Raw genomic sequence first — 88745 nt, 5'->3', positions numbered from 1 at the left:
GGAGAAATAATGTGAAGGACGTGGCCCTGAACTCCCCGAATGATAGCGATAGTCCCGCGTTCCTTCGCATTATCGCGTCCTCGCGATTACGCACCTTATGCGCAGCTGCGCATAACGTGCGGAAGGCCCCGGCATAGGCATCGTAGATGCCGCGCTGCTCCGGCGTCAGCGCATGCTCCAGCATCTCGTATTCAACGCCGTCATAGGAGAGCGAGCGTGCGGTGTAGAGGCCAAGGGACCGCAGGTCGCGGGCGAGGACCTCCATCGCGGCAACGCCGCCAGCTTCGATAGCTTGCACAAATTCCGCCCGCGTCGAAAACGGAAAGTCCTCGCCACCCCAGAGCCCGAGGCGCTGCGCATAGGCGAGGTTGTGCACCGTCGTGGCCCCTGTCGCCGAGACATAGACCACGCGGGCATTGGGCAGCTTATGCTGCAGACGCAGGCCGGCCCTGCCCTGCTGCGAGGCCGTGACATCGCCGCGCTCGCCTTTCGATCCAGCGGCGTTAGCCATGGCGTGGCTTTCATCGAACAGGATCACCCCGTCGAAATCCGCCCCCAGCCAGTCGACGATCTGATCGACGCGGGACTTTTTTGCGCCCCGCTCCTCGGAGCGCAGCGTGGCATAGGTGGTGAACAGAATGCCCTCCGAGAGCGGGATGTCGCGGCCTTGTGCAAAACGCGACAGCGGCGTGACCAGCAAGCGTTCCTGGCCAAGGGCAGACCAGTCGCGCTGAGCGTCCTCGAGAAGCTTGTCACTCTTCGAGATCCAGAGCGCCTTGCGCCGACCCTGAGCCCAGTTGTCGAGCACAATCCCGGCCGACTGGCGGCCCTTGCCCGCCCCGGTGCCGTCGCCAAGGAAGAAGCCGCGGCGGAAACGGACAGCGTCCGTGGCATCGTCGGGCGCGGCCGAGACCATGTCGCCGGTTTCATCGACAGTCCACGAGCCGGCGAGGTGCGCAGAATGCGCCTCGCCCGCATAGATCACAGTCTCAAGCTGCGCGTCAGAGAGCAGGCTCTCGTGCAGAACGGCGGCGGGCAGTTTCGGGCGGTAGGAAGGTTTCGGGGGCGCAACGGACGCCATCGCCGCCGACTGCACCAGCTTCGTCGGGTGCGGTGCCGCGTCGGGAATGTCGATGGCCTGAAGCCGGAAGGTCTCGTAGATCGCGTCGGAAAGGCGCGCGGTATTGGCCTCCTCAGTCGCATCGCGCAGCGCATAGGCCAGATCTTCGGCCTCGATTTGTGCGCTGGACTGGTGGGAACTGGCCGCAGGGGTCGCGCGCGATGTACCGATGGCAGCGCGCGTGGCGCGGGCAGGATTTCCCGGAAAGGGGGAAGAAGGGCCCTGCCCGGCGGGTGCGACCTGCGCCAGCGCAAGGCGCGGGGGGACGTGCGCAGTGATCAGCGAGAGCAGGCTGGCAACATCCAGCGAAATCGGGCGCGCCAGATCGGCTGTGATGCCGCCCGCCTCGCCACCGCGGCATTTGTCGAAGACCGAAATCCGGGTCTCGAAGCTGGTGCCGTGCTTGGCGAAGGCGGTACCGGACACCGCACCCGTAAAGACCAGATGCGCGGTCTCGGTCAGGCGGGCAAAGGTTTCCACCAAGGCGGGTGCGTCGGGCGCAAAACCCGCTCCCGTGATGGCGACCAGCCGTCCGCCGGGGACCAGGCGCGCGAGCGCCGAGCGCAGATGCCGGGCTGTCGCCTCGGTGGTGCGGGCGTCGACATTGGCCACCGCCGAGAATGGCGGGTTCATCAGGATGACGCTCGGGCGCAGATCCGCGTCGAGATGATCGTCGATCTGTGCCGCGTCGAAGCAAGTGACAGGTCGGCCCGGAAAGAGGAGGCGCAGAAGGTCGGCGCGGGTGTCGGCAAGCTCGTTCAGCAGGAGGCTGCCGCCTGCGATCTCGACGAGGATCGCCAGAAGGCCTGTTCCAGCCGATGGCTCGAGGACCAGATCGCGCGGTGTGATCTGCGCCGCCGCCAGTGCCGCCAGCCCCATTGGCAGGGGCGTCGAGAATTGCTGGAAGCGCTCCATCTCCTCTGAGCGCCGGGTATGCGTGGGCAAGAGGCACGATACCTTGGCGAGGATCGGCAGCAGCGCCGCAGGCGAGCCGGCCCGTGCAAGAAGCGCACGGCCAAATTTCCGCAGGAACAAGACCAGCGCTGCCTCGCCTGCTTCATAGGCCAGCTTCCAGTCCCAGGCGCCGGTCGCATCAGAGCCGCCGAAGGCGCGCTCCATCTCAACGCGCAGGTGCCGCGCGTCGATCTGGAAACCCTGCGCCAGATCAGGCTGCAGCGCCTCGGCCACGCTCAAGATCGCAGCCGACGTATCGGGGGAGGGGATGGGGACAACAGGCGCAAGCGCGCGCTCGGTCGCAAAAGGGGCGAGATGGGTCATCGGGAAACTCCGGAATGAGGGACAGGGTCAGGCCCGGACACCCTCTTTCGGGCACCCTCAGGCCTGACCTTCCCCGGCCCTCCTCTTCCTCTCAAACCCCATGATTTCTGCAGGCGGCTTGTTTTTGTTCCCGTTATGTTCTATTATGAAAGCCCAGCTAAGAAGGGAAATCCCCGATGGAAAGCACCACTTACGCCCTGCCCGCGACGCCAAAGCAAATCGCCTATGCGCGCGCGCTGGCCCTGCGCAACCAGACGCTTTTGCCGTGGGAGGTTCAGCAAGATCGGCGCTCCCTGAGCGCCTGGATCGACGCACAAGCCAAGCTCACACCCGCGACAGCGCTGGACAGCCTGCCCTCGTCCAAACAGGTCGCCTTCGCCGAACGCCTCGCCCGGATCAAGCGCCGCGCCGTGCCGGACGAATGTTTCCGCGACAAGGGGCTGATGTCGAAGTGGATCGACGGGAACAAGTGATGGGTGTCTGCTGAAACCCAGAGTATGAGGCGCAAGGCCGTTGCTCACGGAAGCTCTGGCGTAAACTTTTTATGACAGTAAGTATTTAATGTGGACAGCTTAGGGTTCTGACACTGTCGCGTTCGGAAGCAGATAATCCTCGAGCCGCTCGACCACCCTGAGGCAAATATCTGCAAACCGCTGTACATCCTCACCAAGCAGCGTGACGGTCTCACCCGGTTCGTGATCTTCTGAGAAGCTCGCATAGTGTTCGTCTGCCATGCCGAGATTGTGGCCGAGAACGTGGCGCTTTTGAATGTTCAGACGCAGATTTTCGATTTCGAGATCGTTCAGGCCGTCAAATGGGTCGATCCCAATCTTGGCAAACACACTCCTACCACGGTCAACATTCTGGAAAGCATTGCCGATCACTTTTTTGCCAATGAGTTTTTCGACCCTCTCGGGCAAATGCGTGCGAACCAAGTACGCATGAACCGTCTTCAGCGTCGCTTCAAAGGCGGTCAGAACATCTTCATGCGCGTTCCCCATGACGCGATAGGCAATCTCGCTTCTACCCTGTTCATCGAGGTCATCTGCCAGAGCAATCTGCTCCCCAACAATCTCAACCTCGCGACGAAAATGCATCGCTACGTTCGGTGCTCCGCAATCGGGACAGAACAAGGCGAGTGCGTAGACCCCGTAGGATCGACCGCATACTCCGCAATCTAGGCTGCGCAGCAAATCCTCTCGTATCGCAAGCGGTTCAACACGCCGCCGCGGCTTGTGCTCCATCTTCATGGAGATGAGGCCACCTTTTCCAAACTTGCGGTTGAAATCCTTGGCATATTCACCGAGCCAATCGCTCACATCATTTTCGACCAACCAGAGCGCGTGCTTTTTCACCGCCGCAATATCATCAGCGTGTGTGAATTCCTCATCATCAGCCATATGGCCGGAATACGGACAGACCGTTTGCCCCGGCCCCGGCTCGCGACGCATGCGAGACCTGTTAACATCTGAGATCGTACGCTCTTCTGGTGCCTCACCCACTAGGAAGAGACGCGGGGCAGCATCCTCCTTTGGGGAATAATGATACACCTTGCCCGAAGGACTCGTTGGCCTGGGCAGCGAAAGTTCCATTCGATCCTGCGTTCCGCCCGTCCGATACTTTTCAAGATTGCGAAGCCTCAAGTCCTTCATGTCCTGCCTCCATCAATCTTCTTTCACGGTCGTGCGAGGGTTACGCTTTGCAAACCCCTCAGTCACGAAACGTCCGGTTTTGGCGCTGTGCGCCGACCCGGTCGCGCCGCCGCCTGTCTTTTCATAGACCGTCGTGTTGGGGCTGCGCTTTCCGTGCGCCGTGGTGACGTAGCGGCCTGTGATTGCGCTGCGGTAATGCCCGTCGCCGCCTGATTTCTTTGCCATGCCCTCGGCCTCCATATCGTGTGCCAGAATCGATAACTGACCCAACATATACCATAGACGCCGCTCGGAACAAAGGTGGAACGAACCTCTCACTGCCCGAGAAGCTTTTCGCATAAAACCCGTTCCCATCGGAAAGGTTCCCTCAAGTTTTGAAAGCGGCATTCGCCCTGAGCGCGATCTCAGCACAGCGGTCCATCAAAACATCAAAGGGCTCTGGTGACGTGGCGAAGAGACCATCTTCGACCATCCGGCGGTAATCATCTGCGAGAACAATCAATGCCTCACCACTTGGGACCAGTTGAAGATGTCCAGCAATCGCTGCGTCGTAGTTGACTTTTTCGCCATCGGCGGCCTTTTCAGAGAAGAACATCGTCTTGTGACGAGCCACTGCGGCCGCGAGCGCCTGATCTTCGATGGCGGCAGCGGCAATGCCTGCCTCATCGAGCCTGGAAAGGTCGTGCCAGTGGCGCGAGAAGCGATCACTGCGCAGGCGGTTCTGCAAGCAGAAGACGTGGATCGCTGTCGCCTTCTCCCAGAACGTTCGCTCGGCATGCATGACACGGGGACGCGCCACCGGAAACTCCACGCCTTCAATCGCAGAAGCAGCATCGCAGACAATGTTGCGCGCAGATGCGGGCTCTCCGGTGGAGCGCGCCCCGAATTCCAGCATCACGCTCGGCGAAACATATCCCGTACCTTGAGCGAGGTTGGGATAGTTGATGAACAACTTGTCGCCGTCGAGGCGAAGCTCGGCTTCGATTCCATCCTGCTCGAGGGCTTGCTGCAAGATCGGCTGGACGGTCCCTGCCACCCATTCGGGCAACGCCTGTCGGATCCGCTTTGACCAACGCCGCTCTTCGCTGGATGAGACTGGCATGGCATCCTCACGACCATCCAGCAAATCCGGGATCAGCGCGCGGATATCAAAGGTCAGATCTACATCTTCGGAAAACCGGTCAATGACCTGATAGGCCTTCGAGAGCGAGGTGCCACCCTTGAAGACAAGGCTGGCACCGATGGGCGATCCGAATAGCTGCTGGATCGCCCAGACAACCCAGACGTCCTTTTCGAGCAGATGGCTCGGCCGCCCAAGCTGATCGGCTGCGACACCAAGCGCGTCCAGACGGTCGCCAGCGCTGAGGCGGAGGAACGCCTCAGCCATGGACCAGTTTCCCGATCATTTGTGCCAGCCAGGTCGGAAACTGCGGCGCGACAGTGATCAACTCCATCTTCGCTGTGTCCGTGAGCTTGGAACGCAGGATAGGCAGAGCGCCGGTCGCTTGCTCCGGCCCAAGCCAGGCAAGAGCACGCACGACCTGCCCGGAGGTCTTATTCCCAAGGGCCAATTGCCAGCGCGGCGCGTGGCGCAGCTCGACCACTTGGCGGCCAAGACTGAGTACACGACTTCGACCAGAGGTGAGATAGACCGACTGAACCGGCACCTGCGTCGTCAGGCCCAGGGCATTCGCAGCAGAAGCGCCGCTTGGGACGATCGTCTCGCCCCTCTGTGCAGCAAGCGCCTCGATCGCCTGTTCGGCCGAAGGGCTACGCGGGCCGAAGCGCGTCTGGACCGGGCGCATGTAGATCCCGCGTCCGGCCCGGATCAACTCTCCACGCGCGGCCAAGCGCGAGAGGGTCTGATCGACTGCCGCGCGCGACCCGAGGTGCAAAAGCCCCTTCGCTGCCAAGGGCACCCCCTCCGGCAACGTTGTTGCGACTTGCATAATGCTTTCAGTCATGCGCTCCATGATCGCTCCTTTGTCAGAAACATAAGCGGTTTTCTGACAGGTTTCAACTCTGCGTTCTCACCCAAACCGCCGCCCCCCTGCGGTGAAGGTGTATTCATTGGCGATGATGCCGTCCTCAACGGACTCGTCCGAGGTAAGGTGGTCGTATTCACTCTGTAGCTGACGGTAGAGCCAGCGGGCGAGATCGCGGATCGCCTCGGTCACAATCTCTTCGGCATCCTGGGTGGGCGGTTGCCAGGTCGGGCTGTCGCGGGTGACGTCCACGGACATGGTATATTCGTGGTAGTAGCGACCGCGGTGGCTGACCTCGGCAGCGAGCTGGTAGAAGTTGCGCCGCTGGATGGCCTGCAGCCGGTCGGCAATGCCATGCAGCGTCGCATCCTGGGGCGCATAGTCCCGGATGCGCGCGGCCGCGCCCTTGGTGTGGCTGAGGTATGCTTCAAAACAGGCCCCATCCCCTTGGCTCCAGAACCCAGAAAACCAGATGCAGGGCTTTGCCCGCGTCCCTCCGCCCATCAGCCGCACGGGGGTTGTTTTGAGCCGGACGCCGAGAATATCGCAGATGCGCTCGAAATCATCGTACACCGCGTCCCACCAATCATCATGGGGGCCAAGCTCGCGATACCAGCTGCGGGCCTTGTCCTTGGCCGCATCCGAGAGTTCAGGGAACTGGTAGACTGTTGTGCAAATGACCTCAGGCATGTGCGTCCTCCCCATTCAGCGCGGCGGCCAGCCATTCTTGCGTGCTGGTCGCGCCGATCAGTTTGCGCGCGCCCAGATCGATGACATGCGCGCCACCGCCGAACGCCTCAATGCGTGGCCGTGAGCAGGTCAGGGCGTAGCTGAACCCCCATAGGCCGGTGAGGTCGAGCTCTCCCGCAAGGCGCAGCACGAAACGGATGACCGCCTCAGGATCGCCGCTGTCACCATTGTGGATCCAGAGGGTCGATCCTAAAGAATCGGTCTGGATCAACAAATCAAAGCCGCAACACAGCGCCTCGGTCTCGGAATAGGCGTCGTTGCGCAGAGCGAGAAACGCTTCATAGGCGCGCGCCGCCTTGTCGGGCTTACCGACATCCAGCAGGCAGGAAAAACGGGTGAAATAATCCGCCATTGGGGTCTCCATAAGGAAAGGCCCGACCAATGGCCGGGCGTGTGGGTGTGATGGTGATGGTGATAGTGATGGTGATGGGTTGGGGCGATCAGGGGGGCGGCGTCAATCCGCGCCCACTGGCGTGGTCTCAGCCTGCAGGTTCGCGTGACTGGCCAGCATGGCGCGGTAGAACCGGTGGCGCGACGCCCGCAACGGGTGCATGCGCCGCAGGCTGGGATGCAGCGCCCGGATCGCCGCGCGCAGCACGGCGCAGGGTGTGGCGCTGACAGCCAGGCCAAGGCGCGCATAGGCCGGGTCCATCAGCGCGCGCCTGTTGGGTGTGGGTTGTAATCCAACAGGTTCGCGCGCGCAGCCGCATCAAGCGAGAGACTCCCATCGGCAGCCGGGGTCGTGCCCGAGGCTGCGCGCAGGTCCTGCAGCACATCGCAGGCCAGCCGCGTGATTGCGTCTGATAGCGGCAGCCTGTGAAGTGCGTCACCCGGAGTATCCGGGTCCAGATCGACATAGGGGATGTCCATATCCGGGCAGGCCACGCGCGTGGCATCGGCGAAGGCCGCGATGCCGGTGATCAGGCAGGTGTCATCATCACAGATGAAACTGGCCGCGACATGGGTGATGCCTGCACCCATCAGATGATCATAAAGCAAGGCCATATTGGCCGCGATCAGTGCGGCAATGCGCGCCTCGTTCGACGCATGGCCGGCATGGATCGCGCGAAAATCCGCGCGGGCGGGGGGCAGTGGGGCCATCAGCGTGGGCTCATTCTGGCGCATGGGTCTCTCCTTGACATAGCTGCGGGTCGACGCGCCCTTGCGAGGGGATGCACTCGGCTCTCCCCCGCAAGGCGCATCTCTCCTCATCCCTCCTCTGTCTCTCGAGCGTCACGCCGCGATCTGCAGCGCCCGGGCGGCAAAGGCGCGCCAGATCGGATCGACAAGGCGGGCATCCAGCAGATCAGCACGGTGACGCAGCCGCTGCGCCAGTTCAGGCTCGTGCCAGTCAATGGCACGGCCAGCCTGGGCGCGCAGCTGAACCGCCTCGGTCACGACGGCCCGCGCCTCAAGAGCATTGGCGACAGGGTGGCACCAAGCCACAGCGCCATGACTGGCGGCCCCGGCAAGAACCAGGCGCTGGTCGCAATCAAGGATGGCCAGAAGCTGCGGCGCTGCATCGGGGCCGTTGTCCACGGCAAGCTCAAACGCCCCCTGCATGGCATCGGCCAAGGTCGCAAAACGCTCAACGACCACGGGGGCAGCAGTGCCCGACATCAAGGCTGCAGGCGTCCGGCGCATCCGCGTCAGCGCGAAAGGCAGGCTGGGATCAGGAGCGACAGTCGGGCAATTTGGAACGGGCCCCATCGGACGCGGGCTCAGCTGGATAGGCAGGGGAAGGTCAAACATGGCAATATCTCCGACGGCGCGGGAAGCCACTCTCCCCGCCTCATCCGTCAAAGACCAAACCGCCACCCTCTTCCTCGAAGGGGCGACGGTGATGGATCTGGCCACAGCCTCAGAGTTTGCCGAGACCTCGCAGGCTCAGTTCCGTCCCGGCACCGACGATGATGTGGTCATGCAACGTCAGGCCGAGATACTTGCAGCCCTTCTGGATCTCATTGGTCATGCTAAGATCGGCCTCGGACGGCGTGGGATCGCCAGAAGGGTGATTGTGGATAAGGATCAGGGCGCTGGCGTTCAGCATCAGGGCGCGCTTGATCACCTCGCGCGGATAGACGGGGACATGATCGACTGTGCCGGTCGACAAAAGCTCATCGGCGATGATGCGGTTCTTGCGGTCGAGATAGAGGACATGGAATCGCTCGATGGGACCTCGGACGGTCAGAGCGCAATAGTCCATCAGCGCCTGCCAGCTGCCGATGACCGGGTTTTGGCTAAGGTAACGGCCGAGGATATCGCGGGCCTTGAGGATGACGGTTTCTTCCTGGGGGGTCATGGGCGTCTCGCTGAAATGCGCACGCCGACGCCCCTGTCCTTTCGGGGCAAAGCCAACGGCGTGCATGTTGAGAAAAAGGTGCAGCGGCCGCCCCGGTATCGGGCGATCGCTGCATGGGCGTTTGGTCAGCCGACCCGGTCGAGCAGCTTTTTGGCGCGCCCTTCCATGTCGAGGCGCGTATCCTGCTGGGTCTTGTCGCGCGCAAGCCGCGTGATGCCCTGCACGAAGTCGAAGATGCTCTCGGGCGGGCGGCCCTCTTCCATCAGCACCTTCTCGATGATCTTGCCGGACTCCGCCTTCGAGAAGCCCCGCTTGCGCAGGAAATCCGCGCGATCATCATCGCTGCGCGCCACGATCTGCCGCCGCGCGGCCTTGATGCCATTCACGAACCCCTGCGGCGAGGAATTGGCAAACCGCGTCAGCGCCGGGGCCGCCTCATGTGCGAAGCGCGACGCGGCGTATTTCGAGTGGCGGATCCGGATCTCCTGAAAATCCTCGACGCCCCAGAGGTTGCGGTTCTGGCAGACAGCCCGCAGGTAGAAGCTCGCCATGCCGAGCGTCTTGGCTCCGACCTCTGAGTTCCAGCAGTAGAAGCCCCGAAAGTACAGATCAGGGGAGCCGTCCGGCAGCTTGCCCGCCTCGATCGGGTTGCGATCATCGACCAGGAACAGGAAGACATCGCGGTCCGAGGCATAAAGCGTAGTCGTGTCGCGGCTGATCTCGACATCAGGGTTGTAGACCCCGGTCGACCAGTCGAGCACGCCCGGCACCTTCCAGCGCGTGTCGCCCGTGCCATTGCCCGCGATGCGCTGCACCGCCTCGACCAGTTCGTGGTCATGGATGCGGCCATAATCGGGGCCGGTCACCGCGCGCAGTTCCGTTCGGCCATCTTCAGTCTCAAAAGTCTTGACCTGCTCGGCGCGATGATTGGTCAGACCGTACTGCAGGTTGATGCCCGCCAGCGGCGCGGGCAACTGCCGCAGGTAGGAGGCCGGGGCGCCGACGATGCTGGCAAGCTGGCCGAACGCCCAATGCGTGGGCGCGACCGGTTCTTGCGCCTTCGGCAGCATCAGGTGCAGCCGCTCGGGGTTGTCGCGCGCGGCCTCGACCCGGATGTCCGCCGTCTGCACCACACGGGTGCGGCTGCGTTCCGACCGACCCTTCACATTGGCCCAGAGATCGTCGAGCGACAGATACCGCTCGTCATCGGGCCGGTTGAACCATTCGGACGACACCCGCCCGTTCCGCTCACCCCGGCTCACATCCACTTTCCAGCCACCAGCCCGCGTCGGCTGCACCGGATCCAGAACTTCTACAACGCCCATCGGCATTCCTCCGTGACAGGCGCCGGGAGCCACTCTCCCAGCCCTCAACCCGTCACCGGGAAACCGGCACTCCTCTTCCTCTCGACAATAGAAGGCTGTAGGCTCAAAAGCGTGAAAAGGAGCAGATACGTTGACAGCGACTCAAAGCAAATTCCGGCGTTACCGTCGATTTGAGGTTGCTGAATTCGATTGCCCGCAGCACGTATTCCCGAAACACAGCCATGACGAGTTCGTCATCAGTGCCAATATTCGAGGGCGCGAGAACGTCACGCTAGACAGAAAATCCCATGATGTAACCACGGGGCAACTTACTCTCTATAACCCGGCGCAGGTCCAAAGCAGCGAGGCTGCTTCCAAGGAGTGGGCTTTCGCCTCCATCTATATTGCGCCGTCGGACTTTTCGTTTCTGACTGGCGCAGACGAGAATGTCGTTTTTGAAGATCAGTTTCCGCAATCTCCGGCTCTGACGGATGACCTGATCTATTTTGTGAATTCGGCACTGAGGGCTGAACAAACTGAAGCTGATATTGAGCTTGGGCTTGCCGAATTCCTGCTGCAATTGATGGAGCTTTCTGGCTCTGCTCCTTCGCCGACGGAACCCTTGAGGCCGCATCAGATTCATTCGATCGCAACGCGGTTGCTGGATGAGATTTCGAGCCCGCCATCCCTCGATGAGATCGCACGCGAGCATGGAACAACGCCGGTGAACATCGTCCGCGCGTTCGCCGCCTCTTTCGGGGCTCCGCCTTTTGTGTGGCTCAACATGAAGCGCATCACAGAAGCGCGGCATCGACTTCGCCGGAAGCAAGCATTGGCTGATGTCGCCTATGCACTGGGTTATGCAGATCAGGCGCACTTCACCCGCCGGTTCAAGGCCGCAACAGGGATGACACCCGCCCAGTTCGCTCGCATGAAATAGCGTTCAAGACCAGCACCTCCCAGGAGGTCTAGATCCTCGCAAAAAGAGGATCACACATGCTCAGTCTGTTTCTGTCTGCCTTCCTTCTCGGACTTCTGTTCAACGCGGCTCCGGGCGCGATCTTCGCGGAAAGCCTTCGCCGTGGTATCCGGGGAGGCTTTTCACCAGCATTCGCGGTGCAAATCGGTTCGCTGGTCGGAGACTTCACTTGGGCTGTTCTCGGCCTGCTCGGAGCCGCGGCGCTGTTCACGCTGCCCAAAGTCGAGCTTCCCTTGGCTCTCGCAGGGGCCGCGTTGTTGTTCTGGCTTGCATGGCAAAGCCTGCGCGATGCCCTGTCGCCAGTGCCGGAGTTCGACCCATCGTCAGGAAGGGCGGGATCTGCCTTCGTTGTCGGGGCCGCACTTTCGTTGTCCAACCCGCTGAACATTACGTATTGGGCTGCCCTGGGAGGGACCGTGACGACGCTCGGTGTCGCCGAGCCGGGATGGACCGCCTTCTCGGTCTTCCTCGGAGGTTTCATGCTGTCGTCGATCCTGTGGTGCTTCGTGTGCGCCGGCCTCATTGCGGCGAGCCGGCGCTACGTGGGTCAGGTACTGTGGATTTCGATCAACGCTGGTTGCGCGATCGGTCTGGCGATCTTTGGTTTCATGGTCGCCATGAACGCGATTACCGGCAACTGGGAAAGGTTCGGCGTGGCACTGTGACTTCGTCAACCGCTACCCAAGGACCGAAGGGTAAGGCCCGGCGGGTTTCCCCACCGGGCCTTTTCGAGAGAGACCCCGTTCTCAGAACGGGATCTCGTCGTCGCGGTCGACCAGCTCTGGGTTTTCGGTCTCGGCCGACTTCGGGCGGCTCAGGAAGTCGACCTTCTCGGCGATGATCTCGCAGCCGTAGCGGTCGTTCCCCATGCTGTCGATCCACTTGGTGTAGTGGATGCGGCCGTGGACGAGGACCTTCATGCCCTTTTCGCAATGCTCCGCGACCGTCTTGCCGAGACCGTTGAAGCAGGTGATCCGGTGCCATTCGGTGTCCATGACCCGGTAGCCGTTCTCGTCGCGCAGGACGCGACCTTCCGAGAGGCGGGGACGAGAGGTGGCGAGGCTGAAGTTGGTGATGTTGGTACCGCCCTGGGTGGTGCGGGTTTCGGGCTTTTGGCCGATGTTGCCGGCGAGGATGACGATGTTCTGCATGGTAAGCTCCTGTGTGTCCTGTCTTCGGGACCGTCCCTTCGACAAGACCCGGAAAAAGCCCGTCGGGTGACGCGCGCACGGTGGACGGAACGGACGCCGGAAACCCCCAGAGGACCGGGGTGGAGCGGGCCGGACGCCACAGGCGGCCAACACGGCCCGGGCTGACGCGGGGTTGCGCGCAGGAGACCGAACGGGATTAGGGGATTGTCAGTCGAAGGGATGGCCCAGGAGACAGAGAGGCGCGGGGAGCCCATGCCAGACCCTGTCATCCCGGCAACCGGGACAGCTTGACCCCCAGTTCAGCACCTCCCTAGCGACGAAACGGCGACCAACAGCCTTTGCCACCCCTGCCTTCCGGGAGTTGCGGCAGCCTGCCGCGAAGGGCTATCGATACCGGGACATTCAGGACAGGGGCCGCATCAATGGCTGATTACGATCTCGAGGCACTGTCGCTCGGCGAGCTGAAGAAAATGCCTCAAGGACGTCGCCAAGGCGATTGCCACATTCGAGGATCGGCAGAAGGCGGAAGCCCGCACCAAGGTCGAATCTGTGGCCAGAGAAATGGGCTACTCCCTGGCCGAACTGGTCCGGACAGATAGCAAGGCCAAGCGCGCCCCAGTCGCACCGAAATACCAACACCCTGAAAACCCAGCGCTCACCTGGTCCGGTCGTGGGTGTAAACCGCAGTGGTTCGTAGATGCGCTGGCTGCTGGCACAACTTCTGGTCATCTGGAAATCCGCTGAAAGATCACCAACCCTGCGACTGAAGAGCCCGAGGCTGGTCGTTGGCCCACCCATTATTTGGGCCTGGCGCTGCGTATGATAGAAGCGGCCTCAACTGAGCCGTCAGCGTGGCTGACCTGCCCCCGTCGAGCGACCGTCACAGAGGGCGAGAAGCAGGCATTTACTGAGCATACAACATGGATTCGTTAGAGCTTGAAAAGCTGCCGTTGTGGTGAGTTCCTGAAACTCTCCTCCTAATTGCTAGTAGAAGACAACGGCAGGCACTATATTATGTGTAATTCGGCGCAGCGATGGCAAGGTATAGACGATGAGTGACGATGACTCCGACGATGGGAAAGCCAAAGGTATCGACATTTCCAAGGTTGGCGGAGAAATGAGCGATGAAGAACGCGCGGCGGCGGATGAACGGCTGAGGAAGCAGTTCAAAGAATTGGCGGAAGGCAGCGCCGCAATGAAGGACGCCCTGCGCGATATCGGCGGCGCAAGCGCTATTCGGGAAGCCATGGCGTCCGCAAATCGTTTACAGGACGCCATCAAAGCCAGCGGCATTGGTAGCATGCAAAATCAAGTCAGAGAAGCCATGAGCAGCTTAGCGACGAGCGGTATTCAGGATCAACTATCCACCCTGACGGGTGCAGGTGTCATGGATCAGTTCAACGCCGAACGGGAGGCGATGGAAGAAGTCCGGAAAGCGGCACTAGGGGGTTTGCCAGAAGGCTACATGGACCATCTGGTGGGCGCTCAGACAACGGCTGCTCGATTGATTGAAGAGATGCGTGAGAACCATCGCTTAATGTTCCAGCATGTCGACATCTTCGCGGATTTGCGGCGTTCGATTGAGGCGGTTACTTCTTTCGATCTGGATAGCGTTCTCAAAATCCCGCGTATGGATAATTTACTAGATACTTTGGGCATTGATCGTATCGGGTCCGCCTTGGCAGCCGCCGACGCGGCAAGTATTCTCGGTTTTCCATCAGCCTTCAATGACGATATTCTTGCAGTAACATCGCAGATTAATGGACAGATGTCGGCGCACAGGATGGCGCAAGAAGCCACTTCAGCGGCGCTAGGGCTAGGTATCACCGAACGGCTGGAAGAGATGCTGGCGCGCAGCATAGCGGCCCAAGAAACTCTTGTTGACGAATATCGTGAAGCAGCCAAAGACGCGAAAGTTGAAGCGGCTTTTCATCGCCGGAACGCCACGATTTCCACGATTATCAACCTGTTGATGTTTCTTTTGGCTCTGGCCCTGCAAATTGAAGAGCGAATAACTGATAGAGATGAAGCGGTTCGGGCCAATACAGAGGCGGTGCGCGAGTTGCAGCAATCGTTTGATGGTATGGCGTCCCAGATGGAACGCTTGCGGGTGCAGGCAGAGTCTGCATCTGCGGAGGAACAGGCTGCTGATGCGGCTATCACAGACCTACTAAGAGAAATCGCTAATACATTGGCAGAGCAATCGGATATGGAGGGGGAAGACGCTGACGCAGAGCCTCCCCCGGCTGACTAGATAGTTTGTGAATAGGGACGAGGGCGCGTCAGCGGCTCTTTTCATAGGTTCGGAAATGTCCGGTCTCACGGGTCGCAGCGCGGCGGCAGTCGTCTAAGTTGGACAGCGACTTTGGCCCGAACACGTCGAACATCCTGACTTTGTGGCAGCCGCGCTGCAACTAGCACCTCTGCGGCTCCGGGCGTTTGGCGCTGCGCCATCAAGCATCCGCAGTTCCTCACCGGCGCGACGACGCAGCAGGAGGTGCTTCTGCGCCTCCGCGTGAGGCTGCGGAGGTAACCGTGGGCCTAAGCCCACGGGTCAATCTCAACCAGCACCTGAACCTCGTCGCCGTCGATTTCATCGGCGGGGACGGCGCCGAAGGTTCCATCCCCTGCCTGGAAGACGACGATCGAGACCATGAGGGTGGCGGCGAGAGAGGCGGCGAAGGCGTGTGCATCTTTGCGGGACATTTGTTTGGCTCCTGTCTTGGAGGCGGGGAACCATCCCCCGCGCGACAGGACCTCGAAGGCCCGAAGACTGGCTGACATCACCGGGTGCGTTCGGCTCGTCCGAATCCGCCCGGCGGCACGGGCTTGCCCGTAGTCCGACCCCTCGCGGGTTGATTTTGAGCCCAGGATTCGGGCCAAGGAAGGGAATGGCGAGCGGGGGATGGTCCCTTAACGTCAGGAGCCGGTTGTCCCGCTGATGCTTGGAACGCCGCCAGCCTCCCGGCCACGCTCTTGGTTGAAGACGTCCTTCCTTGGGGATGAATCCTTTGATGCCCCGCGAACTCAAAGGACAGGGTTGTGATGGATGAGAGGCCCGCACTTTGGCAGGCCCCTCGGTTTCAGTTGGGCTCAGGCGGCCAGGTCCGCGCCCCCTGCCCTTTCGCTGTTCTCATCGCCGACGATTTCAAGTCGCGCGTTGAGGTATCCTTCCTTGGCGATCCAAAGCTCGGCCACGGTAATGGATTCCGCCAGATGCAGCAGCTCCGTGTTGCCGCCGAAGTCGAGAAGCACGCGGACCTGTCCGGGCTTCGGTTCCTCGGCCACTTCGAAGACGAGGGTGCTGTCAGCAGAATGGCTGCGCATGATGGTCACGAGGATCACCCCGTCCGAGGAGAAGTTGCCCTCATGCAGCGTGAACGACGCGGGAGCCGTCCAGGTCGGATAGGACCGGGGTGGCTCCTTTTTCACAAGGCGCCCAACGCCGTTCGAGCGCTGCCAGGCCGCCAGCTTCTTCGTGAAGCGTGCCGGGGGCTTGGGACTGCCGTCAGTGTAGCGAATGAGCGCCCCGAGGGGCGCGGTGTCGATGATGGTTGTTGCAGACATGATTCCTCATTCCGAATGCGAACAATCGCACTCATCTTATTGATATCGTTACGTTATAGGGTGATTGGGGGCGGAAAACCCGCCCCCCGCTGGATCACGTTACTCCGCGGCCAGCATCGACGCGCTTTCAGCAGGCAGGCCATCCGTCAGGAATGCAGGAAGGTCAGCTTCACTGACGCTGTCGGCCACTTCAGCATCGACATCCGCCCCCTGCCCTTCGGCATGGTCCTCACCATCCAGCGCCACGAGATCGTTCCGGCGCAGGACCTCGGGCAACCAGCCACTGCCCTTCAGCAAGCGCTCGGCCTCACTGGCCATCTCGCCTTTCTTCAGGTGATCAAGGAGCTGGGCAGTCCCCTCCCCTTTGGCCTCGCGCACGGCCTCGAGGATGCGGGCCTTGGGCACGCGGTTGAGATAGGTGTCGACCGTCGGCTCCCAGCCCGCCTCGACCATGTCGAGATCTGTCGCGCGCGCCACGAGATCGGCATGCGCCATCCGCCGGGTCAGACCGCCAGCAGAGATGCCTGCTCCGTAAGGGTTGACCTTCTCATGCAGCGCGTTGACACCGAAGCTGAGGCAATGCGCCAGCAAGGCCATACGGCTGCCCTGGTCAAGGACCGTCAGATAGTCCCAGAGCGCGGCATCGTCGCCAAGCGGCAGATCGGCTTCCCATTCCGCATGACGTTCGTCGACCAGCTTGGCCACCACACTGTCCTTCAGATCGGGCGCCTGCGCCGACATGTAGACCTGACGAACGGATGCCTCGAGACAGCTGCCCGAAGCTGAGGAGGTGCGGAAGGTGTCCGTCACCAGCTTCAGAAGCAGCAGCGTCAGCGCGACATCCGGCGAGCGCCCGATCGCTTCACGCAGCGCCAGCGTCCGGTGGGCCGTCAACTCCATGACCAACCGCTCGGGTAGTGGCTTCAGCGCTCCCTCATCCTCATCCTCCGGCAAGTCAGCTCCGATCGGCTGGCCACCCGACATGATGACGGTTCCGCCATGAGCGGCACTGACATGGCCATCGGTGAGATCACGATAATACCCCTGCCCCGTCACCGCAGGATCAGTACCATCCTGGACCGCGGTCTCCTCAACGGGCTCATCCTCTGGGCGCACATAGCCGCGATAGATTGCAAGCGCGCCGTAGCGGTCGAGCGTGACGAACGCCCCTGCCCGCCCGATCTCTGTCTGATCGAAGATCAACGGCCGGGTCTCGATCTTGTCCATCTCCGTTTCCAACACGCCAAGCTGCGTGTCGACCTCGTCGGGGATTTCATCCTGACCCGCGCATTCCTCTTCCAGCGCCCGATACTCGGCGAGCAGCTTGGCATGGGCTGCACCTTCGTCATCCGTCATCGGTGCCGAATCGCCGGACAGAGACCGCAGGCCGTGGCTGTAGCCGTAGGGCAGGTCAAGTGCGACCTCGATCCACTTCCAGCCCTCAACCGCAACCGTCTCAGCCTCGGCCTGGAGTTTTTCCGTCACCAGCCGATCGAGCAGGGCAGGGTCCTCGAGCCAGCCACCTTCATCGCCCTGAAAGAGGTCATGCAGCATCGTGCCGCCCGCCGCTTCATAGGCCTCAACACCCACAAAGACCGCACGCCGATCGGACGCCCGGACCGAGGTCTCGGTCAGCATGCGCCGGATCTGGAATGGCTCCTTGTTCCAGGATGAATGGATCACATCCCAGACCTGAACCTGACGCGCGTGATCGGGGTTCACGGTGAAGGCCATGAGCTGCTCCAGCGTCATGCCATCCTCGGCGTAGATCTCAAGCAGGGCAGGGGCGACGGAGGCAAGTTTCAGGCGCTGCTTCACGACCTGCGGCGTCACGAAGAAGGCCGCAGCAATCTCTGCGTCGCTTTGGCCCTTGTCCCGCAGCGCCACAAACGCGCGGAATTGATCGAGCGGGTGCAGGGCGACGCGCTGCATATTTTCCGCAAGGGAATCGTCCTCGGCCAGGATCGCGGACCCCGCATCCCGCACGATGCAGGGAATGGGCGTGGTCTTCGCCAACCGCTTCTGCTTCACCAGCAGGGACAATGCTTGGAACCGGCGGCCACCGGCTGGGATCTCGAACTTGCCGGTCTCGGTCCCATCGTCAGCCAACACGGGCCGCACGCTCAGGCTCTGCAACAGACCGCGGCGGGCGATGTCTTCGGCGAGCTCCTCGACGGACACGCCAGCCTTGATGCGCCGCACGTTGGACTGACTTAGCACCAGCTTGTCGAAAGGGATATCCCGCGAAGGGGACAGGGTGATTTTCTGGACAGCTTTGGTCATCAGTTCTTCTCCACGACGGGCGTCGGAAGCCACTCTCCCGATCTCACTTCCCGTCACCCTCAAACCAGTCCTCCTTTCCCTCTCGATGACCTTATGGTTGGAACTATCTGGGAAAATTCGCCGGAGGATCGAAGACTACGCTCAATTACAAGCTGGTTGAGTGAGCATGATAAGACCATCACATCCCTTGCCTCATCATCGCGTCTAGGTAGGCGTTGGTGTTCCTCACCTGTCCTGTGCTGGCTCTCAAAATTAATTCGTCGAGTGCAATAATGAGCTGCCCTGGACCTCTTTCTCTAAGGTGTCTCATGATCCTGCCTTGTTCTATTCTCAGCAATTTCCCGACATCAGCCATCATGTTCACAACGGATTGATGATCTCTTGGTTCATTTGGGAAGAAGTCTGATACGTTCTTCAGGTCCGTCCAAGCCATAGTTTTTGGATCTCGGCGTTCATTAAAACCAGAGCTGCTGCTAGCACCTGTAGTATCCTTTTTTATATTCAATCTTGTGGGCTCTATGTGCCGGACATTTTGTCCGTCGTCGCCGGACAATTGGTCGGGCATCGTTTCCTGAGCGTCACGGTTTCCGGCCGGAAACTCTCTGATGGTCTCTCCGGCCAACTCTGCCAACTTCGTGATAAGTTCTATGATTTCGTCGGCTTTGAGAGTTGCACGGCGTAGGATGTTGCGCACGTTTTGGAGAAATGTGAATGTCTCATCATCGTTTGCTTGGCGTAAAGCTTCGACGCGAAGAGCCAGCGCCTCCGCCCTGAGTGACCGTAGCTCTTCCTGATCGCCGACAAGCTGTTTTGCGTTTTCTGTGAGTTCACTTTCCCGATCAAACATTGGCTGTAGATCGAAGCCAAAGGCATCTTTGATCAATCCACCGTAGCGAAGAGGGAACCGTTTGCGGGTTGCGCTATCCCTGCGTTGGATCAAATTGGCGTCCACGAGGCGTCCGATACACCGTCGGATCGTTCTCTCGTTCAGACCGTTCGTTCTCTCAGACAACGATGCGTTTGAGGGGAAGACGGTAGTCATTGAAGCTGTTTGTCCGGCCTTCTTCGGCATGAAGCTGATTAAGGCCTGCAGTGTCACAAGATCATTTGGTGTCAAACCGAGTTCTTTGCGAAGTGTTCGGATCGGCTCGATGACCCTGTACGGGTTCGTACAGGGTACAGGAGATCGTTCCGCCAAGGCGGGTGAGTGAGAAAATACCTGTCTCATGATGATGTCGGCTGAAAAAGCTTCCCCGTTCACCGCGAACGGTGTTGAAAACGATTCGGCTTCGGGGTATCAATCAGGTGTCTAAGCTAATCGAGGCCCTTCGGAAGCACTGCTTTCGGGGGGTCTTTCCTTTTCTGGCCTGTCCTCCTTTCTGCTCAGTTTTCGTTATCGTCTATGTCAGGACCATCAAGATCCTGCTCCCTGCCGGAGACTGGGTTACCTATGGGTTCCATTTTCTCTGGGGTAGTGATCTGCCCCGGACCAGCGGCCTTCGCGTTCGCCAACGCGATAAGAGCGGCCTCTGGATTCTCAGAGATCCACTTATGAAGCCCGTCATCTCCGTTCTTGACGGTGATGATCACGTTTCTCTTTGTGACCTTCACCATCCCGAGTTTTGTCTGAATTGCCGATGGGGCAGGGGGCTTGTGCTGTTTCAGGAGCCCTTCGAAGACCGCAAAGCGTTCGTCGGAGGTCTTGCCTGAACCTCTGGATTCCATGAGAGCATCATGAAATTCTCGGTTTCCGGCCGGAAACCCTTCATCTCCAGAGAAGCCAAGGCTCTCATAAGACTTTGCGGCAGCATACCAACGATCCCGCCCAACCCCGGGCGCCGCCCCGATCTTTTGGATGAGTTCAGTCGGAATACAGGAAGTGACTTGTTTCATGCGAGCAAGTCCCGTGAGCTTGTCACCGGCTTTCCTGGCTTTCTGATCGATGTTGAGGGCGTCACAGACCAGCCCCTCATCCTTGCCGGACTCTATGAGAGAACGTGCAAACAGGGCTTTCTCGATCCAGCTGAGGTCTTTTCGGAAGCTGTTCTCTTGGCCTTGTGCAAGAATCGCTTGATCCTCATCCAAGCCTCTGATGAGAGCCTTGGCGGGCTTGCCGATAAGTCGAAGGGCCGCTAATCGCCTGCGCCCATAGATGATCCTGTATCGCCCCCCTTCGGGGCTAAGAAGTATCGGGATAAGCTGTCCCTGCTTGTCAATGCTTTCAGCCAGTTCCCTGATGTCATCTTCGTCATCCAGGGCCAGACGATCCTGGAACTCGGAATCATCAATAAGGTCGGTACTGATTTCTTGAATTGAAGATTGTGCCGCATCCTGAAGAGAACGGGCCATTCCCGAAAGGGCAGGGGCTCGTGACTGGGTTCGAGTCGGAGAAATCGACGAGTTCTCCTGCTTTTCTTCATCCTCGGGAATGTCGAATGTGACTTTGCGGGCCATTACTTGCGCCCCCATGCCGTTTTGATGAGCCCTTCGACCTCCGCCACAACCCCGTTGATGGACTCGATAGCCCGATCGTACGTCTGGCGATGAAAATCCGTTCTGGCGATCTCGAACAGTGTCTGTTGCGTGAGCCCAGCGTCAGAGACTGCGGAGGATTTCAGGAAAGGCTGTGTAAGAACGTCATCCGTGAACATGGTCCGCAGGAATGCCGCCATCTGGGTTTGGGGGCCGTCATTGGGCTCGAAACGAGTGATTAGAAACCTCATGAAATCCCAGTCGGGCGATGCGCCCACATCAGCAATTGTTGCCATGAGGCTGGATGTGAGCTGCAGGAATTGGGCCATCGAGGCGACGTCAAGCATGCTTGGAATGACAGTGACGACTAGGGATGTCGACGCTACCAAAGCTGATAGTGTGGTAAACCCGAGTTGGGGTGGGCAGTCGATGACGACAATGTCGTAGTCTGTCTCGACTTCATTAATGCAAAGGGCAAGCCGCTGATAGAACGGCGGCCTGATATTGTTTCGAAGGGCGTGTGCGGTTTCGGTCTCGAACTCAGAGAGCAGCAATCCGGCCGCAGCTAGATCGAGGTTGTGGAAATACGTTTTGCGCACAACGTCTCTAAAGGGGATAGGGTCCTCGTACCGTAGGGCATCGTACACCGTTCCGGCTTCAGGGAAGTCGATTTCCGGCCGGAAACCGAACATGGTGGTCATTGAGGCTTGCGGGTCGAGATCGATTGCCAGAACTCGATAGCCGTCAAGGGCGAGCTTTTGGGCCAAATGGATCGCTGTTGTCGTCTTTCCGGCGCCCCCTTTGAAGTTGGCGATCGAAATGATCTGTATATGCTCCCCTTCCCGACGACGAGGAACGATATGCTGGAACTTGGTACTTGACCGAGCAATTTCGTGGCGCGCTATGTCGATCTGCTCTGCAGTGTAGAACCTGCGGCCGCGGGCATCGGTCTCGATGTCACCGAGATCGAGCTTGTCCTCGAAGAACATCTTCCGCAGAAAATCCTGGCTTACCCCGAGGATCTGAGCAACCTCCGTGGATGAGAACCGTCTGAGAGCCTTTCGTTCATCAGGTAGAAACGACTTGCGCATATTTACATCAAGCGATTTGCTTAGACGTGTCGCCATCGTTTGGATCTTTTGATCCATTCTGATCCGCTGCTCGTTCATGCCCGTCCCGCCGCCCGTCTTCCGGGTCTATCTTGAGAAGGAACGCAAAACCGCCGGAAACTGACGGTTGGCGTTCTTCCGCAAAAATGTCAGGAAAGCGTTTGACAGGCAAGGATTTTTTCAAATGGTAGGCCGGTGCCCGATGAAATCATTTATTTACAATGACTTATCTTATTTCATGGCTCCAGCGCGTCAAGTGCTTGTGTCGCTACCATCTCTTAAACGCAAGATGTACCCGATTCACATAGGCGGTTTTGCTTCCAAAGAACGAATCTTCGTCTCTTAAATCATTCCCAGCTTCTCAGCCCGCTCCAGTAGCATCTTAACCGAAGAAGGCTGCCATCTCGTTCGGCCACGTGGTGTGCGTTCGCGCATAGATTCCAGCCGTTCACAGATCGCTTGAAGCGTGATGTCGGGATCTGCGCCCTTGATGCCAGCAATAATGGCGGGCAGGCGATCGTCCGTTTCGCGGCGCCCGGCGCGGGCCAGCACCTCGGTAGGCAAGAAGCCGTCGCGGACATAGGCCTTCACAGCGCGCAAGAGACGACTTTGGGTCCAGCGACGCGCCTCGGGCAAGGGGCCGTTGATGATGCGCAGCACGTCCTCCCAAGCCAAGTCGGGTCGCAACCGGCGCACATGGGGCACCCAATCTTGTGCCGTCTTGTTCAAACGCTCCATGTAGCCGTCCTGTCGCGCCAGCCGCACTTTGCGAAGAGCAGCAGGGTCTTTGGCACGCAGCCCAGGGTTCCCGCCCACGCGGCCCTTTGTGCGCGCGCTGGCGAGGCCGGCCTTGGTGCGTTCCCGGATCAAGGCGCGCTCGAACTCAGCCGCAGCGCCCAAGACCTGCAGCGTGAACTTGCCTTGCGGTGATCCGGTGTCGATCGGGTCCTGAATAGAACGGAAGAACGCACCCTTGGCCTCGAGCCGCTCGATCACCTCCAGCAGATGCGACAACGACCGCGCCAGGCGGTCGATCCGCACGACGACGAGCGTGTCGCCCTTGCCGATGCGCTCCAACACCCGCGCAAGCACCGGCCGCGCACGATTGCCGCCCGAGGCTTGCTCCTCAAATATCTCGACGCAACCTGCAGTCTTCAGAGCCTCTGACTGGGGCAGGGGGGTTTGATCCTCGGTTGATACGCGGGCATAACCTATCAGGGGCATCAAAACAGGCCGTTTGCAGTTTCATATACCGCCAATAAACGACATGGTGTGATTGCGGCGGTCGCTCTCCAGTGGCGAACGAGGTCCGGTATGTTGGCCTCATGGATATAAGCCGTGAGGAGAACGACCTATGGAACATTATGCTGGCTTGGATGTGTCACTGAAAGAAATTTCGATCTGCGTTGTCGATGATGATGGCAAGACCATCGCGCGCGGAGTTTGTCCTGCGGACCCGGAAGGCGTTGCCGGTTGGTTTCGCAACCGATCGCTCACGCCACACCGGATCGTGCATGAGAGCGGGATGCTTTCTATCTGGCTGCAGCGCGGGATGACGAAGCTTGGCCTGCCCACCACATGCATCGATGCCCGCAAAGCGCACAAGAGCCTGTCGGCGCGGCTCAATAAATCGGATGCTGCCGATGCCGAAGGCTTGGCGCAGCTCGCACGCACCAACTGGTTTACTCCGGTCCATATCCGTAGCGAAGAAGCTGATCGGCTCCGCAGCCTGATTGGCGCGCGCGAGCGTCTGATCCGTTTGCGCAAGGACTTGGAGGGACACATCCGGGGCGTCCTGAAAACCTTCGGCATTCGCATGACCGGGGTTGGTCAGGGTCGACAGAGACAGGCGTTCCGCGATCAACTCGCAGCAGCTGGAGAGACTGATCCGATCCTGCGCACGATCGCTGATGGCTTCATCGCGGCCCATTCGACTCTGTGCCAGGCGGCTGATGATCTCGACAAAGCCGTGAAGAAAAAAGCCAAGGCGCACCCCGTCGCGCGCCGTTTGATGACCATTCCGGGCGTCGGGCCGGTGAATGCGCTCAGCTTCATTGCCCTGGTCGATAATCCAGACCGGTTCAGCCGGGTGACTGATGTCGGCGCGTTCCTCGGGCTCACACCAAAGCGGCATCAGTCTGGCGAAATGGATTGGTCGGGACGGGTGTCGAAGTGCGGAGACGGGACGATGCGAGGACTGCTGTTCGAGGCAGCGTCCTGCTTGATCCGCCAGGTGAAGCGTTTCTCGCCATTGAAGAGCTGGGCTGTGCGACTGGCCGGACGACGCGGGTTCCGAAAGGCCGCAGTCGCAACAGCGCGCAAGATCGCAGTCCTGATGCTGACGATCTGGAAATCTGGCGCGGACTATCACTGGACAAAGGAGGCCACTGCCTGATCTGAATTTCCGCCGCTGAGAAGGCGGGAAGCGAAGTCCCGACGGGACGGAGGTAGATCGATCTCGTAAAAACGGTTGGGGCGCAGGCTCGCTTACCCACCCCGCAAACGACATTGGAGACGATCCACCACCGAACACCATCATGAGGCGCAATGCGCGACCTCGGAGAGAACCATGACCCCGGACGGACAGATCGCCATCCCGCTTGACAAAGCCGCAATCAGAGAACCGTTTGATGGCGGTGAGAAGATCGCCGCATCATGGGCCGTTCGTCGACGGGTATCAGATTCCATTGATCAAGGCCTTGTATTGGCATATATTGCCAATACAAGGAGATTTGCCCATGGTGACACGCAACGTTGTCCTGACCGAGACCCAAGACCATCTGGTTCAAGCACTGGTGGCGTCCGGGCGCTACCAGAATGTGAGTGAAGCCATGCGCGCTGGCCTGAGGCTGCTCGAGCAGGAAGAGGCACAGTTGGCCGGGATCCGAAAGGGTCTACTTGAAGGCCTAGCGCAGGCCAAGGCGGGCGATCTTGCGGAGGGCAGCGGAAAAGATGCAATCCGTCGGGCTTTTGCTACTGCGCGCGTGCGTTCATGAACCGATCGTTTCGGCTGACCCGTCGTGCGGAAGCCAGCCTCACGGAAATCGCCAGATGGACGATCGAAAATTTCGGGCTGTATCAAGCAGAGCTTTACGAGGCCGAATTGCTCAACCGCTGTGAAAGTATTCTGAATGGTCAGGCCCATAGCCGGAATTGCGCAGTTCTCGTGGATGAGGCTGCTGACTTGCGGTTCGTTAGGGCAGGGGAGCATTTCCTGGTCTTTCTGGATCGATCGGACGAGGTCATCATCGTGGATATCCTCCATTCCCGCAGCGATCTTCCTCGCCATGTTGCCTCCCTTTCGGCTTTAAAGTCCGAAGACTCCTGATCCACGTCACAATCCGGCTGCCTTGGTCAGATTCACCCGGAACCGATCGCGGCGGCGCTGGTAGCGGCGGGTCATCTCCGCGGTGGCGTGCCCAAGGTGCTTCTGGACGTAGCGCTCGTCGACCTCGGCGGAACTGGCGAGACCGGCGCGCAGGGAGTGGCCGGAGAAGAGGGCGATGCGGTCTTTCTCGGGCAGCTCGGATCGAATGCCAGCATCCAGAACGGTCCGCTTGATCAGGCGCGCGACATGCTTGTCGTTGAGCCGCGCTTCCAGCGCGCGTTTGCCGTCCCGCGAGGTGCCGACGAAAACCGGGCCGAAATCGATCTTCGCAAAATGCAGCCATTGCTCGAGCGCATAGACGGGGCAGGTCTGATCTGATGAGCCGCGCCCGATCTCGACTTCGCGCCAACCGGTCTTGGCATTGAGGGTGAGCAGCGCGCCTTGGTCCATGATCTCGATCCAGCCACCGCTGTCGGGCGTGTCATCCTTATGCCTGTCGAGACTGACGATTTCGGAGCGGCGCAGGCCACCGGCGTACCCCAGAAGCAAGATCGCGCGGTCCCGCAGCCCGCGCAGATCGTAGAGCAGGGTGGCGACCATCGCGAGGATGTCCTCGGCCAGGATCGCCTCTTTCTGCACGGGCGGACGCGCATGTTTGCGCTTGATCCCGGCGAGCACTGCGGCGATGTGGCGGTTCTTGCGATCGAGGGTGAACCCACGCTGTGCATAGGTCCATGCGAGGCCGGAAAGTCGGCGGTCGATGGTGCTGACCGATAGGGCAGGGGAGGGGCCCAAGCCGCTGGCCAGATCGGCAAGGTAAAGCCCGGTTATCTCTGGTGAGGGAGGCAGCGGCTTGATGCCCTTCATTCGGCACCAGCGCGCGAAGTGCGCCCAATCCTTGGCATAGGCCTTCAACGTGTTGTCCGAGGCCGCCGCGCGGGCATAGTCCCGGGCCGTGTCCACCAGCCGGTCGAGCGTGCCAGAGCGCGCCACAAAGGTGGGGAGAGTCAGAGCCTCGCTGGACGTCGGATCTCTCCCGTCGTCCTCGTTGACGCAGGACCCGTTTGGCGGCGCTGAGCTCGATTTTGTCGGTCTGCCGGAATTTCTGAGACTGCGTTCCATTTGTTTTCAATAGCTTGCCTGTGTCGCATTTCTGAAACCGATTCAGGGTATGTGAGACTGGACGCCGATTTGAGTCACTATTGGTGAGACTATCCGGCATCCATGCGCTGAGTAAGTTATGTCCGATAATTTTCCAGCTGACAAGGATTGGGAAGAGGCCGAGCGCCGCGCGCAAGTGATCGCGGAGCTGCCGGTCCAGCTCACTCAGGGCGATGTCGACTGGGCCATGCGCCAGTTGAATGTCAGCCGATCCACGCTCTTTCGTCTGGTGAAGCAGTTCCGCGAAGACGGGCGGACCAGTGCACTGCTACGGGATACCCGGGGGCCCAAACCGGGCATGCAGCCCCTGAACCCGGCGGTGGAAGCGATCGTGGCCCATCATTTCAGGGAGTTTTATGCCACCCGCCGCAAGCCCACCAGGACACGGTTCTGGCGGGAGATCGCTGCCGATTGTCAGGCGCTAGGGTTGGCACCACCCTCGATCCGGCGTTTGGGCCGCTGGCTGGAGGGGCACGATCAGGCAAAGCTGATGGCCCGACGTGAAGGCAAGGCCAAGGCTGAGCGACGCCATCTGGCCACGCCGGGAGGCCTTACTGCAGACAGCCCTCTCGATATCGTCCAGATCGACCACACCAAGGCCGATGTGACAGTGGTCGACCCGGTGACGCGTCGCCCGCTCGGTCGTCCGACGCTGACTGTGGCAATCGATGTGAACACCCGCATGGTTTTGGGGTTTCATCTGTCGCTGGAGCCGCCATCACTTCTGGCTGTTGCGCTGTGTCTGACCCATGCGGTGATGGACAAATCGCATTGGCTCACTGCGCGAGGTATCAGCACGGATTGGGCTGCGCAGGGTATCCCGAACGCGATCTACGTGGACAATGGCGCGGAATTCCATGCGCGCGGCTTCGAGCGGGCCTGTTCCGAATATCAGATCGGCCTGCGGCACCGACCACCGGGAACGCCGCGCTATGGCGGCCATATAGAGCGCCTGATCGGCACGATGATGGGCGCGATTCACCTGCTGCCAGGCTCGCATTTCTCGAACATATTCGAGCGCGGTGATCTCGACGCCGAAGCCGAGGCGGTGATGACGCTCGATGAGCTGGAAACCTGGCTCGCTCTCGAGATCACCGGCTCCTACCATGCGCGGGTCCACAGCGTGCTGGAAAAGACGCCGTCAGCAGCCTGGGCGGCGCAGGCGGATGAGACCAAGCTCCGCGTGCCGGTCGATCTCCGGCAGTTCTTGGTGGATTTTCTGCCCTCCGAGCAGCGGATTTTGCAGCGCGACGGCCTGCATCTCTTCCACATCCGCTACTGGACGGACGAGTTGCGCTGGCTGATGGGCCGGGAAAGCCGCAAGTTCACGCTCAAATACGACCCGCGCGATCTCTCGCGCATCTTCGTGCTGACAGAGAACGGGATCATCGAAGCCCGGCCGGCGGATCTGACACGGCCTGCGGTCACGCTCTGGGAGCACCGCGCGGCGCGACGCGCTTTGCGCGAGGCCGGGCGCCGGTCGGTAGATGAGGAACTGATTTTCAGGACGATCGAGGCGCAGCGCGACGTCGTCGACAGCGCCGAGCGGCAGACTAAGGCGATACGGCGCCACCAGGCGCGGCGGGCGCATCTGGCCCCTCTGCCGATGATCGATGTGACGCCGGAAATCGCCGCGCCAGAAGCCCTGCCTGCGCCGGAAGGGGAGGGGAGCCCGTTCCTCAGCCATCCCGGCTTCAAGGTCGAGGAGTGGTACGAGGATGACTGAGTTCCCGCATCTCTATCCGGGAGCCGGCAAGATCGCTGCGCTCAGCGCCGAGGAGCGCATTCATAGGATTCGCGCCGACCGCTGGATCTCCTATCCCAGGGCTGAGGCCGCCTTGGAGAAGCTGGAAACGCTGATGTCGTTTCCCGAGCGCGCCCGCATGCCGAACCTGCTCATTGTCGGCGACAGCGGCATGGGCAAGACCATGATCATCGAGAAGTTCACCCGCGACCACGCATCGAGCTTCGACGAGACCAGCGGACGGCTGCATATGCCGGTCGTCGCCGTGCAGATGGTGTCTGGGCCTGATGAATCGCGCTTCTACCGTCGGATCTTGGCGGCAATTGGGGCCCCGGAACCGCCGAGGGCGACACTGTCTGTGCTGGAAAGCCTGGCCTTGCGTCTGCTCGCCGAATTGCGTCCGGGGATGCTGGTCATCGACGAGATCCACAGCCTGCAGGCGGGGACGATCCGCGAACAGGCGCGATTCCTGAACATGCTGCGCTTCCTGGGCAACGAGCTGCGCATCCCGCTGGTCTGTGTCGGTACGGCGCAGGCCCGCAACGCGCTGCGCACCGATGATCAACTGGTGCGCCGTTTCGAGGCCTTCGCGTTGCCGCCTTGGCGCGAGGGCGAGGATCTGAACGGGCTGATGAGCACGCTCACGCGCACGCTGCCGCTTCGGCGCCAAAGCCAGATCGACGAGAAGGCACTCACGCGGATGATCAAGGTGACGGGCGGCATCACCTCGGGCATCTTTTCGATCTTGTCGCAGCAGGCGATCGCCGCCATCGAAAGTGGCGAGGAACGCATCCTCTCGCGCGATATTCTGGGCGGCGACCGGTTGCAGGCGGTCCTGGGAGAGCCGGTGTGACGGTGTGCGGGCGCCTGCCGGTCGTATACACCCCAGAGGCCGACGAGCGGCTGTCCTCCTGGGTCGCGCGCATAGCCCCGTTCTACGCCATGACGGTCTCGGAATTCGTCGCTACGCTTGGCCTGAAGGGGCACGACGTGTTCGACCTGGAATGGCGTCTCTCGGAAGGGCAGGGGGCTCTGATCGCGGCTCGGACCGGCCTTTCGCCCGAAGCAGTGCAGGCCATGACATTCCGGGAGTTCGGGCCACAGGCACGTATGATGATCGCGCGGAAGAGCCGGTATTACTGTCCGTACTGTCCCGAAGAGCCGCAACGCAAATCCACAGCCCTGCCGTGGCGATTTCGCTGCCCGGTGCATGGTGTGGAGTTTTGGGACGCCACCGGCGAGACCCTGTCCGATCGGTTCGGTACGGATTGCATCAAGAAACTTGAAGGGCATGCCGAGGTCGGTGCCGCGCATCTCGATGCCTGGGCGCGCAGCGCGGGGCAGGGCGACCTGAAAGCGCCCGAAGTGCTTCAGTTTCTGACGGCGCGGCATCGCCGCGCCTCGCCGCCGAACGTCGACGAGCAGCCACGAATGTCTCTGAAAGACCGTCGAGACTATCATGATTTTTTGACTACGCCGATCCTCCGACAGGCGCTCACGGTCGTAGTTCCCGAATACGATCAGGTGGCGCCAGTGCTTGCCAAGCCGGTGCGACCGGGTCTTCACGCCCTGGCGCAGGGCTCGCTCTTGCAGTGTTTCGCGCTGGCGGTCGGCGCCGGGCGGATCATTGAGGATCCGGTCAAATGGGCAATCTCAGTCATGCTCGTGAGCGATGCAGAGGGGCTGGGACGGGTTCGGCAGGCGATTGGCCCATGGCCGCTCTCGTTGAGGCGAAGCATCTCGGCTCGGTTCTGGCGCGCTGAGCGCGACGAGAGAGCACGCCAGTCTGCAGAAAAAGCCGCGAGACAGCGCCAGTCTCACAAATACCGACTCATCCAGTCTCATGAATACCGGTACAGAATCTCATGAACCCCGACTCGTTTTTCAGGGAAGTGCTTGAATCTCATCAATTCCGGTCATCCGACAGACTCCATCCATGAAACTGAAACGACATCGGCATGTCTCGGAGCCTATTTTATTATGTCCAATAATGCAAACTTATTGGACATAACGAGGATCTGTAATGTGGGGCGGCTTGTTCGCTATTTTCTGGAAGAAAGCGCCGTCTTGGGATAGCGTCCCGGCATGACGTTTGCTCGCGACACCCGCACCAGCGACCCAGATATGCTACCTCGGATGCCTTCCTGGGTCACGTCCGCGCGTGCTGAAACCCTTGAAGATGTTGCGTTTTTGTCGGGCGCCGCACTGAACCGCCTGCAGGTTGTGTTGGGGCGGAACGAGGTGCCCCACGCCTTGTTGCGGGACCGGCTCGCGCTGCGCGCGGCCGAGGCCTGTGTCGCGTTTTCCGGGCGGCCGGAACGGGCGGGGGACTTGCGCGACGCGGTGCACCTCCTGCGTCCCGGCGACCTGCCCGGCCCGGCCGGGGAAATCGCCTTGGCCTGGCGTCGCGCCGCTGAACGACCGGTGTCCGTCAAGGCCCTGGGTCGAGCCTTGCCGACCGTCGAACTTGGCCAGATCGCCACATGGCTTGATGCGGGGCAGGGCGCGCCGGTCACCCGTGCGGCGATGGTGCTGGAGGCCGTGCTGCGCGAGGCGCCGCGTGCGGAAGTGCCTGCGCTGATCTTCGCGGACGCGGCCCTCGCCCAAACCTTCGGTTGGGATCATGTCGTGCCGCTGCTGGCCGCAGGCCTGAAACGCGCCGATTTGCGCAAACAGGGCGATGACCTTCGCCTTGCTTGTTATCGCGCTGTTGTCTCCTCGGTGGTCGAAGCAGTGCGCCTCGCGGCAGATCTCGCGCGCCGGGCGGCGCATCTGAAGGCAGTCGCACCCAAGCTGCGGGCCAAGGGGGCAGGAGAAGCGGTCGAGATGTTCCTGACCCGTGATGCGATGGCACCTTCGGCTTTGCCTCTGCCGGATCGCGGCGCGCGGCGGCTCTGCGACCGACTGGTCGACCTCGGCGCGGTGCGCGAGCTGACCGGGCGCGACACTTTCCGGCTCTACGGGGTGTAGCGATGGTGAAGGACAGATCTGAGCCGGAGCTTGATCGCGAGTTGTCCGACCTACCAGCCGATCTGCGCTGGCGGGAATGGATGCGCCGGATCGAGGCGGTGTTGTTTGCCTCGGCCTCGCCGGTCCCGCGCGAGGATCTGGCCCGGGTCGTGGGGCAGGGGGCCTCGGTCGATTTGCTGGTCGAGGACCTTGCCGCCGATCTGGAGGGGCGGGCCTTCGAGATCGCCCAGGTTGCTGGCGGCTGGATGTTCCGCACGCGCGCCACCTACGCCCCCGCGATCCGCGCGGCGGCAGATGTCGGGGATCAACTGCTGGACCTGAGTGAATTCGACGTCGCGGTCCTGGCGGCCATCGCCTATCACCAGCCGATCACGCGCGACGGGCTCAAGGATATCTTCGGAAAGGAGATTAGTCGCGATCTGATCGGGCGGCTGCATGCACGCAACCTGATCGGGACTGGGCCAAGGTCGCCCCGGCGAGGGGCTCCCTATACATTTGTGACGACCGAGCAGTTTCTCGTGGCGTTCGGGTTAGAGAGCCTTCGCGACCTTCCGGATCGGGAGCAGTTGGCGGATGCGGGGGTTGTCGACGAAGCACCACAAGTCGATTTCGGGTAACCAGCTGCCGATGCAGAGGGTGAAGTCCGCCGTTCTGCTTATCGTTTCATTTGCGGTGCACCGATTCATCTGCGTGCCAAGAAAGTCACGCGATTACAAAGCGATAATCGTTTCACTATTTCTGACCGAAGTCTCTTCCATTTATTAGCGGCAAGGCCTCCGGCGTTCCGCCTCACGGCCGATGAGAGGCCCAAAACCCAGCATGCGATTTCCACAGCATCTCCTGTGAATCTGCGAAGCGAATAGCCAGACAGTGAATACTGGGAGAACCCTGACGGTTGAGTACGGCTACACACCCGCAGGACGAGTATATATAGAGAAACTATCGCAGCATTCTCTGCGAGGGGGACACCAATACTATGAAGCTCACACGCATTGAAGTTTTCAATTTTCGCAAATTGCGGCGCGCCCGTCTGGATATGTCGGACAAGCAGACACTGCTCGTCGGGGCCAACAACAGCGGCAAAACATCGGCCATGAAGGCGCTGCGCAAATTCCTTAAGGATCGCGGCGGTATCGACACGCGTGATGTGACAGCCTCAAACTGGGCCGCAATTGAACAGATCGCGGGAGCCTGGACACAGGAGGTCGAGGTGGATCTCAGCCCGCTCCTGGCCCAGCTTCCGTTCATTGACGTCTGGCTCCATGCTGACACGTCAGAGCTGCACCATGTCGCGCACCTGATCCCAACACTGACCTGGACTGGTGGCTTGCTGGGCGTGCGCCTACGCTTGGAGCCAAAGAAGGGGGCGGACATCAAGGCGCAGTACCTGGCCGCACGAGAGGCCGCTCAGACGCTGCAACCCGGCGGCGCAACGGCCAAAGGGTTCGCGCTTTGGCCACGTGGCTTTCGAGAATTTCTAGACAAGCGCCTGAGGGACCTATTCGAGCTTAACGCCCATCTTCTGGATCCCATGAGCTTCACCACGACAGGGCCGGTTGAGCCGCATGCCCTGCCGGCCTTGTCGGAGGGGATCGGTTCGAATCCCTTTGCTGGACTCATCCACATTCGTGAGATCAACGCGCAACGCGGTTTCGCAGACGCAGGGGACAGTAATGGTGACGACGATGAACCGACGAACGCAACTAGCCGCAAGATTGCCAGCCAGATTCAGCCCTATTTCCGTAAACATATCGACCCCGAAAAGGACCCCACGCCGAACGACGTCAAAGCGCTCGAGGCAATCCATGATGCCGAAACCACCTTTAATGCCCGGCTCAAGGATGGTTTCGCTGATGCTATCAAGGAACTGGAAAGTCTCGGCTACCCCGGCGGGCTGAACAATCCGAAACTCTTCATAGCCACGCAGATCAAACCGGTTGACGGGCTCGATCACCCGGCTGCGGTGCAATACGATATCTCGGGCGACACTTCCGGGGTGAAGTTGCCTGAAAGCTACAATGGCCTCGGCTTCCAGAACCTGATCTCCATGGTGTTTCAGCTAATGCGTTTCCGGGATGACTGGATGCAAGTAGGCAAGTTCAAATCACAGTTAGTGACCCCAGACGACAAAGGTATCGAACCTCTGCAACTGGTGCTAATCGAGGAACCGGAGGCGCATCTGCATGTTCAGGTACAGCAGGTCTTTATGGCTAGGGCCCACAAGGTGCTGCGCAACCATAAAGATCTGGAGCAGGAGGGCTCGGCCTTTACCACTCAGCTGGTCGTGAGCACCCATTCGGGCCATATTGCACACGCCGCCGCGTTTGAGGAGCTGCGTTACTTCAAGCGCGAGCTGCCAAGTCACGGAGTTGTGCCCACGGCCAGTGTGGCGAATATGACTGGGCTCTTTGGTGCGGACAATGAAACCCATCGCTTCGTGACGCGCTATCTGCTGAGCACACATTTTGATCTATTCTTTGCCGACGCCATCATCGTGATCGAGGGTGCTGCGGAGCGAATTCTGCTGCCGCATCTGATCCAACATCACTACCCTGATTTGGCTGCAGCCTATCTATCCTTTTTAGAGCTGGGGGGCAGTCACGCGCATAGGCTGCGGCCTCTGATCGAGGCGCTGGAGGTGCCGACGCTGATCATCACCGATCTCGACGCGGTGGCAGAGGTCGACAAAGGCGGGAAGGTCGTCAAAGAATCGGTCCAGCCTTCCTGCGGGGCTGCTCAAACCACAGCCAACCACGTGCTAAAGACCTGGCTCCCCAAGCTGGCAGAGATCGATGAGCTGTTAGGCTCTTCCCCCACTGCTCTGTGTCACACGGCCCCTGACCGCCCCATCGCCGTCAGCTATCAAACCCCGCAAAAAGTGACACTTGGCTCGGTGTCCACGAGCGTCACGCCCAGCACCTTCGAGGATGCTCTGGTCCTGACTAACCCGAAAGCCGTGACGGACGCCGCAGGAACAGAGTTCTCCTGCCTCATGACCCGTGCCTTTGCCAAATCCATCGCTGAGGCTCAGGCTCCTGAAGACCTCGCCAAGGCGCTCTTTGAAAGGTTGGCAAAAAGACCGGAAAAGGCCGCCTTCGCACTGGATCTTCTGTACATCAAAGACATCAAAGTGTTGCGCGCGCCGCCCTATATCAACACCGGCCTTACCTGGCTCGCGGGCCAGCTGAAGGGCGTGGAGGGCGCGGCGTGACAGACGTGACCGACGCTACCCGCGACGCGGGCGCTGACGCGACGATTCGCGCGTGCCTGTCCCTTGGTCAGCCGCGCAGCTTCTTTCTCTTTGCCGGGGCGGGATCTGGAAAGACGCGATCTCTCAAGGAGGCACTTGAGGGATTGGACACACAGACCCTGACCACCTTGCGCAAACACAGCCGCAAGATCGCCGTCATCACCTATACCAACGCCGCCGCAGATGAGATCACACGCCGCGTCAAGGCCGATCCGGTGTTTCAGGTACAGACCATCCACAGCTTCGCTTGGTCGCTCATCGAGGGGCGCACGGCGGATATTCGGGGCTGGCTAGAGAGCAACCTGCGGACAGAAATTGCCGAGATCCAGGCAGCCCATGCGAAGGGCCGTGCGGGCACCGACGCCCATGACAAACGCGAGAAGAAGATGGCCTCCAAGACGAAGCGTCTGGAGCGCCTCGCTGAAATCCGCGCCTTCACCTATGCGCCCGAGGGGGACAATTTCGGCCGCGAAGCGCTGCAACATACCGAAGTCATTGCGCTCGCCGCGCATTTCCTGACCGAAAGCGAGACGTTTCAGAACATCGTTCTGGCGCGCTACCCGTTCATCCTAATCGATGAGAGTCAGGACACGATGAAACCGTTGATGGAGGCGCTCTTGACCTTCGAAGCGCGCCATCGCGGTCGCATCGTCCTAGGGCTGCTCGGGGACACGATGCAGCGCATTTATACTGATGGTTTGCGCGATCTTGACCAGAGAGTGGGGGATTTTGCGCAACCGGCCAAACAGATGAACCACCGCAGCCGCAAGCGGATCGTGGACCTGGCGAATTCGATACGGCGTGATGACGATGGCCGCCAGCAGCGGGCGCGCGAAGATAAACCGGGTGGCACTGTGCGTGTTTTTCTTGCGCCAAGTGAGAGCACGGATCGCGGAGCCTTCGAAGCCTTCGCTTGTACGGACATGGCCCGCATCACGGGAGACCCCGCGTGGCAGAACGCGGAGGCGATCAAAACACTTACGATCGAGCGTCACATGGCCGCCGCGCGTCTTGGTTTTAGTGAACTGTTTGAGCCATTGAGCAAACCCGACAAGCTCAAGGACGGGTTTCGCGATGGCACGTTGCCCGCGATGCGGCTTTTCACCCACCGGATCTTGCCTTTGGTGACGGCACAAAGGAATGGGGATACCTTTGCTGCGATGGCAGTGCTGCGCGACGGCTCACCGCTGGTCGATAAGAGAGGTATCCGGGCGGGGCGCGGGAGCCAGGCTACTGGCCTCGACGCGGCGCGGGCGGGCGTCGCAGCGCTGATGACGCTATTCAAGGACGAACGGGACCCGAGTTGTGCCGACGTGTTGGCCGTCGTGGCCGAGCACCGGTTGTTCCCTATCCCTGACCAGCTTCGGCCCTGTTTGCCTGACGAAAATCCGGTTGCCCAGGACATGGCTGATATCCTTGCCGAGCTTGATCCCTTGTTTGACGAGCTGGACCTGACCACGCCCGAGGACACACCACCCACTGAACCCACCATCACCGAGGCCTGGACGCAAGCGCTTGATGCCCCGTTTTCCCAGGTGGCGCGCTACCTCGCCTATGTCGAAGATCGCAGCCCCTTTGGCACCCACCAGGGGGTCAAAGGGCTCGAATTTCCACGGGTCATGGTGATCGCTGATGACGCCCACACACGCTTCAAGGGCCTTGCCTCCTACGAGACGCTGTTTGACGTAAAGCGCCTGTCCCCGGCCTCTCAGAAAAAGGCGGATCAGGGCGAAGAAACCACGATCGAGCGCACCCGCCGTTTGCTATACGTTACCTGCACGCGGGCTGAAGAGAGCCTCGCGCTTGTGCTCTATTCCGAGGCCCCCGACGCGGTCCGCAGGTTTCTGATCTCCAACGGATGGATGGCCGAGGATGAGGTCGTGACGGCTGCGGCCGACGGGACCTATCAGGATGCTTAAGTGCAGCGCTGAGCTAGAAAAAGCTGTCCTGCTCCGAGTACTCTGCGACAGCATCTTCTTCGAACTCGATGCTCGACATGGCACCCAGGTCCCTGACGATCCTGACCAGGTGGTGTGCGGTGTTCAGTTCTCGCCAGCTAGTCGCGTCGCCGCAAGTATCGGTCAGCCCTTTCGCGTTTCGCCAGATACGGTCGTCTGCGGGGGAGAAGCTCCTTCCGCAGTACTCCTTGCTCTCGACGATCTGCTTGCAGACGTTGCGCATCGTTGGCGTGAAAGTTCCCGAGTCGCTGCCCCTAACCACCAAGGTATGGGTCTTGCCGGTGTAACGCAGGTGCGGCCTCGGCCTTCCGCCGCCCTTGCCCTTCGGGAATACCATCCGCCCACAATCGGCACCGAAGTCGCCGTAACCCAACCGATCCGGTTGGACGCCAGTCTCCTTGAGTGCCTCCAGGAAGGTGGTCCACTCTGCCCTGGCGATCAACGTGCGTTCGTTGGCGCCGACCGGCAATTTGTCCGGGTACGCCGACGCTTGGTAGACTATTTTGTTCCACCGCGCCGCGCCGTCCAGTTGATCAAAAATTTCGCCGATAGCAGGCGCGAAGTCGGCACCGAGGGGGGCTCCGGTGAAATCCACGAAGAGGACGCAGTGTTCCGGCCGGGGGCCGGCCTTCTTCACCGCCTCGACCAAGGTAGCCGGATCAACCTCCTCGAAGTCCATGTAGATGCCCGTCCTGACGTCGCCGTCCCGAATGAGCGCCTGGCGGGCCGGGTTGGTCAGATCGGCGATCGTCAGGACTGGAAGCAGGCGGGAGTTTACCGCCCTGGCGATGCGGAAGAGCGTAGCCACTCCTTCGTCGCCGAGGGCCGCCGCCGCCAGTTGCGGGTCGAGGAACGCACGCCGGTGGGGCCAGCTCTTTCCGAGGCGCTCCCCCATTATGTGGGCGATTTCGTCCAGCGTGGGTACGCGCCCCTTTTCGGGGTCGGACTCGGTGGGAGGCGGCACCACGAAGCGCGGGCAAACGTACCCCTGATAACGGGGGGCCAGCCTGCCGCAGGCCGCGAACTCGCCGGGCTTAGCCCTTAGGGCCGGGTAGTATGGGAGCATCACTCTTTCCTTTCTGGGCTTCGCCCACAAACAGCTTCTTCACGGTGTTCCTCCCGATCTTATTTGTGAACAGGGACCACTCCCCCCGTTCCTTCCGTATCCGCCCGAACACAATCGCCGGATGGATACCTAGCTCGTTGGCGAAACGCTCGATGACCGCAGCCGACTTCGCAATTCGGGCGGTAGAGCGCCGCCAACGTTCTTCCGGGATGAGCAAGTTGGAAGCGAAGCGGTTGGCTTCCTCCTCCTGTTCATCGACCGATGTCTCTTGATCCGTCTGATCGTAGAAGCCTACGGCCAGCCCGGTGGAGAAGTGAAGCGTAACATGGGCAAGTTCGTGCATCAGCGTGAACCAAAAGTTGTCCACAGTGTCGGTCCGCAAAGTCATTCCGATGACCGGCCTTCCGTCCACGATGAACGCAGCGCCGTCGATCTTGAGGCCGGGGACCTGCGGCTCCACGATCAAGATGATGCCGCGATTTGCGAGCACTTCCACCGCCCGGAGTGGCGCGCCGGGCTCGTTGCTCATACGGACCATTTCCGGCATCCACTTGAGTTCAAGCGGCTCGTGAACGTCCTCAACGCCCGCGAAAGCCTCCCGCGCCCTGGCGGTGACTCTAGCACGCCAAGCGTGAAGCATGACGTCTTCAGTGTGATCCACCACGTTGAGGCCAGTTCTTAAAAGCCCAGGGCTTCCAAAGTCGATCCGGTTCTCGGCGATGTAGCGACGCAGCTCCGCCTCGGTGAAGTCTTCGGCGAACCAGCCGTTCTCGCGCCCATGTTTGAGGATTTTCTTGATCTCGGCCTTCGACACCCCGTCGATGACCTTGTCCAGTCCGCGGAGCTCCGGTTGGTCGGGCATGTCAGCCCAAGGCCGCACTCCTAGCAGCGCCGCCACGCGATGATAGTTCTTGAGGCTGATCGGGGCATAACGCTCAGCCTCCCAACGCTGAACCTGTTGCTCCTTTACGCCGAGGCGCCATGCTAGGTCCTTCTGAGAGAAGCCGTTGGCGATCCGCGCTACTATGAGCATCAGGCCAAGGTCGCGGTTAACCAGTTCCTTTAGGGCGGTGGGTCGTTGGGTGTCCTTGGCCTCTTCGTATGCCTCGACCGCTTGGGTCAGGCGCGCGCGCTCGGCCTTCATCATGCGCGAGACTTGAGAAACCACCTCCGGCGGCAGGCCGGCCACAACCGGCTCCATCGCGCGCTCCGAGTGGAGTGCCTCAGAGAGACGAGAAATCCGGGCACGCGTTTCCCGCGCTTCTTTTTCGTTCAGGGTGATTCCGTTCATGGTCATGCCTCATTATACCCAACTTATTTGTTGTGGCCAAGTACCCAACAGATAAGTTGGGTGCAATGGGATTCTGGATGGCCGTGAAGCGCTGAGTGCGATCGATTTGGGCGTCACAGTATCTACCATCACATTTGTCATGGGCATATGGTGCTTTCCGTGGAGAACTGGCAGCACCCGGCCGCAAGTTTGACGCGGGCCGTTGCGTCCGACGATGCCACGCTTCTCGCGGCCTATGCTGGCGGGTCCACGAGAATCTTCGAGTTCGCTTGGGTCCGTGTCCCCAATAACTTGCTACAATGATATCCGAACTTTGCAGCAAAAGGCCATATATGGCCCCCTAATGAAGGTTTGACGCCCCAAGGGGCCACTTAAGACCCATTGACAAGAATCACCACAAAAGGCCATATATGACCGACATTAGCAAATTATCTGGAGTAATCGGCATCTTGCGGCCTTTAGAGTAAAATGGCGACATCTCAGCAAATCGAACAAGAAATCGGGCAACGTCTCGCGCGCTTGCGCCTCGCGCGCAACGTGACCCAAACTGACCTCGCCGAGAAGGCCGGCATCGGAGTACGCACCCTGCGCCGCCTTGAAGCGGGGGACCCTTCGACCCTAGACACCTTTCTTCGCGTCGCCACCGCGCTCGATCTAGAAGAGGCAATACTCTCTGCGTTACCAGAGGGAGATATCAGGCCAATCGAACGCGTCTCGCAGAAGGGGAAGGAGCGCAGGAGAGCGAGTCCTGTATCGGAACGCTCCAAAAAATCAACATGGACCTGGGGTGATGACGTAGATGACTGACGCGAGCATAGTATTGTGGGGTCGGCGCATCGGTGCCGTGAGTTGGGATGAGGCACGCGCACTCGGCATCTTTCAATATGATCCGGCCTTTGTGGGCGCGGGTATTGAGGTTGCGCCCCTGAAGATGCCAGTTCGGGAAGCACCCTACGAGTTTCCCGCCCTTCCGAAAGAAACGTTCAAAGGGTTACCCGGCATGCTGGCCGACGCGTTGCCGGACAAGTTCGGCAACCGGCTGATTGATGCGTGGCTTGCGGAAACGGGGCGAAGCGTGGACCGGTTCAGCCCCGTGGATCGGCTTTGTTACATCGGTAACCGCGGGATCGGGGCACTGGAGTTCGAGCCGACGGTCCGCAAGGCGACCCGGTCAAAAAAACTCGAAGTGGCCCAGTTGGTGGATCTGGCAAACAGGGTACTAAGCGAGCGTGAGAACCTTGCAGGTAGGCTGGGGGGTGAAGACGACGCCGAGGCGCTGGAAGATATCTTGAGCGTCGGGACCTCGGCGGGTGGCGCGCGCGCCAAGGCTGTACTCGCCTGGAACCGAGACACCGGTGAGTTCAAGTCAGGGCAAGTCAAAGTCGACGAGGGGTACGAGCATTGGCTATTGAAGTTCGACGGAGTGTCCAACAACCGCGACAAAGAGCTCGCCGACCCGCAAGGCTTTGGAAAGATCGAGTACGCATATTACCTGATGGCGACCGAAGCGGGCATCGACATGTCGGAATGCAGGCTTCACCACGAGGGCGGCCGAAGCCACTTCATGACACGTCGGTTCGACCGGGACGAACGGGGGCGAAAGCGCCACATGCAATCGCTAGGCGCGATGCAGCATTTCGATTTCAACGACCCGGCATCTTATTCCTACGAGCAGGCCGTCTTGACAATCAGGGATCTTGGGCTCGGGATGGATGTCGTAGAACAGCAGTACAAGCGTGCAGTCTTCAACGTTGTCGCCCGCAACCAGGATGACCACGTCAAGAATATCTCCTTCCTCATGGACCGGTCCGGTGCCTGGCGACTGTCTCCCGCCTATGACATGGCCTATTCCTACAATCCTTCTGGCTCATGGACCCGCGATCACCAGATGAGCTTGGCGGGAAAGCGAAACGATTTTACCCATGGCGACCTCATGGTATTTGCTTCGAACGTGGGGCTGAAATCCAACAAGGCGAACCAGGCAATCGAGGACATCGTGGACGCGGTCGCGAAGTGGCAAGAGTTCGCTGAGCTGGCGGGTGTCGAGCATTCTGATATGAGCCGCATCGAGAAAACCTTTCGCATGAATTTGCGTGGCTAGTGGTGCAAGGTTGCCCGATACCGGTTGCCTTGGGACCCGTCGTGGATCATGTTTTCCATCGCGCGCAGTTGGTGCGCGTTAGAAAAGATGTGCGGCCTCTCCGAACCCGTTGTGAGTATTACGTCGCTCGCCGCCTACCGGTCACCATAGCGGCCCAACTTATCGTGACCGGATAAGACGAAAAGGCTGGCGTCTTGCTCGTTGAGAGTTGCCGTCAATTTCCACCACGTGGGTCATAGCGACTGCGGATGCTATTTCTCCCTCGTTCGTCCTCGCTTGATGTTCTTGGCCCCTCCTGCCCTTTGGTCAGGACCGCGCCCTAGTCGGTTGGCTGCACGCAGCCGTCCTCCCCGAGCTGAAACGCCACTTCACCCTGCGACGTGCCGCGGGCCGCGCAGTCTCCTCCGGAGCCAGTCCGACCAGCCGGCGCATGGTCGTGGCAACGCTTCATCTCGGCCGTTCCGGTTGTGGTCACTGGGGTGGGCGTGTGTTCTCGATGGCCTGAACACATGCATTTGGCGATCACCCCAACTAGGCATAAAGTCTGGGAAATACTTCAACCGTAACGTTAGTCGTTGCAAAGATGGCTGTGCAAAATAGTGTGGTTTGGAGAGGGTTCCGATAATGTCTTCAATACTCAAGTTTTTCCGAATTACATTCTTTCTCGTCCTGTACTTCTTCTTGTGCATGGTTGTGGTGACCACAATGCTTCAGGGTTGGCCGGTGGGCGCTCAGATGTTGTTTGCGTTTGGTGTTCCCGTCATTCTGATCTGGTGGCAAGAAAAGCGACGGTCCAGGAAAGTCGCTACAAAAGCGCAAGCCGAGGGAAGTTCCGAAACCCGAACATCCCGACCTGAGCCGGTTGCGCGCCCAAGTGGCTACGAAAATCGTATAGAGCGCGAGCGCGAACGAACTCGCGAAGCCAATGTTTCCAAAGCACCGGCTGCCGTTCATGCCTATTCCCCACCAAAGCAGGACTACGCTAAGATCGTTCGCGCTGGAAAGTCTGAGGCGTCAGCTCTTGCGGCGGCTGCTGAACGAAAGCAGCCCTCGCGGGTGGCATCGAGCACAGCGACCCGATCAACGAAAAGCGGGTGGGTCCCGTCTAGCGAAACAGCTAACGTGGCCGGCCGTAACATCGGCGGGATGGTCTATGTCGGCACGCCTCCCTTACTGAACACCTACGGGTATCGTGACAAGTGCCGAGCCTATATCGATCCGTCGCTGTCGGTTGCGCGCTCTGGAGCTGACAAAGTTGGTGAGGGTATGCCATATTGGCCGGGATACTCGGACATCTCACCCCAGTGCCGGGCGACCTACCTAGACTGGCTGGCCAGCGGGCGAAACGATGCCTCCTACAACCCCGGCTACATGTTCCTGTATTTTTACGGGTTGGAGCGTCGCTTCTTCGTCGATCAGTCTAACGAAGATGCCAAGGATATCGTGCAGGAAGTGCGGCGGCTGCAGTCACTTTACCCTGACAACCACTCGGTAAGACGCTATCTGGGTGAGTTCCTCGACATTGCGATGCTTGCCGAAACAGACCTCGACGCTATAGAGCCGATTTTTGAGAAGCAGGGCTGGGAACTCCCGTTCTCACTGAAGTACGCAATTGGCGCCCGGATCGACAAAGGCGAGAACCTGACAGCTGACTGGTTGCTGAGTTGGTTCATCTGCCATCCGGAAACAAATCTGAGAACTCCTGCAACGCGGTGCCGTGACGAGTTCGCCGCTCTTTTCCGAATGCGGTTTGATCGGCGTTTTCCTAACGGACTCAAAGTTACCAAACCCCGGAAATCACTCACGGCATCCTATCGGGCCGCTTCCAGCGAGTTTCAGGGGTCCGCTAACCCAACTATGGATGGCAAGTCCGTCCCGGATATCTCTGGCTTGCGCAAGCCGGTCGAGATTGCCCAAGAGTTGGCTAACGAGGTGATGAACGACCTCGACAAGCTCAGTCGCTTCTTGGGTCGAAATCCTGATGGCCGCGGAAGCGTGGAGGCCCATGCCTTGCTGCCCTCTGAACTGTGGCAATCCTTCCCATCGGAGGAAATGGACCGCTTGAAATCGTGGGCAAGCGATATCGTCGATCGGGGCGGATTGGTGCCGCTTGACGAAGTGATTGAACGTCTGGAGGGAGAAACAAACGAGAAGATCGGGAAACGGCAGATGACCGGAGCTGCCGACGCGCTCGCTCGCCTTGGTTTCGGTCTGGCGCCCGACCCTCGGTTTGCGCTGCGATCGCCCAAGGCGGAAGAGCCTGTGGTGCTGTTCAGACTGGGCGAACCCATCGAAAGACTGGAGGACGTTTCCGACAGCTATCGACGCTCCTTGATGGAATTGGCACTTGGGTCGTTCGTCGCACATGCGGATGGCCGCGTCGCGGAGCCTGAACGCAGGGCGCTGGAAAATCAAGTTTCTGCCGCGGGCCTGAGCGATCAGGAACGCCGCAGACTGCGTGCAAACCTTGAATGGTTCCTCGCTGTGCCACCGGACATGACGCTTCTGCGGAGAAAACTGAAGGAGGTCGGGCAAGATAGCCAGGCTGCCATCCGCGCAGCGCTGATTGGTGCAGCACATGCCGACGGGATTATTCACTCCGACGAAGTCGCGAGCATCGAGAAAGTCTACAAAGCTTTGGGCCTTGACCCTGCGCTTGCCTACTCGGACCTGCATGCTGGCGAAGTCGTAGATGGTCCCCGCACTGTTCGTGCCTCGCAACCGGGTCGCCCAGGCGAAGCGATACCCGAACCTGAAAAAGCCAGCGGCCCCAAACTTGATGCTTCGCGGATCGCGGCGATCCGTTCGGACACCGAGCGCGTGTCGTCGGTCCTAGGACAGATTTTCGATGTCGAAGAGGAAGAAAGCGGTGTCTCCGCGACTGCCAACCAAAGCCAGTTGGCAGCACTTGATCCGAAACACGGCGCCCTTGTTCTAGACCTGATTGATCGTGAGCATTGGTCTGAAGCCGAGTTCGAAAATATCTGTGCCTCGCATGGTTTGATGGCGTCCGGGGCTTTGGAAGTCATGAATGAATGGGCCTTTGAGACTTACGATGAAGCGCTTCTCGACGAGTATGATGGATATGATGTGTCTCCGGACATTGCAGAGGCGTTAAAAGAAAAGATGAATGCGGAGGGCAGGGATGTCGAAGTTGAAACCACGTGAACGCGATGCAATCGTGCAGGCGCTTCGGGCAGGGGTCGTTCCCAAGCTCGGCTTGCGTCATATCCAGGTCGGCCGCGTCCGGGAAATTGAAGAGCTCGTCAAAGACATGGACCGGATATCCGATGGCGGCTCGGCCATCCGGTTCATCATCGGCGAATACGGTTCCGGCAAGACGTTCTTCATGAACCTGATCCGCCTCGTTGCCCTAGAGAAGGGCCTGGTCGTGATGTTCGCGGACCTGGCGCCCGACCGGCGCATTCATGCTACGGGTGGGCAAGCTCGAGGGCTTTATGCCGAGATGGCTCGAAACCTGTCGACGCGGACAAAACCCGATGGTGGGGCATTGGCCAGCGTGGTGGAGCGTTTCGTCAGCCAGGCTCACCGAGATGCTGAGGAACGCGATGTACCCACGGGGTCTGTCATTCGTGAACGCCTTGGCCACTTCGAAGAACTTACCGGGGGGTTTGAGTTCGCTGAAGTCATCCGTCGATATTGGGAAGGCCATGAGACCGGGGACGACGAGCTGAAATCCGCGGCCTTGAGGTGGCTACGTGGTGAATTCGCGACACGTACCGACGCTCGCAAGGCGCTCGGTGTCCGTACGATCGTCGACGATTCCAGTGTCTATGACCATCTGAAGCTGATGTCGGCATTCGTGTGCGAGGCCGGTTACAAAGGATTGCTCGTCGGCCTCGACGAGATGGTGAATCTCTACAAGCTCACCTCATCGCAAGCCCGCAATGCAAACTACGAACAGATCCTCCGGATCCTGAACGATGTGCTGCAAGGCAGTGCCGAGAACCTCGGCTTCCTCATGGGCGGGACACCGGAGTTCATGATGAATACCCGTCGCGGGCTCTACAGCTACGAAGCCCTCCAGTCGCGTTTGGCCGAGAACACTTTCGCGCGAGACGGATTGGTCGACCTGTCAGGGCCTGTTGTCAGGCTGTCCAGCCTGACCCCGGAGGACCTTTTCGTTCTTCTGGCCAATGTCCGGCGGATCATGCAGGACGACGCCGGTGCTTTGCCGGACGACGCGCTCGAGGCCTTCATGGCCCATTGTTCGGATCGGATCGGCGAAGCCTACTTCCGAACGCCGCGCAATACGGTGACGGCCTTCGTGAACCTGCTTTCCGTGCTAGAGCAAAACCCCGGTGTCGAATGGAGCGATCTGATCGAAAAAATCGAGGTCTCCGAAGACCTCGGCGAAGACTTGACCGAGGTAGACGAGTCGACTGGTGATCAAGACCCCGGTGGCGATGATCTGATCAGCTTCAAGCTTTGACGCCGATGAGCAGTGCGTTCGACAAACTGGCGAGGCCTGTGCAGAAATGGATACGCCAGCAAGGATGGCGCGAGCTTCGCGACATCCAGGCGCGATCCATAAAGACGATCTGCGAGGCCAATGCAGATTTGATCGTTGCGGCATCGACAGCAGGCGGAAAGACCGAGGCGGCGTTCCTGCCGTTGATTTCACAGGTGCTTGACAAGCCGTTCGACGGCACCGGCTTCGACCTGCTCTACATCGGCCCGCTGAAAGCGTTGATCACGGATCAGGCCATGCGGCTGGAGGGCATTTGTCAGGAAGCCGAGCTTCCGGTTGTTCCCTGGCATGGGGATGTCTCGCAATCGATCAAGACGCGTGCGTTGAAATCTCCAAAAGGGATCCTGCTTATAACCCCAGAATCCCTTGAGGCACTTTTCATTCGTCGCGGTTTGGAAATTGCCCGCCTGTTTGGGGCCACGCGGGCGGTTGTGATCGACGAGTTGCACACGGTTCTTGATAGCGAACGTGGTGTCCAGCTTCGTTCACTGCTCACAAGGCTTGAGCTCGCGATAAAGCGCCCGATCCGACGCATAGGTCTGTCAGCCACTCTTGGCGACATGGATCTCGCCAAGGCCTATCTTCGCCCTGACGCTGCAAGCTCTGTCCAGCTCATCGAAGCAGAAGGCGGCGAGGCCGAACTGAAGCTCCAGCTTCGCGGTTACGTATCAGGCGATGAGGATGAAAACAGCCCATCCGCAACGGACGCAATCGCAGCCCATCTGTTCAAGCACCTTCGAGGAAGCGACAACCTAGTTTTTGCCGGTGCGCGCCAACGGGTCGAGATCTACGCAGATCGTTTGCGGGAGCTTTGTGAAAAAGAACACCTGCCGCAGGAATTCTATCCCCACCACGCGAGCCTCTCCCGCGAACACCGTGACTTCGTGGAGCGCCGCCTCAAGGATCCTGCGAAACCGACAACTGCAGTATGCACGTCGACGCTTGAGCTTGGAATCGACATCGGTGACGTGACCTGTGTGGCCCAAATCGGCGCGCCATTCAGCGTCGCCGCGCTGCGACAACGGCTCGGCCGGTCAGGCCGGCGCGAAGGACAACCAGCCATACTCAGGCAGTACGCTGTCGAAGCCAAGTTGACGCCGGAGAGCAGTTTCGTTGATCGCCTTCGCCTCGGCTTGATCCGGTCTATCGCGATGATAGACCTGTTGCTGGAAGGCTGGTGCGAACCGCCAAAACCCCAGGCGCTTCATCTTTCGACGCTCGTTCATCAGATACTTTCGGTCATTGCGCAGCGTGGCGGTGCGTCTGCAAGTGTGGTCTACAGCGTCCTGTGCCGCGAGGGCCCCTTTGGAAAGGTCACGACCGAAGTTTTCGCGGATGTGCTGCGTGCGATTGGCCATCCTGAAACCGGTTTGATCGAACAGTCCGGAAGCGGGCTCTTACTGTTGGGGCCGACGGGCGAAAGGCTAGTCGAGCATTATAGTTTCTACGCGGTGTTCCAGACGCCTGAGGAATTCCGACTGGTGGCTGATGGGCGGGACCTTGGCACCCTGCCGGTCGACAATATCCTTGCCCCAGGTATGTTGCTGATATTTTCGGGGCGTCGTTGGGTTGTTCAAGAAATCCATGATCGTGAAAAGGTCATCGTCGTCAAACCCGCGAAGGCCGGTGTGCCTCCCGTCTTTGGCGGCGATGCAGGTGACATTCATGACAAGGTGATTGAGCGGATGTTCGCCGTGCTCGAGGGAGATGCCAGTCCGGCCTACATGGACTCCGTTTCCCTAGTGTTGCTGGAAGAAGCGCGGGCCAATTATGACCAACTCGGGTTTCAAACCATGAACATCCGTAGTCTCGGGGAGCACACATCGATCATCGCAACGCGGGTTGGGACGGTGAAGACATCAACCTTGGCGCTCGCACTTAGAAGTGAGGGGTTTTCAGTCGAGCAGCACGACGGCTTCTTGCTCGTCGAAGCCGGGGATGAATCTCCAAATCTTCGAGCGGTGCTTGGAGGGGTTTCAGCAGGAGCTGCGTGCGACATCTTCGCTGGCGCTGGAAACCTTGTATCGGAAAAGTTCCATCAGTATCTTGGCCACGAATTGCTGGCTCTCGACGCGTGTTCTTCGAGGCTCGATCTGAGTTGCCTGCGCAGCTTGTCAGAGCGGCTGATTTCGTGAGGACTTTAACTAGAAGCTATCTTTATGTTCACTTGTCGATTTTACTCCGGATATGCTGGGTCTCCGGGTCATACTCCAGTTCATGCAGGGTCCCGTCTTTGATCGCTTGCACGGCCCGGCTCACGTGCTCGGGCAGCACGTAAAACCACTCGCGGGGATAAACCTTACGGCCGAACCGGTCCGTGATCCACAGGTCGCGCGGCCGGGCCGCGTCAAAGAACCGGTGCAGGAGCTGTTCCACCTTGCGCCATGACAGGTTCACCAGATCATAAGTCGCGACCAACTCAACCGGGGCGAGCAGGAAGGTCGGGTCGTTGCGGGCGTCCGCCACCCGGCGCCTAACCTCCTGTGTGGTGACCCCTATCTTGAGGAGGATGTCCCGTACCTCAGCGATCTGGGGCTCCTTGGACCGACTGCGCACCACGTAAACGGTCCCGGTCAGGTCGAGCCGGTCCACCTCGTACTCCGGGTCCAGCGGGCCGAGCCCGTGCCGATGGACCGCGCGCGCGGTGGGATCATCCGCCAGCGCCTTGCGGAAGGAGGACAGGAGTGGATCGCTCTCGGTCCCGTTTGAGAAGATGATCCGTAGTCTATGGTCGCGCTTGCCGGCCCGCGCTGTCATCTCCGCCTTCTCCGCCACGTAGGTCAGGAGCCCCTTGCGGATAAAGAGGGATCCCTCATCGACCCGGACCTCCTCGTTGTGGTTGATCGGGCGCACCTCCCGCTCCCCAGCCTCGAGCGCGGCTTGGGCACGCTCGAACATCTCCCGGAACCGGTCGAAATCGTGACAGGGGTAGAACTCTGCCCGGTGATCCGGGACCAGCCGGTCCTCCGCCGGGGTCACATGATTGATCGTCGTGAAGGCGTCCGAGACCTCCAGCTCATCATCGTCGAAGATGTCGTCCAGAGAGGTCGGGACCTCATCATCGTCCGGCTCGTCCCGCCAGTCACGTTCTGGGGCGGCGGGCTCAGGCCGCAGATCGAACGCCTCCCCGGACAGGAGCCCGTTCCGGTCGAGCTCCGCGAGCTCCTCGTCGGGCCCTTTCCGGGCCAGCTTCGCCCAGATGATCCCGAGGCGCATCTCCTCATGGTCGGGCGCTTCCGGGCTCGGGACTCGGCCGTGCCGGTCAAAGAACCGGTTCGCCTCCTCGACCAGCTGCGCGTCCCGCTCCCGCTCCGGGGCCCGGGCGGCCCGGGGCCGGATCTTCACGTCCAGAAGCCCCAGCTCGTCCTCCTCCGCGAGGATCTCGTCGATCGACCGGTACCGGGCCATGCGTCATGCCCCTCCTTGCGCGACGCGCAACCGCTCCGCCTTCTTGGTCCGGATGTAGGCATGCGCCTCTGCGAGCCGCCGCTCCAGATCGTCCGGGGAGTTCGGGTTCGGAGGGCGCCCCTCCTGCGTCGTGAACCGCTTGATGCGGGGCCAGAGGACCAGCGCCTCCTCCTCCGTCATCTGGATGCGTTGGGCCACCATCGCGGACTGGATCTGCTGAAGAAGGGGCGTGTCGAGCGCCTTGGAGGCGACGTCGAACCCCTCCCGGAACGGGTTGATCGAGTCGATCAGGTCGATGTCCAGCTCCTGCACGTTGATGAACTTCTTCACCATCCGGATCAGGTTCAGCGCGTCCGGCGCGTCCTTCTCCTCCGGCCCGCCCGTGTCACCGCCGGCGTCCTCCTCCCCCGTCTCCAGCTCCTGCTCGGCCATCTTCCGGGCGATCGCGGCGAGGTTCATCCGGGCGGCCAGGTCCTGCCGGACCGCCTCCGTCTCGTCCGGGGTCAGGTTCTCGTAGCTCCGCTCGATGATGTCCGTCAGGACCATCTGGGTCGCCACCTCGGGGGCCACGTCATCCGCGACCGTGCTCCGGTCCATCCGCTGGCATGCCTTCGCGACCAGCTCGTGCATGTCATTCTCGACGATCTCGCGCGCCCGGTCCGTCGGCGGGGCCATCAGCCCCCCGATCCCGATATGGACCTTCCCCTCACCGTCCACCTCGACAGGCGGGCGGGTGTCCCCCTCCTCGCGCCGATAGAATTTGAAGTTTGGCTGCAGGACCTGCTCCATCAGGAGCGCCCCGGAGATCGCCTTCAGCATGTCGTTGACCGCGTCCGTGACCACCCCGGTCTCGACTCCGGGCTCCGCCACCAGGTTGGTGAACTGGGCGTGGCGCTTGCCGGGCGCGTCCCGAGTGGCCCGGCCGATGATCTGCACGATCTCCGTCAGGGAGGACCGATACCCGATCGTGAGCGCGTGCTCGCACCAGACCCAGTCGAACCCCTCCTTCGCCATCCCGAGCGCTATGATCAGGTCCACCTTCGCCCGGTCCGCCTCATCGTCCCGCTTCCCGTCCGGCCCGAGCATCTCCCGGTTCAGCGACGCCTTGACCCGGTCCCGTTCCGGCCCGTCATCAACGAGGTCCGCCACCTTCAGGACCCGGCCGGTGGGGAGCCGGACCAGGTCGAACCCGGTCTCCGCCTCCTTGCCGATCACCTCGCCGAGCGCGTGCAGGATCGCGCCCACCTCCGCCTGCTTGACGTCATAGGCCTCCGCGGAGCCGCGGTGCGGGATGTGGATGATCGTCTTCAGGTCCGGGTTCAGCACCTCCGGGATCGCGCTGATATAGGTGTCCCGGTAGAAGCTGTAGGAGATCCCGAGGCTCTTGAGGAACCGGTACCCGTCCAGCTGCTCGTAGTAGCTGTAGGTGATGGACCGGAACAGGGCCTCGTCCTCCGGGCGCAAGACCGGGATGCTGTCGCCCCGGAAATAGGACCCGGTCATCGCCATCACATGCGCGTAGCCCCGGTTCAGGATACGGCGCAGGATCTCTCCGAGCCGGTTATCATCTCCGGCGCTGACATGGTGGAACTCGTCGATCGCGATCAGGCAGTTATCAAACGCGGCTGTACCCTCATCTTCCGCGATCTCGTCAAAGGCGAACCTAAAGGTGGCGTGGGTGCAGACCAGGACCCGGTCCTCGGACGCCATGAACTCCTTCACGGCGCGCACCTTGCGCGCGGTTGCCCCGTCCTCGGCCCCGTTGAGGCAGAGGTTCCAGCGGGGCTGGACCTCCCAGTCCGCGAAAAACCCGTAAGAGGTGAGGTCGGTGGACCGGAACGAGGCCCCGATCGAGGTTTCTGGGACGCAGACGATGGCCTTGCCGACCCCCTGGTTCTCCAGCTTGTCCAGCGCCACGAACATCAGCGCACGGGATTTCCCCGCCGCCGGGGGCGCCTTCAGGAGGATGAACTGGGCGGCGCGGGCCTCATAGACCCGGGCCTGCATGGGGCGCATCCCCATCGCGTTCGGGGCCTGGGTCTTGCCGGTCTGGCCGTAGGTGACGCGGACGAAATCGGACATCAGGCGGCCCTCACTTTCTTGAGCTTCTTCACGCGGGCGGCGTAAAGCTTGAACAGGTGCTCCAGCCGCTCCGTGTCGTTCCGGAACGGCCGACCGATATACATGCTCTCCAGGAGGTCATCGTTCGCCTTGTGGGCGGCGCGCAGGTCATCTGGCATCTTGTCCGGGTCGTAGAGCTCCGCGATCGGGGCCGGGTAGTGCTGATAGCGGCAGCGCAGGATCGCCATCGCGGATTTCGTCAGCGCGGCGAGCTGGTCCTCGGTGAAGTTCGGGACCGGGAAGGTGTTCCAGCCGAGAGTGTTGGAGTAGCGGAAGTCGGACTTCAGCTTGCCGCAGACAGTCCCGATCCAAACCAGATGAAGGCGCGAGGCGATCAGGGCCATGCACCAGTCGGGGGCGTCGTAGAGGGCGAAGTTCAGGTTGGAGGCGATGGTGTCTGCGCTCACCCGGTCAATCGGGAGGTAGGGCCGTCGTTCCGATGAAACCCCAGGGACCAAAAAAGCGTGTCCTTCGGGTGCATAGTGCTCCCGAAACTGGTGCGGACGATCCGCGAGCGCTTGTCCGGCGACGTCTTTCATATCCAGACGCGCCATTCGGGTCGCCTCGATCTTCCGCGCAATACCGGGGATCGCTATCGCCTCTTCCAGACGGTCATCGTCAATCCAGAGGCAGAACCGGTCGATCCCCTTGATCAGTTCCTGCGAGCCCACAAATCGTCGAACTGTCAACGGCGGAGACAAAACCGGCCACGTGGCGGCGCAAAAGTAGGCCAGTGGCGGGGCACTAAGCGCCATGGCGCGTGCGCTCCCCAAATAGCTGGCACGTGCCATGGCGCATTGGCCCGGAGGGCCAATTCGGTTAGGTGTGATCAGGTGGCGCGGGCCTTTCGGGCGCGGCTTTGGCTGAGGCGATAGCTGTCGCCGTTCATCTCGAGAATGTTTACGTGGTGTGTCAGTCTGTCGAGTAGAGCGCCGGTCAGGCGTTCGGTGCCGAAGGTTTCGGTCCATTCGTCGAAGGGCAGATTGCTGGTGAGCAGCGTGGACCCGCGCTCATAGCGCTGCGAGATCAGTTCGAACAAGAGCTCGGCGCCGGTCTTGGACAGTGGCACGAAGCCCAGTTCGTCGATGATCAGCAATTTGACGCCAGCCAGCTGCTTTTGCAGCCGTAGCAGCCGACGTTCGTCGCGGGCCTCCATCAGTTCGTTGACCAGCGCGGCGGCGGTAATGAAGCTGACCGAGAGGCCCTTCTGGCAGGCCGCCAGCCCCAGCCCGAGGGCAACATGGGTCTTGCCGGTTCCACTGGGCCCCAAGGCGATGACATTCTCGCGTCGCTCGATCCAGTTGCATCGCGCGAGTTCCAGTACCTGCATCTTGTTGAGCTTTGGGATCGCCTTGAAGTCGAAGCTGTCCAGGCTCTTGGTCGCCGGGAACTTCGCTGCCTTGATACGCCGCTCGATCATCCGCCGCTCGCGGTCGATTAATTCCAGCTCGACCAGACGCGCCAGAAACTGGACATGATCCAGCCCTTCGGCGGCGCATTGGCGGGCGAGCTTCTCGTATTCCCGCAGGAAGGTGGGCAGCTTCAGCGTCTTGAGATGATCCGCGAGCAGGATCTTCGGGGTGTCGGTCATGCCGCATCCTCCGACATCAGGGCCATATAACTGGCCGCGGACGTGGTCTCGACGTTCGCCCGCGGCAGGTATGGATAGACATCGAGATCCAGCTTCGGCGGCCGTTTCTCGACGTGGCAGAGGACAAGGTGCTTGACGGCATCGAAGCCGACCGCCCCCAATTGCAGGGCCTTCTTTACGGCGGCATGCAGGTCGTCGATGTCGAAGGTCTCCAGCAGGCGCAGCACCTGCACATATTCTCGGCGTCCGGCCTTGATCATCCGCGCTTCCATTAAGCGGCGCAGGGTCGCGAACTCGGGCGGCAGGTCCCATTCCGCCAGGGGTGCCGCCTGGTCGAGAGCGTTGATCTTCTGCTCGATCAGCGGAAGGTAATGGACCGCATCGAAGACCATGTCCTCGCGGTCGTAGCAGCGGGGATGACGCGCGATGACCTCGCCGCCGCAGCCGATCACGACCACGTCGACATAGCCCCTGATCCAGACGTCGCGGTGGCCGTAGGCGACCGGGACCGAGTAATCATTGGTTTTGTAGCGCACCAACGCCTGCGAACTGACCCGTCCGGTGACCTGATCGCAGGCATCGAATGGCGCTGTCGGCAGATCAGCCATCGCGGCCAGATCCCGCTCGAGGCGTTCCGCGATCTTCTCGGACTGGCCGCGCAGGACATCCGCCTGACGTTTGAGGCACTGTGCCTCCAGGAAATCGTTGAACGCGCCCCAGGTCGCAAACCGCGGGATCGGCACCATGAAGTTGCGACGGGAATAACCGACCAGCCCCTCCGCGTTGCCCTTGTCATTGCCCTTGCCGGGCCGCCCGTAACGATCACGGAACAGGTAATGTGACATGAACCCGCTGAACAGCGTGGCCCGCTGACGCGTTCCATCAGGAAGAATCTTCGCAACCAGACAGCGGTCGTTATCGTAGAGGACTGATACCGGCACCTTGCCGAAGAACGAGAAAGCGTGGACGTGGCCATCCACCCAGGCCTCGGCAGTGGCTGCCGGATAGGCTCGCACAAAGCAGGCATCACTGTGCGGCAGATCCATGACAAAGAAATGCGCCTTCTGCTCAATGCCGCTGATGACGACCACCGCCTCGCCGAAGTCGGCCTGGGCATGACCGGGCGCATGCGCCAGCGGCACGAACATCTCCCGGCCGCGCCGTTCGCGCTGTCGCATGTAATCCTTCACGATCGTGTAGCCGCCGGTGAACCCGTGCTCGTCGCGAAGCCGCTGTCACTGTACCCTAATTAATCAGAATCCGGCCTGAAATTGTCCGGCGATATCAATGGTATTTTGTACCCTTAATTTTCGCATTGTACCGTTAATTGCAATATTGCACCCTTAATTACCAGACGGTTGAAACTGTGGATAACCTAACCGCTTCGTGTAGCGCGCCAACAGATATTGCCCTTCTGGGAAGCGTAAAACGTTTAGTGTCGGCCTGCAGCACGGGCTGTGGAAATATTGTAATTAGGGGTACAATCTCGCCCCAAATCGCCCTGAATCCACAGAATCTGATTAATTAGGGTACAGTGACAGCGCTGCTCGCCTCCGGCCAGATCACCATGCGCAAGGTCGATGGCTGGCAAACTCTCGACAAGCCGATCGAACCCATGACCCTTGACCTCGCCGCCTGATCAGGCCCAAATCAACCCGCCCGGAGAACGCTGCCGGAGAATTTCCACCAGATTCGAGACACGACCCCGCCGCCGGCGACAAGGCCGATTTGATAATCATGGGTGCTCACAGCCACAGCCGCTCCAGACAATTGCTGTTCGGCAGCGTGACCCGGGCAATCCTGAAGGATACGACGGTTCCTGTGCTGTTATCGCGCTGAGCATGCCAGCTTGCAAACCCATTGCTGGCCACGAATCAAGCGGATCGCCTGGGCAATCCTGACGAAGCCTGGCACCGTCTATATGCAGGGGAGTGGAAAGAACGTGGGGATCATGCCGCTTCAAGTCGCCCCTCTGAAAGCCTTCCATCGAGAACAGCAGCTCTCACCGTCGCCATGCGGTGAGCCCCGCGCGGCGACCACCGCATCCGCTGCTTTTTGCCCATGCGGGTGTTCGCGATGTCATTCACGAGGCCCTCGGCCGAGACGTCGATACCGCTCGCCCTTGCTGCCTCCGCCTCGCATAGTTGGCGACTGCGGGCCGGTTGAATTCGAGGTGTGTCCTCAGCTCCATGGCGCGAGCAACGACAGAAAATGCCGCTTCGCGTCGGGAGCCGACGGAGTCTTGCGAATATGCATTCCAACCCTGAACAATGCCTCAAGCGCCTCCAACGCCCGACCCGTTTGTCCGTGCCAAACACGCCATCGGAGGTTTTGTTCAGGCGGAGACGCGTGTCGCGACGCTGGATCAGGCAATCAATGAAGCCGTTCAAGACTGGCGTTTCTCTCCCGTAGTCGACGCGCTGCGCGCGTTGCGCGGCGTGAATACAATCATCGCGGCGACGGTGGTCGCGGAAATTGGCGACATCACCCGTTTTGAAAACCCGCGCCAGCTTATGGCCTGGCTCGGGTTGGTGCCAAGCGAGCATTCCAGCGGGAACACAACGCAGCGCGGGTGCCTGACAAAGACCGGGAACGCCCTAGCCCGTACGATGCTTGTCGAAGCGGGATGGTCCTATCGCCACCCACCCAAGGAGGGGCAGCCGTTCCTCAAGCGTTCAGCGCATCTGACGCAGGAGATCAAGGACATCGGCTGGAAGGCACAGACGCGGCTTTGTAAGCGGTTCCGTCATCTGTCGAACACTGGAAAACCTCAGCCGCGCGTGCTCGCAGCCATTGCGCGCGAACTCGCCGGCTTCATCTGGGACATCGCACGCAAGACGCCATTGTCCGCGTAATGCGGCAGCTCATACAGCCTGTGCAGTACGCTGGAGATGGCGGTCATTGATAGGGAAATCCTCGGACTACGTTGGGAAAAATATCCGCTCTTAGAGAGAGGTAACCCGTATCGAATTTGGTCAGGCGGTAACCGATCCGCGGATGAGAGCATGATAATCACCGGTTCGGCCACCGTCTCTAGCGCCTGCACAGGCTACATCTTTGACCAACCCGTGTCAGCGGGGTAGATTAATCGTGTCAGAATACCTGAAAACGCTCATGAGAGCGTAGGATTCTGCACTCTCCGGCATCAGACCCCAAGTAGCGTCAAATCCTGAGGCGTGGAGCCTGTGGATATATTGTAAATAAGGGTACAAAAGTGTCCCCAAATGCCCTGAATCCGCAGAATCTGATTAATTAGGGCACAGTGACAGGAGCCTCCGAGCCAAGGAGCTGGTTCTTCCAAGCATACAGCGTCGGCCTGCTAACTCCGACCTTTTCTGCCAAAGCCTGCGCACTTTCTTGACGACTATAAAGCCCAACCACGCCGGCCTGCTTCACAGCGTCAGAGTAAGTTCCACGGCCTCGGGCACGGGCATCGACCGTAACCGTTCCGGTTTCGGGAAATGCCTCGCGCACCCAGGCAGTCAGCGTGGCCCGACCAGGATAGCCAGAGGTGGTCGCAGAAATTCGGACCAGTTGTTAAGGTGGATCGCATGACGAGAGAGACGATCCGAGATGACAAAGAGAAAGTCGCATACGCCTGAGTTCAAGGCGAAGGTCGCGCTTGAAGCGATCCGAGAAGAGATGACGCTGGCCGAGCTGTCGAAGAAGTATGGCGTGCATCCGAACCAGATCAGCACCTGGAAGCGCGCGGCGATCGAGAATATGGCCACGGCCTTCACCCGGCGGGGCGCTGATCCCGGGAAGGGGAACGAGGCGGAGATCGAGAAGCTGCATTCGAAGATCGGGCAGCTGGTGGTGGAACGGGATTTTTTAGCCAATGCCTCGGTTCAACTGCTCGGGACGCGAGGCAAAAAATGGTGAGCAAGGATCATGAGCTGAGCCAGCGGCGTCAATGCACGCTGCTGCAGCTGTCGCGCTCGACGCTGTATTACCGACCGAAAAGGGAGAGTGCTGAGAACTTGGCCTTCATGGAGATCATCGACAAGCAGTTCCTGGAGACCCCGTGGTATGGGTCCCGCCAGATGGCGCGGCACATGAAGCGGCAGGGTCACAAATGTGGCCGTCATCGTGTGCGGCGACTGATGCGTCTGATGCGGTTGGTGCCAATCTACCAAGAGCCCAACACCAGCAAGAAACACCCGGCGCACAAGATCTATCCCTACCTGCTCAAGGGGCTGGCGATCAACCGGCCCAACCAGGTCTGGTGCGCCGATATCACCTATATCCGCATGGAGCGGGGGTTCCTGTATCTGGTCGCCGTCATGGATTGGTATAGCCGCAAGGTTCTGGCCTGGCGTCTGTCGAATACCTTGGAGGCAGACTTCTGTGTCGCGGCGCTGAATGAGGCGCTGGCCAAATATGGCCCGCCGGAGATCTTCAACACCGATCAGGGATCGCAGTTCACCAGCAGCGACTGGATTGATGAACTGAAAGAGGCCAAGGTGAAGATATCGATGGATGGCAAAGGCCGCTGGATCGATAATCGCATGATCGAGCGCCTCTGGCGATCTCTGAAATACGAATGCGTTTACCTGCGTGCCTTCGAGACCGGGTCACAAGCCCGGGAGGGTATCGGCCAATGGCTCGCCTATTACAATGCCGAACGGCCCCACTCGACCCATGGCATATTGACCCCCGACGAGGTCCATGCCAGCAAAACGGAACCCATGAAAATGGCAGCCTGATGTGAAACCCTGATCCACCTTAACTGGGCTGCATTCTGGTCGAAAAAGCAGGACCACCTCTGCATGTCGATCATCTCGACCAGTCGTGCGCGCAGCAGATCATCTTGTTCCGCGGGCGGTTTTCTGGGCTTCATAACGCGGCTCGAAATTGCAGGGTTCCGACCGAAATAATACCAAATGCTGCATCAAAAACCTAAGGAAAACCACAAAATACACCGCAAAAACAGAGGGGTGAGGGTTATTCAGGGCGAACGATTTAAGAGCAAGGCGACATCAGTTCAGCCACCGCTTGCGGCGGCGATAGCTGCGCACGTCGCGGAACGATTTGCGCCCCTCATCCGACATGCCTAGGTAAAATTCCTTCACGTCCGGGTTTTCACGCAGGTCTTTTGCGGGGCCGTCCATCACCACGCGGCCCGATTCTAGGATATAGCCATAATGCGCGAAACGCAGCGCCACATTGGTATTCTGCTCGGCCAGAAGAAAGGTATAGCCCTCCTTCTCGTTCAGCGATTTCACGATCCCGAAAATCTGCTCGACCAGTTGCGGCGCAAGCCCCATCGACGGCTCGTCCAGAAGGATAGTCTCGGGCCGAGCCATCAGCGCGCGGCCGATGGCGCACATCTGCTGCTCGCCGCCCGAGGCATAGCCCGCCTGGCTTTTGCGGCGCTCCTTGAGGCGCGGAAAATAATTATAAATCATGTCGAGGTTGGCATCTATCTCCGCACGCGAAGATCCGCGAGTATAGGCCCCCGTCAGCAGGTTCTCCTCAACCGTCAGGTGCTCGAAACAGTGGCGGCCTTCCATCACCTGAATGACGCCCTTTTGCACCAGATCTGAGGGCACCAGATGCTGCACTCGCTCTCCGCGATAGATGATCGACCCCTTGGTTACCTCCCCGCGTTCGGATTTCAGCAGGTTCGAGATTGCCTTGAGCGTCGTTGTCTTGCCCGCGCCATTACCGCCCAGCAAGGCGGTGATACCACCCTTGGGCACATTCAGGCTGACCCCCTTCAGCACCAGGATCACATGGTTATAGATTACCTCAATATTGTTGACCTCAAGGATGATCTCGTCGGTGCGTACTGAGTCGGTCATGTCTCTCTCCGTAATAGTTTGCGTATCCACAGGCCGTCTTGGGTTGGATGGGGATGGCGGGCGCGCCGCTACATCCCCTTGTCATCACGCCACGATTAGTTGCAGCGCGGTTCGATCCCCGCCTCTGCGGCATAGGCCTCGGAATCTGCGGCAATCAAAGGATCGACTACTTCTGAATCCGGCGCTATGAAACCTGTCAACATGCTCCAGCTTTTCGTTTTCGCATTCCACTGGCGTACAGCAGCCAGACCTTGGCCTCCGTGATTAGAACACGTCACCTTGATTTCCGGGGCAAAATTAGCAAAGCCTAGACTCGCCATTTTTTCCTCAGTTATATGAAGCGCCTCCATGCCGTCACGAACCATTGGCCCTGTAACCTGGGACGTCCCGTGTATTTCTTGGGCCTTTTTCACGGCTTCTACTGCCAGCATTGCGGAATAGAGGCCGCGGTTGTAAAGAACGGTCCCCATTTGATCGCCGTTACCCGCGGCCAGATCCTTGTCGTATACATACGTCTTGAGATCTTTATAGATGTCAAAGTCTGACCCAGGGGCATGCATAGCCAGCGCCTTGTAACCGTCAGAGCTTTCGCCAGCCGGCAGAACATCGGATTCAGAACCAGACCACCAGACGCCAATCATATTTTCCAGCGGGAAACGCACGTTGGCAGCCTCCTGAATTGCAACTTGGTTCATGACGCCCCAGCCCCACAAAAGCACATAATCAGGCTTCTCACGTCGGATTTGCAACCATTGCGATTTCTGCTCTTGACCAGGATGATCAACGGCCAGAGTGCTAAAAACAAACCCGTGTTTTCTGGCTAGGTTTTCCAAGGTTGTAATTGGCTCTTTGCCGAACGAAGAGTTATGATAAACCAGCGCGATTTTTTTGCCTTCAATGTTGCCACCATTCTCCTGAAGCAGATATTTGATAGCAATGCTCGCACCTGCCCAATAATTTGTTGGATAGTTAAATATCCATTTAAACACCTTTCCATTAGCGACTGAAGTGCGGCCATGACCTATTGAATGAATTGGGATTTCATCCACGCCAGCTTTTGGAATCAACTGATAATTCAGACCGGTTGACACGGGCTGGTAGAGAATTGCATTCTCCTTGGTTGCCTCATAGCATTCGACACCCTTTTCGGTACTATATCCAGTTTCACATTCCGGCATGTCGATCTTTATGCCACCGACACCGCCATCACGTTCGTTGATCAGCGTAAAGTAATCGGAATAGCCATCCGCGATAGGTATTCCATTTGGAGAATAGGGCCCGGTTCGAAAACTTAAGAGTGGGATGGTCAGTTCAGCCAGTGCCGGCGATCCGGCCAACAGTGCTGATAAAAGACAAGTTATTAGTTTCGTTTTCATCGGTTTATTCCTCCCTTGGTGTTGTCCGACGTCTTGTCTTGAACGGGTATGTCCACGTCCAATCTCGTTAGGCGGGTTTCGACCCACCGTTGTCCCTTCTTCAATGCGGGAAGGGCCAAAGTCTCAGTTTCTCCTTGGCGACGCGCCAGAGTTGCGCAAGCCCGTGCGGTTCGGCGATCAGAAAGATGATGATCAGCGCGCCGACGATCATGAATTCCAGATGCGCCGCCAGATCGGTGGGCCAGCCAAGCCCCCCCACCAGCGTGTTTTTCAGCAGCACCGGCAGGAGAACCAAAAACGCCGCCCCGGCAAAGCTGCCGAAGATCGAGCCAAGCCCGCCGATGATCACCATGAACAGAACGAGGAAGGATTTGTTGATCCCGAACACCTCGCCCACCTCGACCGCGCCCAGATAGACCGCAAAGAAGAGCGCGCCGGAGATGCCCACGAAAAACGAGCTGACCGCGAAGGCGCTCAGCTTGGCCTTGAGCGGATTCACCCCGATGATCTCGGCGGCGATATCCATGTCGCGGATGGCCATCCATTTGCGCCCCGCCATGCCGCGCGTCAGGTTTCGCGCGATGATCGCACAGGCCACGACGAAGACGAGGCAGAACAGATAGGCCGCCCAGGGGGACGTTTGCGCGCCGGTGATCGGCACGCCCAGGATGGTCCGCTCCGGCGCGCTGATCTGGCCCGACGCCGAATAGTTGTAGAACCACGGCACACGGTTGAAGAGCCACACCAGAAAGAACTGCGCCGCCAGCGTCGCCACCGCGAGATAGAACCCCTTGATGCGCAAGGACGGCAGGCCAAAGAGCACACCCACCCCGGCGGTTATCCCGCCCGCCAGAATGACATGGATGAGTATGCTGATCTCCGGAAACGCGGTCATCAGCTTGTAGACCGCATAGGCCCCCACCGCCATGAAACCACCAGTCCCCAGCGAGACCTGCCCGCAATAGCCCACGAGGATGTTGAGGCCGATTGCGGCGATCGAATAGATCAGGAACGGCAGCAGAACGGCATTGACCCAGTAGTCGTTGATGAAAAACGGGATGACAGCAAAGGCCACGGCGAGAACCGCATAATAGCGGTAGCGATCGAACTTGATCGGAAAGGTCTGGCTGTCGTCGGTATAGGAGGTCTTGAAATCCCCCGCCTCACGGTAAAACATCTAGAGAACCTCCCCAAGAATTTCATCATTGTCGCGCCGTTCTGCGCGATTGGCGGGCCGGGCATGACCCGAGGCCTCCGACCGGCGCACCAGCCAGAGATAGGCCAGCATCCCCACCCCGCCGCCAAGTGCTGCAAGGATTGCGGCCATCACCATCTGGCCGGTGTTCTCCACGTTGGTCGAGAGCGCGAGATAACCAAAGGACCAGAACCCGGCCCATGCGATCACGTTGACGGTGGCGATCAGCTTTTGCATGTCCGTCACACCCTCTCGATGATCTTTTCGCCGAACAGGCCCTGTGGCCGGAAGACGAGGAAAATCAGCGCCAGTACATAGGCGAACCAGTTTTCGGTGGCACCGCCCACCATCGGACCCACGCTGAACTCAAAGAGTTTCTCGCCGACTCCGATGATCAGACCACCTACGATCGCACCGGGGATCGACGTGAACCCGCCCAGCATCAGAACCGGCAGCGCCTTGAGCGCGATCAGCGACAGCGAGAACTGCACACCCGATTTGGTGCCCCACATGATGCCCGCGACAAGCGCCACGAACCCGGCCAGAGACCAGACCATGACCCAGATGAACTTGAGCGAGATACCGACGCTGAGCGCCGCCTGATGGTCGTCGGCCACCGCACGCATGGCCCGGCCCTGCTTGGAATATTGCGCGAAAAGCACGAGCGAGACCACCAGAAGGGCGGCCACCACTGTCGCCACGATATCGAGATTGTCGATAAAAAGGCCGTACCCGAAGATGCCATAGGTCAGATCGTCAATCACCGGGTTGAGCCCCTGCGGCAAACCGACGTCAAGCTTCTTGATGTCGCTGCCCCACATGACATCGCCAAACCCTTCGAGGAAATAGGCGAGGCCAATGGTCGCCATGAACAGGATGATCGGCACCTGATTGACCAGATGGCGAAAGATCAGCTGATTGACGATCCAGGCCAGCAGAATCATGACCAGAATTGTCAGGATGATCGCCAGAAGCGTCGGCACCTCCCAGCCAAAATGGTGGACCTTGGTTCCGAATACCGCATTGATCAGGTGGGCAAAGGGCACCTGTCCTTGCATGATCCCGACCAGCGTGAGCGCCGCAAAGAGCGCCATGACCCCCTGAGCATAGTTGAAGATGCCCGAGGCCTTGTAGATCAGGACGAAGCCCAGAGCCACGAGCGCATAAAGCACCCCCGCCATGAGCCCGTTCAGCACGACTTCCATTGCGAATAGCAGCTGATCAGGCATGGTATGTCTCCGTTACGATGACGTTCCGTTGTAAGATGTCAGGCTTCAAGGTGCGTCTCCACGATCCGCAGGGTCAGGTTTCCGTCATCGCGATGCTTTTGGAGCGCGAGGACCGGCTCGATCCACTGATTGCTGTGCCATGTATCCGCCTCTGCCGGTATGTAGCGCCCGGACGCGATCGCCTCGGCTATCCATGTGTCAAACCCTGCCTCTGATGCCCCCGTCGGATCAGTGACCGAACAGGCCGAGAGACCGTCGGGAGGGGATTTTTCCACCAGCAGATGCCCGCCATCGGGTAGATCATAGCGAAGTGAGCCATTCGCAGCTTCGCCTTGACCAAGCCCTGCAACCACCGGCGGCGCGAGCGCTTCCAGCGCCGTCAGGCACCGGGTGTGGAATTCGGACCAGCCATCGGCATGGGCGAACATCGGCAAAAACGCGATACCGAGTCCGAAGGCCGCCCCCAGGGCCTTGCGGGCGTAAGGCCCCGGATCGCGTCCGGGGTGATTTCGCGGTGCGAAATCAGTCATGGGCGACCCCCAGATAGGCGTCGATCACATCCTGATTGTTGCGCACCTCATCGGGCGTGCCATCGCCGATCTTTCTGCCGTAATCCATCACGACGACCCGGTCGCTCAGATCCATCACGACCCCCATGTCATGCTCGATGAGCACGATAGTGGTGCCGAATTCGTCGTTCACATCGAGGACAAAGCGGCTCATGTCCTCTTTTTCCTCGACGTTCATGCCCGCCATCGGCTCGTCCAGCAGCAGGATCGACGGCTCTGCCGCAAGCGCGCGGGCGAGTTCCACCCGCTTTTTCAGCCCATAGGGCAGGCGTGACACGGGCGTCTTGCGAATGTGTTGAATCTCGAGAAAGTCGATGACCTTTTCGACGACCGCACGATTCTCGACCTCTTCACGTTCCGCGCGGCCCTTCCAGAGCGCCTGCGCCAGAAGGCCGGTCTTCATCTGCCGGATCCGGCCCGTCATCACGTTGTCGAGCACCGTCATCCCCTCGAAGAGCGCAATGTTCTGGAAGGTGCGGGCAATGCCCTGCTGCGCCACCTCAAAGGGTTTCATGGGTGGCCGCAGTTTGCCCTGATACCAGATCTCGCCCTCCTGCGGATGATAAAAACCGCTGATGACGTTGAGCATGCTCGACTTGCCAGCGCCATTGGGCCCGATGATCGCGCGGATTTCGCTCTGACGGATGTCAAAGGAGATGTCCTTGATCGCCACCACACCGCCAAAGCGCAGGCTGATGTTCTTCATCTCCATCACGACGCCGCCAATCTTGCGACCGTCCTCGGTGGTGTAGCCCTCGGGTGTCATGTCCTTCATTCCGCCGCCACCTTTGCTGCCTTGACCGGAACCACCGCCGCGTTGCGGATCTGAAGCGTCGCGCTGATATAGCCCTTGCGCCCGTCCTCGTAGGTCACTTCGGTCTTGGTGAATATCTCCTTCGACCCGTCATAGAGGGCGGTCAGAAGATCCTCGTATTTGCCTTCGACGATCCGGCGGCGCACCTTGCGGGTGCGGGTCATCTCGCCGTCATCGGCATCGAGTTCCTTGTGCAGCACGAGAAAGCGATGCACCTGACAATGCGCCAGCATCGGGTCCGAGGCGAGGCTGCGGTTGACCTCTTCGACATGCGCCTGAATGGTGTCGAGCACGCGCGGATGCCCCGCCAGTTCCTGATAGGAGGCATAGCCGATATTGTTGCGCTCGGCCCAGTTGCCCACCGCCGTGAGGTCGATGTTGACAAAGGCCGTGCAGGCATCGCGCCCGTTGCCGAACACCACCGCCTCCAGGATGTTGGGATAGAATTTCAGCTTGTTCTCGACATATTTCGGCGCGAAGAGACGGCCATCAGCCATCTTGCCGACATCCTTGGCCCGGTCGATGATCCGCAGGTGACCGTTATCCTTGTCGAAGAACCCGGCATCGCCGGTGGCAACCCAGCCTTCGGCATCCTTGGTGTCGGCGGTGCTCTCGGAGCTCTTGTAGTAATATTCAAACGTGCCGGGGCTGCGATAGAACACCTCGCCGCTGTCGCTGATGCGGATCTCCACGCCCGGGGCGGGCACGCCCACGGTGTCGCTGCGCACCTCGCCATCGGGTTGCAGGGTGATGAACACCGATGCCTCGGTCTGTCCGTAGAGCTGTTTGAGGTTGATCCCCAGAGCGCGGTAGAAATCAAAGATCTCCGGCCCGATCGCCTCGCCCGCCGTATAGCCCACGCGGACCCGGCCAAGTCCAAGCGTGTCCTTGAGCGGGCCATAGACAAAAAGTTTCCCCACCCCGTACTTGAACCGGTCCCAGGCCCCAATGGGTTTGCCGTCCAGAATGGCGGGGCCCACCTTGCGGGCATGCGCCATGAAGGTGTCGAACAGCCATTTCTTGAACCGGCTGGCATCTTCCATCCGGATCATGACATTCGTCAGTTGCGTCTCGAACACACGCGGCGGCGCGAAATAGTAGGTCGGCCCGATCTCGCGCAGGTTAAGCTGCATGGTCTCGGCGCTCTCGGGGCAGTTGACGCAAAAGCCGCACCAATAGGCCTGCCCGATGGAAAAGATGAAATCCCCGACCCAGGCCATCGGCAGGTAGGCCAGCACCTCTTCGTCACGGGTCAGGTGATCGAACTCGGACGAGGATTTCGACGCCTCGATGATATTGCGATTGGACAGCACCACGCCCTTGGGTTTGCCCGTCGTGCCCGAGGTGTAGAGCATGACGCAGATGCTGTCGTAACTCAGCTTTTCGCGCCGCTCTTTCAGATCAGCGATGAATTCCTCACGCGCCGCGCGACCCTGCTGCTGGATATGGTCAAAGGCGTGCAGCTTGTGGTGGTCGTATTTGCGAAGTCCGCGCGGATCGACATAGATGATATGCTCAAGCTGATGCAGCCGTTCCTGCACCTCGATCAGCTTGTCCACCTGCTCCTGATCCTGCACGATGGCAAAGCGCGCGCCGCAATGCTCCATCACGTATTCCATCTCGGGGGCGGCAGCATCCTGATAGAGCGGCACGGGGACAGCCCCCACCGATTGCGCGGCAACCATCGACCAGTAGAAATAGGGCCGGTTGCGGCCAATGACAGCAACAAAATCGCCCGCGTTCACCCCAAGGTCGATAAGCCCAAGCGCAAGCGCCTCAATTTCTTTTTCCGCCTCGGCCCAGGTCCAGCATTGCCAGATGCCGTATTCCTTTTCGCGATACGCAATCTTGTTGCCAAATTCAGTGGCGTTACGGTGCAGAAGCGCTGGAATGGACGCTACTGCGGATTGTCCCGTTCGGTTATCCATCATTCCCCCCTCACAGCACCAATTTGCCTTCGGCTCAGGCGTCACTACTTAACCATTGACGATCCTCTGCAACATATTCTCCCGGCCAAGCGCACAAACATGGCCTTTCTCAATGTTGTTTAACGCATCGATCCTTCTGTTGCCTCCATCCTCGACATCGAGACCGCTATAAATATTCGAGACACCAGCACGGGTTGGTCTGGATCTCCTGACCACTATAACAGGCCAGAAATGGGGGGCGGATCCCCAGTCATCCGAGCGTTGTAAGCGACACTCAGTCATCGATCTCAGTCGATAAGAAGGCAAGCGAACGCTCTATGGCACGGTCAAACTCTTCCGGCCTCATTGAACCGAAGTCTTCATCCGGGATCCCCGCCGAGATGCGGCTGGCGAAGCGAAGAACGGCAAGCCTCAACTTACGCGCATCGCGTTTGCGCTTCCGGTCGGCACCCACGGCGACGCCTGTGGTTTCCAAGAGTTGATTGATCTCGTCTTTCAACCTCGAAACCCCCCTTCCTGTCGTCGCAGAAACCCGTAAGACAGAAATATTGCGCTTCGCGCCGGATCGCAGCGACAGCATCGCTTCGAGGTGTTTTGCCGTCTCATCGGCATCGTCGCGATCCGCCTTGTTAACCACTAGCAGATCACCGATCTCCAATATCCCTGCCTTAATAGCCTGGAGTTCATCGCCGAGCCCCGGAGCGGAAATAACCACGCTAAGGTCGGCCACCTGCGTGATTTCAGTTTCCGACTGCCCGGCCCCCACTGTTTCTATCAGGATGAGCGGCCAGCCAGCAGCGTCCATGATATCGGCCATGTCATGCGCCGCTTCGCAAAGCCCGCCGAGATGACCGCGCGCCGAGACCGAACGGATAAAGACTCCATCGTCGAGGCTGTGAGCGCCCATGCGCGTCCGGTCGCCCAGCACCGCGCCGCCCGACACCGGACTCACTGGGTCTACTGCAAGGACAGCCACCGGACGGCCCTCTCTTCGCCATTCATGAATCAAAGCATTAAGAAGCGTCGACTTGCCGGCACCAGGCGGGCCAGTGAAACCCACGATGTGTGCTTCACCAAACGCACCAGCCAGCGCTTCAGTCAGAGCCAGAGCGTCGTCACCACCGCTTTCCACCACAGTCAGCGCCCGGCCAAGTGCGCGGGGGTCACCCGCGCGGAGCCGCTTGGCAAGCGCCTCAATCCTTGTCTTTTTATAGCTAGACATCAGGCCACCATCAGCGGATGGCCAAACCCAAGCTCACGGCGCAGGCAAGCGATAATCTCGCCATGAGTAACGCCGTTATCGGCGGCCCCCACCACTTTTTGGTAAACGTTCTCGGAGCCGTTTGCGGCACGGGCCAACTCGTCCAACGCCCTGTCCACGTCGGCTTGCTTCCGGGCGGCTTTGAAAGCTTTGAATGCCGTCACTTGCGCCTCCATCGCGTCACGGCTCGGGCGATACGTATCAACCTCCCGATCCTCCACCTCGGACTGGTAGCAATTTACGCCCACGACTTTCTCTGCGCCGGTTTCGATGCGGCTTTGATACTCTAACGCCGACTTCCCGATCATGCGCTGCACGATCCCGGCATCGACAGCATTATACATCCCACCCGCATTCTCGATTGTGTCCATGACCTGGAAAATCTTCTCCTCCATCTCGTTAGTAAGAGACTCCACGTAGTAGGAACCACCCAGCGGGTCGATGACGTCGCAGAGATGCGCCTCTTCACGCAAAATGTTCTGCGTTGCCACAGCAATGCGCGCGGCGTCCTCTGTCGGGCAGGCCATTGCTTCGTCAAATCCGTCGGTGTGCATGGATTGCAAGCCCCCGAATATTCCCGCAATCGCCTGCGCAGCCACTCGGGCAATGTTGTTGAGGGGCTGTTGTTGGGTTAGATCAACGCCAGATGTCTGACCGTGAAACTTGAAACGCCATGAGCGGGGATCCTTGGCGCCGTAACGCTCACGAACGATCTTGGCCCAAATCCGCCGCCCGGCACGGAACTTTGCCACCTCCTCGAAAAAGCTGATGGAGATGTCGAAGAAAAAAGTGAAGCGCGGCAGGAAATTGTCGGGATCCATGCCCGACTCGATGCAGTCATCGGCGTACTGGATCGCGGTCGAGAGCGTCAGCCCCATGGTTTCCGCAGGGGTAGCTCCAGCCTGCTGCATGTGCTGACCAACGACCGAGACCGGGTTCCAGTTTGGCACATGCTCCCGGCAAAACTTAACATGATCAACGAAGACCCGCCGTGCACCAGGCTGGCTTAGCCGGTAGAACATGTGATTGGCCACGAAATGCGAGATGTAATCGGACTGGTTCGCAGTGCCTGTGATCTTGTCGAACGGTACGCCCCGACGTTTCGCGACGCTGAGCAGGAAAGCAAAAAGCGTGAAGGGCGTGGGGTCGTTCATCGCGGTAGAAATTTCACCGATCGGCACACCGTCGAGCGCCGCGTCCATGTGATCGACCGTATTGATGACGGTGCCGCAGGTCCCAAGCAGCGGCAAGGGACTTTCGTCGCAATCGATACCGCGGAAGCTTGAGTTGCACGGAATAAGACTGATCGCCGACGCCCCTTGCTGCAGCATCATCCGGACCCGTTCGTTGTAGTCCTGCGGTGTCCCGAGCCCGATAAGTTGTCTCTGTGTCCAGGTGCGACCACGGTGCATAGTGTTGTAGATGCCCCGGGTGTATGGCAACTCGCCCGGCATGCCCAGATCCTCGCCGTAGCGACTATCCGACCAGTCAAGCGGCGTGTAGAGCGGACGTACCTCGATACCGGAGCGGTTTATGACGGTCCGGTCCTGCCCGATCTCCTTGTCATAGCGGACCTTCCATTCGGCCTGCTTATCTTTCAGGGTGGCGGCATTAGTGTTCGAAGCTTTCTTGGACATTATGCGACCTCTGCGGTTTCGCGCGCTGCGCGTGCCTCGACGGCAAGCTGGCGGACGGTTTCAACAATTTCTTCGCTGGTAGCGCCTGGACCAAAGATGGCGCTGACGCCGGCATCCATCAATTCGGGCTGTTCGTTCTGCGGAATTATTCCACCCACGACAAGACGCACATGATCCATGTCCGCATCGCGCAACGCCGCAATCAGATCAGGCATGATGAGATGATCGGTCGCGAGCGAACTCACCCCCACCACGTCCACATCTTCTTGCATAGCTAGCTTGACCACTGTCTTGATCTCTTGCCAAGGAGGGGTGTAGATCACCTCCATGCCAGCGTCGCGCAGGTAGGCAGCGACCACGCGACTACCCCGGTCATGCCCGTCGAATCCGATTTTCGTCACCAGGACGCGCTCAGGATAGGCCATAATTCAAATCTCCTCGGCTTGGCTTGAAAGCGATCGCTTAAGAACCCGCATCAATTGGCACGCGATCTGTCTGGGGCCCTCCCCGCCCGGCCGGCGCCAGACCGGGATGTGGTTAACGGCCCCGATCAGGAAGAGCCGAAGCAAGCTTCGGTCCAACCCCTCTGGTAGCGGAAGCGCACCCACCAAGTCGCGCACGTAAACTTCGTATTTATCGCGCAGCCGGACGAGATCATCACGCGCTGCAGGCACATCATCAGGCAAGATGCGGATAATAACGCTGGCATAGGCAGTGGGCTCGACAATCATCTCGACATGCGCAGCGAGCATCAGCTCCAGCCGCTCCCACGGATCCGTCGCCTTAGCGATTTCTCCCTGAACCCGCTCGCTTAACCTCCGAACGCCTTCTTCGTAGACCCCGACGAGCAAAGCTTCCTTGTTAGGGTAATGATAGTAGATCGACCCAGGCAGCATCCCGCATTTCTTGGCGATGTCCCGCATTGTCGTACCTTGGTACCCGCGCGCCGAAAATAACTCCGCCGAACTGTCCAGCAAAACATCAAGCCGGTTGTTGGAGCGCACCGCAGTTGTCATTTGACAGACCCTAATAGAAAACATATGTTAGTTTATCTAAATTACTGGATCAAGTCAACACTTGTTTTGTGATCGAACTGTGGCTGCAGGATAGGTTGCGCGCCAACAATCACGACCGTTTCGGTGCTAGGAGTATACGCCTTGTCGCGCTTTCCGGACCCGATCTGTTCCAACCAAACCCAAATTATCACCTTAAATGCTGACGAAGGAGAGCAGAATGACAGCCCATAGCGAGAGGATCGGTGCCCTACAGCAATGCCTCCGTCGACGCGGCCTGACAGCCGCACTACTGCACATGAGCAGAGACATATTCTATTACACGGGAACCGCTCAGCCGGGATGGCTGTTCGTCGCGCCAGACGATGCTCATCTTTACGTGCGCTCCGGACTGGGCTTTGCCCGAAGACAAAGCAGCTTACCGGATAATCGCGTCTCTCTCAAAAGTAGGCTCGCCGACATCGTAGACACCTGCCTTGGAGAAGACACCGACGACCTGCAGATCGGCGCAGAGCTCGACGTGATGACCGTCCCTCAATACCAACAACTCGGTAAGGTTCTCGGGTCCGCTCGGATCGTGGATGTGTCGTCGGACATCCTCGAACAGAGAAAAATCAAAGATGCCGGAGAAATTGAAACCATAGAAATCGCCGCACAGGCGCTCGAAGAGGGCCACCGGCAGGCGATAAAGGCTTGGCGCGTCGGGATGACCGAACTGGAAGCCTCGGCCATCGTGGAAGACGGACACCGCCGGGCCGGGCACGAAGGCGTGTTTTTCGTCCGGCAACCCGACTTCACTATGGGACGCGGACCGCTCGCATCGGGGGAAAACCGGCAACAGATGAGCGGGGTCGTTTTCACCGTTTCCGGCTGTGGATTGAGCGCTGCAGTCCCCGCCGGGGCATCACGTCGGAAGCTTCAGCCCGGTGATCTGGTAATCGTAGACATTCCGACCTGCGTGCAAGGTTACCACGGGGACCAGTCGCGAACCTATTGCATAGGACAACCGACGAAAAAGGCTCTGGACTTGCATCAGTCTCTCAGGTTGGTCTCAGACAGACTGATTGCAGATATCTCGCCGGCCATGACATCAGGTGAAGTTTTTGATCGCGCTTGCCACCACGCTGAAGACGCACGAATACTCGGCTCCTTTCTTAAATTTTCCGATGGAAAGATGGCACATTTCGTGGGTCATGGCGTCGGGCTGGATCTCAATGAACCGCCATTCCTGTCGCGTGGCGGAGAAGAAAAAATAATGGCGGGCATGGTGCTGGCCATCGAACTCCACCTCTGCGACGCCGAAGTCGGAATGCTCAAACTAGAGGACATGATCGTGGTGCACGATGACGGCTGCCACATATTAACGAAGACGGACCGGGAATTGATACCTGTGCCGCTAAATGTTGATTGCCACTTCTGAGAATTGATGGGGTGGGATACCTCCTCCCGACGGCATCGCAATGTGCCAAGGTGATGTGGGTCACATCACAGAGATGAGGGAGTATCCATGACTGAAGTTACCATTGTTGGGCTGGATTTGGCAAATCGGGTTTTCCTGGTTCACGGTGCGACGGCCGATGGCGGCGTTGCTGTTCACAAGAAACTGTCGCGCGGTCAGGTGCCGGTATTTTTTGCGGACCCGCCGCCCTGCGTGGTTGCGATGGAGGCCTGTGCCACGGCCCGTTATTGGGCACGCGAGATCGGTGCTCTGGGGCATACCGTCAGGTTGATCCCGCCTGCCTACGTCAAGCCTTTCGTCAAGCGTCTAAAGAACGATGCGGCTGACGCGGAGGCCATAGCTGAAGCAGCCAGCCGCCCAACCATGAGACTCGTCGAGCCGAAGTCCCCCGACAGCAGGGGCGCGCCATGATCTTTCGAACCCGCGATCTGTTTGTGCGCCAGAGGACACAAACCATCAACGCGCTACGGGCCCATTTGGCAGAACATGGCCTCATCGCACCCCAAGGTCTGTCAAATCTCGCAGGTATCCAGCGGGTAGTTGACGAGGGAACAGCTGATTTAGAACCTTTGATAGCCGAGACTGCCCGGATCTACCTTGAGCAAATCAATGATCTGTCCAGTCGCATCGCCAAAATGGAGGCTACATTGAAGCAGGAAGCTGATCGATCCGATGCCTCGTCACGGATGATGACAATGCCGGGTCTCAGGCCGATCACCGCGATTGCAATCGAAGCCTTCGCTCCTACCCTGTCAGTGTTCAAGTGCAGCAGGGATTTCGCGGCCTGGCTGGGCTTGGTGCCACGACAACATTCTACCGGGGGCAAGCAAATCTTGGGCCGAACATCGAAGATGGGGCAACGCGATATCCGGCGGCTGCTTATCATCGGCGCAATGTCGGTGATCCGCTGGGCAACCCGGAAAGGAACGATCCAGGGAACCTGGCTCCATGCCATGCTGCTGCGCAAGCCGCGCAAGGTGGTCGCAATCGCCTTGGCCAACAAGATGGCCCGGGCGCTTTGGGCGATGGATAAGCGGAAAGAAGATTATCGGGATCCACGACTGGCAGCAGCCTGACAGTGTCAGATATCCAAGAGTGGGACGTCGGCGTGTGAGGAGGTCATTGGCAGTAAGGACAAAGATCGGTGACGATGGTTCTGGCAACGCATCCGGGTCAATGGGCCATGAGCCCGCAGAATTGATTTTGCACCAGAGCCGCGCAGATCCATATCGGCCAGCGGACATGTGTTTGCCGCACAACAGGCCTGATACATGACCGCACCCGATCACACGTCAACACTGTTCAAAAGCCTTCTTGCGCGAACGGGGGCCATACATGACCCGGTATTGTCACCGAGATCTGACCCACCCGGTGGTTATGTTCTACGTGTCATGATGGCGTTTCCTTCCGTTTCTTTTTCGCTGTTTCGGAGCTGGCCTTGAAGCAATAGCTGTCGTTTCCGGTCTCTAGGATGTGGCAGCGATGGGTGGGACGATCGAGCAGTGCTGTGGTCATTTTGGCGTCCCCGAAGATCGTGGTGAACTTCTTCGAAAGCCGTTGAGCACGAACCTGTGAACCAGACCGGGATCAGCAAGACCAGAAGGTAGACCCGACGAAACCGCATCCGGCGCGGGGCCGCGCCGGATGGGTCCTGATCGCGCGCGATCACCTGCAATGGCAGGTCGGTGGCTTGGGGGTCAGACATGGCACCCTCTGATCAGTTTGCCCATCCATACCGCTAAGACCGGGAAAAGTTCCCGCGCAAAGCGTGGAGTGACCTGCGCCTTGTCGCCGCAGGTCTTTTTTGTGCTTTGGTTAGAATGACCAAAGCACGGTGTCGTCCTTAAGCATCGCGCCCGCCATTTCTGGTGGTTTGGCGACGCCAACGCCATCAAGCAGGGCCTCGGGGCCGACACCGCGACCGGGCAGGTAGATCGCGCAAACTTCGACCGTGGCACCGGCCTCCATGATCTTTTGCATCAGGCCTTGCGGGCTCATGTCGCGGGGCGGTTGCGGCGCGGTGACACTTGCCGGGGCGTCCTTGAGGGCGATGTCACCGCCCGGTCCGCACAGCAGAATGCGGGTTTGCGCGCCTTGCTGCACGGCCTGCATGGTCAGCACCATGGCCATAAGCTGGGTCTGCGGCTCGGGCGAGGTGACGACGGTCACAAGTGCCTTTTCCGAGGCCTGTGCCCCGGTGGCAAGGCCCGCCACGGTTGCGGCGGCGAGAATGGTCTTTTTCATGAGTATCTCCAGTGATGAGGGTCAGATAAACAGTCGTATGAGGGTAGCGACGGCGGCCAATGCGCCGATGCCGAGCAGCCAGAGCAGAACGAACCAGCCGAGGCGCCTGAGGGCAGGGGGCATCAGTGATACCCCTCTCCCGGACGCACCTTGCCGCGAAACACCCAATAGGCGTAGCCGGTATAGGCAAGGATCAGCGGCACAAGAAACAGCGTGCCAACCAATGCGAAGGCAAGGCTTTCATCCGGCGCCGCCACCTGCCAGATGGTCAGCGAGGGCGGCACCATCATCGGATAGAAACTGATGCCGATCCCGATAAAGCCAAGCACGAAAAGCGACAGCGCCGCTAAAAACGGCCGCAGATCGCGGCTGTCGTTCAACCCGGTGAAGAGCGCCCAGGCCGCCCCCAGCACCAGCACCGGCATGACGATGCTGAAGGCGCTGCCCGGCAGGTTGAACCAGCGCTGGAAATAGACCGGTTCCAGAAACGGGGTGGCAAGGCTGACCAGCCCCATGAAGCCAAGCGTCGCAAAGCCCAGCCACCAGGCCCGGCGGCGCATGCCCAGTTGCAGCGGCCCTTCGGTTTTCAGCACCAGCCAGGTTGCGCCCAAAAGCGCATAGCCCGCCACCACCGCCAGCCCGGTCAGCACCGAGAACGGCGTCAGCCAATCCCACCAGCCGCCTGAATAGGCCCGGCCCGTGACCTCTATGCCCTGCACCAGCGCGCCAAGGGCAATGCCCTGACAGAATGCCGCCACCAGCGAGCCGCCGAAAAACGCGTGATCCCACACCCGTTTCCAGCGCCGCGTTTTCCAGCGGTATTCAAAGGCCACGCCGCGAAACACCAGCGCCAGCAGCATCAGCGTGATCGGCATGTAAAGCGCCGGCATCACCACCGCATAGGCCAGCGGAAACACCGCGAACAGCCCGCCGCCGCCCAGCACCAGCCATGTCTCATTGCCATCCCAGACCGGAGCGACGGTATTCATCGCGGTGTCGCGGTCGCGTTCCGATCCGGCGAAGAGAAAGAGGATGCCGACGCCAAGATCGAAACCGTCCAGCACCACATAGGTCAGCACGGCAAAGGCAATCAGCCCGGCCCAGATGAACGCAAGATCGAATTCCATTGTCAGTTCTCCTTACTCGCCGGGAACAAAGGTTTTGGCATGCAGTTGCGCAACGGGTGTGATCCCGGCGGTGCGGGTCGGGCCATGATCATCCTCGCCGCCCGTATCGGGCGCGCGATTCATCAGCCGCAGCACATAAAAGGTGCCCGCGCCGAAGACGAAGAAATAGACCACGATGAAGGCAATCAGCGAGGCGGCAACCGCCGGGGCCGCGACGGGTGCGAGGCTGTCAGAGGTGCGCAACAGGCCGTAGACGGTATAGGGCTGGCGGCCGACCTCGGTCGTCACCCATCCCGCCAGCACCGCGACGAACCCCGCAGGCCCCATCGCCAGCGCCGCGCGGTGCAGCATCGGGCTGTCGTAAAGCCGCCCCTGCAAGCGGCGCAGCCCCGCCCAAAGGCCAACGCCAAGCATCGCAAAACCAATCGCGATCATGATGCGGAACGACCAGAACACGATGGCCACCGGCGGCTGATCTTCGCGCGCCACGGTATCGAGGCCCGTCAGCGGCGCGTTCAGATCATGCTTGAGGATCAGCGAGGATAGTTTGGGAATACCCACCGCGTAATCCAGCTGCTGATTGTCCTGATCGGGAATACCGAACAGGTAAAGCGGCGCGCCCTCGGGGTGGCTGTCAAAATGCCCCTCCATCGCCATGACCTTGACCGGCTGATGCTCCAGCGTGTTGAGGCCGTGGAAATCGCCCGCCACGATCTGAAGCGGCGTCACGATCACCGCCATCCACATCGCCATCGAAAACGCGGTGCGCGCCGTTGCGCTCCTACGGTCGCGCAGAAGATGCAGCGCGCTGACCCCACCCACCACGAAGGCGGTGGTGAGGTACGCCGCCATCACCATATGCACAAGGCGGTAAGGGAAGGACGGATTAAAGACGATCGCCCACCAATCCTCGGGCACGAACTGGCCATCGGCGTTGATCCCGTAACCTGCCGGCGTCTGCATCCAGCTATTGACCGACAGGATCCAAAAGGCCGAGGCCAGCGTGCCGACCGCCACCATCGCGGTGGCAAACATGTGTAACCGGTCGCCGACCCGTTCGCGCCCGAACAGCATGATGCCAAGAAACCCGGCCTCAAGGAAAAACGCGCTGAGCACCTCATAGGCCATCAACGGGCCGATCACCGGCCCGGCCTTGTCGGAAAACACCGCCCAGTTGGTGCCGAACTGATAGGACATCACGATGCCCGACACGACGCCCATGCCGAACACCACGGCGAAGATCTTTTTCCAATGCTCGAACAGCGTCAGATACGTCGCATCGCGCGTGCGAAGCCATTGCGCATTCAGCACCGCAAGCCAACTTGCCAGCCCGATGGTGAAGGCCGGAAAGATAATGTGGAATGAGATGGTAAAGGCAAATTGGATACGCGCCAGTATCTCTGCGCTGAAACTGTCAAACATGGAACACCTCCGAATTTGCGGGATTGGCCCCGCCGGAAACCCGGCGGGGCGGATTGATCAAAGGGTCGTGGTGCGCAGGTATGGGCGCAATTCGTCAAATCCCTGCGGGAACAGTTTTTCCGCCTCGGCGTTGGGGATCGAGGTCGGGATGATCACCTTGCCACCGGGCACCCAATCGGCCGGAGTGGCGATGCGGTGGTTGTCGCCGGTCTGAAGCGCGTCGATAACGCGCAGGATCTCGTCGAAATTGCGCCCCACGCTCATCGGATAGGTCATGGTCAGGCGAATCCGCTTGTTGGGGTCGATGATGAAGACCGACCGCACCGCGGCGGTTTCGCTCTCATTGGCGTGGATCATCTCGTAAAGCCGCGCGATATGGCTGTCAGGGTCGGCGACGATCGGAAAATCCACCGTGGTGGATTGCGTATCGTTCACGTCCCTGATCCAGGCCTCATGTTCTTCGACACCATCGGTCGACAGACCAAGTGGCTTGACGTGACGCTTGGCAAATTCCGCCGAAAGCTGCGCGGTGCGGCCGATCTCGGTGGTGCAAACCGGGGTGAAATCGCCGGGATGGCTGAAGAAGAACACCCAGTCGCCGCCGATCCAGTCGTGAAAACGGATCGGGCCTGCGGTGGTGTCGGCGGTGAAATCGGGGACGGTGTCGCCGATATGGATACCCATGTGATATGTTCCTTCCTGATATCGGGCGGCGCGATCTGCCCCGGCCCTGATGCGAGGTATTTAGAATGATTCTTGATTATTAGATATAACTAAAATATACTAATTATGCGACAAACTGGCGCGCGCAGGATAATGCTCAGACCTATAAGTAAAGAAGTCCCGATGCTTTAGCTGGCCTTGAGTGAGTCAAAGCTTTACAAAACATAGAGCATAATTGAAAGCGAACCACCATGCGATTGACGAGTTACACGAATTACGCCCTGCGCGCGTTGCAACTGGCGGCGCTGAAGGCGCCTGCGTTGGTGCGGGTAGATGATGTGGTTAAGGTGCACGGGCTGGCGCGCCCGCATATCGTCAAGATCGTGCATGAATTGGGCAAGGCCGGGTTCATCGACACGCAGCGCGGGCGTGGTGGCGGCTTTCGGCTGGCCCGTGCGCCCGAGACGATCCGAGTAGGAGAGGTGGTGCGCCTGACCGAGGGGCCATTCGACGTTGTGGAGTGTTTCAACCGCGAAACCAACACCTGCCCGCTGATCGGCATCTGCCAACTGTCACTGACCATTCAGGCGGCGACACGGGCTTTTCTGGACGTGCTCGACGGGGTGACCATCGCCGATATCGCGTCCAACCGCAGCCAGTTGCTTGACCGTATCCTGCCGTTGCAGGAGGGCATCGTGTCCCCCAAAAGGGCACGCGCATGACCGCCCCGGATTGGAGCACGCGCCTGCCCGGACTGGCAGGGTTGGAGCCTGATGTGCGGGCCGATCTGGTGCGCCGCAGCCACTTTGTGCGCTTGGCGGCCGGAACCACCGTCTTTGCCGCCGGGTAAGAGGCGGAGAATCTTTTGTTCGTACTGTCCGGCACGGTGCGGGTCAGTCAGACATCAGAGTCCGGGCGTGAAGTGGTGCTCTACCGGGTCGAGGCGGGTGACAGCTGCATCATGACGGCGGCCTGCCTGATGGGCGATGCGCCCTATCTCGCAGAGGGCATCGCTGAAAGCGAGATCGAGGCGGTGGCGATCCCGCGCGGCGTGTTCGATGATCTGGCGGCGCGCTCGGGGGCCTTCCGCGCCTTCGTCTTTGCCGCCTATGCGCAACGCATGCTTGATTTGTTTCATATCGTGGATGAGGTGGCCTTTGGCCGGGTCGACATCCGCCTTGCACAGCGCCTGATCGCCTTGGCACGCGGGGCGGAGGAATTGCATATCACCCATCAACAGCTTGCCGCCGAGCTTGGCACCGCGCGCGAGGTCATCTCGCGCCAGTTGCAGGACTTCCAGCGCCGCGGCTGGATCACCCAGGCGCGCGGCGTGGTTCGGCTTGTGGACCCGAATGCGCTGGCCGGTCTGGCGGGGGGCTAAGCGGGTTTTTGCACCGCTTGGTGACTTCATCACATACGTCCTCGAGGCAAATCTCTATTCAGGGGTCAACTTTAACCGGAGGGCTTTCATGACTGCCAATATCGGGTCTATCGACCGCATCATTCGTATCGTTCTGGGCCTTGCCCTGCTGGCGCTCGCCTTTGGCGGGGTTTTGCCCATGTTTGCAGCAGGCGCGCCGAAATGGATCGCTGCCATCGCCGGGATCGTGCTGATTGCCACCGCAGGTATGCGCTTTTGCCTGCTGTATCGCATCCTCGGCATTCGCACCTGCAAGCTTTGATCCCCAATGACCGGAGGAAACATATGACCGCTTATCCTGTTGACATGACCATTCGCCCCGATGTCGAAAGCTTTTTCGACGCGGCGACCAATACCATCAGCCATATCGTCAAGGACCCGGCGTCAAACGCCTGCGCGATTGTCGATTCGGTGATGGATTTCGAACCGGCATCGGGGCGGATCAGTTTCGATCACGCGGATGCCCTGATTGCGCGCGTGCGGGCCCGTGGCCTGACACTGGACTGGATTCTTGAAACCCATGTCCACGCCGATCACCTCTCGGCCGCGCCCTATATCCAGCGCGCATTGGGCGGCAAGATCGGTATCGGCGAGAATATCCTGATCGTGCAGGACGTGTTCGGCAAGATCTTCAACGAGGGCACCGAGTTTCAGCGCGACGGCAGCCAGTTTGACGCACTGTTCAAGGATGGCGACACCTACAGCGTCGGCACCATGCCCTGTTTCGCCCTGCACACGCCGGGTCACACCCCGGCTTGCATGACCCATGTGATGGGCGATGCGGCGTTTGTCGGCGATACGCTCTTCATGCCCGATGGCGGATCGGCGCGCGCCGATTTTCCGGGCGGCGACGCAGCGACACTTTATGACAGCATTCAAAAGGTGCTGGCCCTGCCCGACGAGATGCGCCTTTTCATGTGCCACGATTACGGCCCGAACGGTCGCGATATCCAGTGGGAAACCACGGTGGCCGAGGAAAAGGCCCATAATATCCATGTAGGCCACGGCAAGACGCGCGAAGATTTCATCAAGTTCCGCACCGAACGGGATGCAACGCTTGGCATGCCGCGGCTGATCCTGCCGTCGCTTCAGGTCAACATGCGCGCGGGCGAGGTGCCCAAGGATGCCGATGGCAGGCCCATGCTGAAACTGCCGGTCAACGCGCTTTAATTCGGTGCCCGAGGGGGGAACCATGGACATCAAGACAATAACCGACGACCTTTCGGTCAGCCCGCAAATCGCCCCCGGCGATCTGGCGGCGATCAAGGCGGCGGGCTTTCGCGCCGTGATCTGCAACCGCCCTGATGGCGAGGGGGCCGATCAACCGAATTTCGACGAAATCGAGGCTGCCGCGCGAGCTCAAGGGCTTGCGGCGCGGTATCTGCCGATCACCTCTGGCATGGTGCGCGATCAGGACGCGGGTGATTTCGGGCGCGCCCTGCGTGAATTGCCCGGCCCGGTCCTTGCCTATTGCCGCACCGGCACACGCTCGGCCACGCTCTGGTCGCTCTCTGAGGCCACGCGCCGCCCGGTGCCCGAGATCCTCGCCGCGACCAAGGCGGCAGGCTATGACATGGCGGGCGTTGCGCGGCGCATCATCAACGGCGGCAAGACGCCCACCGACACGGGTGACGCCAAATTCGACGTGGTGATCGTGGGGGCCGGCGCAGGCGGTATCGCGGTCGCGGCCAGCCTGCACGCGCGCAAGCCCGATCTCGACATCGCGGTGATCGACCCGGCGGATATCCACTACTATCAACCGGGTTGGACCATGGTGGGTGGTGGCATCTTTGACGCACCCGAGACGGCCAAGACCATGGGCGCGCTGATCCCGCGCGGCGTGCACTGGATCAAATCCGCCGTGGCCGCGTTCGAGCCTGCGGACAATGCCGTGATCCTTGATGGCTGCCGGGTGGTAAAATATGATCGCCTTGTGGTCTGTCCGGGGTTGAAACTCGATTGGGCCAAGGTGGACGGGCTGGAGGAAACGCTGGGGCGCAATGGCGTCACCTCTAATTACCGCTACGATCTGGCCCCCTATACCTGGCAACTGGTGCAGGGGTTGAGGAAGGGCCGCGCGCTCTTCACCCAGCCGCCGATGCCGATCAAATGCGCGGGCGCGCCGCAAAAGGCGCTGTACCTGTCGGCCGATCACTGGTTCCGCAGCGGCGTTCTGAACGAGATCGACATTCATTTCTGCAATGCCGGTGGCGTGCTGTTCGGGGTCAAGGATTACGTGCCCGCCCTGCAATCCTATATGGATAAATACCGCGCCAATCTTGATTTCTTTCACAATCTTGTCGCCATCGACGGCCCGGCCCGCACCGCCACCTTCGAGGTGAAGAAACCCGATACAGCGCCCGAGCGGATCACCATGGAATACGACATGATCCATGTCTGCCCGCCGCAATGCGCGCCCGATTTCATCCGCGTCTCGCCCCTGGCCGATGCCGCCGGATGGATCGACGTGGATCAGGCGACGCTGCGCCACAAGACCCACGACAATATCTGGTCGCTGGGTGATGTGATGAACGCCCCCAATGCCAAGACGGCGGCAGCGGCGCGGATACAGGCCCCGGTTGTCGCCGAAAATATCGTGGCCGACATAATGGGCCGCGAGGCGGTGGCGCAATATGACGGCTATGGATCGTGTCCGCTGACGGTGGAACGGGGCAAGATCGTGCTGGCCGAGTTTGGCTATGGCGGGGTGATGAAGCCCAGCTTTCCCAGGTTCCTGATCGACGGCACAAGGCCAAGCCGCCTTGCCTGGCTCCTGAAGGAACGGTTGCTGCCGCCGATCTACTGGAAGGCAATGCTGCGCGGGCGCGAATGGATGGCCAAGCCCGAAAAGATTAACGCCACCCAAAACACCTGATCCAAACCACACCCCCTTGATCCGGGCGGGGCGCAATCGCCCTGCCCGACCTGCATTGAAAGACCTGCCTCATGCTCCGACCGCTTGCCCGCTATCTGCCCATTCTTGACTGGGGCCGCCGCTATGATCGTGGCGCGCTTGGCAGTGATACGATGGCGGCGGTGATCGTGACGATCATGCTGATCCCGCAATCGCTGGCCTATGCGCTTTTGGCGGGCTTGCCGCCCGAGGCGGGGATCTATGCCTCGATCGTGCCGATCATCCTTTACGCGATTTTCGGCACCAGCCGGGCACTGGCGGTGGGGCCGGTGGCCGTGGTCTCATTGATGACCGCCGCCGCCATTGGCCAAGTGGCCGAGGCGGGCAGCATGGGCTACGCTGCCGCCGCCCTCAGCCTTGCGCTGATGTCGGGCGTGATGCTCTTGGCGCTTGGGCTGTTGCGGCTGGGGTTTCTGGCCAATTTCCTGTCGCATCCGGTGATTGCGGGCTTCATCACCGCATCGGGTGTGCTGATCGCGGCCAGCCAGTTGAAACATATCCTTGGTGTGCCTGCGGGCGGGCATACGCTGATTGAAATGCTGGGCAGTCTGGGCGCGCATATCACCGCCGTGCATCTACCGACGCTGATCATCGGCGTGCTGGCCACGGCGTTCCTGTTCTGGGTGCGCAAGGGGTTGAAGCCGTTTTTGCGCCGCCTTGGCCTTGCGCCGCGTGCGGCTGATATCGTGACCAAGGCCGGGCCGGTGGTGGCGGTGGCGATCACCACGCTGGCGGTCTGGGCCTTGGGGTTGGACGCGTCCGGCGTGGCCATTGTCGGCGCGGTGCCGCAGGGATTGCCGCCGCTGACCATGCCGGATCTCACGCCGTCGCTTCTCTCAACACTGGCGCTGCCGGCGGCGCTGATCTCCATCATCGGCTTTGTCGAATCGGTCTCGGTCGCGCAGACGTTGGCTGCGAAAAAACGCCAGCGCATCGACCCCAATCAGGAATTGATCGGCTTGGGCGCGGCCAATATCGGCGCGGCCTTTACCGGCGGTTATCCGGTGACGGGGGGCTTTGCCCGCTCGGTCGTGAATTTCGATGCGGGCGCCGAAACCCCGGCGGCAGGCGCCTTCACCGCCATCGGGCTGATGATCGCCGCCGTGGCGCTGACGCCGCTGGTCTATTTCCTGCCCAAAGCGACCCTGGCCGCCACGATTATCGTCGCCGTGCTCAGCCTGGTGGATTTCTCGATCCTGCGCCGGGCCTGGGCCTATAATCGCGCCGATTTCGCCGCTGTACTGGCCACCATACTGCTGACCCTCGGGCTTGGGGTTGAGGTGGGCGTGTCGGCCGGTGTGGCGCTGTCCATCGCACTGCACCTTTTGAAAAACTCGCGCCCGCATGTGGCCGAAGTGGGCCTTGTGCCCGGCAGCCAGCATTTCCGCAACGTGCTGCGTCACCGGGTCAAGACAAGCCCCTACATCCTGAACCTGCGTATCGACGAAAGCCTGTTCTTCGCCAATGCGCGCTTTCTTGAGGATATGATCCAAGACCGTGTCGCCGCTGATTGCCCGCTGCGCCATGTCGTGCTGATGTGTTCCGCAGTGAATGAGATTGACCTGAGCGCGCTGGAAAGCCTTGAGGCGATCAACGAACGGCTCACGTCGCTTGGCATCGGTTTCCATCTGTCCGAGGTCAAGGGCCCGGTGATGGACCGGCTGAAACGCAGCCATTTCCTCGACGCCTTGAACGGCCGCGTGTTCCTGTCGCAATACGACGCTTGGATCGCTTTACAGGGCGGCACGGACACCCACCGCGCGGCGCAGTAGCGCCAGAGTAAAAAGGACTGCAACATTAGATTGAAGTCCATACATTCTTGAATCTCTCGGACGCCACCGAAATTGGCAACAAGCAGATAATCAGATGTCGCGTAGCCCTTAATTGGGCTCTGCCTCAATCTGTGTGGCGGAGCGGTAGCATTGGGGCTCTGAGAGTCTAATTCAAAACTATCCGAGCATTTTCATGCCCTTGCAAGATGACGTGTGACCCGTCGAATGTGGGCGATGAGCACTCGGGCCTTTGCGCTGGCGATGGATTTTCCCAATCTTTGGACAGGCGGCGGCATCGCCCCAGCCAGGCAAGGGTTCGCTCCACGACCCATCGGCGTGGCAGAACCTCGAAGCCTTGCGCCGTATCGGAACGCTTGACGATCTGCACGGTCCAGTGCCCGATGGATTTCTATGCCTCGCACAGTTTCGAGCCGGCATAGCCCCCATCGGCAAAGATGTGGCGCAGCATCGGATACCGCGCGGCAACGGCTTTCAGTACATCCGGCGCGCCGTCGCGATCCTGAATCCCGGCGCTGTGGACCGCGAGCCCAACCAGAAATCCGCTCGTATCGGTGACGATATGGCGCTTGCGCCCCTTGATCCGCTTGCCGGCATCATACCCGCTAACCCCGCCAACGTCCGTGGTTTTTACGTTCTGGCTGTCAATGATGCCCGCCGTCGGCCGGACTTTGCGGCCTTCTGCCAGCCGGGCGATCTCGACGAGTTTACGGTCCAGTGCGTCAAGCAGACCGCCATTGCGCCAGGCGTAGAAATAGCCCCGGACCGTGGAAACCGGCGGATAGTCGTTGGGCAGCATACGTGTCACTGGGGAGTGGAAAGAACGTGGGAATCAGGCCGCTTCAAGTCGACCGGCTGAAAGCCTACCATCCAAGACAGCGGCTCTCACGGTCGCCACGCGGTGAGCCCCGCGCGGAGACCACGATGACCTCAAAGTTTCGCCTTTGATACTCTGGACGCAAGCGAACATAGGCGCTGTCCAGATACACTGTTGCCTCCGAAGGTTTTGAATGTTGATCGGCATCTCTGGGGGGCGCAACCTTCGATATCCTCCAGTCTTTCGGAAACGGCAGCAAGGCGGTTGCGGATCGTCACATGGTTTTGTTTGGCGCAGGGCGTCAGCGTAGTCAGAAGTCGCGCAGCTTCCCGATAACTGTTCGGCGCGCCCAATTTCGTCTGCAGTCGTCGAAGCTCGGGCGTGGCGTTGTCCGGAATGAGGCGTGTGAGCGGGGAACATGCCGCTTTGAACTCCGGAAAGCCCGTTAGGCCGCACATGCACATCCGGACGCGCAGCACGTCGACAGTGAACCACCCGAACAGAGTGTCGATACGTCGATGACGACGGTCGTGGACCGGTAAATACGAGCCGCAGGACGGCACACTCGCGCCAACTCACCGATCTCTTCGACTTGATCCTGAAGCTGTACGCGCGGGATCTCTTTCAAGATCGATTTTGCCTCGACCAAATGCAATCCGATATCTTCTTCCGTCACGTTGATCGAACGGCGTTCCACTAAACTGAACCGCCCCGGGTTTACCGGAGGGTGTTTTGTTCAAAGACTAGGCGACCATATTGAGTGTGTTCAGGTTTGCATAGAACGCCTCCTCTGCTTCTACTGGCGGGACGTATCCGATGGGGCCGAGTAGTCGGCGATTGTTATACCAATCGACCCATTTCAGCGTTTCCCATTCGACTTCACGCATCGATTTCCACGGGCCGATCTGGTTGATGACCTCGGTCTTGAAGAGGCCGATGACGCACTCGGCCAGGGCATTGTCATAGGAGTCGCCGACGGTTCCAACAGATGGATCAATGCCGACTTCGATGAGCCGCTCGGTGTATTTGATCGACAGATATTGCGATCCGCGATCCGAGTGGTGGATTAACGCCTTGTTATCAGGCGTTTTTCTTTGCCAGATTGCTTGTTCCAAGGCGTCGAGAACGAACTGGGTCGCCATAGATGTCGAGACCCGCCAGCCGACAATGCGGCGCGCGAAGACGTCAATCACGAAGGCCACATACACTGTTCCCGACCACGTCGGAACGTAGATGAAGTCGGACACCCAGAGTTGATTGGGCAGATCCGCTTTGAACACGCGGTTCACCTTGTCATCGGGGCACAGCTGCGAATTGTCTGGATTGGTTGTGATCACCTTTTTGCCCCGGAGCACGCCCTTCAGGCCCAAACGGCGCATCAACCGTTCCACCGTGCATCGTGCAACCTCCTCATTGTCTCTCAGCAAGACGTGCCAGATCTTGCGCGGCCCATAGAGTTTGCGGTTCGCTTCCCTGGCCGCGTCGATCTTGACGCAGAGATCCGCGTCAGACTTTGCCCGAGCTGACGCCCGATCAGGATCACGCGCGATGGCGCGCCGCTCATAATAGGTGGACGGGGCAATTTGCAGCATCCTGCACATTGGCTCGACCCCGAACTCACCTCTATGTTCTTCAATGAAAGCAGTAACTTGCGAAACGGGCGGTCGAGCTCCGCCTGGGCAAAATACGCTGATGCTTTCTTCAGGATCTCATTGGCCTGACGGAGTTCGCGGTTCTCACGCTCCAACTCCTTGATCCGCGCCTTCTCAGCCGTCGTCTGGCCTGGCCGTTCGCCGCCATCGCGCTGAGCCTGTCGGACCCAGAGACGAAGGCTGTCCGGCGAACAGCCCAATTTGCTGGCGATCGCAGCATGCGCCGCTGCATCGCTTCGATATTCACCACGATGCTCCGCGACAAGCCGCACCGCGCGTTCGCGGAACTCGGGTGAATACGGCTTCGAGGTCTTCTTTCGATTCTGTTCCATAACGGACAATTCTCCGAGAGTTTTGCCCTCCGGTAAACCCGGGGCGGTTCAAACCAACTTCAAGTGATCGTCTTTCGCCCCACCCAAATTCTGTTTCAATCTTGATCCGAATTTTCATCCCTATTCCTCCTGCAAGCACTGCAGAAGACTACGGGATCATTGGGTCGTCTCCCCAAGCTTTTTCCACTCCCCAGTGACAACTGATATGGAAAGGCATCACGAAGTCTTCGTTCTGCCATTGGATAATTTGAAAAGGGAAGAAGTTTCCTCTTTTTTACATTAATCTTTGTGATAATAACAATTATCTACTTCAGGGAGAAGTTTTGCCCAGCAGATCCTTATACAGGGACTTGGAAATAGCCACAGGGCAGCCATTGGGTGCATCCTCTGGCGTGCCGCTGCGATGTCTCGCAGTCGCCGCCCCTGACCCGATACAGATTTCACTGAGCGAGTTCGCCGAAATCCATAGTCTCGACGCGAAAGTTGACGCGACGGGACGGGCCGCGTGCTTCCGAACAGTAACTCCACTCTCATACTAAGGTTGAACCCCTCCGATGAACCATCGATATGCAGGACCCAGCATCGAGACCCCGTATGGTTGGGTGGTTGTGGGAGTCAGCTTGGCCATGACGTCACTCAGTTTCGGCGCGGTCACCTTCGTGCCGATACTTATGCACCCCATGGGTGAAGATCTCGGCTGGGACCGTACGACGCTTTCGCTTGGCCACTCATTAGCAATGGTAGCCGCGGGAATCGGTGGCCTTGTAATTGGCTATCTCACGGATCGGATCAACTTCGCGATTCTCTGTGCCGTCGCAGCGCTGGCGACCAGCGGAGGCCTTCTGTTGTGCGCGCGCGCCACAACTCCTTTCGAGCTCTATGTCGGCTATGCACTGCTCGTCGGCGCTGTTGGCCAAGCGACGTTTTTTGGTCCGATAACGGCTAATGTGGGCCGCTGGTTCGACCGCAATTCTGGCGTAGCAATGGCGATTGTCCTGTCCGGCCAGAGCATCGGCGGCTTGTTGGTGCCAGTTGCCTTGCGTAATCTTGCTGTCTGGTGGGGCTGGCGCGACGCCGTGACCGCCTACGGGTTGTTTTGTCTCGTGACGATGGGTCTGGCGTCACTGCTTTTAAGCCGTAAACCCGGCGTATTGGTAATAGAGAGAGGTATAGCGGCGAAGGCCCCGACAGGCACGCAGGGCCAATTTAGGATCTTCTGGGGGGCGGTATTCCTGCTGGCACTGGCCAATGGCGGCACGTTCACCATAGTAGCCCATTTGGTCGCCCTTGCAGAGGAAAAGGGATTTTCGCCGAACCTCGCATCAGGTTTTCTGACGATGTTATTGGGTGCCACATTGATTTCACGATTGATGATGGGAAGATGGAACGATCGGGGAAACACGATCCCGGCGCTGCTCTCCTGCACCTTCCTCATCCCACTCGGCGGCGTCTTATTGCTGCTCGGAGGCGACTCGGCACCTTTGATAGCGGTCGGCTGCGGGACAATCGGCCTCGGCTACGGTGGCGTCTTTCCGGCCTACGTGCATTTGGTCCGGAATGCCTTTTCAGGTGCGGCCGCCGGGACATCAATTTCGGCCATGTTCTTCTTCGCGTTTTTGGCTGCCGCCGTGGGAAGTTGGGCAGGTGGCATTACTCGCGACCTCTACGGTGGTTACGAAGTTGCCCTGACGATTTCGATCGCACTTTCGGCAACGAGTTTCCTCGCAGGTACGTTGATCTTGCGGCGGCGATGTGGGCTTTAGTACCCACGCCCTGGAGCAAACCCTCCGACTTCAAGTCGGACCTGCTCCAGCGTGAAAGAATCGTGTTATGATCGTAGCCTTGGAAAAATGAGCCGCAGCCGGGTCGGAGGCTCATTTTTCCAAGGCTACGATCATGCAAGATGACACCGGCAAACACTGCGTTTATTATAACCGCGACCACATGGTCTGGTCGAGCAAGTACCGTTACAAGGAGCTGACCGGGGCGCTGCGCCTGCGCGACACTTACCGTCAAGCCTGCCGCGAGAACGAGGTCGACATCTTGCGCGGGGTTCTATCGAGCGATCACGTCCACATGTTCGTGTCGGTGTCGCCGAAGCTCGGAGGCTTCGCCAATCATTCCCCAGTTGATTCTCGCAGCTTCATAATGGCTTTTCCATTGCGACAGAATCTGGGGGGTGAAGCAGCTCCCTGGTGGTTTGCGGCGAGCCACTCGCCGCAAGCATCTCCATTCTTGCAGTCCGTGCAACGGATCATAAGGCTTCGCAAACCGTCGCTGTGCCCCAACCCAACGCTAGCCTCCCGGCCAAGATCCGCGCCCACTGTGTCCGCCATTCGGGTCATCAGTTCCGAGTGGCGATCCATTCGCTTAAGCCAGCCAAACATCATGTATCCTTTCTTCATAATGCTCATTACTACAAATATTATTGTAATGCTCTTGTCATTGACACAGATCAAGTCGCCGAGAAGCGCAGCAACATCGTGTAGCGATCTGCGCAAAGGTGTTGGCTCGCGTTGGGTAATCTGTCGGACACGGGCGCATACAGCGAGCCTAAGGGCGTTAACGTCGAGCAATTACTACCTAAGCCATTAACTGTAAATACATATTTTCTATTGGCCTCGATTGCTGTGGTGCGCCCGATTCGACCCTGGTGCGCTGCTCGGTCAGGCAGCGCAGGCGGGGAAACATAAGAGTATTCCGACAAAGCAGGCACTATTTGTGTGGATCAAAATAAAAGGTAGATCTGACAATCACTTAACGGATTCCACATAATAACAAAAATTTTTGTTGATCCGCCGCGTAATTATGTTACAAACGAAGGCGTCAAATTATCCTAAAAACAGTAGAGGGGAAAACTGATGGCCCGAACAGCAGACGAATGGCGCAAGCGTCCCGATCTCGATTCAAACCTGATCGTGGATCCGCGCATCTATACTGACCCGGAGATCTTCGCCGAGGAGCAGGAGAGAATCTTCGACAAGAGCTGGCTGGTTGCTTGTCATGAAAGCGAATTGCCGGAACCCTATGACTTCCGGACATATCAGCATCCTGGTGGTCACAACATCATCATGGTGCGCGACGAAGACAACAACATCAACGCGTTTCTCAATATCTGTCCGCATCGTGGCAATTTGCTGATCTACGAACCCTCCGGGAGCATCAAGGAAGCCTCTCCCTCTGGTGGCCCCAAGCGGATCACCTGCCTATTCCATGCTTGGTCTTTCGATGCCAAGGGCGAATGCGTCGATATTCCGCGTCGCAAGGAAGGCTATCAGGATCGCGTCAAGGAATGCGATTTCGCCCTGCGCGGCGTTCGTGTCGAAGTAGCCTATGGCGGTTTCGTCTGGGTCAACATGGACGAGAACGCTCCCACCCTGCAAGAATCTCTCGGCGGTGCGCTTGACGCCATCGGCGACACCTTGACTGAACCGCTTGAGGTTTTTCATTACCACCGCGCTGTTATCGACGGCAACTTCAAGATGTGGCATGATACCAACAGTGAATTCTATCACGACTACATGCATTATCATAACCGGATCACCGGTATGTGTCAACGGCGGAGTAAAACCCGACCAAAGGGCGGCGCAAAAGTAGGCCACTTTGGGGTTGGGCGTGAAGGGCGCATAGAGCGCTGGCGGCCAGT

General features: G+C 59.8%; 78 protein-coding genes, 9 pseudogenes and 1 other annotated feature. Of the genes and pseudogenes, 35 read left to right on the top strand and 52 right to left on the bottom strand.

Going from position 1 to position 88745, the window contains the following annotated elements; genetic code table 11:
- Nucleotides 1-2398: strawberry notch-like NTP hydrolase domain-containing protein (locus ACSSV4_RS17485; protein WP_454276367.1), on the bottom strand; the 2398-nt coding region annotated here is incomplete at its 3' end.
- Nucleotides 2399-2574: 176 nt separating this feature from the next.
- On the opposite strand from ACSSV4_RS17485, the gene ACSSV4_RS17480 reads away from it, so the two are divergent.
- Nucleotides 2575-2871: a hypothetical protein gene (locus ACSSV4_RS17480; protein WP_111369415.1), complete on the top strand. Its 297-nt coding sequence runs from the start codon at nucleotides 2575-2577 to the stop codon at nucleotides 2869-2871.
- Nucleotides 2872-2970: 99 nt separating this feature from the next.
- Here the strand turns inward: ACSSV4_RS17480 and ACSSV4_RS17475 are convergent, their stop codons facing one another.
- The 11 genes from ACSSV4_RS17475 to ACSSV4_RS17425 form a co-directional block, all read right to left on the bottom strand.
- Entirely contained in the window at nucleotides 2971-3798 is an 828-nt protein-coding gene (locus ACSSV4_RS17475) for a hypothetical protein (RefSeq protein WP_454276366.1), read from the bottom strand.
- A 264-nt stretch (nucleotides 3799-4062) separates the two neighbouring features.
- The gene (locus tag ACSSV4_RS17470; protein WP_454276365.1) at nucleotides 4063-4290 is read right to left on the bottom strand and encodes a hypothetical protein; all 228 of its coding nucleotides are present in this window, start codon (nucleotides 4288-4290) and stop codon (nucleotides 4063-4065) included.
- 127 nt (nucleotides 4291-4417) lie between these two features.
- Complete coding sequence (locus ACSSV4_RS17465; RefSeq protein ID WP_454276364.1) at nucleotides 4418-5437, bottom strand: nucleotidyl transferase AbiEii/AbiGii toxin family protein; 1020 nt, start codon at nucleotides 5435-5437, stop codon at nucleotides 4418-4420.
- The gene (locus tag ACSSV4_RS17460; RefSeq protein WP_354545325.1) at nucleotides 5430-6023 is read right to left on the bottom strand and encodes an AbiEi antitoxin N-terminal domain-containing protein; all 594 of its coding nucleotides are present in this window, start codon (nucleotides 6021-6023) and stop codon (nucleotides 5430-5432) included. The genes ACSSV4_RS17465 and ACSSV4_RS17460 overlap by 8 nt, the downstream gene beginning before the upstream one ends.
- A 57-nt stretch (nucleotides 6024-6080) precedes the next feature.
- Nucleotides 6081-6725 (bottom strand): antitoxin of toxin-antitoxin stability system, encoded by a 645-nt coding sequence (locus ACSSV4_RS17455; RefSeq protein WP_454276363.1) that lies wholly within the window; start codon nucleotides 6723-6725, stop codon nucleotides 6081-6083.
- Nucleotides 6718-7137, bottom strand: coding sequence for a hypothetical protein (locus tag ACSSV4_RS17450; RefSeq protein ID WP_454276362.1), 420 nt, complete (start codon nucleotides 7135-7137; stop codon nucleotides 6718-6720). The genes ACSSV4_RS17455 and ACSSV4_RS17450 overlap by 8 nt, the downstream gene beginning before the upstream one ends.
- Before the next feature lie 102 nt (nucleotides 7138-7239).
- On the bottom strand, nucleotides 7240-7437 hold the full coding sequence (locus ACSSV4_RS17445; protein WP_454276361.1) for a hypothetical protein: 198 nt from the start codon (nucleotides 7435-7437) through the stop codon (nucleotides 7240-7242).
- Entirely contained in the window at nucleotides 7437-7910 is a 474-nt protein-coding gene (locus ACSSV4_RS17440) for a DUF6878 family protein (protein WP_454276359.1), read from the bottom strand. The genes ACSSV4_RS17445 and ACSSV4_RS17440 overlap by 1 nt, the downstream gene beginning before the upstream one ends.
- A gap of 108 nt (nucleotides 7911-8018) precedes the next feature.
- Nucleotides 8019-8537: a DNA repair protein RadC gene (locus tag ACSSV4_RS17435; protein WP_454276358.1), complete on the bottom strand. Its 519-nt coding sequence runs from the start codon at nucleotides 8535-8537 to the stop codon at nucleotides 8019-8021.
- Between the two features lie 109 nt (nucleotides 8538-8646).
- Nucleotides 8647-9087 carry a JAB domain-containing protein gene (locus ACSSV4_RS17430; protein ID WP_454276357.1) on the bottom strand — a complete coding sequence of 147 codons (441 nt, stop codon included), beginning with the start codon at nucleotides 9085-9087 and terminating at the stop codon, nucleotides 8647-8649.
- Nucleotides 9088-9212: 125 nt separating this feature from the next.
- A complete protein-coding gene (locus ACSSV4_RS17425; protein ID WP_454276355.1) occupies nucleotides 9213-10412 on the bottom strand; it encodes a DUF932 domain-containing protein in 1200 nt (399 codons plus the stop codon).
- A 130-nt stretch (nucleotides 10413-10542) separates the two neighbouring features.
- Between ACSSV4_RS17425 and ACSSV4_RS17420 the strand changes: the two genes are divergently transcribed.
- Nucleotides 10543-11331, top strand: coding sequence for an AraC family transcriptional regulator (locus ACSSV4_RS17420; RefSeq protein ID WP_454276354.1), 789 nt, complete (start codon nucleotides 10543-10545; stop codon nucleotides 11329-11331).
- Between the two features lie 56 nt (nucleotides 11332-11387).
- Nucleotides 11388-12035, top strand: a complete 648-nt coding sequence (locus ACSSV4_RS17415; protein WP_454276353.1) for a LysE family transporter — start codon at nucleotides 11388-11390, stop codon at nucleotides 12033-12035.
- 81 nt (nucleotides 12036-12116) lie between these two features.
- Here ACSSV4_RS17415 and ACSSV4_RS17410 read toward each other — a convergent pair whose 3' ends face one another.
- Nucleotides 12117-12521, bottom strand: coding sequence for a single-stranded DNA-binding protein (locus ACSSV4_RS17410; RefSeq protein WP_454276351.1), 405 nt, complete (start codon nucleotides 12519-12521; stop codon nucleotides 12117-12119).
- A gap of 422 nt (nucleotides 12522-12943) precedes the next feature.
- On the opposite strand from ACSSV4_RS17410, the pseudogene ACSSV4_RS17405 reads away from it, so the two are divergent.
- Nucleotides 12944-13265, top strand: a pseudogene (locus ACSSV4_RS17405) (H-NS histone family protein).
- 307 nt (nucleotides 13266-13572) lie between these two features.
- Nucleotides 13573-14775: a hypothetical protein gene (locus ACSSV4_RS17400; RefSeq protein WP_454276350.1), complete on the top strand. Its 1203-nt coding sequence runs from the start codon at nucleotides 13573-13575 to the stop codon at nucleotides 14773-14775.
- 287 nt (nucleotides 14776-15062) lie between these two features.
- Here ACSSV4_RS17400 and ACSSV4_RS17395 read toward each other — a convergent pair whose 3' ends face one another.
- The 7 genes from ACSSV4_RS17395 to ACSSV4_RS17365 all read right to left on the bottom strand — a co-directional run bounded on the left by ACSSV4_RS17395 (nucleotide 15063) and on the right by ACSSV4_RS17365 (nucleotide 23176).
- Entirely contained in the window at nucleotides 15063-15227 is a 165-nt protein-coding gene (locus tag ACSSV4_RS17395) for a hypothetical protein (protein ID WP_165375273.1), read from the bottom strand.
- A gap of 387 nt (nucleotides 15228-15614) precedes the next feature.
- Entirely contained in the window at nucleotides 15615-16088 is a 474-nt protein-coding gene (locus ACSSV4_RS17390; RefSeq protein ID WP_454276349.1) for a hypothetical protein, read from the bottom strand.
- A gap of 99 nt (nucleotides 16089-16187) precedes the next feature.
- A complete protein-coding gene (locus ACSSV4_RS17385; protein ID WP_454276348.1) occupies nucleotides 16188-18371 on the bottom strand; it encodes a ParB/RepB/Spo0J family partition protein in 2184 nt (727 codons plus the stop codon).
- A gap of 178 nt (nucleotides 18372-18549) precedes the next feature.
- Nucleotides 18550-19599, bottom strand: coding sequence for a helix-turn-helix domain-containing protein (locus ACSSV4_RS17380; protein ID WP_454276347.1), 1050 nt, complete (start codon nucleotides 19597-19599; stop codon nucleotides 18550-18552).
- 155 nt (nucleotides 19600-19754) lie between these two features.
- Complete coding sequence (gene repB / locus ACSSV4_RS17375) at nucleotides 19755-20825, bottom strand: plasmid partitioning protein RepB (protein ID WP_037240183.1); 1071 nt, start codon at nucleotides 20823-20825, stop codon at nucleotides 19755-19757.
- Nucleotides 20825-22012 carry a plasmid partitioning protein RepA gene (gene repA / locus ACSSV4_RS17370; protein ID WP_037239335.1) on the bottom strand — a complete coding sequence of 396 codons (1188 nt, stop codon included), beginning with the start codon at nucleotides 22010-22012 and terminating at the stop codon, nucleotides 20825-20827. The genes repB and repA overlap by 1 nt, the downstream gene beginning before the upstream one ends.
- A 282-nt stretch (nucleotides 22013-22294) precedes the next feature.
- Entirely contained in the window at nucleotides 22295-23176 is an 882-nt protein-coding gene (locus ACSSV4_RS17365) for a recombinase family protein (RefSeq protein ID WP_454276346.1), read from the bottom strand.
- A 130-nt stretch (nucleotides 23177-23306) separates the two neighbouring features.
- Here ACSSV4_RS17365 and ACSSV4_RS17360 point away from each other — a divergent pair, with 130 nt between their 5' ends.
- The 3 genes from ACSSV4_RS17360 to ACSSV4_RS17350 all read left to right on the top strand — a co-directional run bounded on the left by ACSSV4_RS17360 (nucleotide 23307) and on the right by ACSSV4_RS17350 (nucleotide 25280).
- A complete protein-coding gene (locus ACSSV4_RS17360) occupies nucleotides 23307-24347 on the top strand; it encodes an IS110 family transposase (protein ID WP_454276345.1) in 1041 nt (346 codons plus the stop codon).
- Nucleotides 24348-24690: 343 nt separating this feature from the next.
- Nucleotides 24691-24948, top strand: coding sequence for a type II toxin-antitoxin system ParD family antitoxin (locus ACSSV4_RS17355; protein WP_454276371.1), 258 nt, complete (start codon nucleotides 24691-24693; stop codon nucleotides 24946-24948).
- Nucleotides 24945-25280, top strand: coding sequence for a type II toxin-antitoxin system RelE/ParE family toxin (locus ACSSV4_RS17350; RefSeq protein ID WP_454276344.1), 336 nt, complete (start codon nucleotides 24945-24947; stop codon nucleotides 25278-25280). Before ACSSV4_RS17355 ends, ACSSV4_RS17350 begins: the two co-directional genes overlap by 4 nt.
- A 6-nt stretch (nucleotides 25281-25286) precedes the next feature.
- On the opposite strand, the gene ACSSV4_RS17345 is transcribed toward ACSSV4_RS17350, so the two are convergent.
- Nucleotides 25287-26402 carry a tyrosine-type recombinase/integrase gene (locus tag ACSSV4_RS17345; protein ID WP_454276343.1) on the bottom strand — a complete coding sequence of 372 codons (1116 nt, stop codon included), beginning with the start codon at nucleotides 26400-26402 and terminating at the stop codon, nucleotides 25287-25289.
- Between the two features lie 118 nt (nucleotides 26403-26520).
- Here ACSSV4_RS17345 and ACSSV4_RS17340 point away from each other — a divergent pair, with 118 nt between their 5' ends.
- The 7 genes from ACSSV4_RS17340 to ACSSV4_RS17310 all read left to right on the top strand — a co-directional run bounded on the left by ACSSV4_RS17340 (nucleotide 26521) and on the right by ACSSV4_RS17310 (nucleotide 36324).
- Complete coding sequence (locus ACSSV4_RS17340) at nucleotides 26521-28167, top strand: Mu transposase C-terminal domain-containing protein (RefSeq protein WP_454276342.1); 1647 nt, start codon at nucleotides 26521-26523, stop codon at nucleotides 28165-28167.
- Nucleotides 28160-29038, top strand: coding sequence for a TniB family NTP-binding protein (locus ACSSV4_RS17335; RefSeq protein ID WP_454276341.1), 879 nt, complete (start codon nucleotides 28160-28162; stop codon nucleotides 29036-29038). The genes ACSSV4_RS17340 and ACSSV4_RS17335 overlap by 8 nt, the downstream gene beginning before the upstream one ends.
- Entirely contained in the window at nucleotides 29035-30054 is a 1020-nt protein-coding gene (locus ACSSV4_RS17330; RefSeq protein ID WP_454276340.1) for a TniQ family protein, read from the top strand. Before ACSSV4_RS17335 ends, ACSSV4_RS17330 begins: the two co-directional genes overlap by 4 nt.
- Nucleotides 30055-30270: 216 nt before the next feature.
- Nucleotides 30271-31155, top strand: a complete 885-nt coding sequence (locus ACSSV4_RS17325; protein ID WP_454276339.1) for a DUF1403 family protein — start codon at nucleotides 30271-30273, stop codon at nucleotides 31153-31155.
- Nucleotides 31156-31157: 2 nt separating this feature from the next.
- Nucleotides 31158-31772 carry an SMC-Scp complex subunit ScpB gene (scpB, locus tag ACSSV4_RS17320; protein ID WP_454276338.1) on the top strand — a complete coding sequence of 205 codons (615 nt, stop codon included), beginning with the start codon at nucleotides 31158-31160 and terminating at the stop codon, nucleotides 31770-31772.
- Nucleotides 31773-32131: 359 nt separating this feature from the next.
- Entirely contained in the window at nucleotides 32132-34366 is a 2235-nt protein-coding gene (locus tag ACSSV4_RS17315) for an ATP-dependent nuclease (RefSeq protein ID WP_454276337.1), read from the top strand.
- The gene (locus tag ACSSV4_RS17310) at nucleotides 34363-36324 is read left to right on the top strand and encodes a UvrD-helicase domain-containing protein (RefSeq protein WP_454276336.1); all 1962 of its coding nucleotides are present in this window, start codon (nucleotides 34363-34365) and stop codon (nucleotides 36322-36324) included. Before ACSSV4_RS17315 ends, ACSSV4_RS17310 begins: the two co-directional genes overlap by 4 nt.
- 13 nt (nucleotides 36325-36337) lie before the next feature.
- Here ACSSV4_RS17310 and ACSSV4_RS17305 read toward each other — a convergent pair whose 3' ends face one another.
- Together ACSSV4_RS17305 and ACSSV4_RS17300 are read right to left on the bottom strand one after the other, a co-directional pair.
- On the bottom strand, nucleotides 36338-37429 hold the full coding sequence (locus ACSSV4_RS17305; RefSeq protein WP_454276335.1) for a beta family protein: 1092 nt from the start codon (nucleotides 37427-37429) through the stop codon (nucleotides 36338-36340).
- Nucleotides 37398-38720, bottom strand: coding sequence for an ImmA/IrrE family metallo-endopeptidase (locus ACSSV4_RS17300; protein ID WP_454276334.1), 1323 nt, complete (start codon nucleotides 38718-38720; stop codon nucleotides 37398-37400). Before ACSSV4_RS17300 ends, ACSSV4_RS17305 begins: the two co-directional genes overlap by 32 nt.
- A 468-nt stretch (nucleotides 38721-39188) precedes the next feature.
- On the opposite strand from ACSSV4_RS17300, the gene ACSSV4_RS17295 reads away from it, so the two are divergent.
- The 5 genes from ACSSV4_RS17295 to ACSSV4_RS17275 all read left to right on the top strand — a co-directional run bounded on the left by ACSSV4_RS17295 (nucleotide 39189) and on the right by ACSSV4_RS17275 (nucleotide 47448).
- On the top strand, nucleotides 39189-39527 hold the full coding sequence (locus ACSSV4_RS17295) for a helix-turn-helix domain-containing protein (RefSeq protein ID WP_454276333.1): 339 nt from the start codon (nucleotides 39189-39191) through the stop codon (nucleotides 39525-39527).
- The gene (locus tag ACSSV4_RS17290) at nucleotides 39520-40821 is read left to right on the top strand and encodes a type II toxin-antitoxin system HipA family toxin (RefSeq protein ID WP_454276332.1); all 1302 of its coding nucleotides are present in this window, start codon (nucleotides 39520-39522) and stop codon (nucleotides 40819-40821) included. Before ACSSV4_RS17295 ends, ACSSV4_RS17290 begins: the two co-directional genes overlap by 8 nt.
- Before the next feature lie 687 nt (nucleotides 40822-41508).
- Nucleotides 41509-43989, top strand: coding sequence for a TerB N-terminal domain-containing protein (locus tag ACSSV4_RS17285; RefSeq protein WP_454276331.1), 2481 nt, complete (start codon nucleotides 41509-41511; stop codon nucleotides 43987-43989).
- Nucleotides 43967-45274 (top strand): ATP-binding protein, encoded by a 1308-nt coding sequence (locus ACSSV4_RS17280; RefSeq protein WP_454276330.1) that lies wholly within the window; start codon nucleotides 43967-43969, stop codon nucleotides 45272-45274. The genes ACSSV4_RS17285 and ACSSV4_RS17280 overlap by 23 nt, the downstream gene beginning before the upstream one ends.
- A 5-nt stretch (nucleotides 45275-45279) precedes the next feature.
- Nucleotides 45280-47448, top strand: a complete 2169-nt coding sequence (locus ACSSV4_RS17275; RefSeq protein ID WP_454276329.1) for a DEAD/DEAH box helicase — start codon at nucleotides 45280-45282, stop codon at nucleotides 47446-47448.
- Nucleotides 47449-47476: 28 nt separating this feature from the next.
- Here the strand turns inward: ACSSV4_RS17275 and ACSSV4_RS17270 are convergent, their stop codons facing one another.
- The 5 genes and pseudogenes from ACSSV4_RS17270 to istA form a co-directional block, all read right to left on the bottom strand.
- Nucleotides 47477-48721, bottom strand: coding sequence for a GIY-YIG nuclease family protein (locus ACSSV4_RS17270; RefSeq protein WP_454276328.1), 1245 nt, complete (start codon nucleotides 48719-48721; stop codon nucleotides 47477-47479).
- Between the two features lie 3 nt (nucleotides 48722-48724).
- Nucleotides 48725-50803, bottom strand: coding sequence for a DEAD/DEAH box helicase (locus ACSSV4_RS17265; RefSeq protein ID WP_454276327.1), 2079 nt, complete (start codon nucleotides 50801-50803; stop codon nucleotides 48725-48727).
- A complete protein-coding gene (locus ACSSV4_RS17260) occupies nucleotides 50803-51633 on the bottom strand; it encodes a type IIL restriction-modification enzyme MmeI (RefSeq protein ID WP_454276326.1) in 831 nt (276 codons plus the stop codon). The genes ACSSV4_RS17265 and ACSSV4_RS17260 overlap by 1 nt, the downstream gene beginning before the upstream one ends.
- A 38-nt stretch (nucleotides 51634-51671) precedes the next feature.
- Nucleotides 51672-52433: an IS21-like element helper ATPase IstB gene (gene istB / locus ACSSV4_RS17255; RefSeq protein ID WP_454276325.1), complete on the bottom strand. Its 762-nt coding sequence runs from the start codon at nucleotides 52431-52433 to the stop codon at nucleotides 51672-51674.
- Nucleotides 52430-53665: pseudogene (gene istA / locus ACSSV4_RS17250) on the bottom strand (IS21 family transposase); the annotation flags it as partial. The gene istB and the pseudogene istA, both read right to left, overlap by 4 nt.
- Before the next feature lie 403 nt (nucleotides 53666-54068).
- Between istA and ACSSV4_RS17245 the strand changes: the two are divergent.
- Nucleotides 54069-54272, top strand: a complete 204-nt coding sequence (locus tag ACSSV4_RS17245; RefSeq protein WP_454276370.1) for a universal stress protein — start codon at nucleotides 54069-54071, stop codon at nucleotides 54270-54272.
- Nucleotides 54273-54382: 110 nt separating this feature from the next.
- Here ACSSV4_RS17245 and ACSSV4_RS17240 read toward each other — a convergent pair.
- Nucleotides 54383-54767: pseudogene (locus ACSSV4_RS17240) on the bottom strand (ISKra4 family transposase); the annotation flags it as partial.
- Here ACSSV4_RS17240 and ACSSV4_RS17235 point away from each other — a divergent pair.
- Nucleotides 54704-55288 carry a transposase gene (locus ACSSV4_RS17235; RefSeq protein WP_454276324.1) on the top strand — a complete coding sequence of 195 codons (585 nt, stop codon included), beginning with the start codon at nucleotides 54704-54706 and terminating at the stop codon, nucleotides 55286-55288. The pseudogene ACSSV4_RS17240 and the gene ACSSV4_RS17235 overlap by 64 nt on opposite strands.
- A gap of 415 nt (nucleotides 55289-55703) precedes the next feature.
- Here ACSSV4_RS17235 and ACSSV4_RS17230 read toward each other — a convergent pair.
- Nucleotides 55704-55940, bottom strand: a pseudogene (locus ACSSV4_RS17230) (transposase); the annotation flags it as partial.
- Nucleotides 55941-56006: 66 nt separating this feature from the next.
- Between ACSSV4_RS17230 and ACSSV4_RS17225 the strand changes: the two are divergent.
- Nucleotides 56007-57139, top strand: a protein-coding gene (locus tag ACSSV4_RS17225; RefSeq protein WP_290899378.1) for an IS3 family transposase whose coding sequence is annotated in 2 segments (ribosomal slippage) — nucleotides 56007-56286 and nucleotides 56286-57139 — 1134 coding nt in all. Because the reading frame shifts where the segments join, the coding sequence is not laid out codon by codon here.
- 273 nt (nucleotides 57140-57412) lie between these two features.
- Here the strand turns inward: ACSSV4_RS17225 and ACSSV4_RS17220 are convergent.
- From ACSSV4_RS17220 to ACSSV4_RS17165, 12 genes are all read right to left on the bottom strand, one after another.
- Entirely contained in the window at nucleotides 57413-58237 is an 825-nt protein-coding gene (locus tag ACSSV4_RS17220; protein ID WP_454276323.1) for an ABC transporter ATP-binding protein, read from the bottom strand.
- 95 nt (nucleotides 58238-58332) lie between these two features.
- A complete protein-coding gene (locus ACSSV4_RS17215; protein ID WP_454276322.1) occupies nucleotides 58333-59613 on the bottom strand; it encodes an ABC transporter substrate-binding protein in 1281 nt (426 codons plus the stop codon).
- A gap of 100 nt (nucleotides 59614-59713) precedes the next feature.
- A complete protein-coding gene (locus tag ACSSV4_RS17210; RefSeq protein ID WP_454276321.1) occupies nucleotides 59714-60790 on the bottom strand; it encodes a branched-chain amino acid ABC transporter permease in 1077 nt (358 codons plus the stop codon).
- On the bottom strand, nucleotides 60791-61045 hold the full coding sequence (locus ACSSV4_RS17205) for a hypothetical protein (RefSeq protein WP_454276320.1): 255 nt from the start codon (nucleotides 61043-61045) through the stop codon (nucleotides 60791-60793).
- A gap of 5 nt (nucleotides 61046-61050) precedes the next feature.
- Entirely contained in the window at nucleotides 61051-62037 is a 987-nt protein-coding gene (locus tag ACSSV4_RS17200; RefSeq protein WP_454276319.1) for a branched-chain amino acid ABC transporter permease, read from the bottom strand.
- A 38-nt stretch (nucleotides 62038-62075) separates the two neighbouring features.
- Complete coding sequence (locus tag ACSSV4_RS17195) at nucleotides 62076-62567, bottom strand: hypothetical protein (protein ID WP_454276318.1); 492 nt, start codon at nucleotides 62565-62567, stop codon at nucleotides 62076-62078.
- Nucleotides 62560-63381, bottom strand: a complete 822-nt coding sequence (locus ACSSV4_RS17190) for an ABC transporter ATP-binding protein (protein ID WP_454276317.1) — start codon at nucleotides 63379-63381, stop codon at nucleotides 62560-62562. The genes ACSSV4_RS17195 and ACSSV4_RS17190 overlap by 8 nt, the downstream gene beginning before the upstream one ends.
- Nucleotides 63378-65348 (bottom strand): AMP-binding protein, encoded by a 1971-nt coding sequence (locus tag ACSSV4_RS17185; protein ID WP_454276316.1) that lies wholly within the window; start codon nucleotides 65346-65348, stop codon nucleotides 63378-63380. The genes ACSSV4_RS17190 and ACSSV4_RS17185 overlap by 4 nt, the downstream gene beginning before the upstream one ends.
- A gap of 274 nt (nucleotides 65349-65622) precedes the next feature.
- Nucleotides 65623-66570, bottom strand: a complete 948-nt coding sequence (gene meaB, locus ACSSV4_RS17180; protein WP_454272049.1) for a methylmalonyl Co-A mutase-associated GTPase MeaB — start codon at nucleotides 66568-66570, stop codon at nucleotides 65623-65625.
- The gene (locus tag ACSSV4_RS17175) at nucleotides 66570-68246 is read right to left on the bottom strand and encodes an acyl-CoA mutase large subunit family protein (protein ID WP_454276315.1); all 1677 of its coding nucleotides are present in this window, start codon (nucleotides 68244-68246) and stop codon (nucleotides 66570-66572) included. Before ACSSV4_RS17175 ends, meaB begins: the two co-directional genes overlap by 1 nt.
- Nucleotides 68246-68671, bottom strand: a complete 426-nt coding sequence (locus ACSSV4_RS17170) for a cobalamin B12-binding domain-containing protein (RefSeq protein WP_454272047.1) — start codon at nucleotides 68669-68671, stop codon at nucleotides 68246-68248. Before ACSSV4_RS17170 ends, ACSSV4_RS17175 begins: the two co-directional genes overlap by 1 nt.
- Before the next feature lie 3 nt (nucleotides 68672-68674).
- Complete coding sequence (locus ACSSV4_RS17165) at nucleotides 68675-69262, bottom strand: TetR/AcrR family transcriptional regulator (protein ID WP_454276314.1); 588 nt, start codon at nucleotides 69260-69262, stop codon at nucleotides 68675-68677.
- Nucleotides 69263-69479: 217 nt separating this feature from the next.
- Here ACSSV4_RS17165 and ACSSV4_RS17160 point away from each other — a divergent pair, with 217 nt between their 5' ends.
- Nucleotides 69480-70679 carry a M24 family metallopeptidase gene (locus ACSSV4_RS17160; protein ID WP_454276313.1) on the top strand — a complete coding sequence of 400 codons (1200 nt, stop codon included), beginning with the start codon at nucleotides 69480-69482 and terminating at the stop codon, nucleotides 70677-70679.
- Nucleotides 70680-70766: 87 nt separating this feature from the next.
- Nucleotides 70767-71794, top strand: a pseudogene (locus ACSSV4_RS17155) (IS110 family transposase).
- A gap of 313 nt (nucleotides 71795-72107) precedes the next feature.
- On the opposite strand, the pseudogene ACSSV4_RS17150 reads toward ACSSV4_RS17155, so the two are convergent.
- The 6 genes and pseudogenes from ACSSV4_RS17150 to ACSSV4_RS17125 all read right to left on the bottom strand — a co-directional run.
- Nucleotides 72108-72263: pseudogene (locus ACSSV4_RS17150) on the bottom strand (ATP-binding protein); the annotation flags it as partial.
- A gap of 270 nt (nucleotides 72264-72533) precedes the next feature.
- Complete coding sequence (locus ACSSV4_RS17145; RefSeq protein WP_454276312.1) at nucleotides 72534-72962, bottom strand: hypothetical protein; 429 nt, start codon at nucleotides 72960-72962, stop codon at nucleotides 72534-72536.
- Between the two features lie 21 nt (nucleotides 72963-72983).
- Nucleotides 72984-73085, bottom strand: coding sequence for a DUF2474 family protein (locus tag ACSSV4_RS17140; RefSeq protein ID WP_454276311.1), 102 nt, complete (start codon nucleotides 73083-73085; stop codon nucleotides 72984-72986).
- Nucleotides 73085-74089, bottom strand: a complete 1005-nt coding sequence (gene cydB, locus ACSSV4_RS17135) for a cytochrome d ubiquinol oxidase subunit II (protein WP_454276310.1) — start codon at nucleotides 74087-74089, stop codon at nucleotides 73085-73087. Before cydB ends, ACSSV4_RS17140 begins: the two co-directional genes overlap by 1 nt.
- A gap of 12 nt (nucleotides 74090-74101) precedes the next feature.
- On the bottom strand, nucleotides 74102-75511 hold the full coding sequence (locus ACSSV4_RS17130) for a cytochrome ubiquinol oxidase subunit I (protein ID WP_454276309.1): 1410 nt from the start codon (nucleotides 75509-75511) through the stop codon (nucleotides 74102-74104).
- Nucleotides 75512-75568: 57 nt separating this feature from the next.
- A complete protein-coding gene (locus tag ACSSV4_RS17125; protein ID WP_454276308.1) occupies nucleotides 75569-76195 on the bottom strand; it encodes a peroxiredoxin in 627 nt (208 codons plus the stop codon).
- A 230-nt stretch (nucleotides 76196-76425) separates the two neighbouring features.
- On the opposite strand from ACSSV4_RS17125, the gene ACSSV4_RS17120 reads away from it, so the two are divergent.
- The 7 genes from ACSSV4_RS17120 to ACSSV4_RS17090 all read left to right on the top strand — a co-directional run bounded on the left by ACSSV4_RS17120 (nucleotide 76426) and on the right by ACSSV4_RS17090 (nucleotide 82280).
- Nucleotides 76426-76896 carry an RrF2 family transcriptional regulator gene (locus tag ACSSV4_RS17120; protein ID WP_454276307.1) on the top strand — a complete coding sequence of 157 codons (471 nt, stop codon included), beginning with the start codon at nucleotides 76426-76428 and terminating at the stop codon, nucleotides 76894-76896.
- A complete protein-coding gene (locus ACSSV4_RS17115; RefSeq protein WP_454276306.1) occupies nucleotides 76893-77024 on the top strand; it encodes a hypothetical protein in 132 nt (43 codons plus the stop codon). Before ACSSV4_RS17120 ends, ACSSV4_RS17115 begins: the two co-directional genes overlap by 4 nt.
- A gap of 15 nt (nucleotides 77025-77039) precedes the next feature.
- The gene (locus ACSSV4_RS17110) at nucleotides 77040-77555 is read left to right on the top strand and encodes a Crp/Fnr family transcriptional regulator (protein WP_454276305.1); all 516 of its coding nucleotides are present in this window, start codon (nucleotides 77040-77042) and stop codon (nucleotides 77553-77555) included.
- The gene (locus tag ACSSV4_RS17105) at nucleotides 77527-77856 is read left to right on the top strand and encodes a YgaP family membrane protein (RefSeq protein WP_454276304.1); all 330 of its coding nucleotides are present in this window, start codon (nucleotides 77527-77529) and stop codon (nucleotides 77854-77856) included. Before ACSSV4_RS17110 ends, ACSSV4_RS17105 begins: the two co-directional genes overlap by 29 nt.
- A gap of 23 nt (nucleotides 77857-77879) precedes the next feature.
- Nucleotides 77880-78764, top strand: a complete 885-nt coding sequence (locus tag ACSSV4_RS17100) for an MBL fold metallo-hydrolase (protein WP_454276303.1) — start codon at nucleotides 77880-77882, stop codon at nucleotides 78762-78764.
- A 22-nt stretch (nucleotides 78765-78786) separates the two neighbouring features.
- Nucleotides 78787-80469, top strand: a complete 1683-nt coding sequence (locus ACSSV4_RS17095; RefSeq protein WP_454276302.1) for a TIGR01244 family sulfur transferase — start codon at nucleotides 78787-78789, stop codon at nucleotides 80467-80469.
- A 71-nt stretch (nucleotides 80470-80540) separates the two neighbouring features.
- Nucleotides 80541-82280, top strand: coding sequence for a SulP family inorganic anion transporter (locus ACSSV4_RS17090; protein ID WP_454276301.1), 1740 nt, complete (start codon nucleotides 80541-80543; stop codon nucleotides 82278-82280).
- A gap of 191 nt (nucleotides 82281-82471) precedes the next feature.
- Here ACSSV4_RS17090 and ACSSV4_RS17085 read toward each other — a convergent pair.
- From ACSSV4_RS17085 to ACSSV4_RS17075, 3 genes and pseudogenes are all read right to left on the bottom strand, one after another.
- Nucleotides 82472-83100, bottom strand: a pseudogene (locus ACSSV4_RS17085) (IS5 family transposase); the annotation flags it as partial.
- Nucleotides 83101-83212: 112 nt separating this feature from the next.
- A pseudogene (locus ACSSV4_RS17080) lies at nucleotides 83213-83812 on the bottom strand (ISKra4 family transposase); the annotation flags it as partial.
- A 46-nt stretch (nucleotides 83813-83858) separates the two neighbouring features.
- A protein-coding gene (locus ACSSV4_RS17075) for an IS3 family transposase (protein WP_454276300.1) occupies nucleotides 83859-85099 on the bottom strand; the annotation gives its coding sequence in 2 pieces (ribosomal slippage) (nucleotides 83859-84799 and nucleotides 84799-85099; 1242 coding nt in all).
- Nucleotides 84690-84806: a sequence feature (AL1L pseudoknot), on the bottom strand. It overlaps the preceding gene by 117 nt.
- A gap of 626 nt (nucleotides 85100-85725) precedes the next feature.
- On the opposite strand from ACSSV4_RS17075, the gene ACSSV4_RS17070 reads away from it, so the two are divergent.
- Together ACSSV4_RS17070 and tnpA are read left to right on the top strand one after the other, a co-directional pair.
- On the top strand, nucleotides 85726-86862 hold the full coding sequence (locus ACSSV4_RS17070) for an MFS transporter (RefSeq protein ID WP_454276299.1): 1137 nt from the start codon (nucleotides 85726-85728) through the stop codon (nucleotides 86860-86862).
- A 133-nt stretch (nucleotides 86863-86995) separates the two neighbouring features.
- Nucleotides 86996-87202 (top strand): annotated as a pseudogene (tnpA, locus tag ACSSV4_RS17065) (IS200/IS605 family transposase); the annotation flags it as partial.
- Nucleotides 87203-87216: 14 nt separating this feature from the next.
- On the opposite strand, the gene ACSSV4_RS17060 reads toward tnpA, so the two are convergent.
- Nucleotides 87217-87465, bottom strand: coding sequence for a DUF6455 family protein (locus tag ACSSV4_RS17060; RefSeq protein ID WP_454276369.1), 249 nt, complete (start codon nucleotides 87463-87465; stop codon nucleotides 87217-87219).
- Between the two features lie 495 nt (nucleotides 87466-87960).
- Here ACSSV4_RS17060 and ACSSV4_RS17055 point away from each other — a divergent pair.
- Nucleotides 87961-88745, top strand: a 785-nt coding sequence (locus tag ACSSV4_RS17055) for an aromatic ring-hydroxylating oxygenase subunit alpha (protein ID WP_454276298.1), incomplete at its 3' end; no start/stop codon positions are given.

The organism is Roseovarius sp. MBR-154 (genome assembly GCF_053628595.1).
The sequence above is the reverse complement of the archived record's forward strand: the minus strand, read 5'-3'. Positions and strand labels throughout refer to the sequence as shown.

What these genes read in the sequence shown, in the direction of transcription:
- ACSSV4_RS17305 (WP_454276335.1), bottom strand. Translation starts at nt 37,429, where the DNA reads ATGCTCCCATACTACCCGGCCCTAAGGGCTAAGCCCGGCGAGTTCGCG.
- ACSSV4_RS17425 (WP_454276355.1), bottom strand. Translation starts at nt 10,412, where the DNA reads ATGGGCGTTGTAGAAGTTCTGGATCCGGTGCAGCCGACGCGGGCTGGT.
- ACSSV4_RS17125 (WP_454276308.1), bottom strand. Translation starts at nt 76,195, where the DNA reads ATGGGTATCCATATCGGCGACACCGTCCCCGATTTCACCGCCGACACC.
- ACSSV4_RS17300 (WP_454276334.1), bottom strand. Translation starts at nt 38,720, where the DNA reads ATGAACGGAATCACCCTGAACGAAAAAGAAGCGCGGGAAACGCGTGCC.
- ACSSV4_RS17365 (WP_454276346.1), bottom strand. Translation starts at nt 23,176, where the DNA reads ATGCCCCTGATAGGTTATGCCCGCGTATCAACCGAGGATCAAACCCCC.
- ACSSV4_RS17215 (WP_454276322.1), bottom strand. Translation starts at nt 59,613, where the DNA reads ATGAAAACGAAACTAATAACTTGTCTTTTATCAGCACTGTTGGCCGGA.
- ACSSV4_RS17460 (WP_354545325.1), bottom strand. Translation starts at nt 6,023, where the DNA reads ATGGAGCGCATGACTGAAAGCATTATGCAAGTCGCAACAACGTTGCCG.
- ACSSV4_RS17160 (WP_454276313.1), top strand. Translation starts at nt 69,480, where the DNA reads ATGACAGCCCATAGCGAGAGGATCGGTGCCCTACAGCAATGCCTCCGT.
- ACSSV4_RS17280 (WP_454276330.1), top strand. Translation starts at nt 43,967, where the DNA reads ATGTCGAAGTTGAAACCACGTGAACGCGATGCAATCGTGCAGGCGCTT.
- ACSSV4_RS17105 (WP_454276304.1), top strand. Translation starts at nt 77,527, where the DNA reads ATGCGCTGGCCGGTCTGGCGGGGGGCTAAGCGGGTTTTTGCACCGCTT.
- ACSSV4_RS17290 (WP_454276332.1), top strand. Translation starts at nt 39,520, where the DNA reads ATGACTGACGCGAGCATAGTATTGTGGGGTCGGCGCATCGGTGCCGTG.
- ACSSV4_RS17100 (WP_454276303.1), top strand. Translation starts at nt 77,880, where the DNA reads ATGACCGCTTATCCTGTTGACATGACCATTCGCCCCGATGTCGAAAGC.
- ACSSV4_RS17235 (WP_454276324.1), top strand. Translation starts at nt 54,704, where the DNA reads ATGCCTCAAGCGCCTCCAACGCCCGACCCGTTTGTCCGTGCCAAACAC.
- ACSSV4_RS17185 (WP_454276316.1), bottom strand. Translation starts at nt 65,348, where the DNA reads ATGGATAACCGAACGGGACAATCCGCAGTAGCGTCCATTCCAGCGCTT.
- ACSSV4_RS17090 (WP_454276301.1), top strand. Translation starts at nt 80,541, where the DNA reads ATGCTCCGACCGCTTGCCCGCTATCTGCCCATTCTTGACTGGGGCCGC.
- repA (WP_037239335.1), bottom strand. Translation starts at nt 22,012, where the DNA reads ATGAACGAGCAGCGGATCAGAATGGATCAAAAGATCCAAACGATGGCG.
- ACSSV4_RS17390 (WP_454276349.1), bottom strand. Translation starts at nt 16,088, where the DNA reads ATGTCTGCAACAACCATCATCGACACCGCGCCCCTCGGGGCGCTCATT.
- ACSSV4_RS17340 (WP_454276342.1), top strand. Translation starts at nt 26,521, where the DNA reads ATGTCCGATAATTTTCCAGCTGACAAGGATTGGGAAGAGGCCGAGCGC.
- ACSSV4_RS17430 (WP_454276357.1), bottom strand. Translation starts at nt 9,087, where the DNA reads ATGACCCCCCAGGAAGAAACCGTCATCCTCAAGGCCCGCGATATCCTC.
- ACSSV4_RS17295 (WP_454276333.1), top strand. Translation starts at nt 39,189, where the DNA reads ATGGCGACATCTCAGCAAATCGAACAAGAAATCGGGCAACGTCTCGCG.
- ACSSV4_RS17095 (WP_454276302.1), top strand. Translation starts at nt 78,787, where the DNA reads ATGGACATCAAGACAATAACCGACGACCTTTCGGTCAGCCCGCAAATC.
- ACSSV4_RS17200 (WP_454276319.1), bottom strand. Translation starts at nt 62,037, where the DNA reads ATGCCTGATCAGCTGCTATTCGCAATGGAAGTCGTGCTGAACGGGCTC.
- ACSSV4_RS17435 (WP_454276358.1), bottom strand. Translation starts at nt 8,537, where the DNA reads ATGTTTGACCTTCCCCTGCCTATCCAGCTGAGCCCGCGTCCGATGGGG.
- ACSSV4_RS17360 (WP_454276345.1), top strand. Translation starts at nt 23,307, where the DNA reads ATGGAACATTATGCTGGCTTGGATGTGTCACTGAAAGAAATTTCGATC.
- ACSSV4_RS17060 (WP_454276369.1), bottom strand. Translation starts at nt 87,465, where the DNA reads ATGGATCGCCACTCGGAACTGATGACCCGAATGGCGGACACAGTGGGC.
- ACSSV4_RS17465 (WP_454276364.1), bottom strand. Translation starts at nt 5,437, where the DNA reads ATGGCTGAGGCGTTCCTCCGCCTCAGCGCTGGCGACCGTCTGGACGCG.
- ACSSV4_RS17145 (WP_454276312.1), bottom strand. Translation starts at nt 72,962, where the DNA reads ATGAAAAAGACCATTCTCGCCGCCGCAACCGTGGCGGGCCTTGCCACC.
- ACSSV4_RS17275 (WP_454276329.1), top strand. Translation starts at nt 45,280, where the DNA reads ATGAGCAGTGCGTTCGACAAACTGGCGAGGCCTGTGCAGAAATGGATA.
- ACSSV4_RS17265 (WP_454276327.1), bottom strand. Translation starts at nt 50,803, where the DNA reads ATGTCCGATTTCGTCCGCGTCACCTACGGCCAGACCGGCAAGACCCAG.
- ACSSV4_RS17380 (WP_454276347.1), bottom strand. Translation starts at nt 19,599, where the DNA reads ATGAGACAGGTATTTTCTCACTCACCCGCCTTGGCGGAACGATCTCCT.
- meaB (WP_454272049.1), bottom strand. Translation starts at nt 66,570, where the DNA reads ATGTCTAGCTATAAAAAGACAAGGATTGAGGCGCTTGCCAAGCGGCTC.
- ACSSV4_RS17270 (WP_454276328.1), bottom strand. Translation starts at nt 48,721, where the DNA reads ATGGCCCGGTACCGGTCGATCGACGAGATCCTCGCGGAGGAGGACGAG.
- ACSSV4_RS17165 (WP_454276314.1), bottom strand. Translation starts at nt 69,262, where the DNA reads ATGACAACTGCGGTGCGCTCCAACAACCGGCTTGATGTTTTGCTGGAC.
- repB (WP_037240183.1), bottom strand. Translation starts at nt 20,825, where the DNA reads ATGGCCCGCAAAGTCACATTCGACATTCCCGAGGATGAAGAAAAGCAG.
- ACSSV4_RS17350 (WP_454276344.1), top strand. Translation starts at nt 24,945, where the DNA reads ATGAACCGATCGTTTCGGCTGACCCGTCGTGCGGAAGCCAGCCTCACG.
- ACSSV4_RS17260 (WP_454276326.1), bottom strand. Translation starts at nt 51,633, where the DNA reads ATGGCACGTGCCAGCTATTTGGGGAGCGCACGCGCCATGGCGCTTAGT.
- ACSSV4_RS17325 (WP_454276339.1), top strand. Translation starts at nt 30,271, where the DNA reads ATGACGTTTGCTCGCGACACCCGCACCAGCGACCCAGATATGCTACCT.
- ACSSV4_RS17410 (WP_454276351.1), bottom strand. Translation starts at nt 12,521, where the DNA reads ATGCAGAACATCGTCATCCTCGCCGGCAACATCGGCCAAAAGCCCGAA.
- ACSSV4_RS17170 (WP_454272047.1), bottom strand. Translation starts at nt 68,671, where the DNA reads ATGGCCTATCCTGAGCGCGTCCTGGTGACGAAAATCGGATTCGACGGG.
- ACSSV4_RS17130 (WP_454276309.1), bottom strand. Translation starts at nt 75,511, where the DNA reads ATGTTTGACAGTTTCAGCGCAGAGATACTGGCGCGTATCCAATTTGCC.
- ACSSV4_RS17400 (WP_454276350.1), top strand. Translation starts at nt 13,573, where the DNA reads ATGAGTGACGATGACTCCGACGATGGGAAAGCCAAAGGTATCGACATT.
- ACSSV4_RS17210 (WP_454276321.1), bottom strand. Translation starts at nt 60,790, where the DNA reads ATGTTTTACCGTGAGGCGGGGGATTTCAAGACCTCCTATACCGACGAC.
- istB (WP_454276325.1), bottom strand. Translation starts at nt 52,433, where the DNA reads ATGACCGACACCCCGAAGATCCTGCTCGCGGATCATCTCAAGACGCTG.
- ACSSV4_RS17070 (WP_454276299.1), top strand. Translation starts at nt 85,726, where the DNA reads ATGACGTCACTCAGTTTCGGCGCGGTCACCTTCGTGCCGATACTTATG.
- ACSSV4_RS17175 (WP_454276315.1), bottom strand. Translation starts at nt 68,246, where the DNA reads ATGTCCAAGAAAGCTTCGAACACTAATGCCGCCACCCTGAAAGATAAG.
- ACSSV4_RS17385 (WP_454276348.1), bottom strand. Translation starts at nt 18,371, where the DNA reads ATGACCAAAGCTGTCCAGAAAATCACCCTGTCCCCTTCGCGGGATATC.
- cydB (WP_454276310.1), bottom strand. Translation starts at nt 74,089, where the DNA reads ATGGAATTCGATCTTGCGTTCATCTGGGCCGGGCTGATTGCCTTTGCC.
- ACSSV4_RS17115 (WP_454276306.1), top strand. Translation starts at nt 76,893, where the DNA reads ATGACCGCCCCGGATTGGAGCACGCGCCTGCCCGGACTGGCAGGGTTG.
- ACSSV4_RS17345 (WP_454276343.1), bottom strand. Translation starts at nt 26,402, where the DNA reads ATGGAACGCAGTCTCAGAAATTCCGGCAGACCGACAAAATCGAGCTCA.
- ACSSV4_RS17480 (WP_111369415.1), top strand. Translation starts at nt 2,575, where the DNA reads ATGGAAAGCACCACTTACGCCCTGCCCGCGACGCCAAAGCAAATCGCC.
- ACSSV4_RS17470 (WP_454276365.1), bottom strand. Translation starts at nt 4,290, where the DNA reads ATGGAGGCCGAGGGCATGGCAAAGAAATCAGGCGGCGACGGGCATTAC.
- ACSSV4_RS17440 (WP_454276359.1), bottom strand. Translation starts at nt 7,910, where the DNA reads ATGCGCCAGAATGAGCCCACGCTGATGGCCCCACTGCCCCCCGCCCGC.
- ACSSV4_RS17190 (WP_454276317.1), bottom strand. Translation starts at nt 63,381, where the DNA reads ATGAAGGACATGACACCCGAGGGCTACACCACCGAGGACGGTCGCAAG.
- ACSSV4_RS17195 (WP_454276318.1), bottom strand. Translation starts at nt 62,567, where the DNA reads ATGACTGATTTCGCACCGCGAAATCACCCCGGACGCGATCCGGGGCCT.
- ACSSV4_RS17335 (WP_454276341.1), top strand. Translation starts at nt 28,160, where the DNA reads ATGACTGAGTTCCCGCATCTCTATCCGGGAGCCGGCAAGATCGCTGCG.
- ACSSV4_RS17205 (WP_454276320.1), bottom strand. Translation starts at nt 61,045, where the DNA reads ATGCAAAAGCTGATCGCCACCGTCAACGTGATCGCATGGGCCGGGTTC.
- ACSSV4_RS17475 (WP_454276366.1), bottom strand. Translation starts at nt 3,798, where the DNA reads ATGGCTGATGATGAGGAATTCACACACGCTGATGATATTGCGGCGGTG.
- ACSSV4_RS17285 (WP_454276331.1), top strand. Translation starts at nt 41,509, where the DNA reads ATGGTTGTGGTGACCACAATGCTTCAGGGTTGGCCGGTGGGCGCTCAG.
- ACSSV4_RS17315 (WP_454276337.1), top strand. Translation starts at nt 32,132, where the DNA reads ATGAAGCTCACACGCATTGAAGTTTTCAATTTTCGCAAATTGCGGCGC.
- ACSSV4_RS17450 (WP_454276362.1), bottom strand. Translation starts at nt 7,137, where the DNA reads ATGGCGGATTATTTCACCCGTTTTTCCTGCCTGCTGGATGTCGGTAAG.
- ACSSV4_RS17445 (WP_454276361.1), bottom strand. Translation starts at nt 7,437, where the DNA reads ATGGACCCGGCCTATGCGCGCCTTGGCCTGGCTGTCAGCGCCACACCC.
- ACSSV4_RS17140 (WP_454276311.1), bottom strand. Translation starts at nt 73,085, where the DNA reads ATGCCCCCTGCCCTCAGGCGCCTCGGCTGGTTCGTTCTGCTCTGGCTG.
- ACSSV4_RS17455 (WP_454276363.1), bottom strand. Translation starts at nt 6,725, where the DNA reads ATGCCTGAGGTCATTTGCACAACAGTCTACCAGTTCCCTGAACTCTCG.
- scpB (WP_454276338.1), top strand. Translation starts at nt 31,158, where the DNA reads ATGGTGAAGGACAGATCTGAGCCGGAGCTTGATCGCGAGTTGTCCGAC.
- ACSSV4_RS17120 (WP_454276307.1), top strand. Translation starts at nt 76,426, where the DNA reads ATGCGATTGACGAGTTACACGAATTACGCCCTGCGCGCGTTGCAACTG.
- ACSSV4_RS17220 (WP_454276323.1), bottom strand. Translation starts at nt 58,237, where the DNA reads ATGACCGACTCAGTACGCACCGACGAGATCATCCTTGAGGTCAACAAT.
- ACSSV4_RS17355 (WP_454276371.1), top strand. Translation starts at nt 24,691, where the DNA reads ATGGTGACACGCAACGTTGTCCTGACCGAGACCCAAGACCATCTGGTT.
- ACSSV4_RS17395 (WP_165375273.1), bottom strand. Translation starts at nt 15,227, where the DNA reads ATGTCCCGCAAAGATGCACACGCCTTCGCCGCCTCTCTCGCCGCCACC.
- ACSSV4_RS17415 (WP_454276353.1), top strand. Translation starts at nt 11,388, where the DNA reads ATGCTCAGTCTGTTTCTGTCTGCCTTCCTTCTCGGACTTCTGTTCAAC.